This is a genomic window from Streptomyces sp. NPDC007945, assembly GCF_042958885.1.
Classification (GTDB): domain Bacteria; phylum Actinomycetota; class Actinomycetes; order Streptomycetales; family Streptomycetaceae; genus Streptomyces.
The window spans coordinates 113,582-224,659 of record NZ_JBIBJV010000007.1 but is presented as its reverse complement, the minus strand read 5'-3'; the positions used below and the strand labels follow the sequence as shown (position 1 = coordinate 224,659).

At 73.5% G+C, this 111,078-nt stretch carries 107 protein-coding genes and 8 tRNA genes (2 of these 115 only partly in view); 83 read left to right on the top strand and 32 right to left on the bottom strand.

Annotated features, from left to right (window positions below; translation table 11 throughout):
* The 3 genes in view from ACFZCF_RS23395 to ACFZCF_RS23385 are tightly spaced (at most 9 nt apart) and all read left to right on the top strand, a layout consistent with a single transcriptional unit that may run on beyond the window.
* A protein-coding gene (locus ACFZCF_RS23395; RefSeq protein WP_388447030.1) for a hypothetical protein crosses the window boundary here: on the top strand, positions 1–69 show its end. The gene continues 822 nt to the left of window position 1, outside the view; the window shows 69 of its 891 coding nt (coding positions 823–891); the start codon falls outside the window, past its left edge; it ends in the stop codon at positions 67–69.
* The gene (gene mycP / locus ACFZCF_RS23390) at positions 66–1,304 is read left to right on the top strand and encodes a type VII secretion-associated serine protease mycosin (RefSeq protein WP_391288516.1); all 1,239 of its coding nucleotides are present in this window, start codon (positions 66–68) and stop codon (positions 1,302–1,304) included. The genes ACFZCF_RS23395 and mycP overlap by 4 nt, the downstream gene beginning before the upstream one ends.
* A gap of 9 nt (positions 1,305–1,313) precedes the next feature.
* A complete protein-coding gene (locus ACFZCF_RS23385) occupies positions 1,314–2,048 on the top strand; it encodes an SseB family protein (RefSeq protein WP_388447026.1) in 735 nt (244 codons plus the stop codon).
* Between the two features lie 40 nt (positions 2,049–2,088).
* On the opposite strand, the gene ACFZCF_RS23380 is transcribed toward ACFZCF_RS23385, so the two are convergent.
* Positions 2,089–2,478 (bottom strand): DUF1844 domain-containing protein, encoded by a 390-nt coding sequence (locus tag ACFZCF_RS23380; protein WP_382836003.1) that lies wholly within the window; start codon positions 2,476–2,478, stop codon positions 2,089–2,091.
* A gap of 304 nt (positions 2,479–2,782) precedes the next feature.
* Here ACFZCF_RS23380 and infC point away from each other — a divergent pair, with 304 nt between their 5' ends.
* The 10 genes from infC to ACFZCF_RS23330 all read left to right on the top strand — a co-directional run bounded on the left by infC (position 2,783) and on the right by ACFZCF_RS23330 (position 14,244).
* Positions 2,783–3,484 (top strand): translation initiation factor IF-3, encoded by a 702-nt coding sequence (infC, locus tag ACFZCF_RS23375; protein WP_388447023.1) that lies wholly within the window; start codon positions 2,783–2,785, stop codon positions 3,482–3,484.
* Positions 3,485–3,608: 124 nt separating this feature from the next.
* The gene (rpmI, locus tag ACFZCF_RS23370) at positions 3,609–3,803 is read left to right on the top strand and encodes a 50S ribosomal protein L35 (protein WP_015032399.1); all 195 of its coding nucleotides are present in this window, start codon (positions 3,609–3,611) and stop codon (positions 3,801–3,803) included.
* 106 nt (positions 3,804–3,909) lie between these two features.
* Positions 3,910–4,296, top strand: a complete 387-nt coding sequence (gene rplT, locus ACFZCF_RS23365) for a 50S ribosomal protein L20 (RefSeq protein ID WP_030493496.1) — start codon at positions 3,910–3,912, stop codon at positions 4,294–4,296.
* A 119-nt stretch (positions 4,297–4,415) separates the two neighbouring features.
* On the top strand, positions 4,416–5,255 hold the full coding sequence (locus ACFZCF_RS23360) for a TrmH family RNA methyltransferase (RefSeq protein WP_388447021.1): 840 nt from the start codon (positions 4,416–4,418) through the stop codon (positions 5,253–5,255).
* A 146-nt stretch (positions 5,256–5,401) separates the two neighbouring features.
* Positions 5,402–6,535 carry an ATP-binding protein gene (locus ACFZCF_RS23355; RefSeq protein WP_391288514.1) on the top strand — a complete coding sequence of 378 codons (1,134 nt, stop codon included), beginning with the start codon at positions 5,402–5,404 and terminating at the stop codon, positions 6,533–6,535.
* Between the two features lie 166 nt (positions 6,536–6,701).
* Positions 6,702–7,829: a phenylalanine--tRNA ligase subunit alpha gene (gene pheS, locus ACFZCF_RS23350; protein WP_388447017.1), complete on the top strand. Its 1,128-nt coding sequence runs from the start codon at positions 6,702–6,704 to the stop codon at positions 7,827–7,829.
* Positions 7,829–10,357, top strand: coding sequence for a phenylalanine--tRNA ligase subunit beta (pheT, locus tag ACFZCF_RS23345; RefSeq protein ID WP_391288512.1), 2,529 nt, complete (start codon positions 7,829–7,831; stop codon positions 10,355–10,357). Before pheS ends, pheT begins: the two co-directional genes overlap by 1 nt.
* Positions 10,358–10,940: 583 nt before the next feature.
* Positions 10,941–12,026 carry a SpoIIE family protein phosphatase gene (locus ACFZCF_RS23340; RefSeq protein WP_391288510.1) on the top strand — a complete coding sequence of 362 codons (1,086 nt, stop codon included), beginning with the start codon at positions 10,941–10,943 and terminating at the stop codon, positions 12,024–12,026.
* 284 nt (positions 12,027–12,310) lie between these two features.
* Entirely contained in the window at positions 12,311–13,651 is a 1,341-nt protein-coding gene (locus ACFZCF_RS23335; RefSeq protein WP_391288508.1) for a transcriptional regulator, read from the top strand.
* 62 nt (positions 13,652–13,713) lie between these two features.
* Positions 13,714–14,244, top strand: a complete 531-nt coding sequence (locus ACFZCF_RS23330) for an NUDIX domain-containing protein (protein WP_391288506.1) — start codon at positions 13,714–13,716, stop codon at positions 14,242–14,244.
* 121 nt (positions 14,245–14,365) lie between these two features.
* Here the strand turns inward: ACFZCF_RS23330 and ACFZCF_RS23325 are convergent, their stop codons facing one another.
* Positions 14,366–15,226 (bottom strand): 3-hydroxybutyryl-CoA dehydrogenase, encoded by an 861-nt coding sequence (locus ACFZCF_RS23325; protein WP_189949577.1) that lies wholly within the window; start codon positions 15,224–15,226, stop codon positions 14,366–14,368.
* A 198-nt stretch (positions 15,227–15,424) separates the two neighbouring features.
* Between ACFZCF_RS23325 and ACFZCF_RS23320 the strand changes: the two genes are divergently transcribed.
* The gene (locus ACFZCF_RS23320) at positions 15,425–16,732 is read left to right on the top strand and encodes a family 10 glycosylhydrolase (protein WP_391288503.1); all 1,308 of its coding nucleotides are present in this window, start codon (positions 15,425–15,427) and stop codon (positions 16,730–16,732) included.
* On the opposite strand, the gene ACFZCF_RS23315 is transcribed toward ACFZCF_RS23320, so the two are convergent.
* On the bottom strand, positions 16,729–16,923 hold the full coding sequence (locus tag ACFZCF_RS23315) for a DUF1918 domain-containing protein (RefSeq protein ID WP_391288502.1): 195 nt from the start codon (positions 16,921–16,923) through the stop codon (positions 16,729–16,731). The genes ACFZCF_RS23320 and ACFZCF_RS23315 overlap by 4 nt on opposite strands.
* Before the next feature lie 69 nt (positions 16,924–16,992).
* Entirely contained in the window at positions 16,993–17,934 is a 942-nt protein-coding gene (locus ACFZCF_RS23310; RefSeq protein ID WP_391288500.1) for an EamA family transporter, read from the bottom strand.
* Between ACFZCF_RS23310 and ACFZCF_RS23305 the strand changes: the two genes are divergently transcribed.
* From ACFZCF_RS23305 to ACFZCF_RS23290, 4 genes are all read left to right on the top strand, one after another.
* Complete coding sequence (locus ACFZCF_RS23305) at positions 17,933–19,366, top strand: aminotransferase class I/II-fold pyridoxal phosphate-dependent enzyme (RefSeq protein ID WP_391288498.1); 1,434 nt, start codon at positions 17,933–17,935, stop codon at positions 19,364–19,366. The genes ACFZCF_RS23310 and ACFZCF_RS23305 overlap by 2 nt on opposite strands.
* Before the next feature lie 90 nt (positions 19,367–19,456).
* Positions 19,457–19,900, top strand: a complete 444-nt coding sequence (locus ACFZCF_RS23300; protein WP_391288496.1) for a GNAT family N-acetyltransferase — start codon at positions 19,457–19,459, stop codon at positions 19,898–19,900.
* Between the two features lie 68 nt (positions 19,901–19,968).
* A complete protein-coding gene (locus tag ACFZCF_RS23295; protein WP_388446996.1) occupies positions 19,969–20,547 on the top strand; it encodes a histidine phosphatase family protein in 579 nt (192 codons plus the stop codon).
* Positions 20,548–20,599: 52 nt separating this feature from the next.
* A complete protein-coding gene (locus ACFZCF_RS23290; RefSeq protein ID WP_391288493.1) occupies positions 20,600–21,760 on the top strand; it encodes a methyltransferase in 1,161 nt (386 codons plus the stop codon).
* 5 nt (positions 21,761–21,765) lie between these two features.
* On the opposite strand, the gene ACFZCF_RS23285 is transcribed toward ACFZCF_RS23290, so the two are convergent.
* The 3 genes from ACFZCF_RS23285 to ACFZCF_RS23275 form a co-directional block, all read right to left on the bottom strand.
* Positions 21,766–22,377, bottom strand: coding sequence for a DUF4440 domain-containing protein (locus ACFZCF_RS23285; RefSeq protein ID WP_391288491.1), 612 nt, complete (start codon positions 22,375–22,377; stop codon positions 21,766–21,768).
* Positions 22,378–22,555: 178 nt separating this feature from the next.
* A complete protein-coding gene (locus ACFZCF_RS23280; protein WP_391288489.1) occupies positions 22,556–22,999 on the bottom strand; it encodes a MarR family transcriptional regulator in 444 nt (147 codons plus the stop codon).
* A gap of 216 nt (positions 23,000–23,215) precedes the next feature.
* Positions 23,216–23,821 carry a TetR family transcriptional regulator gene (locus ACFZCF_RS23275; RefSeq protein WP_391288487.1) on the bottom strand — a complete coding sequence of 202 codons (606 nt, stop codon included), beginning with the start codon at positions 23,819–23,821 and terminating at the stop codon, positions 23,216–23,218.
* Positions 23,822–23,936: 115 nt separating this feature from the next.
* Between ACFZCF_RS23275 and ACFZCF_RS23270 the strand changes: the two genes are divergently transcribed.
* From ACFZCF_RS23270 to ACFZCF_RS23235, 8 genes are all read left to right on the top strand, one after another.
* Positions 23,937–24,629, top strand: a complete 693-nt coding sequence (locus ACFZCF_RS23270) for an SDR family oxidoreductase (protein ID WP_388446978.1) — start codon at positions 23,937–23,939, stop codon at positions 24,627–24,629.
* 60 nt (positions 24,630–24,689) lie between these two features.
* Complete coding sequence (locus ACFZCF_RS23265) at positions 24,690–25,115, top strand: hypothetical protein (RefSeq protein ID WP_391288485.1); 426 nt, start codon at positions 24,690–24,692, stop codon at positions 25,113–25,115.
* A gap of 69 nt (positions 25,116–25,184) precedes the next feature.
* Positions 25,185–26,189 (top strand): zinc-binding dehydrogenase, encoded by a 1,005-nt coding sequence (locus ACFZCF_RS23260; RefSeq protein ID WP_391288723.1) that lies wholly within the window; start codon positions 25,185–25,187, stop codon positions 26,187–26,189.
* A 733-nt stretch (positions 26,190–26,922) separates the two neighbouring features.
* Positions 26,923–27,951 carry an N-acetyl-gamma-glutamyl-phosphate reductase gene (argC, locus tag ACFZCF_RS23255; protein ID WP_391288483.1) on the top strand — a complete coding sequence of 343 codons (1,029 nt, stop codon included), beginning with the start codon at positions 26,923–26,925 and terminating at the stop codon, positions 27,949–27,951.
* Positions 27,948–29,114 carry a bifunctional glutamate N-acetyltransferase/amino-acid acetyltransferase ArgJ gene (gene argJ / locus ACFZCF_RS23250; protein ID WP_391288481.1) on the top strand — a complete coding sequence of 389 codons (1,167 nt, stop codon included), beginning with the start codon at positions 27,948–27,950 and terminating at the stop codon, positions 29,112–29,114. Before argC ends, argJ begins: the two co-directional genes overlap by 4 nt.
* Entirely contained in the window at positions 29,111–30,016 is a 906-nt protein-coding gene (gene argB, locus ACFZCF_RS23245; protein WP_388446966.1) for an acetylglutamate kinase, read from the top strand. Before argJ ends, argB begins: the two co-directional genes overlap by 4 nt.
* Positions 30,013–31,227, top strand: a complete 1,215-nt coding sequence (locus ACFZCF_RS23240) for an acetylornithine transaminase (RefSeq protein ID WP_391288479.1) — start codon at positions 30,013–30,015, stop codon at positions 31,225–31,227. The genes argB and ACFZCF_RS23240 overlap by 4 nt, the downstream gene beginning before the upstream one ends.
* Before the next feature lie 7 nt (positions 31,228–31,234).
* Positions 31,235–31,771 carry an arginine repressor gene (locus ACFZCF_RS23235; protein ID WP_388446959.1) on the top strand — a complete coding sequence of 179 codons (537 nt, stop codon included), beginning with the start codon at positions 31,235–31,237 and terminating at the stop codon, positions 31,769–31,771.
* Between the two features lie 15 nt (positions 31,772–31,786).
* Here ACFZCF_RS23235 and ACFZCF_RS23230 read toward each other — a convergent pair whose 3' ends face one another.
* The 3 genes from ACFZCF_RS23230 to ACFZCF_RS23220 all read right to left on the bottom strand — a co-directional run bounded on the left by ACFZCF_RS23230 (position 31,787) and on the right by ACFZCF_RS23220 (position 34,324).
* A complete protein-coding gene (locus ACFZCF_RS23230; protein WP_391288477.1) occupies positions 31,787–32,479 on the bottom strand; it encodes a L,D-transpeptidase family protein in 693 nt (230 codons plus the stop codon).
* A gap of 38 nt (positions 32,480–32,517) precedes the next feature.
* The gene (locus ACFZCF_RS23225) at positions 32,518–33,123 is read right to left on the bottom strand and encodes a pyridoxamine 5'-phosphate oxidase family protein (protein WP_388446953.1); all 606 of its coding nucleotides are present in this window, start codon (positions 33,121–33,123) and stop codon (positions 32,518–32,520) included.
* Between the two features lie 61 nt (positions 33,124–33,184).
* Complete coding sequence (locus tag ACFZCF_RS23220) at positions 33,185–34,324, bottom strand: hypothetical protein (RefSeq protein ID WP_391288474.1); 1,140 nt, start codon at positions 34,322–34,324, stop codon at positions 33,185–33,187.
* A gap of 291 nt (positions 34,325–34,615) precedes the next feature.
* Between ACFZCF_RS23220 and argH the strand changes: the two genes are divergently transcribed.
* Positions 34,616–36,046, top strand: a complete 1,431-nt coding sequence (argH, locus tag ACFZCF_RS23215; RefSeq protein WP_391288472.1) for an argininosuccinate lyase — start codon at positions 34,616–34,618, stop codon at positions 36,044–36,046.
* 31 nt (positions 36,047–36,077) lie between these two features.
* Here the strand turns inward: argH and ACFZCF_RS23210 are convergent, their stop codons facing one another.
* Positions 36,078–36,587 (bottom strand): hypothetical protein, encoded by a 510-nt coding sequence (locus ACFZCF_RS23210; protein WP_391288471.1) that lies wholly within the window; start codon positions 36,585–36,587, stop codon positions 36,078–36,080.
* Between the two features lie 86 nt (positions 36,588–36,673).
* On the opposite strand from ACFZCF_RS23210, the gene ACFZCF_RS23205 reads away from it, so the two are divergent.
* Both ACFZCF_RS23205 and ACFZCF_RS23200 read left to right on the top strand, forming a co-directional pair.
* The gene (locus ACFZCF_RS23205) at positions 36,674–37,225 is read left to right on the top strand and encodes a TetR family transcriptional regulator (RefSeq protein WP_391288469.1); all 552 of its coding nucleotides are present in this window, start codon (positions 36,674–36,676) and stop codon (positions 37,223–37,225) included.
* Positions 37,222–38,784 carry an MFS transporter gene (locus ACFZCF_RS23200; protein WP_391288467.1) on the top strand — a complete coding sequence of 521 codons (1,563 nt, stop codon included), beginning with the start codon at positions 37,222–37,224 and terminating at the stop codon, positions 38,782–38,784. The genes ACFZCF_RS23205 and ACFZCF_RS23200 overlap by 4 nt, the downstream gene beginning before the upstream one ends.
* Before the next feature lie 72 nt (positions 38,785–38,856).
* On the opposite strand, the gene ACFZCF_RS23195 is transcribed toward ACFZCF_RS23200, so the two are convergent.
* A complete protein-coding gene (locus tag ACFZCF_RS23195; protein WP_382837667.1) occupies positions 38,857–39,480 on the bottom strand; it encodes a lysophospholipid acyltransferase family protein in 624 nt (207 codons plus the stop codon).
* 273 nt (positions 39,481–39,753) lie between these two features.
* Here ACFZCF_RS23195 and ACFZCF_RS23190 point away from each other — a divergent pair, with 273 nt between their 5' ends.
* From ACFZCF_RS23190 to ACFZCF_RS23180, 3 genes are all read left to right on the top strand, one after another.
* Positions 39,754–40,935 carry a glycerophosphodiester phosphodiesterase family protein gene (locus tag ACFZCF_RS23190; RefSeq protein WP_391288465.1) on the top strand — a complete coding sequence of 394 codons (1,182 nt, stop codon included), beginning with the start codon at positions 39,754–39,756 and terminating at the stop codon, positions 40,933–40,935.
* Between the two features lie 100 nt (positions 40,936–41,035).
* Complete coding sequence (locus tag ACFZCF_RS23185; RefSeq protein ID WP_391288464.1) at positions 41,036–41,578, top strand: RNA polymerase sigma factor; 543 nt, start codon at positions 41,036–41,038, stop codon at positions 41,576–41,578.
* 25 nt (positions 41,579–41,603) lie between these two features.
* Positions 41,604–42,083, top strand: a complete 480-nt coding sequence (locus tag ACFZCF_RS23180; protein WP_388446930.1) for a GNAT family N-acetyltransferase — start codon at positions 41,604–41,606, stop codon at positions 42,081–42,083.
* Between the two features lie 6 nt (positions 42,084–42,089).
* Here the strand turns inward: ACFZCF_RS23180 and ACFZCF_RS23175 are convergent, their stop codons facing one another.
* Positions 42,090–42,518: a hypothetical protein gene (locus ACFZCF_RS23175; protein ID WP_388446926.1), complete on the bottom strand. Its 429-nt coding sequence runs from the start codon at positions 42,516–42,518 to the stop codon at positions 42,090–42,092.
* Between the two features lie 2 nt (positions 42,519–42,520).
* Entirely contained in the window at positions 42,521–42,883 is a 363-nt protein-coding gene (locus tag ACFZCF_RS23170) for a hypothetical protein (protein ID WP_388446923.1), read from the bottom strand.
* Positions 42,884–43,445: 562 nt separating this feature from the next.
* On the opposite strand from ACFZCF_RS23170, the gene ACFZCF_RS23165 reads away from it, so the two are divergent.
* The 8 genes from ACFZCF_RS23165 (at position 43,446) to ACFZCF_RS23130 (ending at position 54,797) form a co-directional block, all read left to right on the top strand.
* The gene (locus ACFZCF_RS23165) at positions 43,446–44,519 is read left to right on the top strand and encodes a methionine ABC transporter ATP-binding protein (protein ID WP_388446920.1); all 1,074 of its coding nucleotides are present in this window, start codon (positions 43,446–43,448) and stop codon (positions 44,517–44,519) included.
* Positions 44,516–45,184 carry a methionine ABC transporter permease gene (locus ACFZCF_RS23160; protein WP_031011893.1) on the top strand — a complete coding sequence of 223 codons (669 nt, stop codon included), beginning with the start codon at positions 44,516–44,518 and terminating at the stop codon, positions 45,182–45,184. Before ACFZCF_RS23165 ends, ACFZCF_RS23160 begins: the two co-directional genes overlap by 4 nt.
* A 75-nt stretch (positions 45,185–45,259) precedes the next feature.
* Positions 45,260–46,114: a MetQ/NlpA family ABC transporter substrate-binding protein gene (locus tag ACFZCF_RS23155; RefSeq protein ID WP_388446916.1), complete on the top strand. Its 855-nt coding sequence runs from the start codon at positions 45,260–45,262 to the stop codon at positions 46,112–46,114.
* 126 nt (positions 46,115–46,240) lie between these two features.
* Entirely contained in the window at positions 46,241–46,888 is a 648-nt protein-coding gene (locus ACFZCF_RS23150) for a GNAT family N-acetyltransferase (protein ID WP_388446913.1), read from the top strand.
* A gap of 73 nt (positions 46,889–46,961) precedes the next feature.
* Entirely contained in the window at positions 46,962–48,185 is a 1,224-nt protein-coding gene (cbiE, locus tag ACFZCF_RS23145; protein WP_391288459.1) for a precorrin-6y C5,15-methyltransferase (decarboxylating) subunit CbiE, read from the top strand.
* Positions 48,186–48,501: 316 nt separating this feature from the next.
* Positions 48,502–52,260 (top strand): nicotinate-nucleotide--dimethylbenzimidazole phosphoribosyltransferase, encoded by a 3,759-nt coding sequence (cobT, locus tag ACFZCF_RS23140; RefSeq protein ID WP_391288457.1) that lies wholly within the window; start codon positions 48,502–48,504, stop codon positions 52,258–52,260.
* A gap of 384 nt (positions 52,261–52,644) precedes the next feature.
* Positions 52,645–53,886 (top strand): uroporphyrinogen-III C-methyltransferase, encoded by a 1,242-nt coding sequence (gene cobA, locus ACFZCF_RS23135; RefSeq protein WP_388446904.1) that lies wholly within the window; start codon positions 52,645–52,647, stop codon positions 53,884–53,886.
* Positions 53,887–53,978: 92 nt separating this feature from the next.
* Positions 53,979–54,797, top strand: coding sequence for a TrmH family RNA methyltransferase (locus ACFZCF_RS23130; RefSeq protein WP_388446901.1), 819 nt, complete (start codon positions 53,979–53,981; stop codon positions 54,795–54,797).
* 71 nt (positions 54,798–54,868) lie between these two features.
* Here the strand turns inward: ACFZCF_RS23130 and ACFZCF_RS23125 are convergent, their stop codons facing one another.
* Entirely contained in the window at positions 54,869–56,038 is a 1,170-nt protein-coding gene (locus tag ACFZCF_RS23125; RefSeq protein WP_391288454.1) for a protein kinase, read from the bottom strand.
* Positions 56,039–56,544: 506 nt separating this feature from the next.
* Here ACFZCF_RS23125 and ACFZCF_RS23120 point away from each other — a divergent pair.
* The 3 genes from ACFZCF_RS23120 (at position 56,545) to ACFZCF_RS23110 (ending at position 58,178) form a co-directional block, all read left to right on the top strand.
* Positions 56,545–56,712, top strand: coding sequence for a hypothetical protein (locus ACFZCF_RS23120; RefSeq protein WP_189949504.1), 168 nt, complete (start codon positions 56,545–56,547; stop codon positions 56,710–56,712).
* A 177-nt stretch (positions 56,713–56,889) separates the two neighbouring features.
* A complete protein-coding gene (locus ACFZCF_RS23115; protein WP_391288452.1) occupies positions 56,890–57,846 on the top strand; it encodes a phosphotransferase in 957 nt (318 codons plus the stop codon).
* Between the two features lie 47 nt (positions 57,847–57,893).
* Positions 57,894–58,178: a zf-TFIIB domain-containing protein gene (locus tag ACFZCF_RS23110; protein ID WP_388446891.1), complete on the top strand. Its 285-nt coding sequence runs from the start codon at positions 57,894–57,896 to the stop codon at positions 58,176–58,178.
* A 120-nt stretch (positions 58,179–58,298) separates the two neighbouring features.
* Here ACFZCF_RS23110 and ACFZCF_RS23105 read toward each other — a convergent pair.
* From ACFZCF_RS23105 to ACFZCF_RS23080, 6 genes are all read right to left on the bottom strand, one after another.
* Positions 58,299–58,370: transfer RNA gene (locus ACFZCF_RS23105), tRNA-Val, on the bottom strand.
* Between the two features lie 27 nt (positions 58,371–58,397).
* Positions 58,398–58,472: transfer RNA gene (locus tag ACFZCF_RS23100), tRNA-Val, on the bottom strand.
* Between the two features lie 27 nt (positions 58,473–58,499).
* Positions 58,500–58,574 (bottom strand) — tRNA-Val (locus tag ACFZCF_RS23095).
* Between the two features lie 32 nt (positions 58,575–58,606).
* A tRNA-Val gene (locus tag ACFZCF_RS23090) sits at positions 58,607–58,678 on the bottom strand.
* A 1-nt stretch (position 58,679) separates the two neighbouring features.
* Positions 58,680–58,753, bottom strand: a tRNA-Cys gene (locus tag ACFZCF_RS23085).
* 39 nt (positions 58,754–58,792) lie between these two features.
* Positions 58,793–58,865: transfer RNA gene (locus ACFZCF_RS23080), tRNA-Gly, on the bottom strand.
* 234 nt (positions 58,866–59,099) lie between these two features.
* Between ACFZCF_RS23080 and ACFZCF_RS23075 the strand changes: the two genes are divergently transcribed.
* From ACFZCF_RS23075 to ACFZCF_RS23065, 3 genes are read left to right on the top strand one after another with little or no spacing between them, the layout of a single operon-like run.
* The gene (locus ACFZCF_RS23075) at positions 59,100–60,182 is read left to right on the top strand and encodes a chorismate-binding protein (protein WP_388446888.1); all 1,083 of its coding nucleotides are present in this window, start codon (positions 59,100–59,102) and stop codon (positions 60,180–60,182) included.
* A complete protein-coding gene (locus ACFZCF_RS23070; protein ID WP_388446885.1) occupies positions 60,179–61,009 on the top strand; it encodes an aminotransferase class IV in 831 nt (276 codons plus the stop codon). The genes ACFZCF_RS23075 and ACFZCF_RS23070 overlap by 4 nt, the downstream gene beginning before the upstream one ends.
* Positions 61,010–61,052: 43 nt before the next feature.
* Positions 61,053–61,892 carry a GNAT family N-acetyltransferase gene (locus tag ACFZCF_RS23065; protein WP_391288449.1) on the top strand — a complete coding sequence of 280 codons (840 nt, stop codon included), beginning with the start codon at positions 61,053–61,055 and terminating at the stop codon, positions 61,890–61,892.
* Between the two features lie 13 nt (positions 61,893–61,905).
* Here the strand turns inward: ACFZCF_RS23065 and ACFZCF_RS23060 are convergent, their stop codons facing one another.
* Positions 61,906–62,418: a DsbA family protein gene (locus ACFZCF_RS23060; RefSeq protein ID WP_391288448.1), complete on the bottom strand. Its 513-nt coding sequence runs from the start codon at positions 62,416–62,418 to the stop codon at positions 61,906–61,908.
* 181 nt (positions 62,419–62,599) lie between these two features.
* On the opposite strand from ACFZCF_RS23060, the gene ACFZCF_RS23055 reads away from it, so the two are divergent.
* Together ACFZCF_RS23055 and ACFZCF_RS23050 are read left to right on the top strand one after the other, a co-directional pair.
* Positions 62,600–63,037: a hypothetical protein gene (locus ACFZCF_RS23055; RefSeq protein ID WP_391288447.1), complete on the top strand. Its 438-nt coding sequence runs from the start codon at positions 62,600–62,602 to the stop codon at positions 63,035–63,037.
* A gap of 132 nt (positions 63,038–63,169) precedes the next feature.
* Complete coding sequence (locus ACFZCF_RS23050) at positions 63,170–63,352, top strand: hypothetical protein (protein WP_388446873.1); 183 nt, start codon at positions 63,170–63,172, stop codon at positions 63,350–63,352.
* A gap of 38 nt (positions 63,353–63,390) precedes the next feature.
* Here ACFZCF_RS23050 and ACFZCF_RS23045 read toward each other — a convergent pair whose 3' ends face one another.
* Together ACFZCF_RS23045 and ACFZCF_RS23040 are read right to left on the bottom strand one after the other, a co-directional pair.
* Positions 63,391–63,948, bottom strand: a complete 558-nt coding sequence (locus ACFZCF_RS23045) for a CGNR zinc finger domain-containing protein (RefSeq protein WP_189949484.1) — start codon at positions 63,946–63,948, stop codon at positions 63,391–63,393.
* A gap of 190 nt (positions 63,949–64,138) precedes the next feature.
* Positions 64,139–64,552 (bottom strand): SsgA family sporulation/cell division regulator, encoded by a 414-nt coding sequence (locus ACFZCF_RS23040; protein ID WP_030493555.1) that lies wholly within the window; start codon positions 64,550–64,552, stop codon positions 64,139–64,141.
* A 189-nt stretch (positions 64,553–64,741) separates the two neighbouring features.
* On the opposite strand from ACFZCF_RS23040, the gene ACFZCF_RS23035 reads away from it, so the two are divergent.
* On the top strand, positions 64,742–65,164 hold the full coding sequence (locus tag ACFZCF_RS23035) for a TIGR02611 family protein (protein ID WP_388446869.1): 423 nt from the start codon (positions 64,742–64,744) through the stop codon (positions 65,162–65,164).
* A gap of 54 nt (positions 65,165–65,218) precedes the next feature.
* Positions 65,219–65,290: transfer RNA gene (locus ACFZCF_RS23030), tRNA-Val, on the top strand.
* Between the two features lie 61 nt (positions 65,291–65,351).
* Here ACFZCF_RS23030 and ACFZCF_RS23025 read toward each other — a convergent pair.
* The gene (locus ACFZCF_RS23025) at positions 65,352–67,781 is read right to left on the bottom strand and encodes an SCO7613 C-terminal domain-containing membrane protein (RefSeq protein WP_391288444.1); all 2,430 of its coding nucleotides are present in this window, start codon (positions 67,779–67,781) and stop codon (positions 65,352–65,354) included.
* Between the two features lie 80 nt (positions 67,782–67,861).
* Between ACFZCF_RS23025 and ACFZCF_RS23020 the strand changes: the two genes are divergently transcribed.
* Both ACFZCF_RS23020 and ACFZCF_RS23015 read left to right on the top strand, forming a co-directional pair.
* A complete protein-coding gene (locus ACFZCF_RS23020) occupies positions 67,862–68,308 on the top strand; it encodes an SRPBCC family protein (protein ID WP_391288442.1) in 447 nt (148 codons plus the stop codon).
* Positions 68,309–68,353: 45 nt separating this feature from the next.
* Positions 68,354–68,425: transfer RNA gene (locus tag ACFZCF_RS23015), tRNA-Val, on the top strand.
* Positions 68,426–68,482: 57 nt separating this feature from the next.
* Here the strand turns inward: ACFZCF_RS23015 and ACFZCF_RS23010 are convergent.
* Positions 68,483–69,211 (bottom strand): exonuclease domain-containing protein, encoded by a 729-nt coding sequence (locus ACFZCF_RS23010; protein ID WP_391288440.1) that lies wholly within the window; start codon positions 69,209–69,211, stop codon positions 68,483–68,485.
* Positions 69,212–69,332: 121 nt separating this feature from the next.
* Here ACFZCF_RS23010 and ACFZCF_RS23005 point away from each other — a divergent pair, with 121 nt between their 5' ends.
* From ACFZCF_RS23005 to thrS, 3 genes are all read left to right on the top strand, one after another.
* Positions 69,333–69,899 carry a DUF4365 domain-containing protein gene (locus ACFZCF_RS23005; RefSeq protein WP_391288438.1) on the top strand — a complete coding sequence of 189 codons (567 nt, stop codon included), beginning with the start codon at positions 69,333–69,335 and terminating at the stop codon, positions 69,897–69,899.
* On the top strand, positions 69,899–71,236 hold the full coding sequence (locus tag ACFZCF_RS23000) for a hypothetical protein (RefSeq protein ID WP_391288436.1): 1,338 nt from the start codon (positions 69,899–69,901) through the stop codon (positions 71,234–71,236). Before ACFZCF_RS23005 ends, ACFZCF_RS23000 begins: the two co-directional genes overlap by 1 nt.
* A gap of 111 nt (positions 71,237–71,347) precedes the next feature.
* The gene (thrS, locus tag ACFZCF_RS22995) at positions 71,348–73,333 is read left to right on the top strand and encodes a threonine--tRNA ligase (protein WP_388446852.1); all 1,986 of its coding nucleotides are present in this window, start codon (positions 71,348–71,350) and stop codon (positions 73,331–73,333) included.
* 26 nt (positions 73,334–73,359) lie between these two features.
* Here thrS and ACFZCF_RS22990 read toward each other — a convergent pair whose 3' ends face one another.
* Positions 73,360–74,073 carry an ion channel gene (locus ACFZCF_RS22990; protein WP_391288434.1) on the bottom strand — a complete coding sequence of 238 codons (714 nt, stop codon included), beginning with the start codon at positions 74,071–74,073 and terminating at the stop codon, positions 73,360–73,362.
* A gap of 65 nt (positions 74,074–74,138) precedes the next feature.
* Here ACFZCF_RS22990 and ACFZCF_RS22985 point away from each other — a divergent pair, with 65 nt between their 5' ends.
* Positions 74,139–74,702: an HIT family protein gene (locus ACFZCF_RS22985; RefSeq protein WP_388446846.1), complete on the top strand. Its 564-nt coding sequence runs from the start codon at positions 74,139–74,141 to the stop codon at positions 74,700–74,702.
* 67 nt (positions 74,703–74,769) lie between these two features.
* On the opposite strand, the gene ACFZCF_RS22980 is transcribed toward ACFZCF_RS22985, so the two are convergent.
* Both ACFZCF_RS22980 and ACFZCF_RS22975 read right to left on the bottom strand, forming a co-directional pair.
* The gene (locus ACFZCF_RS22980) at positions 74,770–76,428 is read right to left on the bottom strand and encodes a hypothetical protein (protein WP_388446844.1); all 1,659 of its coding nucleotides are present in this window, start codon (positions 76,426–76,428) and stop codon (positions 74,770–74,772) included.
* 198 nt (positions 76,429–76,626) lie between these two features.
* Positions 76,627–78,834, bottom strand: coding sequence for an elongation factor G-like protein EF-G2 (locus ACFZCF_RS22975; protein WP_391288432.1), 2,208 nt, complete (start codon positions 78,832–78,834; stop codon positions 76,627–76,629).
* Positions 78,835–79,096: 262 nt separating this feature from the next.
* On the opposite strand from ACFZCF_RS22975, the gene pgsA reads away from it, so the two are divergent.
* The 16 genes from pgsA to ACFZCF_RS22895 all read left to right on the top strand — a co-directional run bounded on the left by pgsA (position 79,097) and on the right by ACFZCF_RS22895 (position 95,013).
* Complete coding sequence (gene pgsA / locus ACFZCF_RS22970; RefSeq protein WP_388446838.1) at positions 79,097–79,765, top strand: phosphatidylinositol phosphate synthase; 669 nt, start codon at positions 79,097–79,099, stop codon at positions 79,763–79,765.
* Complete coding sequence (locus ACFZCF_RS22965; RefSeq protein WP_388446835.1) at positions 79,762–80,664, top strand: phosphatidylinositol mannoside acyltransferase; 903 nt, start codon at positions 79,762–79,764, stop codon at positions 80,662–80,664. The genes pgsA and ACFZCF_RS22965 overlap by 4 nt, the downstream gene beginning before the upstream one ends.
* Positions 80,661–81,815 carry a glycosyltransferase family 4 protein gene (locus tag ACFZCF_RS22960; protein WP_388446833.1) on the top strand — a complete coding sequence of 385 codons (1,155 nt, stop codon included), beginning with the start codon at positions 80,661–80,663 and terminating at the stop codon, positions 81,813–81,815. The genes ACFZCF_RS22965 and ACFZCF_RS22960 overlap by 4 nt, the downstream gene beginning before the upstream one ends.
* A gap of 247 nt (positions 81,816–82,062) precedes the next feature.
* Positions 82,063–82,698: an MBL fold metallo-hydrolase gene (locus ACFZCF_RS22955; protein ID WP_391288430.1), complete on the top strand. Its 636-nt coding sequence runs from the start codon at positions 82,063–82,065 to the stop codon at positions 82,696–82,698.
* Positions 82,699–82,709: 11 nt separating this feature from the next.
* Positions 82,710–83,252: a hypothetical protein gene (locus tag ACFZCF_RS22950; RefSeq protein WP_388446827.1), complete on the top strand. Its 543-nt coding sequence runs from the start codon at positions 82,710–82,712 to the stop codon at positions 83,250–83,252.
* 135 nt (positions 83,253–83,387) lie between these two features.
* On the top strand, positions 83,388–84,296 hold the full coding sequence (pdxS, locus tag ACFZCF_RS22945) for a pyridoxal 5'-phosphate synthase lyase subunit PdxS (protein WP_030745427.1): 909 nt from the start codon (positions 83,388–83,390) through the stop codon (positions 84,294–84,296).
* Positions 84,297–84,302: 6 nt separating this feature from the next.
* The gene (pdxT, locus tag ACFZCF_RS22940) at positions 84,303–84,893 is read left to right on the top strand and encodes a pyridoxal 5'-phosphate synthase glutaminase subunit PdxT (protein WP_388446823.1); all 591 of its coding nucleotides are present in this window, start codon (positions 84,303–84,305) and stop codon (positions 84,891–84,893) included.
* Between the two features lie 63 nt (positions 84,894–84,956).
* Positions 84,957–85,709 (top strand): YebC/PmpR family DNA-binding transcriptional regulator, encoded by a 753-nt coding sequence (locus ACFZCF_RS22935; RefSeq protein WP_388446820.1) that lies wholly within the window; start codon positions 84,957–84,959, stop codon positions 85,707–85,709.
* 119 nt (positions 85,710–85,828) lie between these two features.
* Positions 85,829–86,359: a crossover junction endodeoxyribonuclease RuvC gene (gene ruvC / locus ACFZCF_RS22930; protein ID WP_388446817.1), complete on the top strand. Its 531-nt coding sequence runs from the start codon at positions 85,829–85,831 to the stop codon at positions 86,357–86,359.
* Positions 86,356–86,988 (top strand): Holliday junction branch migration protein RuvA, encoded by a 633-nt coding sequence (ruvA, locus tag ACFZCF_RS22925; protein WP_388446814.1) that lies wholly within the window; start codon positions 86,356–86,358, stop codon positions 86,986–86,988. Before ruvC ends, ruvA begins: the two co-directional genes overlap by 4 nt.
* Positions 86,989–87,026: 38 nt before the next feature.
* The gene (ruvB, locus tag ACFZCF_RS22920) at positions 87,027–88,121 is read left to right on the top strand and encodes a Holliday junction branch migration DNA helicase RuvB (protein WP_391288425.1); all 1,095 of its coding nucleotides are present in this window, start codon (positions 87,027–87,029) and stop codon (positions 88,119–88,121) included.
* A 202-nt stretch (positions 88,122–88,323) separates the two neighbouring features.
* Positions 88,324–88,758, top strand: coding sequence for a preprotein translocase subunit YajC (gene yajC / locus ACFZCF_RS22915; RefSeq protein WP_388447359.1), 435 nt, complete (start codon positions 88,324–88,326; stop codon positions 88,756–88,758).
* Between the two features lie 148 nt (positions 88,759–88,906).
* Positions 88,907–90,688: a protein translocase subunit SecD gene (secD, locus tag ACFZCF_RS22910; protein ID WP_388446808.1), complete on the top strand. Its 1,782-nt coding sequence runs from the start codon at positions 88,907–88,909 to the stop codon at positions 90,686–90,688.
* A 1-nt stretch (position 90,689) separates the two neighbouring features.
* Positions 90,690–91,766, top strand: a complete 1,077-nt coding sequence (secF, locus tag ACFZCF_RS22905; RefSeq protein ID WP_388446805.1) for a protein translocase subunit SecF — start codon at positions 90,690–90,692, stop codon at positions 91,764–91,766.
* Entirely contained in the window at positions 91,763–92,314 is a 552-nt protein-coding gene (locus ACFZCF_RS22900) for an adenine phosphoribosyltransferase (RefSeq protein WP_388446802.1), read from the top strand. Before secF ends, ACFZCF_RS22900 begins: the two co-directional genes overlap by 4 nt.
* A gap of 248 nt (positions 92,315–92,562) precedes the next feature.
* Positions 92,563–95,013 carry a RelA/SpoT family protein gene (locus tag ACFZCF_RS22895; RefSeq protein WP_391288422.1) on the top strand — a complete coding sequence of 817 codons (2,451 nt, stop codon included), beginning with the start codon at positions 92,563–92,565 and terminating at the stop codon, positions 95,011–95,013.
* A 78-nt stretch (positions 95,014–95,091) separates the two neighbouring features.
* Here the strand turns inward: ACFZCF_RS22895 and ACFZCF_RS22890 are convergent, their stop codons facing one another.
* Both ACFZCF_RS22890 and ACFZCF_RS22885 read right to left on the bottom strand, forming a co-directional pair.
* Positions 95,092–96,321 carry a DUF349 domain-containing protein gene (locus ACFZCF_RS22890; RefSeq protein ID WP_391288420.1) on the bottom strand — a complete coding sequence of 410 codons (1,230 nt, stop codon included), beginning with the start codon at positions 96,319–96,321 and terminating at the stop codon, positions 95,092–95,094.
* A 226-nt stretch (positions 96,322–96,547) separates the two neighbouring features.
* Positions 96,548–97,300, bottom strand: a complete 753-nt coding sequence (locus ACFZCF_RS22885; RefSeq protein ID WP_388446794.1) for a peptidylprolyl isomerase — start codon at positions 97,298–97,300, stop codon at positions 96,548–96,550.
* A 154-nt stretch (positions 97,301–97,454) separates the two neighbouring features.
* Here ACFZCF_RS22885 and ACFZCF_RS22880 point away from each other — a divergent pair, with 154 nt between their 5' ends.
* The 5 genes from ACFZCF_RS22880 to rpsD all read left to right on the top strand — a co-directional run bounded on the left by ACFZCF_RS22880 (position 97,455) and on the right by rpsD (position 102,577).
* Positions 97,455–98,162 carry an MBL fold metallo-hydrolase gene (locus tag ACFZCF_RS22880; protein ID WP_388446790.1) on the top strand — a complete coding sequence of 236 codons (708 nt, stop codon included), beginning with the start codon at positions 97,455–97,457 and terminating at the stop codon, positions 98,160–98,162.
* A gap of 11 nt (positions 98,163–98,173) precedes the next feature.
* Positions 98,174–99,436, top strand: a complete 1,263-nt coding sequence (gene hisS, locus ACFZCF_RS22875) for a histidine--tRNA ligase (protein ID WP_391288417.1) — start codon at positions 98,174–98,176, stop codon at positions 99,434–99,436.
* Positions 99,437–99,582: 146 nt separating this feature from the next.
* On the top strand, positions 99,583–100,197 hold the full coding sequence (locus tag ACFZCF_RS22870) for a vitamin K epoxide reductase family protein (protein WP_388446784.1): 615 nt from the start codon (positions 99,583–99,585) through the stop codon (positions 100,195–100,197).
* 46 nt (positions 100,198–100,243) lie between these two features.
* Complete coding sequence (locus ACFZCF_RS22865; RefSeq protein ID WP_388447357.1) at positions 100,244–101,593, top strand: replication-associated recombination protein A; 1,350 nt, start codon at positions 100,244–100,246, stop codon at positions 101,591–101,593.
* A gap of 369 nt (positions 101,594–101,962) precedes the next feature.
* Entirely contained in the window at positions 101,963–102,577 is a 615-nt protein-coding gene (rpsD, locus tag ACFZCF_RS22860) for a 30S ribosomal protein S4 (RefSeq protein WP_043228069.1), read from the top strand.
* Positions 102,578–102,611: 34 nt separating this feature from the next.
* On the opposite strand, the gene ACFZCF_RS22855 is transcribed toward rpsD, so the two are convergent.
* Positions 102,612–104,768 (bottom strand): ATP-binding protein, encoded by a 2,157-nt coding sequence (locus tag ACFZCF_RS22855; RefSeq protein WP_391288415.1) that lies wholly within the window; start codon positions 104,766–104,768, stop codon positions 102,612–102,614.
* 180 nt (positions 104,769–104,948) lie between these two features.
* Here ACFZCF_RS22855 and ACFZCF_RS22850 point away from each other — a divergent pair, with 180 nt between their 5' ends.
* From ACFZCF_RS22850 to ACFZCF_RS22825, 6 genes are all read left to right on the top strand, one after another.
* A complete protein-coding gene (locus ACFZCF_RS22850) occupies positions 104,949–105,356 on the top strand; it encodes a DUF948 domain-containing protein (RefSeq protein ID WP_391288413.1) in 408 nt (135 codons plus the stop codon).
* Between the two features lie 5 nt (positions 105,357–105,361).
* Positions 105,362–105,712: a DUF6167 family protein gene (locus ACFZCF_RS22845; protein ID WP_388446773.1), complete on the top strand. Its 351-nt coding sequence runs from the start codon at positions 105,362–105,364 to the stop codon at positions 105,710–105,712.
* Positions 105,712–108,381 (top strand): alanine--tRNA ligase, encoded by a 2,670-nt coding sequence (gene alaS / locus ACFZCF_RS22840; RefSeq protein WP_391288408.1) that lies wholly within the window; start codon positions 105,712–105,714, stop codon positions 108,379–108,381. The genes ACFZCF_RS22845 and alaS overlap by 1 nt, the downstream gene beginning before the upstream one ends.
* Before the next feature lie 2 nt (positions 108,382–108,383).
* Complete coding sequence (ruvX, locus tag ACFZCF_RS22835; RefSeq protein WP_200428327.1) at positions 108,384–108,848, top strand: Holliday junction resolvase RuvX; 465 nt, start codon at positions 108,384–108,386, stop codon at positions 108,846–108,848.
* A gap of 101 nt (positions 108,849–108,949) precedes the next feature.
* Entirely contained in the window at positions 108,950–110,752 is a 1,803-nt protein-coding gene (gene mltG, locus ACFZCF_RS22830) for an endolytic transglycosylase MltG (RefSeq protein ID WP_391288406.1), read from the top strand.
* Positions 110,733–111,078: the start of a shikimate dehydrogenase gene (locus ACFZCF_RS22825; RefSeq protein WP_388446764.1), read on the top strand. The gene runs 497 nt beyond the window's last position; only the first 346 of its 843 coding nucleotides appear in the window; its start codon is at positions 110,733–110,735; its stop codon lies off the right edge, out of view. The genes mltG and ACFZCF_RS22825 overlap by 20 nt, the downstream gene beginning before the upstream one ends.

The following is a 111,078-nucleotide window of genomic DNA, read 5'->3' as shown; positions in this document are numbered from 1 at the left end:
GCCGAGGGCCTGGAGAAGCGGCTCCGCACCACCGCCCGGAACGCGGCGAAGGAGGAGGAACAGCGGTGACCCCGCCCCCCACCCGCGACCCCGACCGGCCCCCCACCCGGCCCCGTACCCGCCTCCGCACGGCGGCCACCGCGCCCGCCGCCGCCCTCCTCGCCGCCGCGTTCTCCGTGCTCCCCGCCGCGACGCCCGCGCACGCCGACGCCATCCGCGACCGCCAGTGGGGCCTCGACACCCTCCGCACGGAAGAGGCCTGGCGCACCACCAAGGGCGAGGGCGTCACCGTCGCCGTCCTCGACACGGGCGTCGACTCCGACCACCCCGACCTCACCGGCTCCGTCCTGCCGGGCAAGGACCTCATCGGCTTCGGCGCCGCCGAGGGCGACGACCACTGGGCCCGCCACGGCACCGCGATGGCCGGCATCATCGCCGGCCACGGCCACGGCTGGGCCAAGGACAGCGGCGTCCTCGGCATCGCCCCCGGCGCCCGCGTGCTGCCCGTCCGGGTCATCCTCGAAGGCAAGGACGCGGCACGGGAGAAGGCCCGCAAGACCCGCGGCACCGCCCTCGCCGAGGGCATCCGCTGGGCCGCCGACCACGGGGCCGACGTCATCAACCTCTCCCTCGGCGACGACTCGGAGTCCGCCCACCCCGATCCCGGCGAGGACGCGGCCGTCCAGTACGCCCTCGCCAAGGGCGTCTCCGTGGTCGCCTCGGCCGGCAACGGCGGCGAGAAGGGCGACCACATCTCCTACCCGGCCGCCTACCCCGGGGTCATCGCCGTCGCCGCCGTCGACCGCTACGGCACCCGCGCCCCGTTCTCCACCCGCCGCTGGTACGCCACGGTCAGCGCGCCCGGCGTCGACATCGTCATCGCCGACCCCGACCGCAAGTACTACGAGGGCTGGGGCACCAGCGCCGCCGCCGCGTTCGTCTCCGGCGCCGTCGCCCTCGTCCGCTCCGCACACCCCGACCTGACCCCCGCCCAGGTGAAGAAGCTGCTCGTGGACACCGCCCGCGACCGGCCCGAGGGCGGCCGCAGCGACGCCAAGGGCTACGGCACGGTCGACCCGGCCGCCGCCATCGAGGCGGGCGCGGCGCTGACGCCCGGCGACCCGAAGAGCGCCATCGCCGGCTACCGGGGCCGGTACTTCGGCCAGGGTCCCGTCACGGCCGAGGAGGAGAGCGGTGCCCCGGGCCTGCTCGCCCCGCTCGCCGGCGGCCTCGGCGCGCTCCTGCTGGTGGCCGCCGTCCTCCTCCACCGGACCGGCCGCGGCGACCGACCCCCGGGCGGTTAGGCTCGGGGCGTGGAGCTCAAGAACATCCCCGACCCCGGTTTCTCCGACGACGACGGCACCGCCGACCCGGCGCTCGCCGCGGCCCTCGCGGCCTGGGCGGAGGACCGGACCGCCCACGGCCCCGTCCTGGAGGCGCTGCGCGGCGCCCGGCTCCTCGTCCCCGTCGTCGCCGTGCTCGGCGAGGTGGAGACCGACCCGGAGACCGGGCTGAAGCGGGAGAAGACCAGCGACATGGCGGTGCCGACGCTGACCGCCGGCGACCGGCGCGGGCTGCCCGCCTTCACGTCGATCGCCTCGCTCGCCCTGTGGGACCCGGCCGCCCGGCCCGTCGCGGTCCCGCTCCGGCAGGCGCTGGCCGCCCTCGTCCACGAGAAGGCCGACACCCTGGTCCTCGACATGGCCGGGCCCGTGCCGTACCAGGTGAGCGGCTCCGCGCTGCTGGCCCTCGCCGAGGGCCGCACCAGCACCGACCCGCTGGACGACCCGGCGGTCCGGGAGGCGGTGCGCGCCGCGCTCGCCGCCGAGCCCGCCGTCCTCCGTGCCCACCTCGGCCCCGGCTCCGCCGACGGCACCCTCGCGCTGGTCCTCGCCGAGGACGCCGCCCCGGCCGGGACCGCCCAGCGGGTGGCGCGGGCCCTGGCCGCCGACGAGACACTGAGGGCCCGCCTGGTGCGGGGCCTCGACCTGGCACTGCTGCCGGCCGCGGCCACCCCTCCGGGCGAGCCCTTCTACGTGCGGGACTGACGACTCCGCGGGACCCCGCCGGGCCCCGCGGACCGGTGGACTAGCCGTACACCGCGCCGGTGTACTTCTCGCCCGGGCCCTGGCCCGGCTCGTCCGGGACGATCGACGCCTCGCGGAAGGCGAGCTGGAGGGACTTCAGGCCGTCGCGCAGCGGGGCGGCGTGGAAGGACGAGATCTCCGTGGTGCTGGCGTCGAGGAGGCCCGCGAGCGCGTGGATCAGCTTGCGCGCCTCGTCGAGGTCCTTGTGCTCGTCGCCCTCCTCGGTGAGGCCGAGCTTGACCGCGGCGGCGCTCATCAGGTTGACGGCGACGGTGACGATCACCTCGACCGCCGGGACCTCGGCGATGTCACGGGCCATGGCCTCGAAGTCGGGGTTGTCGCCGGTCTGGCCGGGGGCGGTCGTGGACTCGTTCTGGGGGGTCTCGCTCATGCCCCACACGATAAGCGGGCGCACGGTTCGCGCCGACCGCCGGGTCCTGCTAACCTTGTGTAACGACCGGCCGGACACCTGTGTGCCCGGCCCACAAGTGGAGGCTCCGATCTCCCACCTGACCGCCCTCACGGGCGGCGGGTCACCGGTCAGGTGGCGCCCATCGTTCCGTACGGACGATGGAGCCGCCCGATGTGCGCCCCGCGGTTCACCGTGGTGGTGCTCCGGTTCGCCTTGGAGCCCCGCCTGTGTCCCGTTCGGGGCGTTTTTTGCGCGTCCGTTCGGTTGGTCTCCGTGATGTCACGTGACGTGTCCGTCCGCCAAGGCGGTCGCGTGGTGCTACCGAGGAGGATCCATCAGCGCCGAGCCCCGCATCAACGAGCGGATTCGCGTTCCCGAGGTGCGTCTTGTCGGCCCCAGCGGCGAGCAGGTGGGCATCGTCCCCCTTGCCAAGGCCCTGGAGCTCGCACAGGAGTACGACCTCGATCTTGTCGAGGTCGCGGCGAACGCCCGTCCGCCCGTGTGCAAGCTCATGGACTACGGGAAGTTCAAGTACGAGTCGGCCATGAAGGCCCGTGAGGCGCGCAAGAACCAGGCGCACACGGTCATCAAGGAGATGAAGCTCCGGCCGAAGATCGACCCGCACGACTACGACACCAAGAAGGGTCACGTCGTCCGGTTCCTCAAGCAGGGCGACAAGGTCAAGATCACGATCATGTTCCGTGGTCGTGAGCAGTCCCGGCCCGAGCTCGGCTACCGCCTCCTGCAGCGCCTCGCCGAGGACGTCCAGGAGCTTGGCTTCATCGAGTCCAACCCGAAGCAGGACGGCCGGAACATGATCATGGTTCTGGGTCCGCACAAGAAGAAGACCGAGGCCATGGCCGAGGCGCGCGAGGCCCAGGCCGCGCGCAAGGCGGAGCGCCAGGGCCTCGCGCCCGAGGCCGACGCCCCGGCCGACGCCGAGGAGGCTTCGGCCGACACGTCGGCCGAGAACGCCGAGGCGTGATCCCAGGGGGCTGCCCCCGCGGCAGCCCCCGGGTCCCGCCCGGACCACCACACGAAGGATTGACGCTCCCGGTTCTCCGGTGCCCGCACCGGGGGAGCGCCACTGACGAGGAGATAACGGCGCTATGCCGAAGAACAAGACGCACTCCGGTGCCAAGAAGCGCTTCAAGGTCACCGGCTCCGGCAAGATCCTGCGCGAGCGCGCCGGCAAGCGCCACCTGCTCGAGCACAAGTCGTCCAAGCTGACGCGTCGCCTCACCGGCAACGCCGAGATGGCCCCGGGTGACGCCGCCAAGATCAAGAAGATGCTGGGCATCTGAGCTTGATCTCCCGCCCTCGGCCCCCGAGGGCATCCGGCCAAGACCGGGACCCATCCGTTTTCCGGGTCGTGTGAACACACCACGGCCCCGCTACAAGGAGTAAGAAGTGGCACGCGTCAAGCGGGCAGTCAACGCCCACAAGAAGCGCCGGGCGATCCTCGAGCAGGCCTCCGGCTACCGCGGTCAGCGTTCGCGCCTGTACCGCAAGGCCAAGGAGCAGGTCACCCACTCGCTGGTCTACAACTACAACGACCGCAAGAAGCGCAAGGGCGACTTCCGTCAGCTGTGGATCCAGCGCATCAACGCCGCTGCCCGCCAGAACGGCATGACGTACAACCGCCTCATCCAGGGTCTGAAGGCCGCCAACATCGAGGTGGACCGCAAGATCCTCGCCGAGCTGGCCGTCAACGACATCAACGCGTTCGCCGCGCTGGTCGAGGTCGCGCAGAAGGCCCTCCCGGCCGACGTCAACGCCCCGAAGGCCGCCGCCTGATCTTCAGGCCGCAGTACTTCCGACCGGACCCGCAGGCCCCGCGCCTGCGGGTCCGGTGCGTTGACCGGCGCACCCGCACCCCCGACGAGACCGAGACAGAGACAGAGAGCCGCAGGCACATGTCCACCCCCGAGCTGATCTCCCCGCGTTCCCCGCGCGTCGTCGCCGCCCGGCGGCTCGCCAAGCGCAACTTCCGGGGCAAGGACCGCCTCTTCCTCGCCGAGGGCCCGCAGGCCGTCCGCGAGGCCGTCGCGCACCGGGGCCCGGACGGCGCCCCCACCCTCGTCGAGCTCTTCACCACCGTCGAGGCCGCCGAGCGGTACGCCGCCATCGTCGAGGCCGCCCGCGCCGCCGGCGCCCGCGTCCACCATGCCTCCGACGCGGTCCTCGCCGAGGTCTCGCAGACCGTCACCCCGCAGGGCCTCGTCGGCGTATGCCGCTTCCTCGACTCGCCCTTCGAGACGATCCTCGCCGCGAAGCCCAAGCTGGTCGCCGTCCTCGCGCACGTCCGCGACCCCGGGAACGCCGGCACCGTGCTCCGCTGCGCCGACGCCGCCGGCGCCGACGCGGTGATCCTCACCGACGCCTCCGTCGACCTGTACAACCCCAAGTCGGTCCGCGCCTCCGTCGGCTCCCTCTACCACCTCCCCGTCGCCGTCGGCGTCCCCGTCGAGCAGGCCGTCGCCGGCCTCAAGGCCGCGGGCGTCCGCGTCCTCGCCGCCGACGGCGCCGGCCAGGACGACCTGGACGACGAGCTCGACGCCGGCACCATGGGCGGCCCGACCGCCTGGATCTTCGGCAACGAGGCCTGGGGGCTGCCCGAGGAGACCCGGGCCCTCGCCGACGCCGTCGTCCGCGTGCCCATCCACGGCAAGGCCGAGAGCCTCAATCTCGCCACGGCCGCGGCGGTCTGCCTGTACGCCTCCGCCCGCGCCCAGCGCCCCCGCCGCACCGCCTGAACCACCCCGCCGGCCCGCCGGGCGGCGTGTCCCATGGCTGTGATTCGGCCACTCGGAGTGTCCTTCCGGCTCCCGCAGGTCACCCTCGCCCAGTAGAGTGACGCACTCGGGGCCCACTGCGGTACACGGAGGGGTGGGAGACGGGGATGACGGTCGGCACGGACAGTCCCGCGCGAACCGCACGACGAGGCGGAGACGGGACGGGCGCGCCCGGACCCTGGCCCGGGATCGACCCCGACGACCTGCCCGACGGGCTCGTCGTCGCCGACGAGGACGGCCGGGTGGTCTGCTTCAACGCCGCCGCCAGCCGCATCACCGCCGTCCCGGCCGCCGAGGCGCTCGGCCGCCCGCTCGACCAGGCGCTGCCCCTGGAGGACCTCAAGGGGCACCGCTGGTGGCCCCTCACCGACCCGTACGGCGGCCTCGCCACCCGCCGCGGCCAGCCCGAGCGGAACCTGCTCCTGCCCGGCGGCCGCGAGGTCCTCGTCTCCGCCCGGTACGTCCGCGAGCACCCCACCGGACCCGTCCGCCGGGTCGTGGTCTCGCTGCGCGGCACCGAGGCCCGCCGCCGCTCCGAGCGCAGCCACGCCGAGCTCATCGCCACCGTCGCCCACGAACTGCGCTCGCCGCTCACCTCCGTCAAGGGCTTCACCGCCACCCTCCTCAGCAAGTGGGAGCGGTTCACGGACGAGCAGAAGCGGCTGATGCTGGAGACCGTCGACGCCGACGCCGGCCGCATCAAACGGCTCATCGCCGAACTCCTCGACATCTCGCGGATCGACGCGGGCCGCCTGGAGGTCCGCCGCCAGCCCGTCGACATCACCGCCGCCGTCGGCCGCCACATCCAGGTGCACACCACCGGCGGCCAGCCCCCCGACCGCTTCTTCGTCCGCACCCGCCCCGGACTGCCGCCGCTCTGGGCCGATCCCGACAAGATCGACCAGATCCTCGGCAACCTCCTGGAAAACGCGGTGCGCCACGGCGCCGGAACCGTCACCATCGAGGTGGCGCCCCGCACCGCGGGCGACGACGGCACCGGCGAGGAGGGGACGGAGGTCACCGTGAGCGACGAGGGACCCGGCATCCCCGAGGAATCCATGAACCGCGTCTTCACCCGCTTCTGGCGGGGCAGCAAGCGCGGCGGCACCGGTCTCGGCCTCTACATCGTCAAGGGCCTCGTCGAGGCCCACGGCGGCACCATCACCGTCGGACGCGGCCCGCGCGGTGGGGCCGAGTTCCGATTTATCCTGCCCGTCGGCGCCCCGGCCCATCTCGTCTGACGTCTCACCCACCGAGACCCGACGGGATCCAGAGCCACCGGGGCCCCCACGGGCTCATCAGCGTGTCCCCACCCCGTTAGACTCGACCTTTGGCACGTTTGCGCCCTTGTCGTCTGTCGTCGAACCGGGGTCGCCCCAGCCAAGCCCAACGGAAGCACGGGAAGAAATGTCGGCACCCAATAAGTCGTACGACCCGGTCGAGGTCGAAGCCTTGAAACCGGAAGAGATCGAGCGCATGCGGGACGAGGCGGTCGCCGCCTTCGCCGCCGCCGGCGACCTCGACGAGCTCGCGCACGCCAAGACCGCGCACACCGGCGGCACCTCGCCGCTGGCCCTCGCCAACCGCGAGATCGGCGCGCTGCCCCCGCAGGCCAAGGCCGCGGCCGGCAAGCTCGTCGGTCAGGCCCGCGGCGTCGTCTCCAAGGCGCTCGCCGCCCGCCAGGCCGAGCTGGAGGCCGAGCGCGACGCCCGCGTCCTCGTCGAGGAGGCCGTCGACGTCACCCTGCCGTACGACCGCGTCCCGGCCGGCGCCCGCCACCCGCTGACCACGCTGATGGAGCGCGTCGCCGACGTCTTCGTCTCCATGGGCTACGAGGTCGCCGAGGGCCCCGAGGTCGAGGCCGAGTGGTTCAACTTCGACGCCCTGAACTTCGTGCCGGACCACCCGGCGCGGCAGATGCAGGACACCTTCTTCGTCCAGGGTCCGGAAGGCACGACCGGCGACGAGTCCGGCGTCGTGCTCCGCACCCACACCTCGCCGGTCCAGGCCCGCACCCTCATCGACCGGGAGCCCCCGGTCTACGTGGTGTGCCCCGGCCGCGTCTACCGCACCGACGAGCTCGACGCCACGCACACCCCGGTCTTCCACCAGATCGAGCTGCTCGCCGTCGACGAGGGCCTCACCATGGCCGACCTCAAGGGCACCCTCGACCACATGGTCCAGGCGCTCTTCGGCGCGGACATGAAGACCCGGCTCCGCCCGAACTTCTTCCCGTTCACCGAGCCGTCCGCCGAGATGGACATGCTCTGCTACGTCTGCCGCGGCGAGTCCGTCGGCGACCCCGACCGCCCCTGCCGCACCTGCGGCAGCGAGGGCTGGATCGAGCTCGGCGGCTGCGGCATGGTCAACCCGAAGGTGCTCATCGCCTGCGGCGTGGACCCGGAGAAGTACAGCGGCTTCGCCTTCGGCTTCGGCATCGAGCGGATGCTGATGTTCCGGCACAACGTGGAAGACATGCGAGACATGGTCGAGGGCGACGTCCGGTTCACCCGGCCGTTCGGGATGGAGATCTGATGCGGGTCCCGCTTTCTTGGCTGCGGGAGTACGTCGACCTGCCGGCGACGGAGACCGGCCGCGACGTCCAGGCCAAGCTCATCACCGCCGGCCTCGAGGTCGAGACCGTCGAGCAGCTCGGCGCCGGCCTCACCGGCCCGCTGGTGGTCGGCAAGGTCCTCACCATCGAGGAGCTGACGGAGTTCAAGAAGCCCATCCGCTTCTGCACCGTCGACGTCGGCCGGGCCAACGGCACCGGCGAGCCCCAGGAGATCATCTGCGGCGCCCGGAACTTCGCCGTCGGCGACAAGGTCGTCGTGGCCCTGCCCGGCGCCGTCCTCCCCGGCGACTTCCGGATCGCCGAGCGCAAGACGTACGGCAAGGTCTCGCGCGGCATGATCTGCTCCAGCGACGAGCTCGGCATGGGCGAGGACCCGAACCACGGGATCATCATCCTGCCGCCGGAGCACGAGGTCGGCCTGGACGCCACCGCCCTCCTGGAGCTGTACGACGAGGTCCTCGACATCGCCGTCACCCCGGACCGCGGCTACTGCCTCTCGATGCGCGGCGTCGCCCGCGAGGCCGCCATCGCCTACGGGCTGCCGCTGCGCGACCCGGCGCTCCTCGACGTGCCCGCGCCGAACTCCTACGGCTACCCGGTCCAGATCGCCGACCCCCTCGGCTGCGACCGCTTCACCGCCCGCACGGTCGTCGGCCTCGCCCCCGAGGCCCGGTCGCCGATCTGGCTCCAGCGCCGCCTCCAGAAGGCGGGCATGCGTCCGATCTCGCTCGCCGTCGACATCACCAACTACGTGATGCTGGAGCTCGGTCAGCCGCTGCACGCCTACGACCGCACCCGGATCGACGGCCCCATCGGGGTCCGCCGCGCCGAGGCCGGCGAGAAGATCACCACCCTCGACGGCACGGTCCGCGTCCTCGACGCCGCCGACCTGGTCATCACCGACAACCGCGGCCCCATCGGCATCGCGGGCGTCATGGGCGGCGCCGATACCGAGATCGCCGACCCGGTCACCGACGCCGAGACCGGCGCCGTCACCGGCTCCAGCGAGGTCGTCATCGAGGCCGCGCACTTCGACCCGATCTCGATCGCCCGCACCGCCCGCCGCCACAAGCTGTCCTCCGAGGCGTCCAAGCGCTTCGAGCGCGGCGTCGACCCGCAGGCCGCGGCCGCCGCGGCCCAGCGCTGCGTCGACCTGCTGGTGCTGCTCGCGGGCGGCACCGCGGAGGCCGGCGTCACCGAGATCGCCGCCCCGTCCGCGCCCCGCACCATCACCATGCCGGCGAACCACCCGGACAAGGTCGCGGGCGTGGACTACGGCCGCGAGACCGTCGTCCGCCGCCTCCAGGAGGTCGGCTGCGACGTCTACGGCCAGGACGAGCTCGTCGTCACCGTGCCCTCGTGGCGCCCCGACCTGAACGAGCCGAACGACCTCGCCGAAGAGGTCATCCGGCTGGAGGGCTACGAGAACCTGCCCTCCACGCTGCCGAAGCCCCCGGCCGGCCGCGGCCTCACCGAGCGCCAGCGCGTCCACCGCCGGGTCGGCCGCGCCCTCGCCGGAGCCGGCTACGTCGAGGCCCTGAACTACCCCTTCATGGGGCAGCAGGTCCTCGACCAGCTCGGCCTCGACGCGGACGACGCCCGCCGCAAGGTCGTCACCCTCGTCAACCCGCTCTCCGACGAGGAGCCCGCGCTCCGCACCACGCTGCTCCCCGGCCTGCTCGGGGCGCTGCGCCGGAACGACAGCCGCGGCAGCCACGACCTGGCGCTCTTCGAGACCGGTCTGGTCTTCCGCCCCGAGGGCGAGCCGAAGGCCGCCGTCCGCCTCCCGGTGGACCGCCGTCCCACCGCCGAGGAGATCGCCGGCGTCAACGCCGCGCTGCCCCGGCAGCCGCGCCGCGCCGCCGTCGTCCTCGCCGGCGCCCGCGAGCAGTCCGGCTGGTGGGGCAAGGGCCGTCCGGCCGACTGGGCCGACGCGATCGAGGCCGCCCGCATCATCGCCGCCGAGGCCGGTGCGGAGCTGCTGATCGAGGCCGACCAGCACGCCCCGTGGCACCCGGGCCGCTGCGCCGCGTTCCACGTCATGGTCGACGGGGTCAAGACCCTCGCCGGCCACGGCGGCGAGCTCCACCCCCGTGTCGTCAAGGCGCTGGGCCTGCCGGCCCGCTCCTGCGCGATGGAGCTGGACCTGGACGTCCTGGAGCGGGCGAGCGAGGGACCGGTCAAGGCCCCCCGCATCTCCGCCTTCCCGGTCGCCACCCAGGACGTCGCCCTGGTCGTCGACCAGGCCGTGCCGTCCTCCGAGGTCGAGTCCCACCTGGCCGAGGGCGCGGGTGAACTCCTGGAGTCCATCCGCCTGTTCGACGTCTACACCGGCGACCAGGTCGGCGAGGGCAAGAAGTCCCTGGCGTACGCGCTGCGGTTCCGCGCCGCGGACCGCACGCTTACCGTCGAGGAGGCCACCGCCGCCCGCGACGCCGCGGTCGCCCGGGCCGCCGAGCACACCGACGCCGTGCTGCGCGGCGCCTGACGCCGACGGCACCACACCACGGAGGGCCGCCCCGGGACCAGCTCCCGGGTCGGCCCTCCGCCGTGTTCGGGCCCGGCCGCGCCCGGACACCCTGCGCCGTCCGTCCTCGCCCGGCCAGGCCGTACCCCCCGGGGGGGCCCGCGCATCCGGCCTGGCCCGGCCGCCCGGCCCGGGCTCGTCCTACCCCGGCCCTGCACGGCCCGGCCCTGCACGGCCCGGCCCTGCACGGCCCGGCCCTGCACGGCCCGGCCTTGCCTCGCCCGGCCTGGCCCCGCCGCGCCCCCGGCCTCGCCCAGCCCCGCCGCGCCCCCGCGCACCCGGCACGCCCGGCCCGGCACGCCCGGCCCGGCCTCACGGAGCCCGCCCCCACCCGGCTCGTACGGGCCGTCGATCGTCGGCAGCGCGTGCGCGTGGTGTGCCCGTGGCGTGGGGAGGCGCGCCGGGGGCGCTCACTCCTTCGGGTGAGATCACCGGGCGGTGTTCCCCCGTGGTCCGCGCGGTCGGCAGAATCGACGCGGCCACAGGGGCGGACCTGTGTGCCGCAGGGCCTTCGGGCGCTGTCGGGGCTCGGGAAGGGCCGTATATGCTCCGTACCAGCCGTGGCGGCCGTGGCCGCACCGGGACCGCCCTCGGGGCGCGGCTCCGCGAGACCGCCCCGCTCGCCCTCCCCGTCGGCTGGGGGGCGGTGGCGGTGGCCTGGAAGTTCGGCTGTCCGCTGGCCCGGCAGCCGGGGCTGCCGATGCGGATCGCGACCAGCGTCGTCTTCCTCACCGTCGGCACGGGCCTGGTCCTCGGGGTGCGGTGGCAGCTGCGGCGCGAGCTGGCGCGGGTGCGGGCCGTCGCCGAGGCCACCCAGCGGGTGCTGCTGCGCCCGCCGCCCGCCCGGCTCGACGGACTCGCCCTGGCCGCGGGGCAGTTGTCGGCCACCCGGGGAGCATCGGTGGGCGGCGACCTGTACGAGGCGGTGGCGACGCCGTACGGCGTGCGCATCCTGATCGGGGACGTACGGGGCCACGGGCTTTCCGCCCTGGGCGCGGTCGTCGCCCTCCTGGGGAGCTTCCGGGAGGCCGCCCACGACGAGGCCGAACTCGGCGGGGTGCTGCGCAGGCTGGAGCGGGCGCTGCAACGGCACCTGCGGGAGCGGGCGCGCGACGAGCACCCGGCCGCCGGGAACGGCACGCCCGAGCACCCGGTGGCCGAGGAGTTCGTGACGCTGCTGCTCCTGGAGGTCCGGTCCGACGGCCGGCTCGCCGTCCTCGACTGCGGCCACCCCGCCCCGTACCGGCTCGGCGACCGGGTGGAGCGCCTGCCGCTGGGGGAGCCGCTGCCGCCGCTCGGCGTGCTGCCGCTGCCCGCCGCGCTCGCCCCGTACACCGGCGCGCGGCTGCTGCCCGGTGAGACGCTGGTGCTGCACACCGACGGCGCGGAGGAGGCCCGGGACGACCGGGGCCGCTTCTTCGGCCTGGAGGCGGCGCTCGCCCGGAGCTCCGGGCGGCCGCCCGCGGGCGTCGTCCGGCAGGTGCACGAGGCGCTGCTGCGCCACACCGGGGGCCGGCTCGACGACGACGTGGCCCTGCTCGTCGTCCGCAACGACCGGGTCCGCGTGCCGGCGCAGCCCGCCGAACCCGGGCTGCGCCGTCCCCGGCCCGCTCCCTCCACCCACTGCTGAGCGGAGGGCCCGGGGGTACGGGCGCCGCCCGCCCCGCCACGGAGTGTCGGGCAGATCGGCGGGGCGGGCGGCGCGGACCGGGCGGCCGCACTGTACGAGGGGGGAGCCGGCGGCCCGGTCGTTCCTCGCCCTTCCGGCGAGGAAGCCCAGTCAAGCGGTACGGCCGCGGCGGCGGCAGCGCGCGCGGACCGGAAGAACGGGTACTTCATTCACACCCCGTGCGAAATCGCACCGGGCGAATTCGGCCACCGCTAGGCTGAGTTCACCGAGCGACCGGAGGGGCCATGCAGCCCAACACCCTGCTCGACGCCCTCCTGGACGAGGCGGGCGTCTCCCACGCCGGGCTCGCCGACCGCGTGAACCGGGCCGGACGGGCCAGGGGCCTTGCCCTGCGTTACGAACACACCGCCGTGGCGCGGTGGTTGAAGGGTCAGCGGCCACGCGGCCAGGTGCCCGACCTGATCTGCGAGGTGCTCGCGGCCCGGCTGCGCCGGCCCGTCACCCTCGACGACATCGGGCTCGGCGTGCCCGTCGGCGGCCCGCCCGCGCCCGGCACGCCGTTGAACGGCTTCGTCGATCGGGCCACCGCGCTGTGGCGGTCGGACGAACAGCAGCGCCCGTACCTGGCCAGCGCGCCGGCGGTGACCGGCACGCCCGCGGTGATGCCGGTGTGGGAGTGGGAGAACCCGCCGGAGGACACCGACGTCTCCCGGACCGGCCTGACCCGGGTCGAGCCCGCCGACATCGCGCTGCTCAGCGCGGCCCGCGCCCACTACGAGCAGATGTACCGCAAGGCCGGCGGTATCGCGACCCGCGCCCGGATCGTCGGCTTCCTCACCACCGAGGCCGCGCCCCGGCTGCGCGGCTCGTACAGCGACGCCTTGGGCCGCTCCCTGCACCGCGCCACCGGCGGCCTCGTGGCGGTGGCCGGAATCTGCGCCTACGATGCCGACGCCCACGGGCTCGCGCAGCGCTACTTCCACCAGGCGCTGCGCCTCGCCAAGGCCAGCGGGGACCGGGCCTTCGGTGCCTACGTGGTGGCGCTGATGGTCAACCAGTCGCTGCTCCTGGGGGAGTTCCGGCAGGCGGTGGCCTTCGCGGAGGCGGCGCTGCGGGCGGCGGACGGGGCCATCACCCCGGCGCTCGCCGCCGACCTGACGGCGATGCAGGCGAAGGCGTACGCCCGGCTCGGCGACGGGACGGCGGCGCTCGGCTGCATCCTGCGGGCCGAGCGGGCGGCGGACCGCATCACCCCGGCCGCGGAGCCGGCCGAGACCGGCTACGTCCAGCCCGGGCTCGTCAACGTACAGGTCGCGGAGGCCCTCCTCAGTCTGGGTGATCTCGCGGGGGCGTACGAGCACGCGGCGCGGGCGGTCGGGACGCCCTCGCACGACCGGGGCCGGGTGCACCGGCTCGCGCTGCTCTGCCAGGTCGAACTGCGGCAGGGCGAGGCGGAATCGGCGGCGCGGACGGCGGTCGAGATGACCGAGCGGGCACGCGGGATGGAGTCCCGCCGACTGCGCGACCGGCTGCGCCAGGCCCGGGAGCACCTCCTCGCCTGCGGCGCGGGGGACGCCCGCGAGGCGGCGGCGCTGATCGACGGGGCGCTGCGCGTTCCGCTCTGACCGTTCACCTGCTGCGATATTGCCACCGAACACGCGCCTACCAGTCGGAAGGTGGCAAGAACGTGCAGTGGACGAACCTGAGCGAACGCTCCGTCTATGAAAACCGGTGGTTCCGAGTGAACCTCGCGGACGTCGAACTCCCGGACGGCCGCCACCTCGACCACTATCTGATCCGGCTCCGCCCCGTCGCCGTCGCGACCGTCGTCAACGACGCCGAGGAGGTCCTGATGCTCTGGCGCCACCGCTTCATCACCGACAGCTGGGGGTGGGAGCTGGCCGCCGGCGTCGTCGAGGACGGCGAGACGCCCGAGGCGGCAGCCGCCCGCGAGATGGAGGAGGAGACCGGCTGGCGGCCGGGGCCGCTGCGCCATCTGCTCACCGTCGAGCCCTCCAACGGCCTCAGCGACGCCCGGCACCACCTCTACTGGGCCCAGCGGGCCACCTGGACCGGCCCGCCGGCCGACGGCTTCGAGTCCTCGCGGCGCGCCTGGGTGCCGCTGAAGGAGGTCCCGGAGCTGATCGCCCGCGGCGAGGTCCCGGCGGCGAACATGGCGGCCGGACTGCTGATGCTGCACCACCTGCGGCTCGGCTGACGCCCGGGCCCGGGGGCCCAGGGCCGCCCGGAAAAGTCGGAACGGCTCGTACCTGTGCGGGGGTACGAGCCGTTCCTGCCGCGGAGAGCGACAACCGTGGGACGCCCGGGGCGTCGGGGGGTCAGGCGTAGACGTAGAAGCCCGAGCCCGTCTTGCGGCCGAGCCGGCCCGCGTCGACCATCCGCTGGAGCAGCGGGGGAGCGGCGTACAGCGGCTCCTTGAACTCGGAGTACATCGAGTCGGCGATCGAGGCGATCGTGTCGAGGCCGATGAGGTCCGAGAGCTTGAGCGGGCCCATCGGGTGGGCGCAGCCGTACTCCATGCCGTTGTCGATGTCCTCGCGGCTCGCGATGCCGGACTCGAACATCCGGATCGCGGAGAGCAGGTACGGCACGAGCAGGGCGTTCACGATGAAGCCGGAGCGGTCCTGGGCGCGGATCGCGTGCTTGCCGAGCAGCTTCTCGGCGAAGGCCTGCGCCCGGCTGATGGTGCCCTCGGAGGTGGTGAGGGCCGGGATCAGCTCGACGAGCTTCTGCACCGGGGCCGGGTTGAAGAAGTGGATGCCGATGACGTGGTCGGGGCGGGAGGTCGCCACGGCCAGCTTCACCAGCGGGATGGAGGAGGTGTTCGAGGCGAGGATGGCGTCGGGCCGGGTCAGGACCTGGTCGAGCACCTGGAAGATCTCGGTCTTGACCTGCTCGTTCTCGACGACCGCCTCGATGACGAGGTCGCGGTCGGCGAACTCCCCGAGGTCGGTCGTGAAGCTCAGGTTGGCCAGGGCCGCGTCCCGCTCCTCCTCGCTGATCTTGCCGCGTTCGGCGGCCTTGGTCAGCGAGTTCAGCAGCCGCGTGCGGCCGATCTCCAGCGCCTCGCCGGTGGTCTCGGCCACCTTCACCTGGAGACCGCTCCGGGCACACACCTCTGCGATGCCCGCGCCCATCTGGCCGCAGCCCACCACTCCGACGCGCTCAATGTCGGCCATGGAGTCCGTCACCTCGTGCCTTTCGCTCTTCTCTGGCGGCGGGCCCCCGTGTGATTCCGGTGCGCACGCCTCGACCCCATGACGTTACTCCGATTCGCGCGATGATCGATCGGTCGGAGGCGGGCATGCTGTCCCAGGAGGTGTGACGTGTCCGACAGCGGAGGGGTACAAGTGCGGCCTATCGGGAGAAGAGGGTTTGTGACGACCGCCACGGGAGCGGCATTCGCCGTCGTGGGGAGCGGCGCTCCGGGCGCCGCCGCGGAGCGGCGCGGGGCGCGCGGACGGGATCCCGCCCCGGCGCCGACGACGGCGCCCGGGGCGGAGCCCGCGGCGGGGCCGGCCGGAGGGGCGGCGGCGGACAGCTTCCGGTTCCGCGGGATGTGGGTGGCGACCGTCACCAACAGGGACTGGCCGTCCCGCCCCGGCCTCTCCGCCGGGGCGCAGAAGGCCGAGCTCCTCGCCCACCTGGACAAGGCGGTGGAGCGGCGGCTCAACGCCGTGGTCCTCCAGGTGCGGCCCACCGCCGACGCCCTGTGGCCGTCGCCGTACGAGCCCTGGGCGCAGTGCCTCACCGGGACGCAGGGCCGCGACCCCGGCTGGGACCCGCTGGGGACGGCGGTCGCCGAGGCCCACGCGCGGGACCTGGAGCTGCACGCCTGGTTCAACCCGTACCGTGTGGCGAACCACACGGACCCGGCCCGGCTCGCGGCCTCCCACCCGGCCCGGCTCCACCCCGGGTGGACCGTGCCCTACGGCGGGAGGCTCTACTACGACCCCGGGCAGCCCGAGGTCCGGCGCTTCGTGCAGGACGCCATGCTCGACGCGGTGCGCCGCTACGACCTGGACGCCGTCCACTGGGACGACTACTTCTACCCGTACCCGGTGGCGGGGGAGGACTTCGACGACGACGGCTCGTACGCCCGCCACGGCGCCGACTTCCCCGACCGCGCGGACTGGCGGCGCCACAACACCGACCTGCTGGTCTCGGAGATGTCCGCCCGGATCAAGGAGCTCAAGCCGGGCGTCGCCTTCGGCGTCAGCCCCTTCGGGGTGTGGCGGAACCGCGCCGATGACCCCGCGGGCTCCGACACCCGGGGCGGGCTGTCGAGCTACGACGACCTGTACGCGGACACCCGCAAGTGGGTCCGGGAGGGCTGGATCGACCACGTGGTGCCGCAGCTGTACTGGCACATCGGCCACTCCGGCACCGACTACGCCACCCTCCTCGACTGGTGGGACGCGACGGTGGAGGGGACGGGCGTGGGCCTCTACGTCGGCGAGGCGCTGTACAAGGCGGGCGACCCGGCCCAGCCCGAGGCGTGGCAGGACCCGCGTGAGCTGTCACGGCACCTGGCACTGGCCGTCGAACGCCCGGGCGTCGGCGGACACTGCTACTTCGCGGCGCGGGAGGTCACGCGGGACCGCGCCGGCGCCCTCGCCGCCGTCGTGGCCGACCACTACCGGGAGCGGGCCCGCGGGCCGCGCGCCGCGGGCCCGGCCTCCTAGGGCCTGTCGTCGTGACGGACGACGGTGTCGGGGCCCGGGGACATCAGGGCCTCGTGACCGTCGTCGTCGAACCTCACCTTGTAGGGGGGAGCGCCGTTCTCCCCCTTCACTTCCAGGACCTGGGCCGTACGGTCGTGCCGACCTACGGTCCGGCCGTGCACCAGCAGTCTGTCGCCCACACTCGCCTGCATCGGATGACCTCCTCGCGCGCGTAGGGCCTTTGTCTGTCATTGTGACGCAGGTCACTGCCGCCCGTCGCGTCAGCTCTTCGCGCGCTGGGTCACCGCGATGCAGACCAGCACGCCGACGGCCGCGACCGGCGCGGCCAGGGGCAGGGACTCGCCCAGCAGGAAGACCGACCAGAACAGCGTCAGCAGCGGCTGGGCGAGCTGGAGCTGGCTGGCGCGGGGGATGCCGATCGTGGCCATGCCGCGGTACCAGACGTACAGGCCGAAGAAGGTGGAGCCGGCCGCCACCCAGGCCAGGCCGATCACGCCGTGGGCGGTGAGGCGCACCGGTTCCAGGGAGAGCGCCACCACCGAGGCCGGGGCCATCAGCGGCAGGGAGAGCACCAGCGCCCACCCGATCACCTGCCAGCCCGGCATCACCCGGGCCAGGCGGCCGCCCTCGGTGTAACCGGCGGCGCAGACGAGGAGCGCGCCGAAGAGGTAGAGGTCGCCGGTGGAGAGCGCGCCGCCGCTCTGCTGGACGGTGAAGGCGATCACGACGGCGGCGCCGGCGAGGGCAGCGGTCCAGAAGGTGCGCGACGGGCGTCGACCGGTCCGCACGGCGGCGAAGGCGGCCGTGGTGAGCGGCAGCAGGCCCACGACGACGGCGGCGTGCGAGGTGGTGGAGGTCCGCAGGGCCAGCGTGGTCAGCAGCGGGAACCCCACCACCACGCCCCCGGCGACCACCGCGAGCCCGGCCAGGTGGCGGCGCTCCGGCAGCGGGACCCGGCCCGCGAGCAGGAAGACGCCGGCGATCGCCGCGGCGAGCGTGGAGCGCACGGCCACCAGCGACCAGGGGCCGAAGCTCTCCAGGCCCCACACCGTCGACGGGAAGGTCAGCGAGAAGGAGACGACGCCCAGGAGGGCGAGAACGGTGCCCTGCGCGCCCGGCGCCGCCACCGAGGTGGGAGCCGGGCCCGTCCGGTCGCTGACCGCTATCGTCATGGGGGCAGTAGCGCTACTCTTGGCTCTCATGCATGAGCGTAGCAGCGTGGCCGAACTGGCGAAAACCCTGAAAGCGGAGCTCGACCGCTACTCTCCCGGTGGAAAGCTGCCATCGAGCCGGGCGCTCGTCGAACGCCACCACGTCTCCCCGGTGACCGTCTCCCGCGCCCTCGCCCAGCTCGCCGCCGAGGGCCTGGTCGTCACCCGGCCCGGCGCCGGCGCCTTCAAGGCCGAGGCACCCGCCCCCGCCGCCACCGGCGACACCTCCTGGCAGGAACTGGCCCTCAGCGCCGACGCCGCCACCGAACTCGTCCCCCGCGCCGTCGACGCCTCCGGCGTCCTCGTCACCCTCGCCGCGCCCCCGCCCGGCGTCGTCGAGTTCAACGGCGGCTACCTCCACCCCTCCCTCCAGCCCGAGCGGGCCCTGGCCGCCGCCCTCGCCCGGGCCGGCCGCCGCCCCGGCGCCTGGGGCCGGCCGCCCTCCGACGGCCTCGCCGAACTCCGCGAGTGGTTCGCCCGCGAGATCGGCGGCGGCGTCACCGGCGCCGAGGTCCTCATCACCGCCGGCGGCCAGTCCGCCCTCACCACCGCTCTGCGCGCGCTCGCCCCGCCCGGCACCCCCGTCCTCGTCGAGTCGCCCACCTACCCCGGCATGCTCGCCGTCGCCCGCGCCGCCGGGCTGCGCCCGGTGCCCGTGCCCGCCGACGCCGACGGCATCCGCACCGACCTCCTCGAAGCCGCCTTCCGCGCCACCGGCGCCCGCGTCCTCGTCTGCCAGCCGCTCTTCCAGAACCCCACCGGCGCCGTCCTCCCGCCCGAGCGCCGCCGGGAGGTCGTCCGCATCGCCCGCGCCGCCGGCGCCTTCGTCGTCGAGGACGACTTCGCCCGCCGGCTCGTCCACGAGGACGCCCCGCCGCTGCCCGCGCCGCTCGCCGCCGACGACCCCGACGGCGTCGTCGTCCACGTCCGCTCCCTCACCAAGATCACCTCGGCGAGCCTGCGGGTCGGCGCGCTCGCCGCCCGCGGCCCCGTCCTGGAGCGGCTGCGAGCCATCCAGGTCGTCGACAGCTTCTTCGTCCCCCGCCCCCTCCAGGAGGCCGCCCTCGAACTCGTCGGCGCCCCCGCCTGGTCCCGCCACCTCAGGACCGTCTCCCAGGAGCTGAAGGCCCGCCGCGACACCCTCACCGCCGCCGTCGCCCTCCGGCTCCCCGAACTGGCCCTGCCCCACGTCCCCTATGGCGGCTACCACCTCTGGCTCCGCCTCCCCGACGCCCTCCCCGAGGCCGCCCTCCTCGCCGCCGCCCTCCGCGCCGGCGTCGCCGCCGCTCCCGGACGGCCCTACTTCTGCGCCGAACCGCCGGCCGGCCACATCCGGCTGAGTTTCGCGGGTGTCGCCGGGCCCACGGAGATCACCGAGGGCGTCCGCAGGCTCCGCACCGCCATGGACGAACTGCTCCCGTGACGCCCGGCGGGCCGGGCCGCCGCGCGAGCCCCGCGCGGCCGCCCGGAAAACCCGCCTGACACCTGCCCGCGGCTTTGGCATCCTCCGGCCATGACCGAGACCACCGCCGTCACCCTCCACGGGGCGTACGAGATCTCCGCCGACCCCGCCCGCATCGACCCCGCCCGCGTCCACCACTGGCTCTCCACCGACGCCTACTGGGCCCTCGGCCGACCTCGGGAGAAGCAGGACGCGGCCATCGCCGGCTCGCTCAACTTCGGCGCCTACCACCGCGACACCGGCGAGATCGCCGCGTACGCGCGCGTGATCACCGACCACGCCACCTTCGCCTGGCTCTGCGACGTCTACGTCGACCGGCCGGCCCGCGGCACCGGCCTCGGCACCGCCCTCGTCACCGCCGTCCGCGACCACCTGGAGCCGTACGGGCTCCGCCGGATCATGCTCGCCACCGCCGACGCCCACGGCGTCTACGAGAAGGTCGGATTCGCGCCACTGAAGAATCCGGACATGTGGATGTCTCTCGGACACGACTGAACCGGGGCCTCCCCGTCCCCCCGCCGCACCCCTTGACCCGGGACCCCACCGGCCTCACGATCGCGGCCATGGGTCTTCGGGTCACGCTGGTCGCGGCGGCGCGCAGTTCCTCCCTGCTCGCCGAACGCTTCGACGACGACCGGCCGCTCGACGAGGCCGGATGGTACGCGGTGCAGCAGGCCGCGCCCGCGCTCCTCCCGTTCGGCGCCGCCGAACTCCGCTACTGCGCGCCGACGCCGCGCAGCCGCGCCACCGGCACCGCCCTCGGCTACGCCCCGCTCGCCCAGCCCGCGCTGCGCGACTGCGACATGGGCCGCTGGCGCGGCCTCACCCTCGCCGAGGTCGCCGCCCTCGAACCGGCCGCCGTCGACGCCTGGCTCGCCGACGCCCGGTCGGCCCCGCACGGCGGGGAACCCCTCCTCGCCTTCATCTCCCGCATCGGCAACTGGCTCGACACCCGCCCCGCGGACGACGCCACCGTCGTCGCCGTCGCCGAACCCTCCGTCGTCCGCGCCGCCCTCGTCTACGCGCTCCGCGCCGCCCCCGCCACCTACTGGAGCGTCGATGTCCGCCCCCTGTCGACCGTCACCCTCGTCGGCCGCCCCGGCGCCTGGCACCTCCACCTGGACGCTCCCGCGCTGCGCTGACCGGCCGGGACCGGCGGGCGCGCCGGGACAGAGCGGCTAGCCTGGGGGCACGATGAACCGTTTGACCACGCCATGGGGCGACGTCACCCTCACCCGCCACCCCGAGGACCCGCGCGACCCGCTGCGCGCCTGGGACGCGGCCGACGAGTACCTGCTGAACCACCTCGCCGAGACCGACACCGGCCTCTCCGGCACCGTCGCCGTCCTCGGCGACCGCTGGGGCGCGCTCGTCACCGCGCTGGCCGCCGCCGGGCCCGGGGAGCTCGTGCAGATCTCCGACTCGTACCTCGGCCGCGAGGCCACCCGCACCAACCTCGCGCGGGCCGGCGCCGCCCCCGGCACCGTCCGGCTTCTCACCACCCAGGACCCGCCGCCCGCCCAAATCGATGTCCTGCTCGTCCGCGTCCCCAAGAGCCTGGCGCTCCTGGAGGACCAGCTGCACCGGCTCGCGCCCGCCGTGCACGACGGCACGGTGATCGTCGGCACCGGCATGGTCAAGGAGATCCACACCTCCACCCTGACCCTCTTCGAGCGGATCCTCGGCCCCACCCGCACCTCGCTCGCGGTGAAGAAGGCCCGGCTGATCCACACCACCCCCGGCCCGGCCGCCGCGCCCGGTCCGAACCCCTGGCCGTACCGGTACGCGCTCCCCGCCGACACGCCCGCGCCGGGGCTCGCCGGCCGCACGGTCGTCAACGAGGCGGGCGTCTTCTGCGCCGACCGCCTCGACATCGGCACCCGCTTCCTGCTCGGCAACCTGCCGACGGGCCTCGGCCACGCACGGGTGGCCGACCTCGGCTGCGGCAACGGCGTCGTCGGCCTCGCGGTCGCCCTCGCCGAACCCGACGCCGAACTGCTCTTCACCGACGAGTCGTACCAGGCCGTCGCCTCCGCCGAGGAGAACTTCCGCACCCACGTGGGGGAGGGGCGCAAGGCCGAGTTCACGGTCGGCGACGGGCTCGCGGACGTCCCCGCCGACTCGCTCGACCTGGTCCTCAACAACCCGCCCTTCCACAGCCACCAGGCCACCACCGACCGCACCGCCCGACGCATGTTCTCCGACGCGCGCCGCGCCCTGCGTTCCGGCGGCGAACTGTGGGTCGTCGGCAACCGCCACCTCGGCTACCACAGCACCCTCCGCCGCATCTTCGGCAACAGCGAACTGGTCGCGAGCGACCCGAAGTTCGTGGTGCTGCGCGCGATCAAGCGCTGACCCCGTCACGCCTCGGGGAGCACCGGCCCGAGGGCGCGGAGCCCGCCCGTCCCCGTCGTGATCTCCACGCCGGTGATCCGGTCGCCGCGGAACGCGAAGGACACGGCGGCGACCGGTCGTCCGTCCACGTGGGCCACCGCACCGACCGCGCCCTCCACCCGGGCGGGCCGCACCAGGGTGCCCGGCCCGATGAACGCGGCGACCGCGGCGGCCACGGCCGGGGCGCCGTGCACGGCGCCTCGCTCGGAGTACGCGACGGCGTCCGGGGCGAGGAGCGCGGCGAGCGCGACGGCGTCACGCGCGCGTGCCGCGGCGAGGAAGGCTCGCACCAGCGCCCGCCGCGCCCCCGGAGCGCCACCCCCGTGGCCCGGCGTCCCGCCGCGCAGCCGCTCCCGCGCCCGCCTCGCACACCGGGCCGCTTCGGCGGGCGAGCCCCCGACGACCCGGGCGGTCTCCCCGGGCGGCAGCCCGAACACGTCGTGCAGCAGGTACGCGACCCGGTCCCGCGCCCCGAGCCGGTCGAGCACGGCGAGGAAGCCCCCGAGCACGGCCGCGTCCAGCCCCTCCGCCACCGCGTCCCCGCGCCGGCCCGCCCCTCCGGCGGCGTCGTCGTCCATGGGGTCCCTCTCTCCGTCCGGTGCCTTCACACCGGCTTGACGGACCGTCCGCGGGCGTTGTGACGCCGCTCCGGGAACGCGGGCGCGCACGAGGCCGCGAGGGGGACCGGCGTGGCCGGGCCGCCCTCCACCCGGCACGGCGCGGCACGGCTCGGCGGGCCCGGGCGGGAGGGCGGGGTCAGCGCTTCAGCGCGGCGAGTTCCCGGTCGGCGTTCTCGGTGACGCGGGCGAGGAGGCGGCCGGCGGCGGCCAGGTCCTCGGCGGCGATCCCGGCCCAGACGCGGGCGGTGACGGGGGCGATCTCGGGGGCGGCGGCGGCGAGCAGGGCGCGGCCGGCGTCCGTGGGGACCAGATGGGGACCGTCGGCGAGCAGCAGCCCCTGGTCCCGCAGCGCGTCGAACGCGGCCCGGGCCTCGGCCGGTCCCGTCTTGAGGGCGGTCAGGACCGTGGCGGCCAGCTCGTCCGGGGTGCGCGGGGCGTCGGCGGTGACGGCCGTGCGCAGCGCGATCTGCTGCGTGAAGGTGAGGCCGTGCCGGGTCAGGACGTGCGCCAGGACGCCCCGGGCCGCGTAGTGGGCGAGGCCTAGCGTGCGGGAGTCGGCGGCGGGTGCGGTGGTGGTCACGGTGTGGCCCCCTGAGCGGTCGTGTCGTCGGGCGGTGAGGGAACGAGCGGTACGTCGAGCAGGGGCGTCAGCTCCTCGGCGAAGGCCGCGCACGCGGGGAGCCGGGGCCCCCGAGCGGGGCGACCAGCTGCCGGAGCAGGTCCTGGACCACGTCGACGGCGCGCCGGGTGCGGCCGGTGCGCACACGCCGCGCGGCGCCCGATGCCTGGCCCCCGGTCAGTCGGCTTCCGTCAGGGCCGCCTGCGCGGCGGCGAGGATCTCCTCGGAGAGCGGGGAGCCCTGGGTGGCCCGGGACAGGACCAGAGCGCCGACCAGGGTGCACAAACGGGCGAGGCCGCCCTCACCGCCCCCGACGCCCTCGCCGCCGCTCTCGCCGTCCGCGACGGCCTCGGCGGGGGCGAGGAACGCGGCGAAGTCGGCCACGCCCTCCGCGTAGGTGCGGCGCGCCTCGCGGCCTTCGGGTCCGCGCGCGATGTCGGTGGCGAGAGCCGCGACCGGGCAGCCGTCCGCCGCGTTGTCGCGGTGTTCGACGGAGAGGTAGGCGTCGATCAGGGCCCGCTGAGCGGCATCCCGCTGCCCGTCGTGCCGTTCGAGCCCGGCCGCATTGCGCCGTGCGATCTCATCGAAGGCATGGGCGGTGACCTCATCGACGAGCGCTTCCTTGGAGGCGAACTGCTTGTAGAAGGCGCCGTGGGTGAGGCCGGCCGCCTTCATGAGATCGGCGACGCTGACGTGGGTGCCCTGCTCCCGGAAGAGCCGCGACGCGGTGTCCACCACCCGCCTGCGATTCGCCTCCGCCTGCGCCTGCGATACGCGGCCCATGGCCACCTCCCATTTGGATGTCGACTGGCATCTATCATAGCCCCGTGTTTAGATTGTGCTTGCAATCTAAACAGCGCGGGCGCTCCGACGGCACCTGCGGAGGACAGGAGCGAGCATGGAACTCAAGAACGCGGTCGCGGTGGTCACCGGCGCCAACCGGGGCCTTGGGCGGCACCTGGCCGCCCAACTCGTCGAGCACGGCGCCAAGGTCTACGCGGCGGCCCGCCGTCCCGAGACGGTCGACCTGCCGGGCGTCCGCCCACTGCGCCTCGACGTGACGAGCCAGGAGTCGATACGGGAGGCCGCCCGCATCGCGTCGGACGCGACGCTCCTGATCAACAACGCGGGCGTCTCCACCGGCGCGACGCTGGTCGGCGGCGACCTGGACGAGGTACGTCGCGAGATGGAGACCAACTTCTTCGGCCCGCTCTTCGCCACGCGGGCCTTCGCTCCTGTCATCGAGGGCAACGGCGGCGGCGCCGTACTCAACGTCCTGTCCGCCCTGTCCTGGTTCCACCCGGCAGGCCTCGGCTCCTACGCGGCTTCCAAGGCCGCCGCCTGGGCGCTGAGCGACGCGAGCCGCGAGGAACTGGCGCCCCGGGGGATCACCGTCTCGGCGCTGCACGTCGGCTACATGGACACCGACATGGCCGCCGGCGTGCCCGCCGATCAGAAGGTCGCCGCCGCCGACGTCGCGGCCCAGGCCCTTTACGGCATCGAGACCGGCCTGCCCGAGATCCTCGCCGACGAGACCAGCAGGTACGTCAAGCAGAGCCTGTCCGCGGCGCCCCAGCCGAACGCGGGCTGACGCTCGCCCCCTCCACCGCGGCACGACGGCCTTCCAGGCCTCTTGGCGCAAGGACTTCCCATGCGTCGCACGGCCTTCCGCCGCAAGACCGGAGTGCGCGTCTCGGAGTGCGCACTCGGCACCGGCTGGGGCGCCGGCGCCGAGCCCGACGAGGCCCGCCGGATCTTCGACCGGTTCGCCGAGGCCGGCGCCACCTTCCTCGACTGCGCCGACAGCTACCTCGCAACCCTCGATGTCCAGCTCACCGACGAGCAGTACGCGCGCCTTGACGAGGTCAGCGCCATGCCGCTCGGCGTACCGCACGAGGGCATCGCGGGCTTGCTGGGACTTCTCCGGGGCGGCGACGCGAGCAGTGTCATCGCCTCGGTCGTGCCAGTGGCCCGAGCCCGGAAACGCGGCCGACGCGGAGTTCTCCGCGCAGGCACCGGCCACTGTCGTGCCGACGCGGAGCGCGCGGACAGGAAGGCACCGCAAACCGTCTCGTGACGAGACAAACCCCTCACGGACAGAACGCCCCTCCCGCTTGGACGGGAGACCGCACGAACGGAGATGACGGTGAAGGCCTTCATGGTCGAGAAGTACGGTGCTGCGACCGGGGTGCGCGCCGCCGAGATACCCGGCCCCCAGGTGGGCGCCGACGACGTCCTGGTCAGGATCCACGCGGCGAGCATCAACCCACTGGACATGAAGATCCGCGACGGTGACCTCAAGTCGATCCTGCCCTACCGTCTCCCGCTCGTCCTGGGCAACGACCTCGCCGGAACCGTCGTCCGCGTCGGATCGTCCGTCACCCGCTTCGCGGTGGGCGACGAGGTCTACGCGCGGCCCGACAAGGACCGCATCGGCACCTTCGCCGAACTCCTCGCCGTCCGCCAGGACGACCTGGCGCCCAAGCCCGCCACGCTCACCATGGCCGAGGCCGCCTCCCTCCCCCTGGTCGCGCTGACCGCCTGGCAGGCCCTGGTCGAGCGGGCCAACGTCCAGCCGGGCCAGAAGGTCCTCGTCCACGCGGGCGCCGGCGGCCTGGGATCCGTCACCATCCAACTGGCCAAGGCGCTGGGTGCGCACGTGGCCGCCACCGCGAGCACCGCCAAGGTCGACCTCGTCAAGGACCTCGGCGCGGACGAGGTCATCGACTACCGCACCCAGGACTTCTCCGAACTCCTCACCGGCTACGACTTCGTCCTGGACTCCCTCGGCGGCGAAAACCTCGCCAAGTCCCTGCGCATCCTCAAGCCCGGCGGCCTGGCCGTCTCCGTCGCGGGCCCGCCCGACCCGGCCACCGCCCGCGAACTCGGCTCGAACCTGGTGCTCCGCCTGGGTATCGCCGCGCTCAGCGCCAAGACCCGGCGCCAGGCCAAGCGTCTCGGTGTCACGTACTCCTTCCTGTTCATGAGGGCCAGTGGCGACCAGCTGCGCGAACTCACCCCCCTCATCCACGCCGGGAAGATCCGCCCCGTCGTCGACCGGGTCTTCCCCTTCGACGAGACCCTTCAGGCCATGGAGTACGTCGAAAAGGGCCGTGCAAAGGCCGGCAAGGTCGTCGTCTCCATGACGTGAACCCAGGGCAACGGCCCTGCCCGGCGTCGAGAACGCCGCCCGCCACAACGAGAAGAACCCGCCCCACGCTCCTTTCTCCCGCACCAGGACCCGATCGCGAACGCACCGTCCAGCTCCCCCGCGCCCACCCCGTCGTCGTACGAGAACGCGCCGCCCCGCGCCGTGTCCGTGCACGGCGTGGGCGTCGCCTACCGGCAGTACGGTCCGGACGACGATTTGCCTGCGAAGAGTGCGGATCACGTCAAGAACGATGCGAATTCAGCGAGATGTCGGGAGTGTCTGATCAACGACTGATCCGGTGATCAAGGAGACGCCGGAGATGGCCGAGGCCGTCGTCGAGTCCGGGCCCGCTGAGAAGCTGATGCGGGAGCCGTCGGGTACGGCGACGGACGAGCAGTTGATGGTGATGGTGGACCTGACGAATCTCGGGCGTGGGGAATCGCGAGAACCATCCGTCCCCGCCTTCTGGCTCTGCACGGCCCTCGAGGAACACGCGCAGAGGGGTCGTCGTCACCACCAGTCACGCACCGTGACCAAGGTGAAGCCCGGCCCCGCCGATCATCGCCCTGAAGACCCGTCGACCGGCTTCCTCCGCCTGTCGACGACCTGTGCCAATGGGGTCTTCGCCCGTCAACTGCGACCTCGGTCACGCGGACCGCGCCCCGGCCCCACCGCTTCGTTGCATAACACTACGGCCTCACGTATAGTCATGCCATCCATGAGGAGGGTATTGATGACGGTACGAGCAGCAGTGGCGGGCGCGAGCGGATACGCGGGCGGGGAACTCCTGCGCCTCCTCCTCGCCCACCCCCACGTCGAGATCGGCACGCTCACCGGCCACTCCAACGCCGGACAGAGGCTCGGCGGCCTCCAGCCGCACCTGCTGCCGCTCGCCGACCGCGTCCTCGCGCCCACCACCGCCGAGGAGCTCGCCGGACACGACGTCGTCTTCCTCGCCCTCCCGCACGGCCAGTCCGCCGCCGTCGCCGAACAGCTCGGCCCGGACGTCCTCGTCGTCGACATGGGCGCCGACTTCCGGCTGAAGGACCCGGCCGACTGGGAGACGTACTACGGCTCCCCGCACGCCGGCACCTGGCCCTACGGCCTCCCCGAACTTCCGGGCGCCCGCACCGCCCTCCAGGCGTCCAAGCGCATCGCCGTGCCCGGTTGCTACCCCACCGCCGTCTCGCTCGCCCTCTTCCCGGCGTACGCGGACCGGCTCGCCGAACCGGAGGCCGTGATCGTCGCCGCCTCCGGCACCTCCGGCGCCGGGAAGGCGCTCAAGCCGCACCTCCTCGGCAGCGAGGTCATGGGCAACATGACCCCGTACGGCGTCGGCGGCGGCCACCGGCACACCCCCGAGATGATCCAGAACCTCTCCGGCCCGGCCGGCGAACGGGTCACCGTCTCCTTCACCCCCACCCTGGCCCCGATGCCCCGCGGCATCCTCGCCACCTGCACCGCCGCCGCCAGGCCCGGCACGACCGCCGACGCCGTGCGCGCCGCCTACGAGAAGGCGTACGCGGACGAGCCGTTCGTCCACCTCCTCCCCGAGGGCCAGTGGCCCGCGACGGCGTCCGTCCACGGTTCCAACGCCGTTCACGTCCAGGTCGCGTACGACGCGAACGCGCACCGGATCATCGCGATCAGCGCCATCGACAACCTCACCAAGGGCACCGCCGGCGGCGCGGTGCAGAGCATGAACATCGCCCTCGGCCTTCCCGAGGACACCGGACTCTCCACGATTGGAGTCGCTCCATGAGCGTCACCGCAGCGCAGGGATTCACGGCGGCGGGCATCGCCGCCGGGATCAAGCAGAACGGCAACCCGGACCTGGCCCTCGTGGTCAACACCGGGCCGCGCCGCGCCGCCGCGGGAGTCTTCACCTCCAACCGCGTCAAGGCCGCCCCGGTCGTCTGGTCCCAGCAGGTCCTCGCCGACGGCGAGCTGACCGCCGTCGTCCTCAACTCCGGTGGCGCCAACGCCTGCACCGGCCCGCAGGGCTTCCAGGACACCCACGCCACCGCCGAGAAGGTCGCCGAGGTCCTCAGCGGCCAGGGCGCCGAGGTCGGCGCCGGCGAGGTCGCCGTCGCCTCCACCGGCCTCATCGGCGTCCTCCTCCCCATGGACAAGCTCCTCCCCGGCGTCGAGAAGGCCGCCGCCGAACTCTCCGCGCACGGCGGCGAGAAGGCCGCCATCGCCATCAAGACCACCGACACCGTCCACAAGACCGCCGTCGTCTCTCGGGACGGCTGGACGGTCGGCGGCATGGCGAAGGGCGCGGGCATGCTCGCCCCCGGCCTCGCCACCATGCTCGTCGTCCTCACCACCGACGCGGACGTCGACGCCAAGGGCCTGGACGCCGCCCTGCGGGCCGCCACCCGGCTCACCTTCGACCGGGTCGACTCCGACGGCTGCATGTCCACCAACGACACGGTCCTCCTGCTGGCCTCAGGCGCCTCCGGCGCCACCCCCGCCCAGGACGACTTCGCCGAGGCCGTCCGGGAGGTCTGCGCCGACCTCGCCCGCCAGCTCATCGGCGACGCCGAGGGCGCCAGCAAGGACATCCGCATCGAGGTGGTCAACGCGGCCACCGAGGACGACGCCGTCGAGGTGGGCCGCTCCATCGCCCGCAACAACCTCCTCAAGTGCGCCATCCACGGAGAGGACCCCAACTGGGGCCGCGTCCTCTCCGCCATCGGCACCACCGCCGCCGCCTTCGAGCCCGACGAGCTGAACGTCGCCATCAACGGCGTCTGGGTCTGCCGCAACGGCTCCGTCGGCGAGGACCGCGACCTCGTCGACATGCGCTACCGCGAGGTCGTCATCACCGCCGACCTCGCCGCCGGCTCCGAGTCCGCCGTGATCTGGGCCAACGACCTGACCGCCGACTACGTCCACGAGAACAGCGCGTACTCGTCATGACCAACGCCACGCGGAAGCACACCGCCCTCCCGAAGGCCCAGACGTTGATCGAGGCGCTGCCCTGGCTCACCCGCCACCACGGCAAGACCGTCGTCATCAAGTTCGGCGGCAACGCCATGATCGACGAGGAGCTGAAGGCGGCCTTCGCGCAGGACGTCGTCTTCCTGCGCCACGCCGGCCTCAAGCCGGTCGTCGTGCACGGCGGCGGCCCGCAGATCAGCGCCGCCCTCGACCGGCACGGCATCGTCAGCGAGTTCAAGGCGGGCCTGCGGGTCACCACCGAGGACGCCATGGACGTCGTGCGGATGGTGCTCGCCGGCCAGGTCCAGCGCGAGCTCGTCGGCCTGCTCAACCAGCACGGCCCGCTCGCCGTCGGCCTCACCGGCGAGGACGCCCACACCATCACGGCCGTCAAGCACCGGCCGGAGATCGACGGCGAACGCGTCGACATCGGCCGCGTCGGCGAGATCACCGCCATCGACACCGGCGCCATCCAGGCGCTCCTGGAGGACGGCCGCATCCCGGTCGTCTCCTCCATCGCCCGCTCCCAGGACGACGGACATGTCTACAACGTCAATGCTGATACGGCGGCTGCGGCACTCGCTGCGGCGCTGGGCGCCGAAACGCTGATGGTCCTGACCGACGTCGAGGGCCTCTACGAGGACTGGCCGAACAGCGACGAGGTCATCAGCCGGCTCACCGCGAGCCAGCTGGAGAAGCTGCTGCCCGAGCTCTCCAGCGGCATGGTCCCCAAGATGGAGGGCTGTCTGCACGCCGTACGGAACGGGGTCACCACGGCCCGCGTGATCGACGGACGCGTCCAGCACTCCATCCTGCTGGAGATCTTCACCGACGAGGGCATCGGCACCATGGTCGTGCCGGACGGACAGGGGGAAGCATGAGCAACCAGCGGCTGACCGAGCGGTGGCAGGGCTCGCTCATGGACAACTACGGCACCCCCCGCCTGCCCCTCGTCCGCGGCGAGGGCGCCAAGGTGTGGGACGCCGACGGCACCGAGTACCTCGACTTCGTCGGCGGCATCGCCGTCAACGCCCTCGGCCACGCCCACCCGGCCGTCGTCGAGGCCGTCACCCGCCAGATCGGGAGCCTCGGCCACGTCTCCAACCTCTTCGTCGCCGAACCGCCCGTCGCGCTCGCCGAGCGGCTGCTCCAGCTCGCCGGCCGCCCCGGGAAGGTCTTCTTCTGCAACTCGGGCGCCGAGGCCAACGAGGCCGCGTTCAAGATCGGCCGGCTCACCGGCCGCACCCACATGGTCGCCACCGAGGGCGGCTTCCACGGCCGGACCATGGGCTCCCTCGCCCTCACCGGCCAGCCCGGCAAGCAGGGCCCGTTCCTGCCGCTGCCCGGTGACGTCACCCACGTCCCGTACGGCGACGTCGAGGCGCTGCGCGCCGCCGTCACCGAGGAGACGGCCTTCGTCATCATCGAGCCCGTCCAGGGCGAGAACGGCGTCGTCGTCCCGCCGCCGGGCTACCTGAAGGCGGCCCGGGAGATCACCCGCGCCACCGGCACGCTCCTCGTCCTCGACGAGGTGCAGACCGGCATCGGGCGGTGCGGCCACTGGTTCGAGCACCAGGCCCACGAAGGCGTCGACCCGGACGTCGTCACCCTCGCCAAGGGCCTCGGCGGCGGCCTGCCGCTCGGCGCCACCGTCGCCTTCGGCGCGGCCGCCGAGCTCTTCGCCCCCGGCCACCACGGCACCACCTTCGGCGGCAACCCGGTGGCGTGCGCCGCCGGCCTCGCCGTCCTGGACACCCTCGGCGCCGACGCGGCCCTCGACCACGTCAAGGCCGTCGGCGAGCGCCTGCGCTCCGGAACCGAGGCCCTGGGGCACCCACTGGTCTCCCACGTCCGTGGTGCGGGGCTCCTGCTGGGTATCGTGCTCACCGAGCCCCTCGCGCCCCAGGTGCAGCAGGCGGCTCAGGACGCCGGCCTCCTGGTGAACGCGCCCGCCCCCGACGTCGTACGGATCATGCCCCCGCTGGTCCTCACCGACGCCGAGGCGGACACCTTCCTCCGGGTGTTCCCGGCCGTCCTCCAGCAGGCGTACGAGGCGTACGAGGCGAACGGGCAAGGAACGACCGGAGAATGAGGCGACGATGACCGACGCGCAGGGGAACGAGCCCGGAGGGCCGTCGGTCCCGCAGACCCGCACCGCCCGCCACCGCAGGATCGTCGACATCCTCAACCGGCAGCCGGTGCGGTCGCAGAGCCAGCTCGCCAAGCTCCTCGCGGACGACGGGCTGAGCGTCACCCAGGCGACGCTCTCCCGCGACCTCGACGAGCTGGGCGCGGTGAAGATCCGCAACACCGGCGGCGAGCTGATCTACGCGGTCCCCAGCGAGGGCGGCTTCCGCACCCCGCAGGCCCCGCTCGGCGAGTCCGCCAAGGAGGAGCGGATGCGCCGCCTCTCCGGGGAACTCCTCATCTCCGCCGAGGCGTCCGCCAACCTCGTGGTGCTGCGCACCCCGCCGGGCGCCGCCCAGTTCCTCGCGTCGGCCATCGACCAGGCCGAGCTCCACGCCATCCTCGGCACCATCGCGGGCGACGACACCCTGCTGCTCATCTCCCGCGACCCCACCGGCGGACAGGCCCTCGCCGACCACCTGCTGCGGCTGGCGCAGAAGGGCAACTGAGCCCGTCCTGCCGGTTCAGTACCGCACGATCGCCGTCGGACCCCGCCGGGTGCCGACGGCGATGTGGGGGCGCCGTCCCGGATCGGCCCAGGCGAGGATCGCCCGCATCGCGTCGGCCGGGACGGAGACGCAACCGGCCGTCGGGCCCCCGCCGTTCACGTGCAGGAAGATCCCGGCGCCGCGCATCCGCACGGGGCGGGCGTAGTTGAAGCCGATGACGAGAGCGTGGGCGTACTGCGTCCCGTACGCGACGATGTGCTCCGCCTCGGCCGGGCGGCAGTCCGCCGGGAGCTTCTCCACCCAGCGGTTGTAGGAGCGCGAAGCGTTGTCCTGGCACCACCAGGAGTCCTCGGTGGCCCGTACGTACCGGTAGCGGGTCCCCGCCGGCGCGGGCCGGATCCCGAAGGCGTACGGGAGGTCGTACAGGCCGGTCGGCGTGGTGTTCGTGCCCTGCCGCCGGGTGGCCCCCTCGGCCAGCCCGTTCGCGCCGAACCGGGCCGCCGCGGAGCCGGCCCGCACCCACCGCCCGCCCCGCCGGTCCCACCAGGTCAGCGTTCCGGTGGTGGCGGCGGCGTCGGGGGCGACGGCGGTGATCAGCTGGGAGCCGCCACCGGTGTCCGCCATCCGCGCGGGCAGCGGCGCGGGCGGACGGGCCGGGGCGGACGCGAGGGAGAGCAGCACGGCGCCGAGCGCGAGGAGGGTACGCATGGCGGCGACGCTAGGCCGCCGCTCCCGCCGCGGCGAGGCTACTGGGCCGACCGGGGGAGCGGCGGCAGCGGCAGCGGGAGGGCGGGCAGTCCGTCGAGACTGGTGCCGATGTGCTCCTTGCCCTCGCAGTAGGTGTTGAACTCCTCCTCCGTCTTCCGGTTGAAGAAGTCGGCGTGCAGTGAGCGTTCCTCGCGGTACTCCATCACCGGCACGGCGAACCCGCACGAGTCGCTGATCCGCCGCGCGTGCACGAGGACGATCGCCCGCGCGCTGATCTGGTCCTTGACGGCCTCCTCCGGGAACCGGGCGAAGAGCTCCGCCCAGCGCGGGTCGTCCCGCAGCACGACCTCGCCCTCGCCGTGCACCCGCACCACGGTCGGCGGGCCGGAGAAGGACGTCCACATGACGGTGATCCGTCCGTTGCCCGGCTCGCGGAGGTGAGCGACCGTCTCGGCGGTGCTGCCGCCGAAGTCGACGTAGGCGAGGGTCAGTTCGTCGACGACGACGAGGGTGCCCCGGCGGCCCTTGGGCGAAAGGTTGACGTGCCCGTCCCCGGAGAGCGGGGCGGTGGCCACGAAGTAGAGGGGCTGGTCCTCGATGAAGGCCCGAAGCCGCCCGTCGATACGGTCATATGTTTTTCCCATGGGCTCATCCTCCCTGGTGGGGACGGCTCCTGACGAGCCGTTCCGGGAGCGGGCCCGCGCCTCAGGACCGCAGGGCCCGCCGAGCCTCCCGCACGACCGCGGGTTCGGGGTCGTCGAGCAGCGCCTCCATCCGCCGGGGCTCCACGGCGTCCAGCAACCGCAGCCCGGCCACCGCCGAGGCCCGCACCCGGCCGCTCCGATGGCCGGTCAACTCCCGCAGCAGCGGGGCGTCCACGCTCCGCGACCCGCACTCGCCGAGCCCGAGCGGCGCCCGGTCCGGAACGTCGGGGCCCGCGCAGGCGGTCCGGTACGCGGCCACCGGATCCCCGCCACCCTGCCGCAGCACCCAGCGGGCGCAGGCCCGGGTCCGCCCCGAACGGTCGTAGAGGTACGGCTCCGCCTCCGCGTGCCGGCCCGCCCCGCGCAGCGCGGTGACCCCGGCCGCCCGCACCCGCCCGAACCGGGCCCCCAGCAGGACGGGCACGGTCACGTCCGGCTCGTCCGCCGCCACCGCGGCCGAGGCGGCCCGCTCCTGCACCAGGGGGTCGTGGTCCCCGGCGGCGACCAGGGCGAGACCGAGGCCGTCGTACAACCCGCGGTCGAGGGCCACGGAGAGCGCGGCCCGCCGGGTCGCGCCGTCGCGGCAGCCGGACAGCAGTCCGTCCACCCGCGCCGGGGCCGCGTCCCGCAGCAGCCCGTCGAGGAGTTCCGCCGCAGCGCCGCCCCGCAGTCGGCGGTCGAGCCGCAGGATCACCGGCGCGGTGACCGCGAGCGTCCCGGCGGAGGCGCCGGGCAGCGCCTCCCGCAGCAGCCGCAGCGCACGCGCGCGTACCGGCGCCGCCCAGTCCGCCGCTCGCACCGCGACCAGCGGCAGCAGCTCGGGCCGCCCCACCGTGTGCGCCAGCGCGGCCTCCCGGATCCGGCCGTCCGGGTCGCACAGCGCGAGCGCGAGCCGCGCCTCGGTGGGCGCCTCCCGCACCAGGTCGGCGGCCCGTTCCCACAGCCCCCGCCACCCGGGGCCGCGGACCCCGGTGAGCCATCCGTGGGAGGGCGCGAGGGTGCCGTACCGGACCGCCTGCCGCACGTCCTCGTCCAGGTCCGCCCAGGCCTTCGGCCGCGTCACGTCCAGCACCCGGTACAGGGGGAGCCCCCGCCCCAGACGCCGCACCGCCGCCTTCCGCACTTCCGTCTCGTACTCCATGCGGGGAGGCTAAGCGCGGCCCGAATCCTTCCGCCGCCGGTTTTCCTGTGAGTGCCCCCGGCGTCGGCGGCCGAGGCCGTGTCCTCGCCGTGCGGGAGCCGTTCTCCCCGGCGGAGGCGGTGCGCGGCATCCGGAAGCCGTTCGCTGGTCATGCGGCGGACCGCATCCCCGCGTCCACCCTCCGACCTCGGGTTCTGCCGCCCGAGTCGACGCTTGATTGACGAATCATGCGGAGTTCTGCATACTCATGCATCAAGGGTTTCGGATCATCGAGGCGAGGAGCAACCAGAAGTGAGCAGCAACAACGGTGACGTCCGGCTCTGGGGCGGGCGCTTCGCCGACGGTCCGGCCGAGGCCCTCGCGAAGCTCTCCGCCTCCGTCCACTTCGACTGGCGCCTCGCGCCCTACGACATCGCCGGATCCCGGGCCCACGCGCGCGTGCTCCACAAGGCCGGGCTGCTCACCGAGGACGAGCTGACCCGCATGCTGGCCGGCCTGGACCGGCTGGAGGCGGACGTCGCCGACGGCTCCTTCGTCGGCACCCTCGCCGACGAGGACGTCCACACCGCCCTGGAGCGCGGCCTCCTGGAGCGCCTCGGCGCCGAGCTCGGCGGCAAGCTGCGAGCCGGCCGGTCCCGGAACGACCAGGTCGCCACCCTCTTCCGGATGTACCTCCGCGACCACGCCCGGATCATCGGCGGGCTGATCGCCGACCTCCAGGACGCGCTGGTCGGCCTCGCCGAGGCCCACCCGGACGTCGCCATGCCCGGCCGGACCCACCTCCAGCACGCCCAGCCGGTGCTCTTCGCCCACCACGTGCTCGCCCACGTCCAGGCCCTCTCCCGGGACGCCGAGCGGCTGCGCCAGTGGGACACCCGGACGGCGGTCTCCCCGTACGGCTCCGGCGCCCTCGCCGGCTCCTCCCTCGGCCTCGACCCGGAGGCGGTCGCGAAGGACCTCGGCTTCGAGCGGGGCAGCGCGGGCAACTCGATCGACGGCACGGCCTCCCGCGACTTCGTCGCCGAGTTCGCCTTCATCACCGCGATGATCGGGGTCAACCTCTCCCGGATCGCCGAGGAGGTCATCCTCTGGAACACGAAGGAGTTCTCCTTCGTCACCCTCCACGACGCCTTCTCCACCGGCTCGTCGATCATGCCGCAGAAGAAGAACCCGGACATCGCCGAGCTCGCCCGCGGCAAGTCCGGCCGCCTCATCGGCAACCTCTCCGGACTGATGGCCACCCTCAAGGCGCTGCCGCTCGCCTACAACCGCGACCTCCAGGAGGACAAGGAGCCGGTCTTCGACTCCTGCGACCAGCTGGAGGTCCTGCTCCCCGCCTTCACCGGGATGATGGCCACCCTCACCGTCCACCGCGAGCGCATGGAGGAACTGGCCCCGGCCGGCTTCTCCCTCGCCACCGACATCGCCGAGTGGCTGGTCAGGCAGGGCGTGCCGTTCCGTGTGGCCCACGAGGTCGCCGGCGAGTGCGTCAAGGTCGCCGAGTCCGAGGGCAAGGAGCTGGACGAGCTCACGGACGAGCAGTTCGCCAAGATCTCCGAGCACCTCACCCCCGAGGTCCGCACCGTCCTCGACGTCCCCGGCGCCCTCGCCTCCCGCAACGGCCGCGGCGGCACCGCCCCCTCCGCCGTCGCCGCCCAGCTCGTCGAGGTCAAGGCGGATCTGGTCATCCAGCACGCCTGGGCCACCGCCAAGCAGAAGTAGCCCCTCGACGGGGGCGCCACCCCTCAGCGGGTCACAGCGCCGCCGCCCAGTCCGCGAGCGCGTCGAAGTCCGGCCGGAGGAGTCCGATCCGGGGGTCGACGTGCCGCAGCAGGGCGGCGGCGTCGTGGTGCCGCTCCACGTACGCGTGGTCCCTCGGCGTGATGTCGTCGTCCACCCACGCGAACGGCCGCCCCCGCGCGTACTCCAGGATGTACCGGGTCTTCCAGAACGTGCCGTGCGGCGCGGCCCCGTGCATGCTCGGCCATTCGACGAAGGGCAGCTCCGGCAGCCCCAGGCGCGGGCCGATCCACTCGTTGGCCTCGCCCTTCCACGTCGTCGCCCACACCAGCTCGTACGCCTCCGCCAGCGCCAGCAGCTCCGTCCCGTGCCCCGGGTTCAGCCACACCCGCAGCGGCTTGGTCTCGAACCAGCCCCCCGGCCGCATCCGATGCGTCGTGTACCCCTCCGGTCGGCGCTCGGCCTTCGCCGCATAGGGGTTGAGTGGTCCGTCCACGTCGATCAGCAGCAGCGGCTTCGTCATGGCCCCCAGCATTCCGCCCGCCCCCGCGGAGGGGCATCAGAATTTCATGTGAGACAAAAATGTCTCACACGGAGTATGGTTGTCTCATGCCAGTCGACCGCACCCAGGTGCTCCGCGCCGCCGCCGCCCTGCTCTCCCGCAAGGCGACCGCCACCATGGACGAGGTCGCCCGGGCCGCGGGTATCGGGCGGGCCACGCTGCACCGGCACTTCGCCGGGCGGGACGCGCTGGTGCGGGCACTGGAGCAGAGGTGCATCGAGGAGGCGGAGGCCGCCCTCGACGCGGCCCGGATCGAGGACGGCCCGGCCGACGAGGCCGTCCGGCGCCTCGTCGCCGCCACGCAGCCCGCCGCCCCGCTGCTCTCCTTCCTCGTCACCGAGAACCAACTGTTCGAGGGGGACGGGCAGAACGAGGGCTGGGCCCGGCTCGACGCCCGCCTCGCCGCGCTCTTCCGGCGCGGCCAGGAGGAGGGCACCTTCCGCATCGACCTCAGTCCCGCCTGGCTCTGCGAGGCCTTCTACGGGCTGATCAGCTCGGGCGCCTGGGCCGTCGCCGACGGCCGGGTCGCCGCCAACGACTTTTCGTACATGATCGCCGAGCTGCTGCTCGGCGGAGCGCGCAGGAGCGTGGAGAAGTGACCACCGAAACCGTCCGCCACGACAAGGGCAACGAGGAGAGCCATACCGAGGGCGTGCGCCGTCCCGGCCGGTGGCTCGCCCTCGCCGCGCTCGTCCTGGCCGTGCTGCTGGTGGCCGTCGACGCCACCGTGCTCGGCCTGGCGACCCCCTTCCTCTCCGAGGACCTCAAGCCGACCGGCACCCAGCTGCTCTGGATCGGCGACGTCTACTCCTTCGTCATCGCCGGCCTGCTGGTCTCCATGGGCAGCCTCGGCGACCGCATCGGCCGCAAGAGGCTCCTTCTCGTCGGCGCCGCCGCGTTCGGCGCCGTCTCGGTCCTGAACGCCTACGCGACCAGCCCCGAGATGATGATCGCCGCCCGGGCCCTCCTCGGCGTCGCCGGCGCGACCCTGATGCCGTCCACCCTCGCGCTGATCCGGAACCTCTTCCACGACCCGCGCGAGCGCAGCCTCGCCATCGGCGTCTGGGGCGCCATGGCCGCGGCCGGCGCCGCCGTCGGCCCGGTCGTCGGCGGCTTCCTCCTGGAGCACTTCTGGTGGGGCTCGGTCTTCCTCATCAACCTGCCCGTCATGGCCGTCCTGGTCGTCATCGGCGTCAAGCTCATCCCGGAGTCGAAGAACCCGAACCCGGGCCCGTGGGACCTCCCCAGCGTCGCCCTCTCCCTCGTCGGCATGATCGGCGTCGTCTACGCGATCAAGGAGCTGGCCTCGCACGGCCCCACCGTCGACGTGGCCGTCGCCACGCTCGTCGGCGCCGGCGGCCTCACCGGGTTCGTCCGCCGCCAGCTCACCCTGCCGGCCCCGCTCCTGGACATGCGCCTGTTCCGCAACCGCGGCTTCTCCGGCGCCGTCCTCGCCGACCTGCTGACCATCCTCGGCCTCGCCGGCCTGGTGTTCTTCCTGTCCCAGTTCTTCCAGCTGGTCCAGGGCCGCTCCCCGCTGGAGGCCGGCCTCGCCGAACTGCCCGCCGCGATCGGCTCGGTGACCGCCGGTCTGCTCGCCGGCCGGGTGGCCCGCCGCTTCTCGGTCCGCTCCGTCGTCGCCGGCGGCCTCGCCGCCATCGGTCTCGCCCTCGCGGTCCTGACCGCCATCGGGCAGACCACCGCGTACCCGGTCCTCGGCGCGAGCCTCCTCGTCGTCGGCGTCGGCGCGGGCCTCGCCTTCACCGTCACCGCCGACGTGATCCTCTCCAGCGTCCCCAAGGAGCAGGCCGGCGCCGCGTCCGCCGTCTCCGAGACCGCCTACGAGCTCGGCGCCGCCCTCGGCATCGCCGTCCTCGGCTCCATCGTGACCGGCGTCTACCGGGGCTTCCCCACCCCGCTCGGCATCCCCTCGGACGTCGCCGCGGCCGCCCACGACTCGCTCGGCGGCGCCGTCGAGGCGTCCTCGGCCCTCGCCCCGGACCGGGCCGGCGCCCTGGTCTCGGCCGCCCAGGAGGCCTTCGTCGACGGCCTGCGGATCGCCGCCGGCGTCGGCGCGGCCGTCCTCCTCGCCACCGCCGTCGCCGCCTGGTTCCTCCTCAGGGACCAGAAGCTCGCGGACGGCTCCGTCGAGCACTGACGCACCCCGCCCCACGCACGAGGGCGCCCCCGGAACGATCCCGGGGGCGCCCTCGTCGCGTACGGCCGACCGCTACGCGGCCTCCTTCGCCTTCGTGGCGTACATGTCCACGTACTCCTGGCCCGACAGCCGCATGACCTCCGCCATCACCGAGTCCGTCACCGCGCGCAGCACGTACCGGTCGCGGTCCATGCCCTCGTAGCGGGAGAACTCCATCGGCTCGCCGAAGCGGACCGTCACCTGCACCGGCCGCGGGAAGCCCGCGCCGCCCGGCTGCGCCCGGTCCGTGCCGATCATCGCGAAGGGGATCACCGGCGCGCCCGTCATCAGCGTCAGCCGCGCCACGCCGGTACGGCCCCGGTACAGCCGGCCGTCGGGGGAGCGGGTGCCCTCCGGGTAGATCGAGAAGATCTTGCCCTCCTCGATGACCCGACGGCCCGTCATCAGCGCCGCCACACCGCCCCGGCCGCCGTCCCGGTCCACCGGGATCATCCCGACGCTGGTGAAGAACCAGGCCATCAGCCGGCCCTTGACGCCCTTGCCCGTCACGTACTCGTCCTTGCCGATGAAGAAGACCTGGCGGTCCAGGCAGATCGGCATGATCATCGAGTCGATGAAGGTGAGGTGGTTGCCCGCGAGGATCACCGGCCCGGTCCCGGGAACGTTCTCGGCGCCCTCGACACGGGGGCGGAACATCAGACGCAGGATCGGACCGAGGATGGCCTTGACGATCGCGTGACGGGACAACGGTTCCTCCGGTGTCGGGCGGGCGGCTCCGGGAGCCGACGGTGCAGCACGGGACGATACTCGCGGGTCACCGCCGCGCGCACATCGGGTTCACCGAACGGACACACGGTGTTGACGCGTGTTTCCGCCACGTTCGGCCGAGGTCTGCCGCCCGTAGGGGGGCGCTGCCTACCGTCGGGTCCACCCGACGACAGGTGCGGGACATCACACAGGAGGACCTCCATGACCCAGGGCGCACCCCGGACCCCGGCCCGCCGCACGGTACTCGGAGCGGCCGGCGCCGCCGCGTTCGGCGTCTCCGCCGGGCTCGCCGCCGGCGCGGGCACCGCGCGGGCCGCCGAGACCGGCCGCCCGCACGGCCCGGGCCACGGGCACGGCCGCGGTTTCCGCTCGCTCCCCGTCCCCACCGTCATCGCACACCGGGGCGCCAGCGGCTACCGCCCCGAGCACACCCTGGGCTCCTACCGGCACGCCCTGGACCTCGGCGCCCACGTCATCGAGCAGGACCTCGTCCCCACCAAGGACGGCCACCTGGTCTGCCGCCACGAGAACGACATCACCGGCACCACGGACGTCGCCGACCACCCCGAGTTCGCCTCCCGGAAGACCACCAAGACCGTCGACGGGGTCGCCTACACCGGCTGGTTCACCGAGGACTTCACCCTCGCCGAGCTGAAGACCCTGCGCGCCGAGGAGCGCATCCCCGGCACCCGCCAGGAGAACACGCTCTACGACGGCCGCTGGACCGTCCCCACCTTCGAGGAGGTCCTGCGCTGGGCCGACGAGGAGGGCCGCCGCCGGGGCCGCGAGGTCTGGCTCCACGTCGAGACCAAGCACCCCACCTACTTCCGCTCCCTCGGCCTCGGCCTGGAGGAGCGCCTGGCGAAGCTGCTCCGCCGCCACGGCCGCCACCGCGCGGACTCCGCCGTCTTCCTCCAGTCCTTCGAGCCCGGCAGCATCCAGCGCCTGGCGAAGCTGGTCGACTCCCCGCTGGTGGTGCTGCTCTCCGGCGCGAACACCCGCCCCTGGGACTTCGTCGAGTCCGGTGACCCGCGCACCGTCGCCGACCTCGTCACCCCGGCCGGACTGCGCTGGATCGCCTCGTACGCCCAGGGCATCGGCCCCACCCTCGACCTGGTGATCCCCAAGGACGCCGCGGGCCGCCTCACCACCCCCACCACCCTGGTGCGCGACGCTCACGCCGAGGGCCTGATCCTCCACCCGTACACCCAGCGGAACGAGAACGCCTTCCTGCCGGCCGACTTCCGCAAGGGCACCGACCCGGCCGCCTACGGCGACGCCTTCGGCGCCCTGCGGCGGTACCTCGACACCGGCATCGACGGCATCTTCTCCGACAACCCCGACACCGCCCTGCTCGCGGCCGAGGACTTCCGCGCCCGCTGAGCCGGCCACCGCCCGGTCGGCGCCGCGCCGCCGTACGCCGACCGGGTGGTTCCCCCGCCGGGACGCAACCGCGTCCCCGCACCGCCGCATCGTCGCGGGCATGACCTCCCCGGAAAGCCTCCTCGCCACCCTCACCCCGCTGCTGGCCGCCGAGTCGCGCGCCGAGGCCGCGGCGGCCGGGATCGACCCCGCCGACCTCGAACAGGCCGTCTGGCTCCGCCTCCTGGAGCGGCTCAGCGCCGACGGCGCCCCGGAGCGCCCCGCCGACTGGCTCCGCAGGGCCGTCCGCGCCGAGGCCCGCCTGGCCCGCCGCACCAGCGGCCGGGAGCGCCCCTACCACGGCGACGCGCCGCCGGACGCGCGCCACGAGGCCCCGGGCCCCGAGGGCTCCGCCCTCAGCGCCGAACGCCGCCGCACCCTGCGCGCCGCCGTCACCCGGACGCCCGGCCGCTGCCCCCGCCTCCTGCACGCGATGCTCGACCCCGCGGACCCCACCTACCGGGAAATCGCAGGAACGTTGGGTATCTCACAAGGCAGTCTGGGGCCGATGCGTTCCCGTTGCCTGGGATGCCTGCGCAGAATGCTCGCGGCAGAGGTTCCCGCATCAGGTCGACGGGGAAAGGTGCGGGGGACCGATCGGTGATCAGATGAGCGGGAGGCATGCGCACATGGGCCTGAGTGTGACCATCTCGGCGGCGACCGCGGACGACGCGGAGCAGATCCTGAAGCTCCAGTACCTCTGCTACCAGAGCGAGGCCGAGCTGTACGGCGACTGGTCCATCGAGCCGCTCACCCAGCCGCTCGACGCCGTCCGCGCCGAGCTCGCGGAGGGCCACGGCCTGGTGGCCCGACTCGGCGACGAGGTCGTCGCCTCCGTCCGCGCCCGCACCGACGAGGACGGCACCGTCCACATCGCCAAGCTCATCGTCCACCCGCGGCTGCGCCGCCACGGCATCGGCGGCCGGCTCCTCGACGCCATCGAGCGCCACTTCGCCGGCGCGGACACCGCCCCCAAGCGCTTCCAGCTGTTCACCGGCCACCGCAGCGAGGCCGGCCTCCGCCTCTACCGCGCCCGGGGCTACGCCCAGGTCGGCGTCCGTGAGGTCGGCCCCCGGCTCACCCTCGTCACCCTGGAGAAGGCCGCCTGACGCCGCTCAGGCGGTACGGGACCGCCTGAGCCACCAGATGCCCGTCAGCGGCAGCAGCACCGGGATGAAGACGTAGCCGTACCCGAAGTCCGACCAGACGGTGGCGTCCGGGAAGGCGGACGGGTCCACCAGCGTCCACGTCCCCACCACGAGCACGCCCGCGAGCTCGGCGGCGCAGCACACCAGCGCCGCCCTGCGGGCCGCCTCCCCGCCGCGCACCAGCGTGTACGTGATGAAGACGTACACCACCGCGGCCACCGCCGAGAGCGCGTACGCCAGCGGGGCCCGGTCGAACTCGGTCGACACCTGGTAGATCGAGCGCGAGACCGCGCCCACCGACATCACGCCGTACAGCCAGACGAGCAGCATGCCCGGACCCTTGACGAGCCGGGTCCGCCGCTCCGCGGCCTCCGTCGTCCCCACCGTCTCCGCCATGGTCAGCCCACCGTCCAGATGTCGAAGAGACGCACCTCCAGGACGGCGAGCACGACCGCGCCCGCCGCCACCGTCGCCGAACCCCAGCGGCTCCGCTCCGCCAGCGACATGAAGCCGGCGATCGGCACCGCGCACACCGCGCCGAGCAGGTAGGAGACGAAGACGACCGTCCCCTCCTCGGCCGTCTCGCCGCGGACCAGCTGCACGATGCCGACGATCAGCTGGACCAGGACCAGGAAGGTCACCACGGCCATGCCGATGAAGTGCCAGTCCTTGGTGGGCTGGTCCCGGTAGGCGGCGAAGCCGCACCAGGCGGCGAGGGCGAGCGCGGCCACCGAGACCGCGACCGTGAGGGCGTCAAGCATGCGCCCGAGGGTATTACGGGCCGAATGGCCCGATGCGCTCGGCCCCGTCGCACCCCGGCGGGAAGCCGCCGTGCGCCGCCCGCGGGCCCTCCGGAGACCGTGGCCTTGGCCACACCGCACCCCGCGGACCACCCCGGCCGAACCGCCTCCCGAGCAGGCCGCACAGGGTGCGGCGGCCCCCCGGGGCCGTCCGCCCCTTGTCTCAGCGACGTCCGGAATGCGGACACCGGACTTCCGTTCGCACGTGCGCATGCTTTACTTGCAGCCATGACCACGACGAGCAGCCGCATCCTTGCGACCGAGGCGATCCAGACGCCCGGTGCTCTTCGCATGTGTCGAATGTGCGCCATCTGAGGGCCCCCGCCTGAGCCTCGCGCCCCGAAGCGAGACCCCGACGGCCGAGCCGATCCGACCGCCCCACCGGCGCCGGAGCGTGCCCGCCCCGCGCACACCGCCGCCCGGCCCCGCCGGTACGGCCCCCGTGCGCCTGACTGTCCGATTGACGAATGCCCCGTGCACGGCGGACCCACGCGTCGCGCACTCGACAGTGACGGAAACCCCTGTGATCACCACTTCGGGCCTGACCAAGGTCTACGAGTCACGCGGCCGCCAGGTCACCGCCCTGGACGGCGTCGACCTCCACGTCCGTGAGGGCGAGGTCTTCGGCGTGATCGGCCAGAGCGGCGCCGGCAAGTCCTCCCTGATCCGCTGCGTCAACCTCCTGGAGCGCCCCACCTCCGGCACGGTGACCGTCGACGGCGTCGACCTCACCGCCCTCGCCGGCAAGGGCCGCCGCGCCGGCAAGGACCTCCGCCGGGCGCGCAGCAGCATCGGCATGGTCTTCCAGCACTTCAACCTGCTGTCCTCGCGCACCGTCAAGGACAACATCGAACTCCCCCTGGAGATCCTCGGCGTGCCGAGCGCGGAGCGCTCCCGCCGGGCCCTCGAACTCCTCGACCTCGTCGGCCTCTCCGACAAGGCGAAGAACTACCCGGGCCAGCTCTCCGGCGGCCAGAAGCAGCGCGTCGGCATCGCCCGCGCCCTCGCCGGCGAGCCCAAGGTCCTCCTCTCCGACGAGGCCACCAGCGCCCTCGACCCGGAGACCACCCGCTCGATCCTCCAGCTCCTGCGCGACCTCAACCGGCAGCTCGGCCTCACCGTCCTGCTCATCACGCACGAGATGGACGTCGTCAAGACCGTCTGCGACTCCGCCGCCCTCATGCAGAAGGGCCGGATCGTCGAGTCCGGCACGGTCGCCGAACTCCTCGCCACCCCCGGCTCCCAGCTGGCCGCCGAGCTCTTCCCCGTCAGCGGCCGGGCCACCGGCGCCGACCGCACCGTCGTCGACGTCACCTTCCACGGCGAGGCCGCCACCCAGCCGGTGATCTCCCAGCTCTCCCGCACGTACAACATCGACATCTCCATCCTCGGAGCCGCGATGGACACCGTCGGCGGGAAGCAGATCGGCCGGATGCGGATCGAACTGCCGGGACGGTACGAGGAGAACGTCGTCCCGATCGGCTTCCTGCGCGAGCGCGGCCTCCAGGTCGAGCCCGTCGACGACGCCCAGGGCGAGGCCGCCCCCGCCGTCCCCGTACAGCAGCCGCACGTGCTCGTGAAGGAGAGTGCCAAGTGACCTGGGAAGAGATGCGCCCCCTGCTCGAACAGGGCACGGTCGACACCCTCTACATGGTCCTCTGGGCCACCGTCGTCACCATCGTCGGCGGCCTCCCGCTCGGCATCCTCCTCGTCCTCACCGACAAGGGCGGACTGCTGCAGAACCGGCCCGTCAACAAGGTCGTCGGTGCGATCGTGAACATCGGCCGCTCGCTGCCGTTCATCATCCTGCTGATCGCCCTGATCCCCTTCACGACCTTCGTCGTCGGCACCTTCATCGGCCCGACCGCGATGATCGTGCCGCTCGCCATCGGCGCCATCCCCTTCTTCGCGCGCCTCGTCGAGACCGCGATCCGCGAGGTCGACCACGGGCTCGTCGAAGCCGTCCAGTCCATGGGCGGCGGCATCCCCACCATCGTCCGCAAGGTGCTGCTCCCGCAGGCCCTGCCCTCCCTGGTCGCCGCCGTCACCACCACCGTCATCGTGCTCATCGGCTACTCCGCGATGGCCGGCGCGGTCGGCGGCGAGGGCCTCGGCTCCAAGGCCGTCACCTACGGCTACCAGCGCTTCGACACCACCTTCATGCTCGTCACCGTCGTCGTCCTGGTCGCCATCGTGACGATCGTCCAGCTCCTCGGCGACGGCGTCGTACGGCTCCTCGCCCGCCGCGGCCGCACCGCCTGACGGCCCCAGACCACACCCCTGAGTCCGGACTTGTTGTCCAGGCGTCCACCGCTCCACAAGAAAGAGGCACTCTTCGTGCGTAAGAACATCAAGCTCGCCGCCGGCTTCGCTTCCGTCACCGCCCTCGCCCTCGGCCTCACCGCCTGCGGCACCTCCTCGGACCCGGGCTCCGCCAAGGACGGGGCCGGCTCCGCCGACAAGGCGCTCGTCGTCGCCGCGTCCCCGACGCCCCACGCCGACATCCTCAAGTTCGTCCAGGACAACCTGGCCGCCAAGGAGGGCCTGAAGCTGGAGGTGAAGGAGTTCACGGACTACGTCCTGCCGAACACCGCCACCCAGAGCGGCCAGGTCGACGCCAACTTCTTCCAGCACAAGCCCTACCTGGACGACTTCAACGCGAAGAACAAGACCACCATCGTCCCCGTGGTCAACGTCCACCTGGAACCGCTCGGCCTCTACTCCAAGTCCGTGAAGTCCCTCAAGGACATCAAGGCCGGCCAGACGATCGCCGTCCCGAACGACACCACCAACGAGGGCCGGGCGCTGCACCTCCTCGCCGACAACGGCCTCATCGCCCTCAAGGACGGCGTCGGCACCGACGCCAAGCTCTCCGACATCACCGACAAGAAGGGCCTGGAGTTCAAGGAGCTGGAGGCCGCCACCGTGCCCCGCGCCCTGAACGACGTCGACGCCGCCGTCATCAACGGCAACTACGCGATCGAGGCCGACCTGTCCCCGGCGAAGGACGCCCTCGTCCTGGAGAAGGGCGAGGGCAACCCCTACGCCAACCTCCTCGCCGTCAAGAAGGGCGACGAGAACGACCCCCGGGTCGAGAAGCTCGCCAAGCTCCTCAACTCCCCCGAGGTGAAGAAGTACATCGAGGACACCTACAAGGGCTCCGTCATCCCCGCCTTCGGCGCCGTCAAGTAAGGCCCCCGGTACAGTCCTTCACCACAAGGCCCCGCCCGCCCCGTCCGGCGAGCGGGGCCTTGTGCGCCCCCGCGCATGCGCGTCGGCCACGCCATGCTGCATGCTGTGCCTTCACGGTCTTCACGTATGGAGCTGCGCATGACTACCACCTTCCCGGACGTCTCCATCAACACGGAGCGACTGGTGCTGCGCCCGTACGAGGAAGCCGACATCCCCGCCTTCGTCGAGATGATGAACGACGAACTCGTCACCGCCTGGACCTCGGTGCCGCAGCCGTACACCCGCGCCCACGCCGAGGAGTGGGTCCGCCGGATCGCGCCCGCCGAACGGACCAGCGGCCACGGCATCGTCTTCGCCGTCACCGAGTTCCTGACGCAGCGTCTGGTCGGCACCGTCCACCTCCACTCCACCGACTGGCGCGTCCGGGCCACCGAGGTCGCGTACGTCACCGCCCCCTGGGCCCGCGGCGAGGGCTACGCCACCGAGTCCGTCCTCGCCGTCGCCCAGTGGCTCTTCCGCGACCGGGGCTTCGAACGCCTCCAGCTCCGCACCGCCGCCGACAACACCGCCTCCCAGCAGGTCGCCCAGAAGATCGGCTGCATCAGCGAGGGCGTGCTGCGCGACGCCTGGATAGCGCGCAGCCTCACCGAGAGCGGCGAGTGGACCGACATCCGCACCGACCTCATCGTGTGGGGCCTCCTCCCCGAGGACCTCGACGGCGTCGCCGACCACATGGCCGAGGCCGGATACTCCTCGTACACCGACTGGAGCTGAGTGTTCCGGGCGCCGGCCCGGGGTACGCTCGACCCGCCCCCGACCTGCGACGACACCACAGGAGACAGACGCGATGGCCGATCGGGTCACGGTGATCGGCTGGGACGGCTCGCCCCTCACCGCCGCGGCCGGCTCCGCGCTCTCGGCCGCCACCCTGGTGGCCGGTGCGGCCCACCACCTGGCACTCCCCGAGGTACCCGCCGGCGCCGAGCGCGTCCGGCTCGGCAGCGTCGGCCTGGCCGCCCGCCGGATCGCCGGCCACCGCGGCACCGCCGTCGTCCTCGCCGACGGAGACCCCGGCTTCTTCGGCGTCGTCCGCGCCCTGCGCGCCCCCGAGCACGGCCTGGAGGTCGAGGTCGTCCCCGCCGTCTCCTCCGTCGCCGCCGCCTTCGCCCGGGCCGGCATGCCGTGGGACGACGCCCGCGTCGTCGTCGCCCACGAGAAGACCCTGCGCCGCGCCGTCAACGTCTGCCGCGCCCACCCCAAGGTCGCCGTCCTCACCTCCCCGGGCGCCGGCCCCGCCGAACTCGCCCTCCTCCTCGACGGCGTCCACCGCACCTTCGTCGTCTGCGAGCAGCTCGGCACCACGCGCGAACAGGTCTCCGTCCTCACCTCCGACAAGGCCGCCGACCACACCTGGCGCGACCCCAACGTCGTCCTCGTCATCGGCGGCGCCGGCGGCACCGGGGCCTCCGCCGCCCCCTGGCTGATGGGCGGCGACCCGGCCGCCGGAGCCGACCGCGGCTGGGCGGACCGCCCGGAGGAGCACGACTCCGACGACCGGCCCGGCATCGGCCACGACCCCACCCTGCGCGCCGTCCAGCTCGCCCGGCTCGGCCCCCGCACCGGCGACCTCGTCTGGGACGTCGGCAGCGCCGGCGGGAACTTCGCCGTCGAGGCCGCCCGCTTCGGCGCCGCCGTCATCGCCGTCGACGCCGACCCGGCCGCCCGCGCCCGCACCGAGGCCGCGGCCCGCCGCCACGGCGTCCTCCTCCAGACCGTCACCGGGCGCGCCCCGCACGTCCTGGACAGCCTCCCCGAACCCGACGTCGTACGCGTCGGCGCCGGCGGCGTCCCCGTCGTCACCGCCTGCGTCGACCGCCGTCCCGAACGGATCGCCGCCCACGCCACCACCCGCGACGAGGCCGAGGCGATCGGCACCGCCCTCGCCGCCGGCGGCTACGCCGTCGAGACCCTCCTCCTCCAGACCGTCGGCCTCGATCCGGCCGACTGGACCGAGCGCGAACGCTCCGTCGTCTTCCTGCTCTCCGGCCGCAGGACCACCGGCGCCCCCTGACCCCCGGCCGGGCGCCGGGGCAGGTAGGCTGGCCGATTGTTGTACCGCACGGGGATGTTCGGCAGGTTGTTCGTCAATGTCCCGAATCGATGACCGTCTTGACCCGTTCTCGGTGGTCACCGGTGTGCGGGACACCGGGGGGACGGCGCGACGTGGCGCAGTCCACAGCGCACCGTGGTGGATCCGCCTGCCACGATGGGCGCGGGCCGCGACAATGCTCGGGTGACGACGCGTCTCCGTGCCGCGCGGCACGGGCGCTCGTTCTCGTTGGCGGGCGCGGATCTGAACGAAGACGAACGATGGGCGAGGGGTACGCATGACGGACACCGGCCAGGTCCCGGGCGAGGGACTGCCGGAGAACTCAGGCATGGTCGAGCAGCCGGGCATCCCCGCTCCGGGCGCCTACACCTACCTGGACCCCTCCGGCCCCACCCCCGGGCAGCTCTCCGAGGAAGACGACCTGCTGCTGATGCCGGGCTCCCAGGGTGCCTGGAGCGAGCTGGCCCCGGGCACCGTGCCCGCCCCGCCGGTCGCCGTCCCCGCCCCGCCCGTGGTCCCGCCGCAGGGCGGCCCCGAGGGCGCCGCGCAGGCCGCCCCCACGGGCGACCCGCTCACCGACCCCCTGCCGGACCCGCTGACGGGGCCGCTCACCGGCCCGCTCCCGGACGGCATGGTCCTCGCCGACCAGCTCACCGCCCCGGTCACCCCGCCGCACGGCGTCCCGGTGCCCGGCGCCACCCCGCCGCAGGGCGTGCCGCTCGGCACTCCGGCGCACGGCGTCCCGGTCGCCCCGCAGGAGCCCGTCGCCACCGCCCACGGCTACGAGCCCGGCATCCTCGACACCGGCGCCCACGAGGCCGCCGGCCTCGACTCCGGCTCCGTCGACCTCGGCGGCGTCCGCGTGCCGCCGGCCGCCGCCCCGCAGCCCGCCCCCGCGCGCCGCCCGCTCCACATGGGCCCGCCGGTACCGGACACCGCCACCGGCGGCGTCGTGCGCTCGCTCGCGGACCGGGGCCCGGCCGCGCCGGCGCCCGCCGCCCCGCAGGTCCCGGCGCCCGCCCCGGAGCCCCTCGTGGCCACCGGTCCCGCGCCCGTGCCCGTACGCACCCCGGGGCCGCCGACCACCGGTCCCGAGTACTTCGACATCGCGCAGGACCAGCAGACGGCCCCGCAGGGCGCCGAGCCGTGGACCGCGCAGCCGCAGGAGGCCCCGGCGCCCGCCGAGACCCCCGCAGAAACGGTCGTTCCGCCGAGCGGACAGTTCGTCCAGGTCGAGGGCACCGTGCCGACCGCCGAGCAGCCCGCCCCGACCCCGCCGGCCGGGACCCCGATCCCCGGGCCGGAGACCGTCGCCCCCGAGACCGAGGCACCGGAGGCCGTCACGCCGGAGGCCGTGGCGCCCGAAGCGATGACGCCCGAAGCGGTGACGCCCGAGACCGTGGCGCCCGAGGCGGTCGTCCCCGCGCCCCGCGCGCCCGAGGCCGAGGCCGTCGTCGAGGCCGTCCCGGCAGCCGAGACGCCGGCGGCGGAGGAGCCCGTGGCCGGGGAGCCCGCCTCCGAGGGGCCCGCCGAGGCACCCGTGGCCGAGGCCGTGGTGACCGCCGCGCCCGCCGACGTACCGGCGGAGACCGTGCCGGAGACCCCCGCCGAGGAGATCCCGGCCGACCAGGCTCGGACCGAGGAGGCCCCGGCCGCCGAACAGCCCGGGGAGCCGGCCGCCGAGCCGGTGGGCGAGGCCGTCGCGGCCGCGGAGGCCGCGGCAGAGCCCGTCGCCGCCGAGGCACCCGTGCCGGCCGAGCCCCAGCCCCAGCCCGAGGCGCCCGTGCCGGCCCAGCCCGAGGCCGAGGCCGTCACCGCCGAGGCCGAGCCCGCCGCCGAGGAGCCCGCCGTCCTGGCGCCCCCCGCCGAGGCCGAGCCCGCCCCCGAGGCCGTCGCGGAGCCCGCCGTCGTGGCAGAGCCGCAGCCGCACGCCGAGGCCGGTGCCGAGCCCGAGTCCGGCGTCGAGCCCCAGCCCCAGCCCGTCGCCGCCGAGCCCGCCACCGCGGAGCAGGCCCCGGTCGAGCCGGCCCCCTCCGACGAGGCGCCCGCCGAGCACGCCCCCGTCGAGCACGCCCCCGGCGAGCAGGCCCCCTCCGACGAGGCGCCCGCCGAGCAGGCCCCGGTCGAGCCGGCCGCCGCCGAGGTCTCCACCGAGGCGTTCGCCGACGCCGCCGCGGCGGTTTCCGGCGAGGCCCCCGTCGTCGCCGTGGCCGAGGAGGTCCCGGTCGTCGCCGAGGACGCTCCCCAGGCCCTCCCCGAGGCCCGGACCGAGGCGGAGGAGGCCGGTGAGCGGGCCGAGCCCCGCCCCGCCGCCCCCGGCTACGCCGAGGCCGAGCGCGAGGCGGTCCTGCGGGTGATGCGCGAGCGCCGCGACATCCGCAACGGCTTCCGCTCCGACCCGATCCCGCACGAGGTGCTGCTCCGCGTCCTGGAGGCCGCCCACACGGCCCCCAGCGTCGGCCACTCGCAGCCGTGGGACTTCGTCGTCATCCGCTCCGCCGAGACCCGGCAGACGATGCACGAGCTGGCCCAGCGCCAGCGCGAGGCCTACGCCAAGTCGCTGCCGAAGGCCCGGGCGAAGCAGTTCAAGGAACTGAAGATCGAGGCCATCCTCGACACCCCGGTCAACATCGTGGTGACGGCCGACCCCACCCGGGGCGGCCGGCACACCCTCGGCCGCTACACGCAGCCGCAGATGGCCCCGTACTCCTCGGCCCTCGCCGTCGAGAACCTCTGGCTCGCCGCCCGCGCCGAGGGCCTCGGCGTCGGCTGGGTCAGCTTCTTCGACGAGCGCGAGATGGTCCGCGAGCTCGGCCTCCCCGAGCACCTGGAGGTCGTCGCGTACCTGTGCGTCGGCTACGTCGACGAGTTCCCCGACGAGCCCGAGCTGATGCAGGCCGGCTGGGCCAAGCGCCGCCCGCTCTCCTGGGTCGTCCACGAGGAGACGTACGGCCGCCGCGCCCTGCCCGGCGAGGAGCCGCACGACCTGCTCCAGGAGACCGTCGCCGCCATCCGCCCGCTGGACGCCAAGGCGCTCGGCGAGGCCTGGGAGCGGCAGAAGCGGATGACCAAGCCGGCCGGCGCGCTCGGCATGCTGGAGATCATCTCCGCGCAGCTCTGCGGCCTCTCCCGGATGTGCCCGCCGCCGATCCCGGAGCCCGCCGCCGTCGCGATCTTCGCCGGCGACCACGGTGTGCACGCCCAGGGCGTCACCCCCTGGCCGCAGGAGGTCACCGGCCAGATGGTGGCCAACTTCCTCGGCGGGGGAGCGGTCTGCAACGCCTTCGCGAACCAGGTCGGCGCCGAGGTCTGCGTCATCGACGTGGGCGTCGCGAGCGAGCTGCCGGCCACCCCCGGTCTGCTGCCCCGCAAGGTCCGCGCCGGTTCCGGTGACTTCACCACCGGCCTGGCGATGACCCGCGAGGAGACGATCGCCGCGATCGAGGTCGGCATCGAGACTGCCCGCGACCTGGTCGCGGCCGGGAACAAGGCGCTCCTCACCGGCGAGATGGGCATCGCGAACACCACCGCGTCCGCCGCCCTCATCTCCGTCTTCACCGGCGTCGACCCGGCCGAGGTCACCGGCCGGGGCACGGGCATCAACGACGAGACCCACGCCCGCAAGGTCGACGTGGTCCGCCGCGCCCTCGACCTGCACAAGCCGGACCCCCAGGACCCGATCGCCGTCCTGTCGCAGATCGGCGGCCTGGAGCACGCCGCCCTCGTCGGCTTCATCCTGGGCGCCGCCTCGCTGCGCACCCCGGTGATCCTCGACGGCGTCTCCACCGGCGCGGCCGCCCTGGTCGCCCGCGCCATCGCCCCCGAGTCGCTGGCGGCCTGCATCGCGGGCCACCGCAGCGCCGAGCCCGGCCACGTGGCCGCGCTCAACAAGCTGGGCCTGCGCCCGCTGGTCGACCTGGACCTCCGCCTCGGCGAGGGCACCGGCGCCCTGCTGGCCCTGCCGCTGGTGCAGAGCGCGGCCCGCGCCATGCACGAGGTCGCGACCTTCGACTCCGCCGGCGTCACGGAGAAGTAGTCCGTACGGCCCCGGTGCCCCCACCTCCACGACGGGGGCGGCGGCACCGGGGCCGCCCCATGTGCCGCGCCCCCTCAGGACCGCCCCGGTCCGAGGGACGAGGGTCACAAGGTGCCCACCCCACGTCACCGATATCGTGGTCACCGGGCCGCCCGCCCGCCCCACCAGCCGCTTCACCGCCGCAGCGGCACCCCAGGACCCGCCCGACCACGCGCGTCGGGTCCGGCCCGCCCGGCACGCACGCTCGCCGCACGGCTGAGTCGCCCGAGTAGCTCCGCTACGGAGGCGCCCCGCCGCACGCCGAGCGCACGCACCGAACGACCCGGCCTGATCCGACGCGCATGGTCGGACAGGCCCCAGCCCCGTCCGAGGAGCCGCCCGCACATGGCCCAGCACGTCGAGCCCGCCGAGCACCCCGCCTACCCCGTCGGCCTCCGCCTCGCCGGCCGGCGCGTCGTCGTCCTCGGCGGCGGCACGGTCGCCCAGCGCCGCCTGCCCGCCCTCATCGCCGCAGGCGCCGACATCACCCTGATCTCTCCGTCCGCCACGCCCTCCGTCGAGGCCATGGCCGAGACCGGCGAGATCACCTGGGTGCGCCGCCGCTACGAGGACGGTGACCTGACCGACGCCTGGTACGCGCTCGTCGCCACCACCGACGCGGCCGCCAACGCCGCCGCCTCCGCCGAGGCCGAGCGGGACCGCGTCTGGTGCGTCCGCTCCGACGACGCCGAGGCCGCCACCGCCTGGACCCCGGCCACCGGCCGCGGCGCCGGCGTCACCGTCGCCGTCCTCACCGGCCACGACCCGCGCCGTTCGGCCGCCGTCCGCGACGCCGTCCTGGAGGGCCTGCGCGACGGCTCCCTCGCGGCGCCCGCCCAGCGCGCCCGCACTCCCTTCGTCGCCCTCGTCGGCGGCGGCCCCGGCGACCCGGACCTCATCACCGTCCGCGGCCGCCGGCTGCTCGCCGAGGCCGACGTCGTCATCGCCGACCGCCTCGGCCCGCGCGACCTCCTGGACGAACTGCCGCCGCACGTCGAGGTGATCGACGCGGCGAAGATCCCGTACGGCCGCTTCATGGCCCAGGAGGCCATCAACAACGCGCTGATCGAGCACGCCAAGGCCGGCAAGTCCGTCGTCCGCCTCAAGGGCGGCGACCCCTTCGTCTTCGGCCGGGGCATGGAGGAGGCGCAGGCGCTCGCCGCCGAGGGCATCGCCTGCACCGTCGTGCCCGGCATCTCCAGCTCCATCTCGGTCCCCGGCGCCGCCGGGATCCCGGTCACCCACCGGGGCGTCGCCCACGAGTTCACGGTGGTCAGCGGGCACGTCGCCCCCGACGACCCGCGCTCGCTCGTCGACTGGGCCTCGCTCGCCAAGCTCACCGGCACCCTGGTGATCCTCATGGGCGTCGACAAGATAGGGAAGATCGCCGAGGCGCTCGTCGCCCACGGGAAGGCCCCCGACACCCCGCTCGCCCTCGTCCAGGAGGGCACCACCGCGACCCAGCGCCGGGTCGACGCCACCCTCGCCACCGTCGCCGAGGTGGTGAAGGCCGAGGAGGTCCGCCCGCCGGCCGTCATCGTCATCGGCCCGGTCGTCGCGGAGGGCCCCGACAAGCTCACCCGCTGACGCGCCCCGCACCTCTCGGCGCGGGGACGGGCGGCGACCGCCGCCCGTCCCCGCGCATTGGCACCCCACCCCGGACAAGGCAATATCACCCCGTGGCCGAAATCTTCACCATCACCGACGCCGACGACCCCCGCCTCCACGACTACACCGGCCTGACCGACGTCGAGCTGCGCCGCCGCCGCGAGCCCGCCGAGGGCCTGTTCATCGCCGAGGGCGAGAAGGTCATCCGCCGCGCCAAGCAGGCCGGTTACGAGATGCGGTCGATGCTGCTCTCAGCCAAGTGGGTCGACGTCATGCGCGACGTCATCGACGAGGTGCCCGCCCCGGTGTACGCCATCCAGCCCGACCTCGCCGAGCGCGTCACCGGCTACCACGTGCACCGCGGCGCCCTCGCCTCCATGCAGCGCAAGCCGCTGCCCGACCCCGCCGAACTCCTCGCGGGAGCCCGCCGGGTGGCCGTCATGGAGGCGGTCAACGACCACACCAACATCGGCGCCATCTTCCGCAGCGCCGCCGCCCTCGGCATGGACGCGGTCCTGCTCTCCCCGGACTGCGCCGACCCGCTCTACCGCCGCTCCGTGAAGGTCTCCATGGGCGCGGTCTTCTCCGTCCCGTACGCCCGCCTGGACAGCTGGCCGCGCGGTCTGGAGGCGGTGCGGGAGGCGGGCTTCAAGCTCCTCGCCCTCACCCCGGCGGAGAAGGCCACCGCCATGGACGAGGCCGCCCCGCACCGCCTCGACCGGGTCGCCCTCATGCTCGGCGCGGAGGGCGACGGCCTCTCCCCCCAGGCGCTGCGCGCCGCCGACGAGTGGGTCCGCATCCCGATGGCCCACGGCGTCGACTCCCTCAACGTGGGAGCGGCCGCCGCCGTCGCCTTCTACGCGGTCACGGCCGGCCGCCCCGAGGCGTAGCTCCCGGCCCGTCCACGGAGAACGCCCCCGGTGCCTCGCGTGCACCGGGGGCGTTCTCCGTGCGGGCCGGGTCAGCCCTGGAGGGCCTGGGCGGCGGCGATGCCCAGCGCCACCAGGAGGGTCACCACCACGAAGACGACGAGCCGCTGGCGCAGCAGCCGGGGGTTGGCCGGGCGGCGGCCGGTGGACGTGGACCGCGCTCCCGGCCGGGTCCCGGGCCGCGACTGCGGATTGCGGGAACCGCCGGTCCGCGGCGGCGCCGAGGGGCGAGAGGAGGGTCCGGAACCGCGTCCCCGGGCCACCGCCCGCTCCGCCTCGCGGCCGGGCGCGTCCCGCTCCGTGTACCGCTCGGTCGGCCGCAGCGTGCCGCGCTCCTCCATCCGCTCGCGCGGGGCGGGCGGCCGCGCGGACGGCAGGCCCTGCGCCTCGCGGGCCGCGATCTCCTTGAGCCGCATGGACAGCTGGAGGGTGCTGGGCCGGTCCTCCGGGTCCTTCGCCAGACAGGCCCTGATCAGCGGGGCGAGCGCGTCCGGCACCCCCTGGAGCTGTGCCTCCTCGTGCACGACCCGGTAGAGCATGACCTCGGAACTGCCGTGCCCGAAGGGGGAGTCGCCCATCGAGGCGTACGCGAGGGTCGCGCCGAGCGAGAAGACGTCCGTCGCCGGGGTGACGGCCGCGCCCCGGACCTGCTCGGGCGCGAGGAAGCCGGGGGAGCCGACCGCCGTGCCGACGTGCGTGAGGGTGCTGGCCCCGGTGGCCCAGGCGATCCCGAAGTCGATGATGCGGGGGCCCTTGGGGGAGAGCAGGATGTTCGACGGCTTCAGGTCCCGGTGCACGACCCCGGCCTCGTGGACGGCGACCAGGCCCTCCGAGAGGGCGGCGCCGATCGAGGCCACGTCGGCGGCCCGCAGCGGACCCTCCTCGGCGACCCGGTCGTGCAGCGACGGCCCGGGCACGTACTGGGTGGCGAACCAGGGCCGGTCGGCCTCCAGGTCGGCCGCGACCAGCCGGGCGGTGCAGCCGCCCCTGATCCGCCGGGCCGCCGACACCTCACGGGCGAACCGCGAGCGGAACTCCTGGTCCTCGGCCAGGTCCGGGCGGATCACCTTCAGCGCCACCCGTTGCCCGCGCCGGTCGGAGCCGAGGTACACGACCCCCATCCCTCCGGCGCCCAGTCTGCGGTGGAGCCGGAACGCCCCGACGATCCGCGGGTCCTCGCGCCGGAGCCGCATCATCGCCATGTCCGTCCCCTCGTCCGTTCGACGTGGCACAGCTTACGTAGTGGCGCCCCCGCGCGCTCATAGGCCGCGCCCTCCCACCGGCTTCGATTGTCAGTGCTGAGGGGGACGACGGTCCCGTGCCGCACCGACTCTCCCCGCCAACCCCCCTTGTCGTCCAGCCCACTTGACACCGCCCCGGGACAACTCCCGCCGCCCCGCCCCGGGTACCCCCGACCGCCCCGCGCACCCCGGCGCACCCCGCTCCCCGCCGGACGTGACCCAAGTCACCCGGGGGCGCGTCCCCTCCGGGAAGACCCCCACCCGCGCGCCCCCGCCTCCACCCAGGGGAGTACGCCGGGGGGAGCGGCGTCATCCTCCCGTAGGCCCGGAAGCCGGTACGCGGGCATGACGCCGCGGGCGGTCCCGCTCCCTACTGTTGAGGTCATGCGGTGGGCGCGACTCTCGTCCCCCGAGGAACACGCGCCCACCGCACCGAGAACCGGCAAGAGAAGCGACAGGAGAGGACCATGGCCCACACGGCACACCGGCCGACCCCCCGCCCCGCGGGGCGCCGTCATCCCCTGGTGGCCACCGCCATGGTCCTCCCCCTCGCGGCCCTGCTCGTGGTCGTCTTCGGCGGCTGGGAAGCGGTGGTCACACAGGCGTCGTCCGTGGGCGTGATGCTGGGGCGCTGAGCGGCGCCCCGGACCCGGGTGAGCGGCCCGGGTCGGGGACATCGGCCGACAGCCCCGTGGGGACGGGGGTGCGGCGGACGACAGCGCAGGGGCCGGTCGGCCGGGGAGCCGACCGGCCCCTCCGCGCGTCGGCGCACCGTCTCTCCGCCGCACGCCCGCGCCGCGTACGCTCGCCGGATGGAGTGTGGCGAGAACGACGGCGACGTGCTGGCGGCGCTGGCCCTGATCGCGCGCGGGGCCGTGCACGGCACGGCGGACTGCGCCTGCGATCCGGGGGCGGTGCGGGTGCTCGCGGACCGGGAGGACGGGGCCGTCGTGCGGCACGGCGGGATCGTCGCCAAGGCGCACGCCCCCAACACCGAGGACGTTCCGCACGCGGCGCGGGTCGCCCTCGCCGGCGACCCGGCCCTCACGGGGGTGTTCCTGCCGCCGGTTCCCGGGCAGTGCGCGGAGCGGGTCGCGGGACGGCCGGTGACGGTGTGGCCGTACGGGCCTCCGGTCGACCCGGGCGACCCCGACGCGGCGCCCTGGGAGGAGGCGGCCCGGCTGCTCGCCCTGCTCCACCGCACCCCGCCCCCGCCCGGCCCGCTGCCCGCGATGCGGGCCCCCGCGAAGGCGGCGCTGGCCGTCGGGCGGATGCTCCGCGCCGTGCCGGACCACCCGGCGACCGCCACGGTCCTCGCGGCCTGGCGGACCGTCACGGAGGACCTCGGCGGGGACGGGACCGGGGGCACGCGCGCGTACCTGTGCCACGGGGACTTCCATCTCGGCCAGCTCGTCCGGGACCTCCGCGGCGACTGGCGCCTCATCGACGTCGACGACGCCGGGCTCGGCGACCCCGCCTGGGACCTGGCCCGCCCCGCCGCGTGGTTCGCCGCCGGGCTGCTCCCGGCGGAGGTGTGGGCGCGGTTCCTCGGCGCCTACGAGGCCGCCGGCGGCCCGGCCACGGCGCCGGACCCGTGGGCCCGCCTGGATCTGCCCGCCCGGGCCCTGACGGTGCAGACCGCGGCGCTCGCGCTCGCCAAGTCCACGGCCGAGGGTCGGGGGCTCGACGAGGTCGAGGGCGTGATGATCGGCACCTGCGCCAGGATCCCGATGTCCCGAACCGTCCCGGGCTCCGCCGCGTCCTCATAAGCTGAAGCAGTCATTCGAACGGCAACGGCAGGGGAGTTGAGCCGAGCATGCAGTGTCCCAAGTGTCACGCGGCGATGCACACGTACAACCGCAACGGCGTCCAGATCGAGCAGTGCAGCGGCTGCCGCGGGATCTTCCTGGACTACGGCGAGCTGGAGGCCCTGACCCGCCTGGAGGCGCAGTGGCAGGCCCCGCCGGCGCCGCCCGCCCCGCCGGCCGGCTACCCGGCGCAGCCCGCCCCGGCCGCTCCCGCCTGGGGTGCCCCGCACGGCGGCCACCACGGCGGTCACTACCGCCAGCGCGGCTTCGGCCGGATGCTCTTCTCCTCCTGAGCCGTCCGCGGCGCTCCGGCCCCCGGGTCCTTCGCACGGATCCGGGGACCGGAGCGCCCTCGGCCCGCACGACGACGAAGCCCCCGGCCGCGAACCGCGGCCGGGGGCTTCGTCCTTCTGTGCGCGATACTGGGATTGAACCAGTGACCTCTTCCGTGTCAGGGAAGCGCTCTCCCGCTGAGCTAATCGCGCGGGACGCACCCGAGGGTGCAGGAGATGTGGTGCGCGATACTGGGATTGAACCAGTGACCTCTTCCGTGTCAGGGAAGCGCTCTCCCGCTGAGCTAATCGCGCGGGACGCACCCGAGGGTGCAGGTGAAGTGGTGCGCGATACTGGGATTGAACCAGTGACCTCTTCCGTGTCAGGGAAGCGCTCTCCCGCTGAGCTAATCGCGCGGGGATCCGAAGATCAGGACCCGAAGGTCCAGTGGACGATACTGGGATTGAACCAGTGACCTCTTCCGTGTCAGGGAAGCGCTCTCCCGCTGAGCTAATCGTCCTTGGAGGTGGAGACGGGATTTGAACCCGTGTAGACGGCTTTGCAGGCCGTTGCCTCGCCTCTCGGCCACTCCACCAGGAGTGATAACGGGGGTTCGGGAAGATCCCCCACATCGAGCGGACGACGAGATTCGAACTCGCGACCCTCACCTTGGCAAGGTGATGCTCTACCAACTGAGCCACGTCCGCTTGTCGGTTCCGGTCCGCTTGCGCGTCCCGGCGACGTGTTGAACTCTAGCGGATTCCCGGGCCAGTACAAAAACGCGTTTCCGCAGCGTGCTGACCTGCGGGCCCTTCGGCGCGCCCGGGTGGCGGCTCCCGGAGGGTTCGAGCGGTGTTCACCCGCCGTGTCCCCGGCGTCGCGCGGAGCCCCCGCCGCCCGCGCACCCCCTCCTCCGGGGCGGCCCGACCTAGACTCGACACGTGTACGACCTACCTCCCCTGGCCCGCTTCGGCGGCCTCGTCGCGACCGACCTGCGGGACGTCACCCATGATCCCGAGGCGCTCGACTCCACCGGCTTCTGGGCCGTCTGCGCCGACTTCGAGGGCCGGCTCACCTGCGCCCGCTTCGGAGACGTCCGCAGGGCGCCGGTGCCCGCCGCCGTCCCCGGGGCGTGGCGCGGCCCGCGCCCGGACGACTGGACGTCGTCGCTCGACCGCGCCGCGTACACCGCGGGCGTACGGGCGGTGCGCGAGCACATCGCGCGCGGCGAGGTGTACCAGGCGAACCTCTGCCGGGTGATGACCGCGCCGCTGCCCGATCCGGCCGCCGCCGACGTGGACGCCCTCACCGCGCTGCTCGCGGCCGGCAACCCCGCCCCGTACGCCGGAACGATCCGGCTGCCCGCGCACGGCGTGGAGATCGCCACCGCCTCGCCCGAGCTGTATCTGCGGCGCGAGGGCGCGCGGGTCTCGTCGGGGCCCATCAAGGGCACCGGCAGGACCGCCGCGGACCTGCTGCCCAAGGACCACGCCGAGAACGTGATGATCGTGGACCTGGTCCGCAACGACCTCGGCCGCGTCTGCGAGACCGGCTCCGTCGCCGTCCCCGCGCTCTGCGACATCGAGGAGCACCCGGGTCTCGTCCACCTCGTCTCCACCGTCAGCGGGGTGCTGCGCGAGGACGCCGGTTGGCCCGAGCTGCTCGACGCCACCTTCCCGCCCGGCTCCGTCACCGGCGCCCCCAAGTCCTCGGCGCTGCGGATCATCGAGGCGCTGGAGACCGTGCCCCGGGGGCCGTACTGCGGCGGCATCGGCTGGGTGGACGCCGACGGCGGCCACGGCGAGCTCGCCGTCGGCATCCGCACCTTCTGGATCGACCGGCCGTTCGGCGTGCTGCGCTTCGGCACCGGCGCCGGCATCACCTGGGGCTCCGACCCCGAGCGGGAGTGGGAGGAGACCGAGCTGAAGGCGGCCCGGCTGGTCGCGATAGCGTCGGGCGCCTACGAGTCGGGCGCCCCGGCCGACGAGGTCCCAGGGGCGAGCGGAAAGGCCATCTCTCGATGAAAATCTGGGTCAACGGCGGGCTGTACGACGAGGAGGCCGCCCGGGTCTCCGTCCTGGACCACGGACTGACCGTCGGCGACGGCGTCTTCGAGACGGTCAAGGCCGAGCGTGGAGAAACGTTTGCTCTCACCCTCCACCTGGAGCGGCTCACCCGCTCCGCCCGCGGTCTCGGGCTGCCCGACCCGGACCTCGACGAGGTCCGCCGGGCCTGCGCCGCCGTCCTCTCGGCGAACCCGGTGGAGCTCGGCCGGCTCCGCATCACCTACACCGGCGGCCTCTCCCCGCTCGGCTCGGAGCGGGGAGACGCCGGTACGAGCCTCGTCGTCGCCGTCGGCGGGACCTCCCGCCGCCCCGACACCACGGCCGTGGTCACCGTCCCCTGGACCCGCAACGAGCGCGGCGCCCTCACGGGCCTGAAGACCACCTCCTACGCGGAGAACGTCGTCGCCCTGGCCCGGGCGAAGGAGGCCGGCGCCACCGAGGCCCTCTTCGCCAACACCGCCGGCCGGCTCTGCGAGGGCACCGGCTCCAACGTCTTCGTCGTGCTCGACGGCCGGATCCACACCCCGCCGGTCTCCTCCGGCTGCCTCGCCGGCATCACTCGCGCGCTCGCCGTCGAGTGGACCGGCGCCGTCGAGACCGACCTGCCGTTCGATGTCCTGGAGACCGCGGAGGAGGTCTTCCTCACCTCCACCCTGCGCGACGTCCAGGCCGTCCACCGCGTCGACGGCCGCGAACTCGCCGCCGCCCCGGGCCCGGTCACCGCCAAGGCCATGCGGGTCTTCGAGGAGCGGGCCGCCGCCGACCGGGATCCGAGGCTCGGCTGAAATCCGGATGACGGGGCCCTCCCGAATGGGTAGAACACCCCTGATGACCACCACCCTGCGGCCGACCGAGCCGCTCCAGCACTCCGCGGCCGGCGGCCGTTCCCGCGTCTACGACATCTGCGTGAACAGCCGCCGGGTCGGCTCCGTCCGCGTCGCCACCGACCCGGACTTCGGCGCCGCGGCGGGGACCGTCGACCGCCTCTGGGTCGACGAGCCGGACCGCGGCCGCGGAAGGGGGACGGTGGCGGCGCTCGCCGCCGAGGAGGTGCTGCGCGGCTGGGGCTGCGCGGACGTGCGGATATCGGTCCCCGCGGACGCGACGGCCGCCCTCGGCCTGGCCCGCGCGCTCGGCTACACCGAGCGCAGCCGGAACATGCTGAAGGAGCTCGCGGACCCGCCGCCCGCGCCGCCGTCCGGCATCGAGGCGCGGTCCATGACCGAGGAGGAGTTCACGGCCTGGGCGGCGGCGGCCCAGGAGGCCTTCGCACGGAGCTGGATCGACCGGGGCGTCCCCGAGGACCAGGCCCGCGCCAAGGCGGAGGCCAGCCACCGCGAGCTGCTGCCCCAGGGGCTCGCCAGCCCCGGCACGGCGATCAGCGTCGCCCTCGTCGACGGCGTGGTCGTCGGCACCGTCTGGACCGGGACGCGCGAACTGGAGCCCGGGGTGAGTGCCGGATACGTCTACGACATCGAGGTCGCGGCGGAGCGGCGCGGCCAGGGGTACGGCCGGGCGCTGATGCTGCTGGCCGAGCGCGTGGCGCGGGAGGCCGGGGAGAGCCGGCTCGGACTGCACGTCTTCGCGGGCAACACCCCGGCGATCCGCCTCTACGAGTCGCTCGGCTACCGCACGACCCACGTCAACAGCGCCAAGCGGCTGATCTGAGGACCGGGGAGGGTCAGCCGGCCAGGAGGCGGTCGGCGATCTCCTCGATCCGGGCGCGCAGCCCCTCCTGGCTCTGACCGCCGTCGAGGCGCTCCCCGTCGATGACGTAGGTCGGGGTGCCGGTGATCTTGAGGGCCTGGCCCTCGGCCTGGTCGGCGTCGACCGTGAGCAGGTGCCGGCCGTCGATCAGCGCCGTGTCGAACTCCTCGGCGTCCAGGCCGAGTCCGGTCGCCACCTCCAGCAGCACCGGCTCGCCCCGCTCGGCGAGCTCGGCGGTCCTGGCGAGCAGCGCCTCCGCGTAGCCCCAGCCCTGCCCCTGGTCGGCCGCCTCCTCGGCCGCCTGGGCGGCGGCGTAGGCGTGCTTGTTCTTGGCGAGCGGGAAGTGGCGCAGCTGGACGTCGAGCCGGTCGCCGTACGCCGCGCGCAGCGCGCGGACGTCGTCGAGCGCCCGGAAGCAGTCGGGGCACTGGAGGTCGAACCAGGCCTCCAGGACGACGGGGGAGGGGGTGGTGGTGGAGTCAGTCATGGACGGCAGTCTTCCAGCAGGTCGGCGCCGGGCCCGCATCGGCACGACACCGGGACCTGAGGAGGAGATCCCGGCCGGGACGACCCGGAGATCTCCCTGAGACCGGCCCGGGGGCGTGGCCTCCGGCGGGCGGGCCGGTGCAGGATGGAAGGGACGTATCACCCGGGACCTGGAGGACCGCATGCTGGCCGAGACCATCTGCTCCGCGGTGTCCGCGGCGGGCCTGGGCATCGCCGCGCTCACGGCGTACCGGAAGAAGTACCTGGGCGCGGCGCGGATCGCCGGCTGGTCGCTCGTCCCGCTCGGCCTCGTGATGACCGGTGCGGTCGAGTGGGCCTTCGACACCGTCTTCAGCCCGGTCGCCTGGGCCGGCTTCGGCGTGCTCGGCGCGGCCTGGCTGCTGCTCCTGACGACCCGGGGCGTCGAGCGCCGCCGGAGCGGCCGGCAGGCGGTGGACGGGGGAGCGCGGCCCGCGGCGGTCGCGCCCGGCGCCTCGTCCCCGGCCGCCGGGTCCGCACGGGTGGCGCCGGCCCGCACGGCGGCGGGCGCGCCCGCCCGGGGCGGGGACGCCGAGGACTTCAGCGACATCGAGGCGATTCTGAAGAAGCACGGAATCTGACCGCTTCTGGCCGTTGCCTGCCGGGCCGCGACCGGGCGATGACCCGGAGATCCACGGGAAGGGATGAACCGCCCCGCCCAGGCGCGCATTCCGCCCTTCCGGGGGCAGCGGGTGCGCGATCATCCCCCCGAGATGCTCGATACCTCGCGGGACCCCGCCCCCGCCTCCGCCGAGTCCGCGCCCGCCGCCGATCCCCCCGCCGACGAGCCGAGGGGCTGTCTCTTCGCGCTGTCGCAGCCACCGCTGATGATCTTCCTGGCGGTGATCGGGGCCCTGCTCCTGATGGCGGCCCTGCACGACCTCTACGTGCTCTGAAACGTGCTCTCCCACGTGCTCCCACGTGCTCCGAGGCGTCAGCCGGCGGCTTCCTTGCGACGGGCCCGGTAGGCGGCGACGTGCAGCCGGTTGCCGCAGGTGCGGCTGTCGCAGTAGCGGCGGGAGCGGTTGCGGGAGAGGTCGACGAAGGCCCGGCCGCAGTCCGGGGCCTCGCACCGGCGCAGCCGCTCGCGCTCGCCCGAGACCACGATGAAGGCGAGGGCCATCCCGCAGTCGGCGGCCAGGTGGTCGGCGACCGAGGCGCCCGGCGCGAAGTAGTGCACGTGCCAGTCGTAGCCGTCGTGGTCGGTGAGCCGCGGGGTGGTGCCCGCGGCGGCCACCAGCTGGTTGATCAGCGGGGCGGCGATCCTGGCGTCGGGGGCGGTGAAGACGGCGGCGAAGCGGTCCCGCACCTCGCGGACGGCCCGGAGGTCCTCGGCGTCCAGCTCACCCACGTCGCTGATCCGGTGCTCGCGGACGAACACCCCGAGCGCGTCGAGGTCCGCGAGCGTGTCCTCGCGGTCGCCCTGCGCGGCGGTGTTCATGAGATCGACGACGGTGTCGAGGGCGATCCGGGTGTCGTGGGGAATGAGCACGCTTCGCTCCCTGGCCGGCCGCGGGCGGGCGCCCGTGGACTGCCGTCGACTCTAGCGCGCCATGGAAAAGCGCGACGGCGCCCTCGCCGCGCCGGCTGCGCGGTGAGGACGCCGGAGGTCGAGCGGATGCGACCGCCCGCGCGGCGCCGTCGCCCCGAGTCGGACGGCGCCGTGCGGTCTGGGGCCTGGCTCAGCTGTCGGCCAGGATGTGGGACAGCTCCGTATCGAGGTCGAAGTGCCGGTGCTCGGTGCCGGGTGGCACCGCGGCGTCGGTCCGCTTGAGGAACGATTCCAGGGCCCGCGCGGGGGCCTCCAGCAGGGCCTCGCCCTCCGGCGAGCTCAACGCGATGCAGACGACTCCCTGGCCGTGACTACGGGAAGGCCAGACCCGGACGTCGCCCGTGCCGGTGGGCCGGTGCAGCCCCTCGGCGAGAAGGTCGCGGGCGAAGACCCACTCGACCGTCTCCTCGGCTCCGGTGTGGAAGGTGGCGTGCACGGCGTACGGATCCGCCGTGTCATACCGCAGGCCCGCGGGTACAGGCAGTGAGGACTCGCTCGACACAACGAGGCGCAGGTGCAGCTCGCAGCTCACCACGGTGTTCATAAGCGCCAGGGCCTTTCGCTCAGTGTGCGCTCGGGGATTCGCACGTCGGCGAAATCGACATGCCACCTCCGGTGCCGTTGTAAACCCCTCTGTCGGTTTTGTGATCGTTCAGGTAGCTCGTACGGCCGCATGTAACTTTGGGTAATACCGCCATACCGGTGGGGCTGGTGAGTCGGGTAAATTGGCATCATGAATGCGGAGAGTGACGAGCGCGCGTCCGAGCCCCAGCCCACCGAGCAGGCCGAACTGGGATCCCGCGCACCGGAGTTCATCAAGGCCCGCCGCGGCCTCCACCTCAGCTGGCAGGTCGGCGTCTTCGTCGTCGGACTCGCCGTGATCGTGGCCGGCATCCTGATGCTCGTCTTCCCCGGACCGGGCTGGCTGGTCATCTTCGCCGGCATGGCGATCTGGGCCACCGAGTTCGTCTGGGCGCAGATCGTCCTTCGCTGGACCAAGCGCAAGGTCACCGAGGCCGCCCAGCGCGCCCTCGACCCCAAGGTCCGGCGCCGCAACATCACCCTCACCGCCATCGGCCTGGTGATCATCGCCGCGCTGCTCGGCTGGTACCTCTGGAAGTTCGGCCTCGTCATGCCCTGGAAGATCGAAGAGTGACCCGGGGGTGGTTCGGAAGCCCCGCTGACATGCGGTAATGTTGGCGGTGCGCCGGGGCGATTAGCTCAGCGGGAGAGCACTTCGTTCACACCGAAGGGGTCACTGGTTCGATCCCAGTATCGCCCACCCCGGTCCGAGGGCCCGGAGACGACATCGTCTCCGGGCCCTCGGCGCTTCCCCGCCCGGATCACCGCATCCGGGCCAGCCGCTCCCGCACCAGCCGCGCCTCCCGCAGCCGCCGCTCGTACGTGGCCCCCACCGCGAGCAGCAGCAGCCCGGCCGCCGCCGGCGGCAGCCAGCGCGGCAGCGCGCCGACCAGCTGCACCACGTACGGCGCCAGCTCGTGCACCGCCACCAGGGCGAGCACCGCCCCGCCGAGGACCAGCGGCGCCTGGAGCCGGAACCGCGCCCCCAGCAGCGTCACCGCGAGCGCGCCCGTCCCCAGCAGCAGCGGCCGCGCCCAGTGCGGGTCCGACCAGACCGCCACCAGGCCCGGCACCAGCGTCGCCGCGAGCCCGGCGCCGTACGCCCCCCAGGACGAGGCCGCCGGATCCCGGCGCCGCCGCAGCAGGCCCACCACCAGCGCCGGCACCGTCACCGGCAGCGTGTACGCCTCCGGGACCGTCACGCCCCACACCCCGAGCCGCAGCCAGGCCGCGGCCAGGAAGAGGGCGCCCGCCGTCCACGAGGCCGCGCGCCGCCGCTCCGGCCGCAGGGCCGTTGCCGCCGCGATCACCCCGCCCAGCGCCAGCGCCAGGGCGAGCACCGCCGGACGCGGCGCCGTCAGGGCCACCGCGAGCGCGCCCACCGCCACCCCCGACAGCTCCGAGGCGAGCGACCGGAACCGCACGGCCAGGGCCGCCGTACCCGCCGGGACGAGCAGCAGCACGAGGCCCGCCGCGGCCGCGGAGAGCCCCGCCGCCGCCGTTCCGGCCCCCACCAGACCCGCCGCCGTGAGCACCGCGCCACCGGCCGCCGTCTCGCGGACCGCGCCGGCGCCGAGCACGGCCGCCGCCGCGCACAGCCCCAGCAGCACGCCCAGGACCACGAAGGTCGCCGCCCGCACGTCCAGCGCCAGCAGCAGCGCCGAACCCGCCGAGGCGAGCCCGGTCACCAGCCCGGTCCGGGACAGCAGCGCCCCCGCCGCCACCGGCGCCCCGACGGGCCACGAGGCGCCCCAGCCCCCTCCGGGCCGCGTCGACGGCTCCGGCCGCTCCGGCACGGCGGCCGGCTCGGGCAGGCCGCGGGTGAGCACCCCCGGCCGCACCGCCAGCGCCAGTGCCGCGCCCGTCGCCACCAGCCGGACGGCGATCCCCGCCGCGTACGACAGCCCCAGGGCGACCGGCAGCGCGGTCAGCACCGCCCACCCGAGCAGCACCGCGCTCCACCGGCCCCACGGCCCGCGCACCGCGGCCGCCGCGCCCGCACCGAGCAGCAGCACCAGGAGCGCCGTCGCCGGCCACTGCGCCGGCACCGGCGCCGTGTGCGTCCCGGACCAGACGGCCGTGGTGCGGGCGGCCGGACCGAGCAGCCCGCCGAGCACCGGCGGCAGCGCCCACACCAGGCCCAGCGCCGCGACCCCGCCCCCGGCGAGCCCGAACCCGGCCCGCACCTCCGCCGGGATCCGCGCCACCCGTACCGGACGCCACAGCGCCGCCACCGCCAGACCGCAGACCACGTACACCGGCACCGTCCACTCCGCCGGCAGCGCGGCCCGCACCGGGCCCGCCACCGCCGCCACCCCCGCCAGGGCGGCGACCGCCGCGAGCACCCGCGCGGCCGGACGGACCACCCGTGCCGCGCCCAGCAGGACCGCCGCCCAGCCGAGCAGCAGCGGACCGCCCGCCCACGGACCCGTCAGCGACAGCGTGCCGCCGACCGGCAGCGCCCACACCGCCAGGAGCGCCGCCGACACCCCCGCTGTCGTCCGCACCGCCACGCCCGCGCGGCGGGCGAGCAGCAGCACGTCCGCCGCCGCCGTCAGCGCCGCCGCCCACGCCACGGCCGCCGGACCCCCGCCGGCCGCGAGCACCCCCAGCGGCAGCGGCAGCTGCGCCGCCGCCACCGACGCGGGGAACGGCAGCCGCAGTCCTCGCAGCAGCCCGCCGTACCCGGCCCACAGACCCGCGAGGAGTCCGGCGGCGACCGCCGCGTAGCCGAGTCCGTCCGTCGCGGGCAGCGCCACCCGGTGCAGGGCGTACGCGTCCAGGACCGTCAGCGCCAGGCCCAGCGCTCCCACCGCCTCCGCCGTCGACGTCAGCCCCCGGCGCAGCAGCACCGCCGGCGCGGCCAGCGCCGCGGAGGTCACCAGGAGCAGCACCGCCGAACGCCCCGCGATGCCCATCGAGCCCCAGCTCACCAGCGTGAACGCGAGCGCGGCGACCGCGAGCAGCGTCCCGCCCAGCGTCAGCAGCACGTTCTGCGCGCCGCGCGGCGAGGTCTCCGCCGCCGGCCGCGCGCCGGGGAACGGCGGGGCCGCGGCCGGACCGGCGGGGGAGCGCAGCACACCGAGCAGCCACACCCGCCGGGCCAGCAACTCCGCGCGGCGCGCGTCGAGTCGGGCCAGCTCGGCGTCGACGCGCCGCAGCTCCTCGACCGGGGGCAGGTTCATGTCCATGCCCGGAGTGTCGCGCCGGGCGCCCGCCCCGGGAATGCGCGCTGCTACTCAGATCCCGCCCGAGTACCCACACTGGACCCATGGACTGGTGCCGGTACCGCTTCCGCAGTGTCTGGCGGCTCGCCGCCCCGCCCGACCGGGTCTTCGCCGTCCTCGCCCGCGCCGAGGACTACCCCCTCTGGTGGCGCCAGGTCCGCGCCGTCGTCCCCCTCGACGACACCACCGGCACCGCCCGCTTCCGCTCCCTGCTCCCGTACGACATCGAGGTCGCCCTCCGCACCCTCCGCCACGACCCGGGGGCCGGTGTCCTGGAGGTCCGGCTCGACGGCGACCTGGAGGGCTGGGCCCGCTGGACCCTCACGCCCGACGGGGCCGGCACCCGGGCCCTCTACGAGCAGGAGGTCGAGGTCCGCGCCCGGCTGATGCGCCTCCTCGCCGTCCCCGGCCGCCCGTTCTTCCGCGCCAACCACGCCCTGATGATGCGCGGCGGGCGGCGCGGGCTCGCCGCGCACCTGCGCTCCGAATGAATTTGGAGCCCGGCCCGGAAGCCCTGTATGGTTCAACCCGTTCCCGGGCGATTAGCTCAGCGGGAGAGCACTTCGTTCACACCGAAGGGGTCACTGGTTCGATCCCAGTATCGCCCACCGGGAGAGGCCGGTCCGTCGTCACGACGGACCGGCCTCGGCCTTTTCCGGCACCGCTCACGCCGCCTTCCGCAGCTCCGGGCGGAGCGGCCACGCGGGATCCACCAGCTCCGGCGTCCCCTGCCGGGTGAACCACGCCTGGAGCCCCCGCGCCTGTGCCGCGTGCCACACCGTCTGGAGCGTGTGCAGCTCCGCCGGGGACAGCCGCTCCAGACGGGACGCGAACCGCCGCCCCACCGCCCGCACCACCTGGAGCGCGGCCGTCGCGTCCGCCGCCGCGTCGTGCGCCCCCTCCAGCTCCACCTCGTAGTGCGCGCACAGGTCCGTCAGCGTCCGCCGGCCCTTGCGGTACCGGTCCAGGTGCTTGTCCAGGACCCGCGGATCGAGCACGCACAGCGAGGTGTGCTCCAGGTACCGGCCCAGCGTCGACGCCCGATGGCGCCTCAACTCCCGGTCCAGGATGGTGAGGTCGAACGGCGCGTTCATCACCACCAGCGGCCTCCCGGCCGCGCTCTGCTCCGCCAGGGCGCGCCCCAGCTCCTCCATCACCGGCGACGGCCACCGGCCGTTGCGCTGGAGGTGATCGTCCGTCAGGCCGTGCACCGCCGTGGCCCCTTCCGGCACCGGTATCCCCGGATTGACCAGCCAGCGGGTCACCCGGGGCCGCGCCCCGGCCGCGTCCTGGACGACGAGCGCGGCGGACACGATCCGGTCCTCCTCGACGTCCACTCCGGTGGTCTCCGTGTCGAAAGCGGCCAGGGGCCCTTCGTACCAGTTCGTCGTCATACCCGAACTCCTCGCACCCGCGCGGCAGATGGCCAACCCCCTGCCCCGAATCGGTGATACCCGCCCTGTTTGCGGCGTACGCGGACCGGTCACAACACTGGTGACGGGGAAGGACGTTCACATGTCGCTCGGCCAGGCCGAGCCGGGAGGGCTGCCGCCCCAGCGGGCGGCCCCGGCACGCGGCTCGCTCGCCACCACCGCCTGCATGGAGACACTCCAGGTGGGATACCTGCACGCCGTCGCCGCCGCGGCGGGCTGCTCGCTCGCGCAGCCCTTCCCGGACAGCGGCGTCGACTGGCACGTGAGCCACGGCTCACCCGGACACACCGTCGACGACGAGGTCACCATCAAGGTGCAGCTGAAGTGCACCTACCAACTGCCACCGCACCCGACGGGGAGCACCTTCCCCTTCACCCTCGACAACGACCACCTGGTGAAGCTCGCCCGGACGCCCGTGGCGGTGCACAAGATCCTGGTGGTGATGATCGTCCCGAGGGATCCCGAGGACTGGCTGCGAGCGAGCCACGACCGGCTCGACCTGAGGCACTGCTGCTACTGGACGAACCTGGCCGGACACCCGGTCACCGGACGCCGCCGGACCACCGTGCGCGTCCCCACGGCGCGGATCTTCGACGACCGGGCGCTCTGCGAGATCATGACCCGGGTCGGCCGGGGAGGGAGACCTTGATGCACCGACCGATCGACGACCCAGGACACGGCGCGGGGGACGGGCACGGGACCGGGTACGGGTACGGGGCGGGCGACCGGGGCGGACCCGGGTCCGCCCCGTCGCCGTACCGGCCCCACCCCGTCCCGGCCGCCGAACCCGCCGGCTCCTGGTCCTCCCCGGGCGACGGCGTGCCCGACCCCGGCCGGGTCGACCCGCGCGTCCTCGGCGCCCTCCTCGCCCGGCACGGCTGGCAGCGCCGCGGCGGGGCCGCCGGCCGCTACGGCCGCTGGACCCCGCCCGGCGGGCGGGCGAGCGGCGGCGTCAGCCTCCTCGTCCCCGACAGCCGCGCCTTCCCCGACTGCGAGGATCTCATCGGCGAGGCCCTCACCGCCCTCGCCCGCAGCGGGGCGCCCTCCGCCCGCGAGGTCCTCACCGGCCTCGCCGTCCCCAGCGACGAGGTCCGCTGGTGGCGCGAGGCGCCCCCGGGCCCGGCCGGCACCGTCCCCTGGCCCGCCCAGGAGAGGTTCCGCTCGGCCGCCCGAGGGATCCTCCTCGCCGGGGCCCTCGCCGTGCGCGGCCGGGCCGGCTACCACGGCTCCCGGCACCGCTCCGCGGCCCGGGCCGCCCTCGAACCCGTCACCGTCGCCACCGATCCCGCCGGCCGCGTCCTCACCGCCTTCCTGCCGGTCCCGCCCGGCCGCCCCGTGGCCGTGCGGCTCCACCACGCGCTGCACGCTGCCCGCGAGGCCGTCGACTACCAGCGCGCCACCGGCGGCATGGAGGCCTTCGACTCCGCCGTCGAGGCCGGCGTCAGCCGCGAGCTCACCGAGGCGCTCGTCGCCCTCGTCCGGGGGACCGAAGGGGCCCGCATCGCCCTCGCGTGGGCCCCGGCCGCCGGCGTCCCCGAGGGCTGCGCCGCCCGCCCCGAGCCCGTCGAGTTCTCGCCCGGCGACCTGCCCGCGCTGCGCGAGGCCGGCGCCCGCTACCTCACCGACGAGCCCGCCGTCCCGGTGCGGATCACCGGTGCCGTGGTCCGCCTGCGCCGGTCGGGGCCGCGCGGCGAGGGCACGGTCAAGCTCCGGGTGCTCGGCGGCGCGGAGGTCGGCCACGTGCGGGTGGCGCTCGACGAGGAGGCGTACCGCACCGCGGGCCACGCCCACCTCGTCGGCCTCCCGATCCGGGTCGCCGGCCGGCTGGAGAGCCGCGGCGGCTTCCGCCGCCTCACGGATCCCTCGGGCGTGGTCCCGGTGCAGGTGGACGAGGCGGAGCGGGACCGGCTGATGAAGTGGCTCCAGGGGAGCGGCGAGGACGCGGGCTTCTTCGAGGAGCCGGACGGGCCGGAGGAGGAGCGGTGAGCGGGGCGCGGCCGGGCCCGTAAGATCGAGGGGACGCGGCACCTCGTCTCTGCCGCGCGCCGCCGGCGCCGGCACCTCGTGTCTGCCAGCGCCCCGATGCATGGAGTACCCGTGTCCGAAGTCCGTGTGACCGTCCAGACCGCCTCGGGACCTGAGGAGAGGACGGTGAGCGCGGGCACCACGGCCGGCGCCCTGTTCGCCGACGACCGCACCGTCATCGCCGCCCGTGTCGCGGGCGAGCTGAAGGACCTCTCGTACGAGCTCGCCGACGGCGACCTCGTCGAGGGCGTCGAGATCTCCTCCCCGGACGGTCTCGACATCCTGCGCCACTCGACCGCGCACGTCATGGCGCAGGCCGTGCAGGAGCTCTTCCCCGAGGCCAAGCTGGGCATCGGCCCGCCGGTCCGGGACGGCTTCTACTACGACTTCGACGTCGAGAAGCCGTTCACGCCCGAGGATCTCAAGGCCATCGAGAAGAAGATGCAGGAGATCCAGAAGCGCGGCCAGCGCTTCGCCCGCCGCGTGGTGACCGACGAGGCCGCCCGCGAGGAGCTCGCCGACGAGCCCTACAAGCTGGAGCTCATCGGCATCAAGGGCTCCGCGGCCCTGGAGGAGGGCGCCGACGGCGCGAACGTCGAGGTGGGCGGCGGCGAGCTGACCATCTACGACAACCTCGACGCCAAGACCGGCGAGCTGTGCTGGAAGGACCTCTGCCGCGGTCCCCACCTGCCCACCACCCGGAACATCCCGGCGTTCAAGCTGATGCGCAACGCGGCCGCCTACTGGCGCGGCAGCGAGAAGAACCCCATGCTCCAGCGCATCTACGGCACCGCCTGGCCGTCGAAGGACGAGCTGAAGGCCCACCTCGACTTCCTCGCCGAGGCCGAGAAGCGCGACCACCGCAAGCTCGGCAACGAGCTCGACCTCTTCTCCGTCCCGGACGAGATCGGCTCCGGCCTCGCCGTCTTCCACCCCAAGGGCGGCATCATCCGCCGGGTCATGGAGGACTACTCGCGCAAGCGGCACGAGGAGGAGGGCTACGAGTTCGTCTACTCGCCGCACGCCACCAAGGGCAAGCTCTTCGAGAAGTCCGGTCACCTCGACTGGTACGCCGAGGGCATGTACCCGCCCATGCAGCTCGACGAGGGCGTGGACTACTACCTCAAGCCCATGAACTGCCCGATGCACAACCTGATCTTCGACGCGCGCGGGCGCTCCTACCGTGAGCTGCCGCTGCGCCTGTTCGAGTTCGGCACCGTGTACCGGTACGAGAAGTCGGGCGTCGTGCACGGCCTGACCCGGGCCCGGGGCTTCACCCAGGACGACGCGCACATCTACTGCACCCGCGAGCAGATGGCGGAGGAGCTCGACAAGACCCTCACCTTCGTCCTCAACCTGCTCCGCGACTACGGCCTGACCGACTTCTACCTGGAGCTGTCCACCAAGGACCCGGAGAAGTTCGTCGGCTCCGACGAGGCGTGGGAGGAGGCCACCGCCGTCCTCCAGCAGGTTGCCGAGAAGCAGGGCCTCCCGCTCACCCCCGACCCGGGCGGCGCCGCCTTCTACGGCCCGAAGATCTCGGTGCAGGCGCGGGACGCCATCGGCCGCACCTGGCAGATGTCGACCGTCCAGCTCGACTTCAACCTGCCGGAGCGCTTCGACCTGGAGTACACCTCCCCGGACGGCACCAAGCAGCGCCCGGTCATGATCCACCGCGCGCTCTTCGGTTCGATCGAGCGGTTCTTCGCGGTGCTCCTGGAGCACTACGCGGGCGCCATGCCGCCGTGGCTGGCCCCGGTCCAGGCGACCGGCATCCCGATCGGCGACGCGCACGTCGAGTACCTGCAGGAGTTCGCCGCCAAGGCGAAGAAGCAGGGCCTGCGCGTGGAGGTCGACTCCTCCTCGGACCGGATGCAGAAGAAGATCCGCAACGCGCAGAAGCAGAAGGTCCCCTTCATGATCATCGCGGGCGACGAGGACATGGCCGCCGGCGCGGTCTCCTTCCGCTACCGCGACGGTTCGCAGGAGAACGGCATCCCCGCCGACGAGGCCATCGCCAAGATCGCCAAGATCGTCGAGGAGCGCGTCCAGGTCTGACGGCCCGGACCGCGCGCGGCGCGACCTCAGGAGGCCCCCGGGGGATCCCCCGGGGGCCTCTCCCCGTTCCCGGGGTTCCCGGCCTTCTCGTCCTCGCGGGTGAACGCCTGGATCAGCCAGGACGAGAACGAACCCGTCACCGCGCCGAGCAGGGCCAGGCCGCAGGCCATCAGGCCGACCGCCACCGTCCGGCCGATCGGGGTCACCGGGCTCACGTCGCCGTAACCGACCGTCGCCAGGGTCGCGCACGCCCACCACACCGAGTCCCCGAAGGTGCGGATGGAGGCGCCGGGGGCGTCGGCCTCGTGGTGGTAGACGGTGAGCGCGGCCGTGAACCCGAGCAGGGAGACCGAGAGGCCGGAGTAGACCATCACCCGGGCGTAGAGGCTGAGCCGCGGCCGGCCGCGGCGCCGCTGGACGCGCTCGTAGACCGCCACCATCCGGACCGGGCGCAGCAGCGGCAGCAGCAGGACGACCGTGTCGAGGAGGTGGGTGCGGACGAAGCGGAGGGGGTGCAGGCCGCTGAGCCGGAGCCGGACCAGGTAGTCGGCGAGGAAGACCGTCCAGGCGGCCAGGATGACCCCCATGCAAAGGTCGACGCCGAGCTGCGGGAGGTGGTCGCGGGCGAGGACCCGGACCGCGTAGCCGGAGAGGAAGGCGACGGAGGCCACGGCGAGCGGGGTCGCCATGCGGTGGTCCCAGCGTGCCTGGCGGCGTGGGTTCGGGGGCCTTTCGCTCATCCGATCAGGATCACCCGAGGTGGCCTCGCTCGCCCCGCCGACACGTTCCGAACGGGCGACGCAATATGCTGCACAGCATGACGACTGAGCCGGAGCAGCAGATCGGGGTGGGGGCGCCGGACGCGTTCCAGCGTCTGTGGACGCCCCACCGGATGGCGTACATCCAGGGCGAGAACAAGCCGACCGGGCCGGGCGCCGACGACGGCTGTCCGTTCTGTTCGATCCCGTCGAAGTCGGACGAGGACGGGCTGGTGATCGCCCGGGGCGCGAGCGTGTACGCGGTCCTCAATCTGTACCCGTACAACGGCGGGCACCTCATGGTCGTCCCGTACCGGCACGTCGCCGACTACACCGACCTGGACGCGGCGGAGACGGCGGAGCTCGCCGACTTCACCAAGCGGTCGATGATCGCACTGCGGGCGGCCTCCGGGGCGCACGGCTTCAACATCGGCATGAACCAGGGTGCCGTGGCGGGCGCGGGGATCGCCGCGCACCTGCATCAGCACGTGGTGCCGCGCTGGGGCGGCGACACCAACTTCATGCCGGTCGTCGGCCACACCAAGATCCTGCCGCAGCTGCTCGCCGACACCCGCAAGATGCTGGCCGACTCCTGGCCGGCCACCGTCTGAGCCGGCTCCGTCTCCGTACGGCCCCGGGGCGCGCGCCCCGGGGCCGTACGCGTCCCGCGCGGGGGCCTCAGGCGTCGTACACGTCGGCCTTCTTCGGACCGGGCTCCTGCACGTTCCCGCCGAGGACGAGGGCGCGGTTGGTGAAGCGCTCGGTGTCGACGTTGTGCTCGTCGAGGAAGCGGATCGTCGCGGAGTGGACGGCGCGGAGCACGGGCGTGGCCATGCGGATGGCGTCGTCGGCCATGAAGCGGTTCTTCCAGAGCGGTCCGGCCCACACGTGCCGCAGGCCGAAGGGCTCGGGCAGCGTCATCTTGCCGCCGAGGAAGTCCAGGACCGGCGGGTACCAGGTGAGCGGCGCGCGGACGGCGAGCCGGACGATGTCGTCGGTGCCGAGCAGCGGCTGCGCGATCTCCTTGGTCTCCCAGAAGCGGACGGTCTTGGAGACCTCCTTGGTCTTCGCCTTGGGCTTGGTGGTGAACAGGCCGTGGACGGGGCCCAGGGCGTGGCCGGTGACCTCGATGCGCAGGGTGTGGTGGAGCGAGGTCACCGTGACCATCATCGTCAGGACCACGTTCCCGTCCCAGAGCGTGAACTGGACGCCCAGGTAGTGGCGGTTGCCCGCGCCGAACTGCTGCTCGTTGCAGATCCGCTGTATCTCGTGCGGCTTCACCTGGTAGTGGACGATGTTGTCGCCCTCGGGCCGACTGACCTCGTCGGCGCCCTCGCCGACGGGGGAGACGATCCAGTGCTTGACCGTCGGCTTCGGAAAGCCGGACTTCAGGGAGCCGCGCTCCAGGAGCGTGAGCTGGTCGTGGATCTTGCGGATCAGGTCCCAGGCGCGGAAGTCGTGCATCTCCTTGCCCGCCACCGGGACCAGCTCCTCGGCGAGCGTCCAGCTGCCCCAGCGGGTGCCGAGGCCGAGGATGCCCTTGGGGCCGGCGTAGAAGACCACGTTGGACTGCTGCTCGGCGGAGAGCTTCTCCAGATTGAGCCGGAGCTCCTCCGCGGCCTTCTCGCCCGGGTCGGTGGGGACGGACTTGGGGACGTGGGCGCTGACGCCGCCGCCGCTCAGCAGTCCGGTCCACCGCTCGCGGAGGTCCACGGCGGCGCTGAGGCAGATCCGGCTCGCGAGGTACCAGCCGATCACCGGGGCGACGACCATCGCCCGCAGATAGTTGGGGAGCAGGCCGTCGAAGGGCAGCTTGAGGAGGAAGAGGACGGCGACGATGCCCATCGCCCACATCAGGACGGTGCCGACGAGGCTGGTCCTCCTGCTCGCCTTCCCGGCGGCCATGCGGCGCAGCTGGATCACCCCGAGCCAGAGCAGCAGCCCGGGCAGGAAGAGGACGCCGCAGACGACCGTGATCACGGTCAGCTTGATGTCGCGGCGCCGGCGGATGTGGGTGGCCGCCAGGCAGTGCTCGACGACCGGCTGGGGCTCGGCGCCGAAGGACTGGATGAGCGCCTTGCGGCCGCCGCCGAGCATCCGGGCCTGCACGGCGCGGGAGAAGGCCTCGCCGAGGTCGGGGCGGAAGAGCTTCTCCCACTTGCCCTTCTTGACCCCGGTCTTGTAGTGCTCGTTGTCCGCTTCCTGGATGGTCTCCAGGGGGCTGTCCCGGTAGGCGGCCGAGGCCAGCGCGTTCGTCGCGCCGGTCAGGCCGCTGCCGCCCTGGAGCGGGATCTGTGCCCCCGGTCCGAAACCGTCGATCGCCACTTCCGCCCCCATCACCGCGATTACCTGTGCGGGCCGTTCCCGACTGCCTCGCCCGGCACAGCCGCCGAGCCGGGCACCACAGCGTAACCGGGCGGCGTGGTATGCGTCACCGGCTGTGGACAACCCCGGCCGGAACCTGTGGACGACCCTGACCGGAACCCGTCCGCCCGGTACGGTGCCGGGCGGACGGGACCGCTGTCGCCGGGTTGACTAGGCGGCTTTGCCGGCTTGTTGGCGGAGGCGTTCGGCGATCTGGGAGGGCATCGGTTCGTGCCGGGCGTAGCTCCGGTCGAAGCGGCCCGTGCCGTGCGAGACGGACCGCAGGTCGATCGCGTACCGCCCGATCTCGATCTCCGGGACCTCGGCCCTGACCACCGTGCGGCCCGGCCCCGCCCGGTCGGTGCCGACGACCCGGCCGCGCCGCCCGGACAGGTCGCCCATCACGGCGCCCACGTACTCGTCGGGCACCAGCACCCGGACCTCCGCGACCGGCTCCAGGAGGTGCACCGGGGCCTCGGCCGCCGCCTCGCGCAGGGCGAGCGCGCCGGCCGTCTGGAAGGCGGCGTCGGAGGAGTCCACCGAGTGGGCCTTGCCGTCCTTGAGGGTGATCCGGACGTCGACGAGCGGATGCCCGGCGGCGACCCCGCGCGCGGCCTGGGCCCGTACGCCCTTCTCCACGGAGCCGATGAACGCGCGCGGTACCGCGCCGCCCACCACCTTGTCGACGAACTCGACGCCGCTGCCCGGAGGGAGGGGTTCGACGTCGATCTCGCAGATCGCGAACTGGCCGTGTCCGCCGGACTGTTTGACGTGCCGTCCGCGGCCGGAGGCGGGGGCGCCGAAGGTCTCGCGCAGCGGCACGCGGTACGGCACCGCGTCCACCCGCACCCCGTAGCGCCCGCGCAGCCGCTCCAGGACGACGTCCTGGTGCGCCTCGCCCAGGCACCAGAGGACGACCTGGCCGGTGTCCTGGTTCTGCTCCAGGCGCAGGGTCGGGTCCTCGGCGACCAGCTTGGCCAGGCCCTGCGAGAGCCGGTCCTCGTCGGCCTTGCCGTGCGCCTCGACGGCGATCGGCAGCAGCGGTTCGGGCATCGGCCACGGCTCGATCAGGAGGGGATCGTCCTTCGCGGACAGGGTGTCGCCGGTCTCGGCCCGGCCGAGCCGTGCCACGCAGGCGAGGTCCCCGGCGACGCAGTGCGCCATCGGCCGCTGCTGCCTGCCGAAGGGGGAGGTGAGGGCGCCGATCCGCTCGTCGACGTCGTGGTCCTCGTGGCCGCGCCCGGCGAGGCCGTGGCCGGAGACGTGCACGGTGTCGTCGGGGCGGAGCGTGCCGGAGAAGACCCTGACCAGGGAGATCCGGCCCTGGTAGGGGTCGGTGGCGGTCTTCACGACCTCGGCGACCAGCGGCCCGTCGGGGTCGCAGGCGAGCGGCGGGCGGGGCTCGCCGTCCGGGGTGGTGACGGCGGGCGGCTCGTGCTCCAGCGGGGAGGGGAAGCCGCGGGTGACGAGCTCCAGGAGTTCGACGGTGCCGAGGCCCTGTCCCGCGCCCTCGGCGGCGGGGGCCGCCGCGAGCACCGGGTGGAAGCCGCCCCGGGCGACCGCCTTCTCCAGGTCGGCGACGAGGGTGCCGACGTCGATCTCCTCGCCGCCCAGATAACGGTCCATCAGGGTCTCGTCCTCGCTCTCGGCGATGATCCCCTCGATGAGCCGGGACCGCGCCGCGGCGATCGTCTCCCGTTCGTCGTCCCCGGGCGGCCGCTCGCTCCTGACCCCGGTCGTGTAGTCGAAGACCCGCTCGGCGAGGAGGTCGATCAGGCCGGTGGCGGCGGCGTGGCCGTCGGCGCCCTCCGGGCCGCGCACCGGCAGGTGGAGCGGCAGCACGGCGTCCGGGTCGTCGCCTCCGAAGAGTTCCGCGCAGACCCGGGTCAGCTCCCCGAAGTCCGTGCGGGCGGTGTCGAGGTGGGTGACGACGATCGCGCGCGGCATGCCGACGGCCGCGCACTCCTCCCAGACCATCCGGGTGGAGGCGGCGATCGCGTCCGCCTCCTGGGCGGCCGACACGACGAAGAGGGCCGCGTCCGCCGCGCGCAGACCGGCCCTCAGCTCTCCGACGAAGTCGGCGTATCCGGGGGTGTCGAGCAGATTGATCTTGATGCCGTCCCATCCGACCGGCACGAGGGAGAGCTGGACGGAGCGGTGCCGGCGGTGCTCGATCTCGTCGTAGTCGGAGACGGTCGCCCCGTCCTCGACCCGGCCGGGCCTGCCGAGCGCCCCGGCGGTCTGGGCGAGCGCCTCGACCAGCGTCGTCTTGCCCGAGCCGCTGTGGCCGACCAGCACCACGTTCCGTACGTCCGAGGGCCGGTCGGCCGTCGGTGCCCTGCCGGCGGCTCCGGCGGGGGTGTGCGCCTTGTCGCCCATGATGTCCTCCCGGCTGCGGGGCGGTGAGGGGAGCGGGCGCGGGGGAGCGGCTTCGCGGTGCGGCCCCGGCGGTGCCCGCGGGGTGCTCCTTCGAGCTTTGCACTGACACCGTGACGCGTCCATCCGTCGTACACCGGTGGGCCCCCGGGGGTACCGTGACGCGTCGGGGCGGGTGCGCTCCCGTGCGGCGCCGCGCGCGTGGCTACGATGGGTGAGCCGGTGGTCATGGGACCGCGCGGCCCGCCGAAACCTCGGGAAGGCCATGCTGAACAAGTACGCGCGTGCGTTTTTCACGCGTGTCCTCACACCGTTCGCCGCGTTTCTGCTCCGCCGGGGCGTCAGCCCCGACGCCGTGACACTGATCGGCACGGCGGGAGTGGTCGCCGGTGCGCTGGTCTTCTTCCCCAGGGGCGAGTTCTTCTGGGGCACGATCGTCATCACCCTCTTCGTCTTCTCCGACCTCGTCGACGGCAACATGGCCCGGCAGGCCGGGATCTCCAGCCGCTGGGGCGCCTTCCTCGACTCGACCCTCGACCGGGTCGCCGACGGGGCGATCTTCGGCGGCTTCGCCCTCTGGTACGCGGGCAAGGGCGACGACAACGTGCTGTGCGCGGTGTCGATCTTCTGTCTGGCGAGCGGCCAGGTCGTCTCGTACACCAAGGCGCGCGGCGAGTCGATCGGCCTGCCGGTCGCGGTGAACGGCCTGATCGAGCGGGCCGAACGGCTCGTGATCTCGCTGGTCGCCGCCGGTCTCGCCGGGCTGCACGCCTTCGGCGTGCCGGGGATCGACGTGCTGCTGCCCATCGCGCTGTGGATCGTGGCCGCCGGCTCGGCCGTCACCCTGGGGCAGCGCGTCGTGACGGTACGCAGGGAGTCGGCCGAGGCGGACGCCGCCGCGGCCGCGGGGGGAAACGGGGCGGCGGCGACGTGAGCGCGCTCAAGGACAAGGTGGCCGACGGGCTCTACGGCCTCGGCTGGGCCACCGTCAAGAAGCTCCCGGAACCGGTGGCCAGGGGCCTCGGCCGGAAGATCGCGGACCTCGCCTGGAAGCGGCGCGGCAAGGGCGTGCTGCGCCTGGAGGCCAACCTCGCGCGCGTGGTGCCCGACGCCACGCCCGAGCGCCTCGCCGAGCTGTCCCGGGCCGGCATGCGCTCGTACATGCGCTACTGGATGGAGTCCTTCCGGCTGCCCGCCTGGAGCCGCGAGCGGGCCGCGAACAGCGTCACGATCAAGGGCGAGGACATCCTGAAGGACGCCTTGGCGTCCGACCGCGGCGTGATCGTCGCCCTGCCGCACATGGCCAACTGGGACCTGGCCGGCGTCTGGGTGACCCGCGCCCTCGGCGTCCCCTTCACCACCGTCGCCGAACGGCTCAGGCCGGAGTCGCTGTACGACCGCTTCGTCGCCTACCGCGAGTCCCTCGGCATGGAGGTGCTCCCGCACACCGGCGGCGCCGCCTTCGGGATCCTCGCCCGCCGACTGCGCGGCGGCGGCCTGGTCTGCCTGGTCGCCGACCGCGACCTGTCCGCCTCCGGCGTCGAGGTCTCCTTCTTCGGCGAGGCCGCCCGGATGCCCGCGGGGCCGGCCATGCTGGCCCTCCGGACCGGCGCGCTCCTGATGCCGGTGACCCTCTGGTACGACGACGACCTCATGCGCGGCGAGGTGCACGCGCCCGTGGAGGTGCCCGAGTCAGGTACCCGCGGCGAGAAGGCGTCCCTCATGACACAGGCCCTCGCCGACACCTTCGCCGGGGCCATCGCGGACCACCCGGAGGACTGGCACATGCTCCAGCGCCTCTGGGCGGCCGACCTGGAGGAGCGCACTTCGTGAGGATCGGAATCGTCTGCCCCTACTCCTGGGACGTACCGGGCGGCGTCCAGTTCCACATCCGCGACCTCGCGGAGCACCTGATCCGGCTGGGGCACGAGGTCTCCGTGCTGGCCCCCGCCGACGACGACACCCCGCTGCCGCCGTACGTCGTCTCCGCCGGCCGCGCCGTGCCCGTCTCGTACAACGGCTCGGTCGCCCGGCTCAGCTTCGGCTTCCTCTCCGCCGCGCGGGTCCGCCGCTGGCTGCACGACGGCACCTTCGACGTCGTCCACATCCACGAGCCGACCTCGCCCTCGCTGGGCCTGCTCACCTGCTGGGCGGCGCAGGGCCCGATCGTCGCCACCTTCCACACCTCGAACCCGCGCTCCCGGGCGATGCTCGCCGCCTACCCGATCCTCCAGCCGGCGCTGGAGAAGATCAGCGCCCGGATCGCGGTCAGCGAGTACGCCCGCCGGACGCTGGTGGAGCACCTCGGCGGCGACGCCGTCGTCATCCCCAACGGCGTCGACGTCGGCTTCTTCGCCGGCGCGGAGCCGAAGGCGGAGTGGCAGGGGGAGACGCTGGGCTTCATCGGCCGCATCGACGAACCCCGCAAGGGCCTGCCGGTCCTGATGAAGGCGCTGCCCCGGATCCTCACCGAGCGCCCCGGTGCCCGCCTCCTGGTCGCCGGGCGTGGCGACGAGGAGGAGGCGGTGGCGACGCTGCCGCCCGAGATGCGCTCCCGGGTGGAGTTCCTCGGCATGGTCAGCGACGAGGACAAGGCGCGGCTGCTGCGCAGCGTCGACGTGTACGTGGCGCCCAACACCGGCGGAGAGTCCTTCGGCATCATCCTCGTCGAGGCGCTGTCCGCCGGGGCGCCGGTCCTCGCGGCCGACCTGGACGCGTTCGCGCAGGTCCTGGACCAGGGGGCGGCGGGGGAGCTGTTCGCCAACGAGGACGCGGACGCGCTCGCGGACGCGGCGATCCGGCTGCTCGCCGACCCCGCCCGCCGCGCGGCGCTCAGCGCGCGCGGCTCGGCGCACGTGCGGCGGTTCGACTGGTCGACGGTCGGTGCGGACATCCTGGCGGTGTACGAGACGGTCACGGACGGCGCGGCCGCCGTCGACACGGACGAGAAGACCACCGGCCTCCGCGCCCGCCTGGGTCTGTAGACCCGCGCGCCGCCGTCCCCGTGGGCGTACGTCCGCGAGGGCGGGGCGGGTGGGCTCCGGGACGGCGCCCCTCCGCGGGCCCGGGCTCTCCGCGCCTGAACCCGCACCACGAGCACGGCGCACATCCGGTGCGGGTGCGGGCAACGGGTGCGGAGGCACCCGCAGAGGTGCCGTTCCGTCGTGTCCGCCCGTTCCGCCCCTGGCGGAACCCACGCCCACCGCGGGGGCCGTGGCGCACCCTGCTTGCATGATTCACGTCACGCGGCTCGATCTCGGACGCTTCGTCCGCCCCGCCGACGAGTGGGACGGCCCCCACGCGCGCGAGGAGCCCGCCCTCGCGTACCTCGTCCGGCACCCCGCCGGCACCGTGCTGTTCGACACCGGAATGGGCGAGGGCTCGCCGGAGGCCGACGCCCACTACCAGATCGCCCGCCGGCCGCTCACCGTGCCACCCGCAGAGGTCGACGCGATCGTCAACTGCCACCTCCACTTCGACCACATCGGCGGCAACCAGCGCTTCCCCGGCACCCCCGCCTTCGTGCAGCGCCGCGAGCTCGCCACCGCGCGGGCGGGCGCGTACACCATCGACAGCCTCCTGCCCGGCGTCGCCTGGACGGAGATCGACGGGGAGCACGAACTCGCCCCCGGTATACGGATCGTGCCGACGCCGGGGCACGTCGACGGACACCAGTCGCTCGTCCTCGACCACGGCGACCGCGTGACGGTCCTCGCGGGGCAGGCGTACGACACCGAGGCCGAGTTCGGGACGCCGTACCGGCCCTGGCTCGACCGGCTCGCCGCGCTCGCGGACGGCCGGCCGGTGCGCGTCCTGTTCGCCCACGACCACGCCGTCCGGGAAGGGGTGCTGCCACCGCCCGGGTAGCCTGTGCGCCCGTGACCGAAACCCTCATCTGGACCGTCGCCGCGCTGATCCTCATCGGCGTCTACCTCAGCTGGACCGCCGGTCGGCTCGACCGGCTGCACACCCGCATCGACGCGGCGCGCGCCGCCCTCGACGCCCAGCTGCTCCGCCGCGCCTCGGTCACCCAGGAACTGGCCACCTCCGGAGTCCTCGATCCGGCCGCCTCGATCGTGCTGTACGAGGCGGCGCACGCGGCCCGGCAGGCCGAGGAGGACCACCGCGAGGTCGCCGAGAGCGAGCTGAGCCAGGCCCTGCGCGCGGTCTTCGGCGAGCCGGAGCAGGTGGAGGTCGTCCGCGAGGCGCCCGGCGGCGAGGAGGCGGCCGGGGAACTGGCCGCCGCGGTCCGCCGCGTCCCCATGGCCCGCCGCTTCCACAACGACACCGTCCGGGCCGCCCGCGCGCTGCGCCGCCACCGCAAGGTCCGCTGGTTCCGCCTCGCGGGCCACGCGCCCTTCCCGATGGCCTTCGAAATGGACGACGAGCCGCCGGTGGCCCTCGCAGATCGCCCTTCGTGATCCACTCCGGCCTCCGATTCAACCGAAAACGATCCACAGGCTGCACATTGGCCCTTGATGTGGACCCCTCGTGGACTGTTTCCTCGCTCTAGTCGTCAACGTCCCGTTGAACCCGTTGTCACGAGTGAGGTTCCCGTGTCCAGCTCCACCACCCCCCAGTCCCCCGAGACCGGCACCGCGCGCGTCAAGCGCGGCATGGCCGAGCAGCTCAAGGGCGGCGTGATCATGGACGTGGTCAACGCCGAGCAGGCGAAGATCGCCGAGGACGCCGGCGCCGTGGCCGTCATGGCCCTGGAGCGGGTCCCCGCGGACATCCGCAAGGACGGCGGCGTCGCCCGGATGTCCGACCCGAACATGATCGAGGAGATCATCGGCGCGGTCTCCATCCCGGTGATGGCCAAGTCCCGCATCGGCCACTTCGTCGAGGCCCAGGTCCTCCAGTCCCTCGGCGTCGACTACATCGACGAGTCCGAGGTCCTCACCCCGGCCGACGAGGTCAACCACTCCGACAAGTGGGCCTTCACCACCCCCTTCGTCTGTGGCGCCACCAACCTGGGCGAGGCCCTGCGCCGCATCGCCGAGGGCGCGGCCATGATCCGCTCCAAGGGCGAGGCCGGCACCGGCAACGTCGTCGAGGCCGTCCGCCACCTGCGCCAGATCAAGAACGAGATCGCCAAGCTGCGCGGCTTCGACAACAACGAGCTCTTCGCCGCCGCCAAGGAGCTGCGCGCCCCGTACGAGCTCGTCAAGGAGGTCGCCGAGCTCGGCAAGCTCCCCGTCGTCCTGTTCTCCGCCGGTGGCGTCGCCACCCCGGCCGACGCCGCGCTGATGCGCCAGCTCGGCGCCGAGGGCGTCTTCGTCGGCTCCGGCATCTTCAAGTCCGGCGACCCGGCCAAGCGCGCCGCCGCCATCGTGAAGGCCACCACCTTCTACGACGACCCGAAGGTCATCGCGGACGCGTCCCGCAACCTCGGCGAGGCCATGGTCGGCATCAACTGCGACACCCTCCCCGAGTCCGAGCGCTACGCCAACCGGGGCTGGTAAGCACCGATGAGCACCACCCCCGTGATCGGAGTCCTGGCCCTCCAGGGCGACGTACGGGAGCACCTGATCGCCCTGGCCGCGGCGGACGCCGTGGCCAGGCCGGTTCGGCGCCCCGAAGAGCTCGCCGAGGTCGACGGCCTGGTCCTCCCCGGCGGCGAGTCCACCACCATCTCCAAGCTGGCCGTCCTCTTCGGCCTCATGGAGCCGGTCCGCGAGCGGATCGCCGCGGGCATGCCGGTCTACGGCACCTGCGCCGGCCTGATCATGCTCGCCGACAAGATCCTCGACCCGCGCTCGGGCCAGGAGACCTTCGGCGGGATCGACATGATCGTGCGCCGCAACGCCTTCGGACGGCAGAACGAGTCCTTCGAGGCGGGCGTCACCGTCGCCGGGATAGACACGCCCGTCGAGGGCGTCTTCATCCGCGCCCCGTGGGTCGAGTCCGTCGGGGCCGGGGCCGAGGTGCTCGCCGAGCACGAGGGCCACATCGTGGCCGTCCGGCAGGGCAACGCGCTCGCGACCTCGTTCCACCCGGAGCTCACCGGCGACCACCGCGTCCACGGGCTTTTCGTCGACATGGTGCGCGCCGAGCGGTGAACGAGTCCCGGTAGGATCACTGGGGTTCGTTCAAGAAGTTGGTTACGCGAAGGAGACAGGCAGATGTCCGGCCACTCTAAATGGGCTACGACGAAGCACAAGAAGGCCGTGATCGACGCCAAGCGCGGCAAGCTCTTCGCGAAGCTGATCAAGAACATCGAGGTCGCGGCCCGCACGGGCGGCGCCGACCCGGACGGCAACCCGACCCTCTTCGACGCCATCCAGAAGGCCAAGAAGTCGTCCGTTCCCAACAAGAACATCGACTCGGCCGTCAAGCGCGGCGGCGGCCTCGAGGCCGGCGGCGTCGACTACCAGACGATCATGTACGAGGGCTACGGCCCGAACGGCGTCGCGGTGCTCATCGAGTGCCTCACCGACAACCGCAACCGCGCCGCCTCCGACGTGCGCGTCGCCATGACCCGCAACGGCGGTTCGATGGCCGACCCGGGCTCCGTCTCGTACCTGTTCAACCGCAAGGGCGTCGTCGTGCTCCCCAAGGGCGACCGGACCGAGGACGACGTCCTGGAGGTCGTGCTCGACGCCGGCGCCGAGGAGGTCAACGACCTCGGCGAGTCCTTCGAGGTCGTCAGCGAGGCCACCGACCTGGTCGCGGTCCGCACCGCGCTCCAGGAGGCCGGCATCGACTACGACTCGGCCGAGTCCAGCTTCGTCCCGACCATGCAGGTCGAGCTCGACGAGGAGGGCGCGCGCAAGATGTTCAAGCTGATCGACGCGCTGGAGGACAGCGACGACGTGCAGAACGTCTTCGCCAACTTCGACGTCAGCGACGAGGTCATGGAGAAGGTCGACGCCTGAGCGCGGCCTTCCCGACAGCGGGCCGACGGGGAACACACCCCCGTCGGCCCGCTGCGTTGTCGGTGGCACCCGATAGCCTGCACGAATAGCTGATCGAAGGATCCGAGGGAGGGGCGGGCGTGCGCGTACTGGGGGTGGATCCCGGGCTCACCCGGTGTGGCGTCGGCGTCGTCGAGGGCGTCGCGGGACGACCGCTGACCATGCTCGGGGTCGGCGTGGTCCGCACCCCCGCCGAGGCCGACATCGGCCACCGCCTCGTCGGCATCGAGCGCGGCCTCGAAGAGTGGATCGACCGCTTCCAGCCCGAACTGGTCGCCGTGGAGCGGGTGTTCAGTCAGCACAACGTCCGTACGGTGATGGGCACCGCCCAGGCCAGCGCGGTCGCCATGCTCTGCGCCGCCCGGCGCGGCATCCCCGTCGCCCTGCACACCCCCAGCGAGGTCAAGGCCGCCGTCACCGGCTCGGGACGCGCCGACAAGGCCCAGGTCGGCGCCATGGTCACCCGGGTGCTGAGGCTCGCCGCCCCGCCCAAGCCGGCCGACGCCGCCGACGCCCTCGCCCTCGCCATCTGCCACATCTGGCGCGCCCCCGCCCAGAACCGCCTCCAGCAGGCCGTCGCCCTGCACGCCTCGAAAGGCCGCACGTCATGATCGCCTTCGTCAGCGGCCCGGTCGCCGCCCTCGCCCCCACGACCGCCGTCGTCGAGGTCGGCGGCGTCGGCATGGCCGTCCAGTGCACGCCGAACACCCTGGCGGGCCTCCGGGTCGGCGAGCACGCCCGGCTCGCCACCTCCCTCGTCGTCCGCGAGGACTCCCTCACCCTGTACGGCTTCGCCGACGACGACGAGCGCCAGGTCTTCGAGCTGCTCCAGACCGCCAGCGGCGTCGGCCCCCGGCTCGCCCAGGCCATGCTCGGGGTCCACAGCCCCGACGCGCTCCGCCTCGCCGTCTCCACCGGCGACGAGAAGGCCCTCACGGCCGTCCCCGGCATCGGGAAGAAGGGCGCCCAGAAGCTCCTCCTGGAGCTCAAGGACAAGCTCGGCCAGCCCCTCGGCAGCAGCGGCCTCGTCGGCCAGCAGCGTGCCGTCGCCACCGGCCCGGCCCCCTGGACCGAACAGCTCACCGCCGCCCTCGTCGGCCTCGGCTACGCGGGCCGCGAGGCCGAGGAGGCCGTCGCCGCCGTCACCCCGCAGGCCGAGGCCGCGCTCGCCGAGACCGGCTCCGCGCCGGTGCCCCAGCTGCTGCGCGCCGCCCTCCAGACGCTCAACCGAGCCCGCTGACCGCGGCCGACCCCGCCCGTACGAAGGAAGACACCACCGTGAACTGGGACGACGACGAGACGGCGACCGCGGCCGAGGAGCGGATCGTCGGCGCCGCCGCCGAGGGCGACGACCAGGCCGTCGAGGCCGCCCTGCGCCCCAAGGACCTCGGCGAGTTCATCGGCCAGGAGAAGGTCCGCCAGCAGCTCGACCTCGTCCTCAAGGCGGCCCGCCAGCGCGGCGCCACCGCCGACCACGTGCTGCTCTCCGGCGCCCCCGGCCTCGGCAAGACCACCCTCTCGATGATCATCGCCGCGGAGATGAACGCGCCGATCAGGATCACCTCGGGCCCCGCCATCCAGCACGCCGGCGACCTCGCCGCGATCCTCTCCTCCCTCCAGGAGGGCGAGATCCTCTTCCTCGACGAGATCCACCGGATGTCCCGGCCCGCCGAGGAGATGCTCTACATGGCGATGGAGGACTTCCGCGTCGACGTCATCGTCGGCAAGGGCCCCGGCGCCACCGCCATCCCCCTCGACCTGCCGCCCTTCACCCTCGTCGGCGCCACCACCCGGGCCGGCCTGCTGCCGCCCCCGCTGCGCGACCGCTTCGGCTTCACCGCCCACATGGAGTTCTACGAGCCGCACGAGCTGGAGCGGGTCGTGACCCGCTCCGCCGGCCTCCTCGACGTCGTCATCGACCCGGCCGGCGCCGCCGAGATCGCCGGCCGCTCCCGCGGCACCCCCCGCATCGCCAACCGGCTGCTGCGCCGGGTCCGCGACTACGCCCAGGTGAGGGCCGACGGAGTGATCACCCGCGACATCGCCGGCGCCGCCCTCGGCGTGTACGAGGTGGACAACCGCGGCCTCGACCGCCTCGACCGGGCCGTCCTGGAGGCCCTGCTGAAGCTCTTCGGCGGCGGCCCCGTCGGCCTCTCCACCCTCGCCGTCGCCGTGGGGGAGGAGCGCGAGACCGTCGAGGAGGTCGCCGAACCCTTCCTCGTACGGGAGGGACTCCTGGCGCGCACGCCCCGCGGCCGGGTCGCCACACCGGCCGCGTGGACCCACCTCGGACTGGTCCCCCCGCAGGCAGCGGGCCCGGCGGGCGCCGGCGGAGCGGCGGGCTCCGGACAACAGGGGCTCTTCGGCGCCTGAGGTCGCTGTGACGGGTGGGTGACGGCGCGGAGTCTCGCCCGAGGAGGAACCACGGTGCCATGCTGGGCGTTGTTCCATCGATGCGGACTCGCCTAGACTCCGCCGATGCCGCCCTTTCTGGTCGGCGTACCCACCCCCGAAGACCAGGCCGCGGGTTCTCCGTGACCGTGCGAAGGATTTCCGTCCCGTGAATAACATCGGCATGCTCCTCCCGTTCATCGTGCTCATCGGGGCGATGTTCCTGATGACCCGCTCTGCCAAGAAGAAGCAGCAGCAGGCGGCGGAGATGCGCAACCAGATGCAGCCCGGCACCGGCGTACGCACGATCGGGGGAATGTACGCCACCGTCAAGGAGATCCAGGACGAGACCGTCCTGCTCGAGGTCGCGCCCGGCGTCCACGCCGTCTACGCGAAGAACGCCATCGGCGCGGTCCTCGACGACGCCGAGTACAACCGGATCGTCCACGGCGACACCGACGAGGACGCCGCCGACGACTCCGAGACCGTCGTCCCGGACGACGCCTCCTCGCTGACCGAGGCCGCCGACGAGGCGCCGAAGGCCGATCTGACGAAGAAGTCGGACCCGGCCGAGGTCGAGAAGGACGGCAAGGGCGACGGCGAGACCGAGGCGAAGTAAGCCGCGACCGGCACCGCGGCCCCACGCCCACCGGCGCGGCCGCGGCCGGACACGGTCCGACGTCTGCGGGGGATGGTCCCCACACACACTTCGTGGCCTCCGTGCGCCCACCCGGCGCACGGACGGTTTGGACAGGGAGAAACGACAGGTGGCAGCACCGAAGAAGGGCCGAAGGCCGGCGGGGGGACAGAGCCGGCCCGGCCGCGCCCTGGCGCTCATTCTGATCGCCATGGTCGCGCTCACCGGCGGCATGTTCTGGTCGGGGCACACCACCCCGCGCCTCGGCATCGACCTCGCCGGCGGCACGTCGATCACGCTCAAGGCCAAGGCGGAGCCCGGCCAGGAGTCCGCGGTCAACGAGACCAACATGAACACGGCGGTCGGCATCATCGAGCGCCGTGTCAACGGTCTCGGCGTCTCCGAGGCCGAGGTCCAGACGCAGGGCCGCGAGAACATCATCGTGAACATCCCCAAGGGGACGAACGAGAAGCAGGCCCGCGAGCAGGTCGGCACCACCGCCCAGCTCTACTTCCGGCCCGTCCTCGCGGTCGCGGCCGCCGCGCCCGAGGCCGCGCCGACGGCGACCCCTTCGGGATCGGCGACGCCGAAGCCCTCCGCTTCCGCCTCCGCCTCGGTGGGCGAGAAGAAGTCGGCCACGCCGACCGCCACCGCCTCCACCCAGGGCCGTGCCCTCTCCGAGGCCCTCAAGGCCCCGGGCGCCACCGGCACCCCCACTCCCACCGGCTCCGCCTCCGGCGCGCCGAAGGCGAGCGCCACGCCGAAGGCGAGCGGCACCCCGCAGCCGACCCCGTCGGCGGACGCCGGCACCGCCGCCCTCCAGCAGAAGTTCGCCACGCTGAACTGCCTGGACCCCAAGCAGCGCACCGCCGCCGCGGCCGGTACCAAGCCCGCCGACACGATCGTCGCCTGCGGCAAGAACGCGATCGACCAGTGGGAGAAGTACATCCTCGGCCCCGCCGAGGTCGAGGGCCGTGACGTCGACGACGCCAAGGCGGCGATCGACCAGCAGACCGGCCAGTGGATCGTGGACATGGAGTTCACGGACGCCGGCTCGAAGAAGTTCCAGTCGATCACCGGCAAGCTCTCGCAGCAGACCGAGCCGCAGAACCAGTTCGCGATCGTCCTCGACGGCGAGGTCGTCTCGGCGCCCCGCGTCCAGACCACGCTGAGCGCCAACGCCCAGATCTCCGGCAGCTTCAACCAGCAGTCCGCCCAGGACCTCGGCAACATCCTGGCCTACGGCGCCCTGCCGCTCTCCTTCGACACCCAGAGCGTCGACACCGTCACCGCCGCCCTCGGCGGCGAGCAGCTGGAGGCCGGTCTCATCGCCGGCGCCATCGGCCTCGCCCTGGTCATCATCTACCTGGTGGTCTACTACCGCGGTCTGTCGTTCATCGCGATCCTCAGCCTCGGCGTCTCCGCCCTGCTCACCTACGTGATCATGGCCCTGCTCGGCCCGGCCATCGGCTTCGCGCTGAACCTGCCGGCCGTCTGCGGCGCCATCGTCGCCATCGGCATCACCGCGGACTCGTTCATCGTGTACTTCGAGCGCATCCGCGACGAGATCCGCGAGGGCCGCACCCTGCGGCCGGCCGTCGAGCGCGCCTGGCCGCGCGCCCGCCGCACCATCCTGGTCTCCGACTTCGTGTCGTTCCTCGCCGCCGCGGTGCTCTTCATCGTCACCGTCGGCAAGGTTCAGGGCTTCGCGTTCACGCTCGGCCTGACCACCCTGCTCGACGTCGTCGTGGTGTTCCTCTTCACCAAGCCGGTGATGACCCTGCTCGCCCGCACCACGTTCTTCGGCAACGGCCACAAGCTGTCCGGCCTGGACCCGAAGAGCCTCGGCGCCAAGCCGCCGCTGCGCCGCACCCGCCGTACGACCGCCCCCGTCGACCCGAAGGAGGCGTGAGATGTCGAAGCTCGGAGATCTCGGCGCCCGGCTCCACCGCGGTGAGGTCGGCTACGACTTCATCGGCAACCGCAAGATCTGGTACGGCCTGTCGATCCTGATCACGATCACGGCCATCGCCGCCCTGGCCGTCCGCGGCCTCAACATGGGCATCGAGTTCCAGGGCGGCGCCGTCTTCACCACCCCGAAGACGGCCGTCTCCGTCAGCCAGGCCACCGAGTACGCGGAGGAGGCCTCGGGCCACGACGCGATCGTCCAGCAGCTCGGCAACGGCTCCCTGCGCATCCAGGTCGGCGGGCTCGACACCGAGCAGTCCGACCAGGTCCGCACCGAGCTGGCCAAGGACCTGAACGTCGCCGAGGACAAGATCGCCGCCGAGCTGGTCGGCCCCAGCTGGGGCGAGCAGATCGCCAACAAGGCGTGGACCGGCCTCGGCGTCTTCATGATCCTCGTGGTGATCTATCTGGCGATCGCCTTCGAGTGGCGCATGGCCGTCGCGGCACTGATCGCGCTGATCCACGACCTGACGATCACGGTGGGCATCTACTCGCTCGTCGGCTTCGAGGTCACGGTCGGCACGGTGATCGGTCTGCTGACCATCCTCGGTTACTCGCTGTACGACACCGTCGTCGTCTTCGACTCGCTCAAGGAGCAGACGAAGGACATCACGAAGCAGACCCGCTTCACCTACAGCGAGCTGGCCAACCGCTCGATCAACGGCACCTTGGTCCGCTCGATCAACACCACCGTGGTGGCGCTGCTGCCCGTCGCCGGCCTGCTCTTCATCGGCGGCGGCGTCCTCGGCGCCGGCATGCTGAACGACATCTCGCTGTCGCTCTTCGTGGGTCTGGCCGCCGGTGCCTACTCCTCGATCTTCATCGCCACCCCGCTCGTCGCCGACCTCAAGGAGCGCGAGCCGGCGATGAAGGCCCTGAAGAAGCGGATCCTCGCCAAGCGGGCCACCGCCGCCGCCCGCGGCGAGGACGGCCTGGACGACGGCACCGACGCCGGCGAGGCCGCGGTCGTCGGACCGCGCACCGCCGCCCGCCGGGGCCGCGCCGGGGAGCGCCGAGGATGACCGCCGAGGCCCAGGACGTGACCGGCCTGCTGCTCAGCCGGATCCGCGACGTCCCCGACTACCCGAAGCCGGGCGTGCTGTTCAAGGACATCACGCCGCTGCTCGCGGACCCGGAGGCGTTCACGGCCCTCACCGACGCCCTCGCCGCGCTGTGCTCCGCGCACGGCGCGACGAAGATCGTCGGCCTGGAGGCCCGCGGCTTCATCCTCGCGGCGCCGGTCGCCGTCCGCGCGGGCCTGGGCTTCGTCCCGGTCCGCAAGGCCGGCAAGCTCCCCGGGGCCACGCTCCGGCAGGCGTACGAGCTGGAGTACGGCACCGCCGAGATCGAGGTGCACGCCGAGGACCTGGCCGCGGGCGACCGCGTCATGGTCATCGACGACGTCCTCGCCACCGGCGGCACCGCCGAGGCCTCCATCGAGCTGATCCGCCGCGCCGGCGCCGAGGTCGCCGGCGTCGCGGTCCTCATGGAACTGGGCTTCCTCCCGGGCCGCAGCCGCCTGGAACCCGCCCTGAAGGGCGCTCCGCTCACCGCGCTGATCACCGTCTGAGAGACGGCCCGCCCGGATCCGACGGATTCCGGACCAGGGGCGGCCCCGGGAATTCCCGGGGCCGCCCTCGGCGTTTGCGCGGGTACGTTCGCGGAAGGGGCCCGGAGAAGGGGTTCCCGGCCGCGTTCCGTCACCCGGGTGCGTGAGCACGGGGCCCCGTGGCTCGATACGATGGCCTTTCCGGGCCTGACCGGGGGACCCGGAACCTCCCCCGGATCGCGTCCGGGGAGATCCCAGAGGAGCGCTCTTTGCCAGACGAGGCCCAGTCACTCTCCGCCGCGCAGCCCGACCCCGAGGCCCAGCAGGCCGCGCAGGGAACCGGCACGCCCCAGGACAAGCCCGCGGAGACCAGGCCGAAGCCTGCTGCGCCCGCTCCCGCGCCGACCCCCGCGCCCACCCGCTCCGGCGGGTCCTCCAACCGGGTGCGCGCCCGCCTCGCCCGGCTCGGGGTGCAGCGCTCGTCTCCGTACAACCCGGTGCTCGAACCCCTGCTGCGGATCGTCCGCTCCAACGATCCGAAGATCGAAACGGCCACTTTGCGCCAGATCGAGCGCGCCTACCAGGTCGCGGAGCGCTGGCACCGGGGCCAGAAGCGCAAGAGCGGCGACCCGTACATCACCCATCCGCTCGCCGTCACCACCATCCTCGCCGAGCTCGGCATGGACCCGGCGACGCTGATGGCCGGCCTCCTGCACGACACCGTCGAGGACACCGAGTACGGCCTGGAGGACCTGCGCCGCGACTTCGGCGACCAGGTCACGCTGCTCGTCGACGGCGTCACCAAGCTCGACAAGGTCAGGTTCGGCGAGGCCGCGCAGGCCGAGACCGTCCGCAAGATGGTCGTCGCCATGGCGAAGGACCCCCGGGTCCTCGTCATCAAGCTCGCCGACCGCCTGCACAACATGCGCACCATGCGCTACCTCAAGCGGGAGAAGCAGGAGAAGAAGGCCCGCGAGACCCTGGAGATCTACGCCCCGCTGGCCCACCGGCTGGGCATGAACACCATCAAGTGGGAGCTGGAGGACCTCGCCTTCGCGATCCTCTACCCCAAGATGTACGACGAGATCGTCCGGCTCGTCGCCGAGCGCGCCCCCAAGCGGGACGAGTACCTCGCGATAGTGACCGACGAGGTCCAGACCGACCTGCGCGCCGCCCGCATCAAGGCGACCGTCACCGGCCGCCCCAAGCACTACTACAGCGTCTACCAGAAGATGATCGTCCGCGGCCGTGACTTCGCGGAGATCTACGACCTGGTCGGCATCCGCGTCCTCGTGGACACCGTCCGCGACTGCTACGCGGCCCTCGGCACCGTCCACGCGCGATGGAACCCGGTCCCCGGCCGGTTCAAGGACTACATCGCGATGCCGAAGTTCAACATGTACCAGTCGCTGCACACGACGGTCATCGGCCCCAACGGCAAGCCCGTCGAGCTGCAGATCCGCACCTTCGACATGCACCGCCGCGCCGAGTACGGCATCGCCGCGCACTGGAAGTACAAGCAGGAGGCCGTCGCCGGCGCCTCCAAGGTCCGCACCGACGTCCCGAGGAACACGGGCAAGGACGACCACCTCAACGACATGGCGTGGCTGCGCCAGCTCCTCGACTGGCAGAAGGAGACCGAGGACCCGGGCGAGTTCCTGGAGTCCCTCCGCTTCGACCTCTCCCGCAACGAGGTCTTCGTCTTCACGCCCAAGGGCGACGTCATCGCGCTGCCCGCAGGCGCCACCCCGGTCGACTTCTCCTACGCCGTCCACACCGAGGTCGGGCACCGCACCATAGGGGCCCGGGTGAACGGCCGCCTCGTGCCGCTCGAATCCACCCTCGACAACGGCGACCTGGTCGAGGTGTTCACCTCCAAGGCCGCCGGTGCCGGGCCCTCCCGCGACTGGCTCGGCTTCGTCAAGTCCCCGCGCGCCCGCAACAAGATCCGCGCCTGGTTCTCCAAGGAGCGCCGCGACGAGGCCATCGAGCAGGGCAAGGACGCCATCGCGCGGGCCATGCGCAAGCAGAACCTGCCGATCCAGCGGATCCTCACCGGCGACTCCCTCGTCACCCTCGCCCACGAGCTGCGCTACACCGACATCTCCTCGCTGTACGCGGCGATCGGCGAGGGCCACGTCACGGCCCAGTCCATCGTGCAGAAGCTGGTGCAGGCGCTCGGCGGCGAGGAGGCCGCCACCGAGGACATCGACGAGACGGCGCCGCCCACCCGCGGACGTTCCAAGCGGCGCTCCAACGCCGACCCGGGCGTGGTCGTCAAGGGCGTCGAGGACGTGTGGGTCAAGCTCGCCCGCTGTTGCACCCCGGTGCCCGGCGACCCGATCATCGGCTTCGTCACCCGCGGCAGCGGCGTCTCGGTCCACCGCAGCGACTGCGTCAACGTCGACTCGCTGTCCCGGGAGCCGGAGCGGATCCTGGAGGTCGAGTGGGCCCCGACCCAGTCCTCGGTCTTCCTGGTCGCCATCCAGGTCGAGGCGCTGGACCGCTCCCGGCTCCTCTCGGACGTCACGCGGGTCCTCTCGGACCAGCACGTCAACATCCTCTCGGCGGCCGTCCAGACCTCCCGCGACCGGGTGGCCACCTCCCGCTTCACCTTCGAGATGGGCGACCCGAAGCACCTGGGGCACGTCCTCAAGGCGGTCCGGGGCGTCGAGGGCGTGTACGACGTCTACCGCGTGACCAGCGCGCGGCGCCCGTAGCCGTTCGCCCGGTACGTACGAGGAAGGGCCCCCGGCGCGTGCCGGGGGCCCTTCCTCGTACCGCTGTCTCCCGCCGGATCAGCCGCCGAACTCCTGCAGGCCCTTCAGGGCCTGGTCGAGCAGGGCCTGGCGGCCCTCCAGCTCCTTGGCGAGCTTGTCGGCCTTGGCGTCGTTGCCCGCCGCCCGGGCGGCGTCGATCTGCTTGCGCAGCTTCTCGACGGCGTCCTGGAGCTGGCCGGTGAGACCCGCGGCACGCGCGCGTGCCTCCGGGTTGGTGCGGCGCCACTCGGCCTCCTCGGCCTCCTGGATCGCCCGCTCCACCGCCTGCATCCGGCCCTCCACCTTCGGGCGGGCGTCGCGCGGCACGTGGCCGATGGCCTCCCAGCGCTCGTTGAGCGCGCGGAAGGCGGCGCGGGCGGCCTTGAGGTCCGTCACCGGCAGCAGCTTCTCGGCCTCGCCGGCGAGCTCCTCCTTCAGCGCCAGGTTCTCGGTCTGCTCCGCGTCCCGCTCGGCGAAGACCCCGGACCGGGCCGCGAAGAAGACGTCCTGGGCCCCGCGGAAGCGGTTCCACAGGTCGTCCTCGTGCTCGCGCTGCGCGCGCCCCGCGGCCTTCCACTCGGCCATGAGCTCGCGGTAGCGGGCCGCGGTCGCGCCCCAGTCGGTCGAGTTCTGCAGCGCCTCGGCCTCGGCGGCCAGGCGCTCCTTGGTCTTGCGGGCCTCCTCGCGCTGCGCGTCGAGCTGGGCGAAGTGGGCCTTGCGGCGCTTGGAGAAGGCCGAGCGGGCGTGCGAGAAGCGGTGCCACAGCTCGTCGTCGGACTTGCGGTCCAGCCGGGGCAGGCCCTTCCAGGTGTCCACGAGCGCCCGCAGCCGCTCGCCGGCGACCCGCCACTGCTCGCTCTGCGCCAGCTCCTCGGCCTCGGTGACCAGGGCCTCCTTGGCGGAGCGGGCCTCGTCGGCCTGCTTGGCCTTCTGCGCCTTGCGCTCCTCGCGGCGGGAGTCCACCGTCGCCACGAGCTGGTCCAGGCGGGCGGAGAGCGCGGCCAGGTCGCCGACGGCGTGGTGCTCGTCGATCTGCTGCCGGATGTGCTCGATCGCCGTCTGGGCGTCCTTCGCCGAGAGGTCGGTGGTCTTCACCCGCTTCTCGAGGAGGCCGATCTCGACAACCAGGCCCTCGTACTTGCGCTCGAAGTAGGCCAGCGCCTCCTCGGGGGTGCCCGCCTGCCAGGATCCGACGACCTTCTCACCCTCGGCCGTCCGCACGTACACGGTGCCCGTCTCGTCGACACGGCCCCACGGGTCGCTGCTCACAGCGCCTCCTCACCATGATGCCCTCGTCGGGGTGGTGACCCCCGGGCATCGTCCACAGTTCCTGGGCGGGCCTCGCCCGCCTTCGCCGCGCGGCCGACGATCGGACCGCGCCGCACAACGCCAATCTAGGCGAACGGCGGCCCGGCTGTCCGCACTCGGCGCCACCGAAATTCCACGGTGACGCGGGTGCCGACCTCCGGGCCGCCGTCCGCCGCCGCCCCCGGCGTCACTTCGCGGAGACGGTCGCCTTCTCGATGGTGACCGGCTTCTTCGGGGCCCCGTCGCCCTGCCCGCCCTCGACGCCCGCGGCGCCGACCTTCTGCACCGCCGCCAGACCGGCCGCGTCGATCGTGCCGAAGGGGGTGTACTGCGGCGGCAGCTTCGAGTCCTTGTAGACGAGGAAGAACTGCGAGCCGCCGGTGCCGGGCTGTCCCGTGTTGGCCATGGCGACCGTGCCGGCCTTGTAGGTCACCTTGCCGTCGGCGCCGGCCTTGCCCAGGGCGTCGAGGTTCTCGTCCGGGATCGTGTAGCCGGGGCCGCCCATGCCGGTGCCCTCGGGGTCGCCGCACTGGAGGACGAAGATGCCGGCGGTGGTGAGCCGGTGGCACTTGGTGCCGTCGAAGTACTTCTTGTCGGCGAGGTGCTTGAACGAGTTCACCGTGCGCGGGGTCTTCGCCGCGTCCATGGTGATCGTGATGTCGCCCTCGTTGGTCTTCAGGGCCATGGCGTACGCGCCCTTGGCCTCGATGCCCATCTTCGGCTCGCCGGCCGGGGCCTCCGCCTCGGTGTTCTTGGAGTCGTCCCCCAGGAACTGCACCGAGGCGTACACCGCTCCGCCCGCGGCGAGCACCACCGCGAGGGAGGCCGCGATCACCGCGGTGCGGCGTTTGGCCTTGCGCTGCGCCTCCGCCCGTCGCTGCTGCTGGCGCGCGTACTTGTCCCTGGCGAGCTGCCGCCGCCGCTGATCGCTGGTGACCACCGGGTCCGCTCCTTGTCGGTCGTGTGTTCCTGTCCTGGCCGGATGTGCCCGTACCGTATACGGGTTGGCTGTGGAATACGCAGCGCCGGTAGGCTCTGATCTGCTGCATTCCGCAAGGCCGCAGTCATCTGCCGGACGACACAGAAGGACGATCGTGCTGATTGCCGGGTTCCCCGCCGGGGCCTGGGGCACCAACTGCTACGTGGTCGCCCCCGCCGCAGGCGAGGAGTGCGTCATCGTCGACCCGGGCCACCAGGCCGCCCAGGGAGTCGAGGAGACGCTGAAGAAGCATCGGCTCAAGCCCGTCGCGGTGGTCCTCACCCATGGCCACATCGACCACGTCGCCTCCGTCGTCCCGGTCTGCGGCGCCCATGACGTACCGGCGTGGATCCACCCCGCCGACCGGTACATGATGAGCGATCCGGAGCGCGCCCTCGGCCGCTCCATCGGGATGCCCCTCATGGGCGAGCTGACCGTGGGCGAGCCGGACGACGTGCACGAGCTCACCGACGGCGCCGCGCTGAAGCTCGCCGGCATGGAGTTCTCCGTCGCGCACGCGCCCGGTCATACCAAGGGGTCGGTGACCTTCCGGACGCCGGAGACGACGGAGATCCCCTCCGTCCTCTTCTCCGGCGACCTGCTGTTCGCCGGCTCCATCGGCCGCACCGACCTGCCCGGCGGTGACATGGACGAGATGCTCGCGTCGCTGACCCGCGTGGTCCTGCCGCTCGACAACTCGACCGTCGTCCTGTCCGGCCACGGTCCCCAGACGACCATCGGCCAGGAGCGCGCCACCAACCCGTATCTGCGGCAGGTGGCCTCCGGCCTCGGGAGCACGGACGCTCCCCGACGAGGAATGTGACGAGAACCTCCGTGAGCACCTTTCAGGCCCCCAAGGGCACGTACGACCTGATCCCCCCGCGCTCCGCCGTCTTCCTGGCGGTCCGGGACGCCATCTCCACCCAGGCGAGGAACGCCGGCTACGGCTACGTCGAGACCCCCGGCTTCGAGGACGTGAACCTCTTCGCGCGCGGCGTCGGCGAGTCCACCGACATCGTCACCAAGGAGATGTACACCCTGACCACGAAGGGCGGCGACCAGCTCGCCCTGCGCCCCGAGGGCACCGCCTCCGTGCTCCGCGCGGCCCTCCAGGCCAACCTGCACAAGCAGGGCAACCTGCCGGTCAAGCTCTGGTACTCCGGCTCGTACTACCGCTACGAGCGCGCCCAGGCCGGCCGCTACCGCCACTTCTCGCAGGTCGGCGCCGAGGCGATCGGCGCCGAGGACCCGGCGCTCGACGCCGAGCTGATCATCCTGGCCGACCAGGCGTACCGCTCCCTCGGCCTGCGCCAGTACCGCATCCTGCTGAACTCGCTCGGCGACAAGGAGTGCCGCCCCGCCTACCGCGAGGCCCTGCAGACCTTCCTGCGCGGCCTCGACCTCGACGAGGAGACCCTGCGGCGCGCCGAGATCAACCCGCTGCGGGTCCTCGACGACAAGCGGGCCGACGTGCAGAAGCAGCTCGTCGACGCCCCGCTGCTCCGCGACCACCTGTGCGACGCCTGCACGGCGTACCACGAGCAGGTCCGCGAGCTGATCACCGCCGCCGGCGTGGTCTTCGAGGACGACCCGAAGCTGGTCCGCGGCCTCGACTACTACACCCGGACCACCTTCGAGTTCGTCCACGACGGCCTCGGCTCCCAGTCCGCCGTCGGCGGCGGCGGACGCTACGACGGCCTCTCCGAGATGATCGGCGGCCCCGCGCTGCCGTCCGTCGGCTGGGCGCTCGGCGTCGACCGCACCGTCCTCGCCCTGGAGGCGGAGGGCGTCGAGCTCGACCTTCCGGCCCCCACCAGCGTCTTCGCCGTGGCGATCGGCGAGGAGGCCCGCCGGATCCTCTTCGGCAAGGTCACCGAGCTGCGCCGGGCCGGCATCGCGGCCGACTTCTCCTTCGGCGGCAAGGGCCTCAAGGGGGCCATGAAGGACGCCAACCGCTCCGGCGCCCGCCTCGCCCTCGTCGCCGGCGAGCGCGACCTCGCCGAGGGCGTGGTCCAGCTCAAGGACATGGAGTCCGGCGAGCAGCGCGCGGTCCCCACGGACGGGATCCTCGACGCCGTCCGGGAACTGCTCGGCTGACGGCCGCATCCCGGGAGAGGGCCCGGTCCGCCACGCGCGGCCGGGCCCTCCCTCATGCCCGGCGCACGCCCGACGGCGTACGCCGTGTTGCAGAATGGCGGGGGCCGCCAGGCTTGCGAGCGAGGGAAAGCGGGAGAAAAGGGCAGATGAGAGACGCCGCTGCGGAGACGACGGGGACGCCGGGGACCATCGGCGCGAGCAAGGGCCTCGCCTGGCTCCTGGTGATCACCGGAGCCGCCGGGCTCCTCGCCGCCTGGGTCATCACCCTCGACAAGTTCAAGCTCCTGGAGGACCCGACCTTCGTCCCCGGGTGCAGCCTGAACCCCATCGTGTCCTGCGGGAACATCATGAAGAGCGAGCAGGCCTCGGTCTTCGGCTTCCCCAACCCCATGCTCGGCCTGGTCACCTACGGCATGGTGGTCGCCATCGGCGCCGGGCTCCTCGCGGGCGCCCGCCACCGCCGCTGGTACTGGCTCGGCCTCAACGCAGGCACCCTCTTCGGCGTCGGCTTCTGCACCTGGCTCATGCAGCAGTCCCTGTACGAGATCAACTCGCTGTGCCTCTGGTGCTGCCTCGCCTGGGTCGCCACCATCGTCATGTTCTGGTACGTGACCTCGCACAACGTCCGCGCGGGCGTCCTCCCCGCCCCGGCCGGCCTGCGGACCTTCTTCGCCGAGTTCACCTGGGTCCTGCCCGCCCTGCACATCGGGATCATCGGCATGCTGATCCTGACCCGCTGGTGGGACTTCTGGACGAGCTGACCGGCGGCACCCGGCTTGTCGGTGGCGTGACCTAGGCTTCATGGACGTGGAGCCCGACCTCTTTACCGCAGCCGCCGAAGAACGCCAGGAGAAGGACCCGACCAGCAGCCCGCTGGCGGTCCGGATGCGCCCCCGCACCCTCGACGAGGTGGTGGGCCAGCGGCACCTGCTCAAGCCCGGCTCGCCGCTGCGGCGGCTCGTCGGGGAGAGCGGCGGCCCCGCCGGCGCCTCCTCCGTGATCCTCTGGGGCCCGCCGGGCATCGGCAAGACCACCCTCGCGTACGTGGTCTCCAAGGCCACCGACAAGCGCTTCGTGGAGCTCTCCGCGATCACCGCAGGCGTCAAGGAGGTCCGGGCCGTCATCGACGGCGCCCGCCGCGCCTCCGGCGGCTACGGCAAGGAGACCGTCCTCTTCCTCGACGAGATCCACCGCTTCTCCAAGGCGCAGCAGGACTCGCTGCTCCCCGCCGTGGAGAACCGCTGGGTCACCCTCATCGCCGCCACCACCGAGAACCCCTACTTCTCGGTGATCTCCCCGCTCCTGTCCCGCTCCCTGCTCCTCACCCTGGAACCGCTCACCGACGAGGACCTCAGCGGCCTCATGGACCGGGCCGTCACCGAGGAGCGCGGACTCGGCGGCGCCGTCGAGCTCCAGGACGACGCCCGCGCCCACCTGCTGCGGATCGCCGGCGGCGACGCCCGGCGCGCCCTCACCGCCCTGGAGGCGGCCGCGGGCGGCGCCCTCGCCAAGGGCGAGCGGGAGATCACGCTGCGGACCGTGGAGGAGGCCGTCGACCGGGCCGCCGTGACGTACGACCGGGACGGCGACCAGCACTACGACGTCGCCAGCGCCCTCATCAAGTCCATCCGCGGCTCCGACGTGGACGCGGCGCTGCACTACCTCGCCCGCATGATCGAGGCCGGGGAGGACCCCCGCTTCATCGCCCGCCGCCTGATGATCTCCGCCAGCGAGGACATCGGCCTCGCCGACCCGCAGGCCCTGCCGCTCGCGGTCGCCGCCGCCCAGGCCGTCGCCATGATCGGCTTCCCGGAGGCCGCCCTCACCCTCAGCCACGCCACCATCGCCCTGGCGCTGGCCCCGAAGTCCAACGCCGCGACGACCGCGATCTCCGCCGCCCGCGAGGACGTCAGGAACGGCCTCGCGGGGCCCGTCCCGGCCCACCTCCGCGACGGCCACTACAAGGGCGCCGCCAAGCTCGGGCACGCCCAGGGGTACGTGTACCCGCACGACGTGCCCGGCGCGATCGCCGCCCAGCAGTACGCCCCCGACGCCCTGCACGGCAAGCGCTACTACGAACCCACCCGCTACGGCGCGGAGGCCCGCTACGCGGACGTCGTGGAGAAGGTCCGCGGGCGCCTGCGGGGCGACGCCTGACCCGCCCTCCCGGGCTGGCCGGGACCGCGGGCGGCGGCGCTCCGGGGAGCCGGTACACTGGTCGGGATCGCTGCGTCCCGTGTCCGGCCCCAGGTCGGCGCCACCAGAGCGGGACAGTCAGCAGGAGACCCGGCCCCCGGGCAGGGTTTCCAGGAGCGTCGCGCACCTCGAAGGTGTCGCGTGCCACCCACCACCCCCCGGGTTCCCGGGACCGGCGGTGGGTCGTTCGCGTGCTGCACGTACGTGCCCAGACCGGGAAGCGGCTGCCCGACAGGTCCCTCGTGGGGCCCGGAGGGTTTTTCCGGCTGCGGATTGCGACCTCCCTAACCACTGGTGAAGCCGTTTTCGTTCAGACAGAGAGGTTGGTTCATGCCGAACCAGGCCCGCCCCAAGGTCAAGAAGTCCCGTGCGCTCGGTATCGCGCTGACGCCGAAGGCCGTCAAGTACTTCGAGGCCCGCCCCTACCCGCCGGGCGAGCACGGCCGCGGTCGCAAGCAGAACTCGGACTACAAGGTCCGTCTGCTCGAGAAGCAGCGTCTGCGCGCCCAGTACGACATCAGCGAGCGCCAGATGGCGCGCGCCTACGACCGTGCCAAGAAGGCCGAGGGCAAGACGGGCGAGGCGCTGGTCGTCGAGCTCGAGCGCCGCCTCGACGCCCTGGTCCTGCGTTCGGGCATCGCCCGCACCATCTACCAGGCCCGTCAGATGGTCGTCCACGGCCACATCCAGGTCAACGGTGGCAAGGTCGACAAGCCGTCCTTCCGCGTCCGTCCCGACGACGTCGTGATGGTCCGCGAGAAGTCCCGCGCGAAGACCCTGTTCCAGGTCGCCCGCGAGGGTGGCTTCGCCCCCGACGGCGAGACCCCGCGCTACCTCCAGGTCAACCTCAAGGCCCTGGCCTTCCGCCTGGACCGCGAGCCGAACCGCAAGGAGATCCCGGTCATCTGCGACGAGCAGCTGGTCGTCGAGTACTACGCCCGCTGATTTCAGCAGCGCGCAGGACTCACCCCCGCGGTGTTCAGCCCGCCGCTTCCCCGCCCTTGCCGGTGGGGGAGCCGGCGGGCTTCCGCGTTCCCGGGACCACCGGCGGACGCGCGGAGCGGAACGGCCGCGGCGCCGCCTCCTCCGGCCGCCCGCCCTCCCCTTCCGCCCGCCGGTCCACGACCGCCCGCTCCACCGTCTCGTCCAGCGACAGCCCCCGGCCGAACCGCAGCGCCTCCGCGTACCGCTCCGCCCCCAGCTCCTCCGCTGCCCGCCCCGCGCACAGCGCCCGCGGCCCGTCGAAGGAGGCGGAGCCGAAGAGCTGGATCCCCACCGCGTCCCACAGCGACAGCGCCGCCCCCTGGAGCACCGCTGCCTCCACCGCGTCGCCCTCGCTCACCGTGACCAGCGCCAGCAGCTCCACGGCGAGGACCACGCCCACCAGGTCGCGGAAGAGGTGGTTGATCGTCACGCACTCCACGAGCAGCTCCCGCGCCCGCGCCGGCGCGCCCCGCGTCCAGGCCGAGTAGGCGAGCACATAGAGCGCGTACGCCCGCGTCCACCGCTCCCCGCGCTCCTCGCAAACCTCCCGCACCTCCCGGCAGATCGCCGTCGCGCCCTCCAGATCGCCCCGGAAGGCCCGCGCCATCGCCAGCTCGACCCGCCCCATGAGCACATTGCTGTTCAGCTCGCCCAGCTCGCCGTACGCGTCGAGCGCCCGGCCCAGCAGCTCCTCGGCGCGCGGGAAGTCGTCCGTGAGCAGCGCCAGACAGCCCATCCGGTGCGTCGCGTACGCCTCCGCCAGCCGGTTCCGCGAGGCCCGTGCCCGCTCCCGGCAGGAGTGCAGGGCCGCCACCGCCGCCGTCGGGTCACCCTGCAGGACCGCCACGTAGCCGAGCACCCACAGCGCCTTCAGCCGCGCCTCCTCGTGTCCCGACTCCAGGGCCAGCGCCCGGTCCAGCCAGTGCCGCCCCTCCGCGAGCCGCCCGCACCCCACCCACGCGAACCAGAGCGTCCCCGCCAGGTGCTGGGCCAGGTGCGCGTCCTCCGGCAGCTCCAGGCACAGGTCGAGCGCCGCCCGCAGGTTCGGCAGCGCCGCCGCGGTCCGCGCCGCCACCTCCGCCTGCCGGGGGCTGAACCACTCCAGCTCGCACCAGGTCGCCAGGCCCATGTACCAGTCCCGGTGCCGCCGCCGCATCCGCTCGGTGTCCCCGAGCTGCGCCAGCCACTCCGCCCCGTACGCCGCCACCGTGTCGAGCATCCGGTAGCCCGGGCCCGCCGCCGTGTCCTCCCGGGTCACCAGCGACTGCGCGAGCAGTCCGCCCAGCACGTCGAGGACCGCGTCCTGCGGCAGGTCCGGGCCCCCGCACACGTACTCCACGGCCTCCAGGTCGAAGGGGCCGGCGAAGACCGAGAGGCGCGCCCACAGCAGGCGCTCCTCGGGCGTGCACAGCTCGTGGCTCCAGCCGATCGCGGTGCGCAGCGTCTGGTGGCGGGGGAGGACCCCGCATCCGCCGCCGAGCAGCCGGAAGCGGTCGTCGAGCCGGGCCAGCAGCTGCTCGACGGAGAGCAGCGGCAGCCGGCCCGCGGCCAGTTCGAGGGCGAGCGGGATCCCGTCGAGCCGCCGGCACAGTTCCCGTACCGACGCGTCGTCGTCGAGGGCGGGCGCGCCGGCCCCGGCCGCCCGGGCGGTGAGCAGCGCGAGGGCGTCCGGCTCGGTCATCGGCGCCAGCCTCAGGACGGCCTCGCCGGGCAGCCGCAGCGGCCGGCGTCCGGCGGCGAGCACGGTCAGCCCGGGGGCGGCGGCGAGCAGCTCGCGGACGAGCGGGGCGCAGGCCTCCACGAGGTGCTCGAAGCCGTCGAGGACGAGGAGCAGGCGGCGTTCGGCGAGGTGCTCCCTCAGCACCTCGCGGGGCGCGCGGCGCGTGTGGTCGGTCAGGCCGAGCGCCTCGATCAGGGCGTGCTCGACGAGCCCGGGGTCGCGCAGCGGGGCCAGCTCCGCGAGCGCGACCTCCTCGCCGGAGCGTTTCTGCACCTCGGCGGCGGTCTTCAGGGCGAGTCGGGTCTTGCCGACCCCGCCCACGCCGAGGACGGTGACGAGCCGTGACTCGGCCAGGAGCGCGGCCAGTTCGGCCCGCTCCCCGGCCCGGCCCACGAACCGGTTGAGCTCCGCCGGGAGGTTGCTGCGTCGCATGGGACACGGAGCGTACTCACCCGCGCGCGCTCCGTACAATCCGCTCCCGCGGGGCCCGTGCGAGGGGCGGCCACGCGGACGCTAATGCGGTACGGCGTCCCAGCCCCGGCGCGATAGGCTCGGGGGACGACTTTTCGCAGGACCCCAACGACTGATGACGACAGCAGAGAGCGGTGCGGAGTGACCGGTGGAGAGGTTGCCGGGATCCTGGTGGCCGTGTTCTGGGCGATTCTCGTCTCCTTCCTCGCCGTGGTGCTGGGCAGGCTGGCGCAGACGCTCAGGGCGACCACCCGGCTCGTGGCCGAGGTGACCGAGCAGGCCGTGCCGCTGCTCGCCGACGCGTCGGCGACGGTCCGCTCGGCGCAGACCCAGCTGGACCGGGTCGACGCCATCGCGTCGGACGTCCAGGAGGTCACCGCCAACGCCTCCGCGCTCTCGACGACCGTCGCCTCCACCTTCGGGGGCCCGCTCGTCAAGGTCGCCGCCTTCGGCTACGGGGTCCGCAAGGCGCTCGGCACCGGGCGTCGCACTGTGATCGTCGGCCGTACCGTGCCGGTCGCACGGCGCCGGAAGCAGAAGGGCCGATAGCCGCGATGTTCCGCCGTACGTTCTGGTTCACGGCCGGCGCAGCCGCCGGCGTCTGGGCCACCACGAAGGTCAACCGCAAGATCCAGCAGCTGACCCCCGAGAGCCTCGCGGCGCAGGCCGCGAACAAGGCGGTCGAGGCGGGCCACCGGCTCAAGGACTTCGCCCTCGACGTGAGGGCGGGCATGGTCCAGCGGGAGGCCGAACTGGGCGAGGCCCTCGGCCTCGACGCAGCGCCTCCCGGTGACCCGGAGCTTCCCGAGCACCGCCGCCGGGCCGCCCTCGGCCCCACCCCGCACAAGACCACGACCACGTTTTCGTCGCGCACGATCTCGTACAACCGGAATGAGGACCACTGATGGAGTCGGCTGAAATCCGCCGCCGCTGGCTGAGCTTCTTCGAGGAGCGCGGGCACACCGTCGTCCCTTCGGCGTCGCTCATCGCGGACGACCCGACTCTGCTGCTCGTCCCCGCCGGCATGGTGCCCTTCAAGCCCTACTTCCTGGGTGAGGTCAAGCCGCCCTTCACGCGCGCCTCCAGCGTGCAGAAGTGCGTCCGCACCCCGGACATCGAAGAGGTCGGCAAGACCACCCGCCACGGCACGTTCTTCCAGATGTGCGGCAACTTCTCCTTCGGCGACTACTTCAAGGAAGGCGCCATCAAGCTCGCCTGGGAGCTGCTGACCACCCCGGTGGAGCACGGCGGCTACGGGCTCGAGCCGGAGAAGCTCTGGATCACCGTCTACGAGCAGGACGACGAGGCCGAGCGCATCTGGCGCGACGTCGTCGGCGTCCCCGCCGAGCGCATCCAGCGCCTCGGCATGGGACCCAACTTCTGGTCCATGGGCGTCCCCGGCCCCTGCGGCCCCTGCTCCGAGATCAACTACGACCGCGGCCCCGAGTTCGGCGTCGAGGGCGGCCCGGCCGTCAACGACGAGCGGTACGTGGAGATCTGGAACCTCGTCTTCATGCAGTACGAGCGCGGCGAGGGCTCCGGCAAGGACGACTTCCCGATCCTCGGCGACCTGCCCGCCAAGAACATCGACACGGGCCTCGGCCTGGAGCGCCTGGCGATGATCCTCCAGGGCGTCCAGAACATGTACGAGACGGACACCCTCAAGGTCGTCATCGACAAGGCCACCGAGCTGACCGGCGTCGCCTACGGCAAGACCCACGACAGCGACGTCTCGCTGCGCGTGGTCGCCGACCACATGCGCACCTCCGTCATGCTCATCGGCGACGGCGTCACCCCGGGCAACGAGGGCCGCGGCTACGTGCTCCGCCGCATCATGCGCCGCGCCGTCCGCAACATGCGCCTGCTCGGTGCCACCGGCCCGGTCGTCGGCGAGCTCGTCGACACGGTCATCAGGACGATGGGCGAGCAGTACCCGGAGCTGGAGACCGACCGCAAGCGCATCGAGACGGTCGCCCTCGCCGAGGAGGCCGCGTTCCTGAAGGCCCTCAAGGGCGGCACGAACATCCTCGACACCGCCGTCACGGAGACCAAGGCCGCCGGCGGCACGGTCCTCGCCGGTGAGAAGGCCTTCCTGCTCCACGACACCTGGGGCTTCCCGATCGACCTCACCCTGGAGATGGCCGCCGAGCAGGGCCTCTCCGTGGACGAGGCCGGCTTCCGCCGCCTGATGCAGGAGCAGCGGGACCGGGCCAAGGCCGACGCCAAGGCCAAGAAGACCGGCCACGCCGACGTCTCCGCCTACCGCGAGATCGCCGACACCTCCGGCGCCACCCAGTTCACCGGCTACACCAACACCGAGGGCGAGTCCACGGTCGTCGGCCTCCTGGTGAACGGCGTCCCGTCGCCGGCCGCCTCCGAGGGCGACGAGATCGAGGTCGTCCTCGACCGCACGCCCTTCTACGCCGAGGGCGGCGGCCAGATCGCCGACCAGGGCCGCATCCGGCTGCACTCCGGTGCCGTCATCGAGGTCCGCGACGTGCAGCAGCCCGTGCCGGGCGTCTCGGTGCACAAGGGTTCGGTCCAGGTCGGCGAGGTGACCGTCGGCTCCACCGCCTACGCCACCATCGACGTGCGCCGCCGCCGGGCCATCGCCCGCGCCCACTCGGCCACCCACCTCACCCACCAGGCCCTGCGCGACGCCCTCGGCCCGACGGCCGCCCAGGCCGGTTCCGAGAACCAGCCCGGCCGCTTCCGCTTCGACTTCGGTTCGCCGAACGCCGTCCCCGGCACGGTCCTCATGGACGTCGAGCAGAAGATCAACGAGGTCCTCGCGCGCGAGCTGGAGGTCCACGCCGAGGTCATGCCGATCGACGAGGCCAAGCGTCAGGGCGCCATCGCCGAGTTCGGCGAGAAGTACGGCGAGCAGGTCCGCGTCGTCACCATCGGCGACTTCTCCAAGGAGCTGTGCGGCGGCACCCACGTCCACAACACCGCCCAGCTGGGTCTGGTGAAGCTCCTCGGCGAGTCCTCCATCGGCTCCGGCGTGCGCCGCATCGAGGCCCTGGTCGGCGTCGACGCGTACAACTTCCTCGCCAAGGAGCACACGGTCGTCGCCCAGCTCCAGGAGCTGGTCAAGGGCCGCTCGGAGGAGCTGCCGGAGAAGATCTCCTCCATGCTCGGCAAGCTGAAGGACGCCGAGAAGGAGATCGAGAAGTTCCGCGCGGAGAAGGTCCTCCAGGCCGCCGCCGGCCTGGTCGACTCCGCCCAGGACATCCGCGGTCTCGCCCTGGTCACCGGCCAGGTCCCGGACGGCACCGGCGCCGACGACCTGCGCAAGCTCGTCCTGGACGTGCGCGGCCGCATCCCGTCCGACCGCCCGGCCGTCGTGGCCCTCTTCACCACGGCCAACGGCAAGCCGCTGACGGTCATCGCCACCAACGAGGCCGCCCGCGAGCGCGGCCTCAAGGCCGGCGAGCTGGTCCGCGCCGCCGCCAAGACCCTCGGCGGCGGTGGCGGCGGCAAGCCGGACGTCGCCCAGGGCGGCGGCCAGAACCCGGAGGCCGTCGGCGAGGCCATCGCCGCCGTCGAGCGCCTCGTGGTGGAGACGGCGTGACGATGCGTCGCGGCCGCCGCATCGCGGTCGACGTCGGGGACGCCCGGATCGGGGTCGCCTCGTGCGACCCCGACGGGGTCCTCGCCACGCCGGTGGAGACCGTGCCGGGACGCGACGTCCCGGCCGCCCACCGGCGGCTCCGCCAGATCGTCGAGGAGTACGAGCCGATCGAGGTCGTCGTGGGCCTGCCCCGCTCGCTCAGCGGGCGGGAGGGCCCCGCGGCCACGAAGGTCCGGGCCTTCGCGAGGGAGATGGCGAAGGGCGTGGCCCCGGTGCCGGTCCGCCTGGTCGACGAGCGGATGACCACGGTGACGGCCACGCAGGGGCTGCGGGCCTCCGGCGTGAAGTCCAAGAAGGGGCGGTCCGTCATCGACCAGGCCGCCGCCGTGATCATCCTTCAGAACGCTCTTGAGTCCGAACGGGTATCAGGTAATCCGCCCGGTGAGGGCGTCGAAGTGGTCATCTGATCGCGATACGGTAACGTTCCGCGCGATGCGGCGGTGTTCGAACAGCTGCCGCACTACGTAGAGGCGGATCGTCCGGAAGCCTCGCGGCTGTTTGGGGATCGATGACTGAGTATGGCCGGGGCCCTGGCTCCGAACCGTGGCACCCCGCGGACCCCTTGTACGGGGACCAGGGGTGGGAAGGTCAGCAGCAGCCGCACCAGGCGACGCCGTACGCGCAGGGTGGCCAGGCCTACCAGGACCCGTACGCCCAGCAGGGCTACGGGACCGACCCGTACGCCCAGCAGCAGGCCGCGTACCAGCAGCAGTACCAGCAGCAGGGGTACGCCGACCCGCAGCAGGCGCAGCCGCAGGCGTACGGGCAGGCCGGCTGGGACCAGGGTCCCCAGGGGCACGAGGCGTACCCGCAGCAGGGTTCCCAGGGACATGAGGCGTACCCGGACCAGGGTTCCCAGGGGCACGAGGCGTACCCGGAGCAGGGGTACGACACGCCCGGGCATTCCGGTCAGGTGTACGACGGCAACTGGGAGACCGGGCAGGCCGCCATGGCCTACAACGCGCCGCCCGCCGATCCGTACGGCGGCCAGCAGCCCGACCTCTACGGCACGCCCGAGGCCTACCCGCCGCCGCAGCCGCCGGGCCGCCGCCGGCAGCCGCCGCGGCCCGAGCCCGCCCACCCGGAACCGGAGGCCGAGCCGGAGCCGGAGGAGTCGCACCCCTTCTTCGGCGGAGACGACGACGAGTCCCCCGAGGACGACGCGCCGGCCTCGCGCCGGGGCCGGGGCGGCGACGACCGCGACCGGGAGCGCCGCGGCAAGGAGCGCAAACGCAAGGGCAAGAACGGCATGGCCTGCCTCGTCGTCGCCGCCGTCCTGGTGGGCGGCGTCGGCGGCATCGGCTACTTCGGCTACCAGTTCTGGCAGGGCCAGTTCGGCGAGGCGCCCGACTTCGCGGGCGGTGGCACCGGCGAGGTCCAGGTCGAGATCCCGAAGGGCGCCTTCGGCAACGAGATCGGCAACATCCTCAAGCAGGCCGGCGTCGTGAAGAGCGTCGACGCCTTCGTCGCGGCCCAGAAGAAGAACGAGAAGGGCAACACGATCCAGGCCGGCGCCTACACCCTGAAGAAGGAGATGTCGGCGGAGAGCGCGGTCGCGCTGATGCTGGATCCGGCGAGCCAGGCCAACCTCATCATTCCCGAGGGCAAGCGCAACGCCTGGGTGTACGAGCAGATCGACACCCGCCTCGGCCTCCCGGCCGGCAGCACCAAGGAGATCGCCGTCTCCAAGGCCGACACCCTGGGCCTGCCGGACTGGGCCAAGAACCACAAGAACGTCAAGGACCCCCTGGAGGGCTTCCTCTTCCCCGCGAGCTACCCCGTGGCGAAGGGCTCCAAGCCCGAGGAGGCCCTCAAGAAGATGGTCAACCGCGCCAACCAGGAGTACGCGAAGCTCGACCTCGACGCGAAGGCGAAGGCGCTGGGCGTCGACGGGGCGTGGCAGCTCGTCACGGTCGCCAGCCTCGTGCAGGCGGAGGGCAAGACCCACGACGACTTCCGCAAGATGGCCGAGGTGGTCTACAACCGCCTGCAGCCGGACAACCAGGAGACCTTCCAGCTGCTCCAGTTCGACTCGACCCTCAACTACCTGAAGGGTCAGAGCGAGATCAAGATCTCCGAGGACGAGGCGAACTCGAACACCGACCCGTACAACACGTACAAGCACAAGGGACTGCCGCCGGGGCCGATCGGCAACCCCGGCAACGAGGCCCTCGGCGCGATGCTCGACCCGACGAAGGACGGCTGGATCTACTTCGTCGCCACGGACGGCATGAGCAAGACCGAGTTCGCCAAGACGCACGCCGAGTTCCTGAAGCTGAAGGACAAGTTCAATGCCACCACGAACCAGTGAGACGGGCCGCCGCGCCGCCGTCCTCGGTTCGCCGATCGCCCACTCGCTCTCCCCGGTCCTGCACCGGGCCGCGTACGCGGAGCTCGGCCTCGACGACTGGTCCTACGAGCGCTTCGAGGTCGACGAGGCGGCGCTGCCCGGCTTCGTCGCGGAGCTCGACGGCTCGTGGGCGGGCCTCTCGCTGACCATGCCGCTGAAGCGGGCGATCATCCCGCTGCTCGACGAGGTCAGCGGGACGGCCGCCTCCGTGGAGGCGGTGAACACGGTGGTGTTCCGCGAGGACGGTCGCCGGGTCGGCGACAACACCGACATCCCCGGCATGATCG

Bases quoted from the DNA above. Each gene is read 5' to 3' on its own strand.
- ACFZCF_RS23380 (WP_382836003.1), bottom strand. From the start codon at position 2,478: ATGAGCGAGACCCCCCAGAACGAGTCCACGACCGCCCCCGGCCAGACC.
- rpmI (WP_015032399.1), top strand. From the start codon at position 3,609: ATGCCGAAGAACAAGACGCACTCCGGTGCCAAGAAGCGCTTCAAGGTC.
- ACFZCF_RS23360 (WP_388447021.1), top strand. From the start codon at position 4,416: ATGTCCACCCCCGAGCTGATCTCCCCGCGTTCCCCGCGCGTCGTCGCC.
- ACFZCF_RS23355 (WP_391288514.1), top strand. From the start codon at position 5,402: ATGACGGTCGGCACGGACAGTCCCGCGCGAACCGCACGACGAGGCGGA.
- pheS (WP_388447017.1), top strand. From the start codon at position 6,702: ATGTCGGCACCCAATAAGTCGTACGACCCGGTCGAGGTCGAAGCCTTG.
- pheT (WP_391288512.1), top strand. From the start codon at position 7,829: ATGCGGGTCCCGCTTTCTTGGCTGCGGGAGTACGTCGACCTGCCGGCG.
- ACFZCF_RS23340 (WP_391288510.1), top strand. From the start codon at position 10,941: ATGCTCCGTACCAGCCGTGGCGGCCGTGGCCGCACCGGGACCGCCCTC.
- ACFZCF_RS23335 (WP_391288508.1), top strand. From the start codon at position 12,311: ATGCAGCCCAACACCCTGCTCGACGCCCTCCTGGACGAGGCGGGCGTC.
- ACFZCF_RS23325 (WP_189949577.1), bottom strand. From the start codon at position 15,226: ATGGCCGACATTGAGCGCGTCGGAGTGGTGGGCTGCGGCCAGATGGGC.
- ACFZCF_RS23315 (WP_391288502.1), bottom strand. From the start codon at position 16,923: ATGCAGGCGAGTGTGGGCGACAGACTGCTGGTGCACGGCCGGACCGTA.
- ACFZCF_RS23305 (WP_391288498.1), top strand. From the start codon at position 17,933: ATGCATGAGCGTAGCAGCGTGGCCGAACTGGCGAAAACCCTGAAAGCG.
- ACFZCF_RS23310 (WP_391288500.1), bottom strand. From the start codon at position 17,934: ATGAGAGCCAAGAGTAGCGCTACTGCCCCCATGACGATAGCGGTCAGC.
- ACFZCF_RS23300 (WP_391288496.1), top strand. From the start codon at position 19,457: ATGACCGAGACCACCGCCGTCACCCTCCACGGGGCGTACGAGATCTCC.
- ACFZCF_RS23295 (WP_388446996.1), top strand. From the start codon at position 19,969: ATGGGTCTTCGGGTCACGCTGGTCGCGGCGGCGCGCAGTTCCTCCCTG.
- ACFZCF_RS23290 (WP_391288493.1), top strand. From the start codon at position 20,600: ATGAACCGTTTGACCACGCCATGGGGCGACGTCACCCTCACCCGCCAC.
- ACFZCF_RS23285 (WP_391288491.1), bottom strand. From the start codon at position 22,377: ATGGACGACGACGCCGCCGGAGGGGCGGGCCGGCGCGGGGACGCGGTG.
- ACFZCF_RS23275 (WP_391288487.1), bottom strand. From the start codon at position 23,821: ATGGGCCGCGTATCGCAGGCGCAGGCGGAGGCGAATCGCAGGCGGGTG.
- ACFZCF_RS23270 (WP_388446978.1), top strand. From the start codon at position 23,937: ATGGAACTCAAGAACGCGGTCGCGGTGGTCACCGGCGCCAACCGGGGC.
- ACFZCF_RS23265 (WP_391288485.1), top strand. From the start codon at position 24,690: ATGCGTCGCACGGCCTTCCGCCGCAAGACCGGAGTGCGCGTCTCGGAG.
- argC (WP_391288483.1), top strand. From the start codon at position 26,923: ATGACGGTACGAGCAGCAGTGGCGGGCGCGAGCGGATACGCGGGCGGG.
- argJ (WP_391288481.1), top strand. From the start codon at position 27,948: ATGAGCGTCACCGCAGCGCAGGGATTCACGGCGGCGGGCATCGCCGCC.
- argB (WP_388446966.1), top strand. From the start codon at position 29,111: ATGACCAACGCCACGCGGAAGCACACCGCCCTCCCGAAGGCCCAGACG.
- ACFZCF_RS23240 (WP_391288479.1), top strand. From the start codon at position 30,013: ATGAGCAACCAGCGGCTGACCGAGCGGTGGCAGGGCTCGCTCATGGAC.
- ACFZCF_RS23235 (WP_388446959.1), top strand. From the start codon at position 31,235: ATGACCGACGCGCAGGGGAACGAGCCCGGAGGGCCGTCGGTCCCGCAG.
- ACFZCF_RS23230 (WP_391288477.1), bottom strand. From the start codon at position 32,479: ATGCGTACCCTCCTCGCGCTCGGCGCCGTGCTGCTCTCCCTCGCGTCC.
- ACFZCF_RS23225 (WP_388446953.1), bottom strand. From the start codon at position 33,123: ATGGGAAAAACATATGACCGTATCGACGGGCGGCTTCGGGCCTTCATC.
- ACFZCF_RS23220 (WP_391288474.1), bottom strand. From the start codon at position 34,324: ATGGAGTACGAGACGGAAGTGCGGAAGGCGGCGGTGCGGCGTCTGGGG.
- ACFZCF_RS23210 (WP_391288471.1), bottom strand. From the start codon at position 36,587: ATGACGAAGCCGCTGCTGCTGATCGACGTGGACGGACCACTCAACCCC.
- ACFZCF_RS23205 (WP_391288469.1), top strand. From the start codon at position 36,674: ATGCCAGTCGACCGCACCCAGGTGCTCCGCGCCGCCGCCGCCCTGCTC.
- ACFZCF_RS23195 (WP_382837667.1), bottom strand. From the start codon at position 39,480: ATGTTCCGCCCCCGTGTCGAGGGCGCCGAGAACGTTCCCGGGACCGGG.
- ACFZCF_RS23190 (WP_391288465.1), top strand. From the start codon at position 39,754: ATGACCCAGGGCGCACCCCGGACCCCGGCCCGCCGCACGGTACTCGGA.
- ACFZCF_RS23185 (WP_391288464.1), top strand. From the start codon at position 41,036: ATGACCTCCCCGGAAAGCCTCCTCGCCACCCTCACCCCGCTGCTGGCC.
- ACFZCF_RS23180 (WP_388446930.1), top strand. From the start codon at position 41,604: ATGGGCCTGAGTGTGACCATCTCGGCGGCGACCGCGGACGACGCGGAG.
- ACFZCF_RS23175 (WP_388446926.1), bottom strand. From the start codon at position 42,518: ATGGCGGAGACGGTGGGGACGACGGAGGCCGCGGAGCGGCGGACCCGG.
- ACFZCF_RS23170 (WP_388446923.1), bottom strand. From the start codon at position 42,883: ATGCTTGACGCCCTCACGGTCGCGGTCTCGGTGGCCGCGCTCGCCCTC.
- ACFZCF_RS23150 (WP_388446913.1), top strand. From the start codon at position 46,241: ATGGAGCTGCGCATGACTACCACCTTCCCGGACGTCTCCATCAACACG.
- cbiE (WP_391288459.1), top strand. From the start codon at position 46,962: ATGGCCGATCGGGTCACGGTGATCGGCTGGGACGGCTCGCCCCTCACC.
- cobT (WP_391288457.1), top strand. From the start codon at position 48,502: ATGACGGACACCGGCCAGGTCCCGGGCGAGGGACTGCCGGAGAACTCA.
- cobA (WP_388446904.1), top strand. From the start codon at position 52,645: ATGGCCCAGCACGTCGAGCCCGCCGAGCACCCCGCCTACCCCGTCGGC.
- ACFZCF_RS23125 (WP_391288454.1), bottom strand. From the start codon at position 56,038: ATGGCGATGATGCGGCTCCGGCGCGAGGACCCGCGGATCGTCGGGGCG.
- ACFZCF_RS23120 (WP_189949504.1), top strand. From the start codon at position 56,545: ATGGCCCACACGGCACACCGGCCGACCCCCCGCCCCGCGGGGCGCCGT.
- ACFZCF_RS23115 (WP_391288452.1), top strand. From the start codon at position 56,890: ATGGAGTGTGGCGAGAACGACGGCGACGTGCTGGCGGCGCTGGCCCTG.
- ACFZCF_RS23110 (WP_388446891.1), top strand. From the start codon at position 57,894: ATGCAGTGTCCCAAGTGTCACGCGGCGATGCACACGTACAACCGCAAC.
- ACFZCF_RS23070 (WP_388446885.1), top strand. From the start codon at position 60,179: ATGAAAATCTGGGTCAACGGCGGGCTGTACGACGAGGAGGCCGCCCGG.
- ACFZCF_RS23065 (WP_391288449.1), top strand. From the start codon at position 61,053: ATGACCACCACCCTGCGGCCGACCGAGCCGCTCCAGCACTCCGCGGCC.
- ACFZCF_RS23060 (WP_391288448.1), bottom strand. From the start codon at position 62,418: ATGACTGACTCCACCACCACCCCCTCCCCCGTCGTCCTGGAGGCCTGG.
- ACFZCF_RS23055 (WP_391288447.1), top strand. From the start codon at position 62,600: ATGCTGGCCGAGACCATCTGCTCCGCGGTGTCCGCGGCGGGCCTGGGC.
- ACFZCF_RS23050 (WP_388446873.1), top strand. From the start codon at position 63,170: ATGCTCGATACCTCGCGGGACCCCGCCCCCGCCTCCGCCGAGTCCGCG.
- ACFZCF_RS23040 (WP_030493555.1), bottom strand. From the start codon at position 64,552: ATGAACACCGTGGTGAGCTGCGAGCTGCACCTGCGCCTCGTTGTGTCG.
- ACFZCF_RS23035 (WP_388446869.1), top strand. From the start codon at position 64,742: ATGAATGCGGAGAGTGACGAGCGCGCGTCCGAGCCCCAGCCCACCGAG.
- ACFZCF_RS23025 (WP_391288444.1), bottom strand. From the start codon at position 67,781: ATGGACATGAACCTGCCCCCGGTCGAGGAGCTGCGGCGCGTCGACGCC.
- ACFZCF_RS23020 (WP_391288442.1), top strand. From the start codon at position 67,862: ATGGACTGGTGCCGGTACCGCTTCCGCAGTGTCTGGCGGCTCGCCGCC.
- ACFZCF_RS23010 (WP_391288440.1), bottom strand. From the start codon at position 69,211: ATGACGACGAACTGGTACGAAGGGCCCCTGGCCGCTTTCGACACGGAG.
- ACFZCF_RS23005 (WP_391288438.1), top strand. From the start codon at position 69,333: ATGTCGCTCGGCCAGGCCGAGCCGGGAGGGCTGCCGCCCCAGCGGGCG.
- ACFZCF_RS23000 (WP_391288436.1), top strand. From the start codon at position 69,899: ATGCACCGACCGATCGACGACCCAGGACACGGCGCGGGGGACGGGCAC.
- ACFZCF_RS22990 (WP_391288434.1), bottom strand. From the start codon at position 74,073: ATGAGCGAAAGGCCCCCGAACCCACGCCGCCAGGCACGCTGGGACCAC.
- ACFZCF_RS22985 (WP_388446846.1), top strand. From the start codon at position 74,139: ATGCTGCACAGCATGACGACTGAGCCGGAGCAGCAGATCGGGGTGGGG.
- ACFZCF_RS22980 (WP_388446844.1), bottom strand. From the start codon at position 76,428: ATGGGGGCGGAAGTGGCGATCGACGGTTTCGGACCGGGGGCACAGATC.
- ACFZCF_RS22975 (WP_391288432.1), bottom strand. From the start codon at position 78,834: ATGGGCGACAAGGCGCACACCCCCGCCGGAGCCGCCGGCAGGGCACCG.
- pgsA (WP_388446838.1), top strand. From the start codon at position 79,097: ATGCTGAACAAGTACGCGCGTGCGTTTTTCACGCGTGTCCTCACACCG.
- ACFZCF_RS22955 (WP_391288430.1), top strand. From the start codon at position 82,063: ATGATTCACGTCACGCGGCTCGATCTCGGACGCTTCGTCCGCCCCGCC.
- pdxT (WP_388446823.1), top strand. From the start codon at position 84,303: ATGAGCACCACCCCCGTGATCGGAGTCCTGGCCCTCCAGGGCGACGTA.
- ACFZCF_RS22935 (WP_388446820.1), top strand. From the start codon at position 84,957: ATGTCCGGCCACTCTAAATGGGCTACGACGAAGCACAAGAAGGCCGTG.
- ruvA (WP_388446814.1), top strand. From the start codon at position 86,356: ATGATCGCCTTCGTCAGCGGCCCGGTCGCCGCCCTCGCCCCCACGACC.
- yajC (WP_388447359.1), top strand. From the start codon at position 88,324: ATGCTCCTCCCGTTCATCGTGCTCATCGGGGCGATGTTCCTGATGACC.
- secF (WP_388446805.1), top strand. From the start codon at position 90,690: ATGTCGAAGCTCGGAGATCTCGGCGCCCGGCTCCACCGCGGTGAGGTC.
- ACFZCF_RS22900 (WP_388446802.1), top strand. From the start codon at position 91,763: ATGACCGCCGAGGCCCAGGACGTGACCGGCCTGCTGCTCAGCCGGATC.
- ACFZCF_RS22870 (WP_388446784.1), top strand. From the start codon at position 99,583: ATGAGAGACGCCGCTGCGGAGACGACGGGGACGCCGGGGACCATCGGC.
- rpsD (WP_043228069.1), top strand. From the start codon at position 101,963: ATGCCGAACCAGGCCCGCCCCAAGGTCAAGAAGTCCCGTGCGCTCGGT.
- ACFZCF_RS22855 (WP_391288415.1), bottom strand. From the start codon at position 104,768: ATGCGACGCAGCAACCTCCCGGCGGAGCTCAACCGGTTCGTGGGCCGG.
- ACFZCF_RS22845 (WP_388446773.1), top strand. From the start codon at position 105,362: ATGTTCCGCCGTACGTTCTGGTTCACGGCCGGCGCAGCCGCCGGCGTC.
- alaS (WP_391288408.1), top strand. From the start codon at position 105,712: ATGGAGTCGGCTGAAATCCGCCGCCGCTGGCTGAGCTTCTTCGAGGAG.
- ruvX (WP_200428327.1), top strand. From the start codon at position 108,384: ATGCGTCGCGGCCGCCGCATCGCGGTCGACGTCGGGGACGCCCGGATC.
- mltG (WP_391288406.1), top strand. From the start codon at position 108,950: ATGACTGAGTATGGCCGGGGCCCTGGCTCCGAACCGTGGCACCCCGCG.